The organism is Edaphobacter aggregans DSM 19364 (genome assembly GCF_000745965.1).
Lineage (GTDB): Bacteria > Acidobacteriota > Terriglobia > Terriglobales > Acidobacteriaceae > Edaphobacter > Edaphobacter aggregans.
On the sequence record NZ_JQKI01000012.1, the window covers coordinates 1 to 114,921 of the forward strand.

The following is a 114,921-nucleotide window of genomic DNA, read 5'->3' on the forward strand; positions in this document are numbered from 1 at the left end:
GTATTCAGTCCAGCGCTTATTTACAAATGTGCAGAAGCCGTTAGGCAACGCGGTGAAAGTCATCGCCGGAATCGTTTCCACAACGTCCCGCAGACGCTTTTCCTGACTCTTGAGTCGATGAACGCGCCATCGATAAAGTGCCCAAAGCAGCGCACTAAAGACGGCGATGCACGACAATCGGAACCAGTAAGTTTGATAGTAGGCCGGGGTGACGTTCAAAGCGATCGCAGTTTCTGGCCCGTTCCACAGCCCCTCGCTGTTGCTGGCGACTAGCCGGAATCGATAGGAGCCGGGCCCAAGGTTCGTGTAAACGGCTTCTCGCGCTGCAACCGGCTGGCTCCAGCTACTGTCGAAACCTTCAAGAAAATATCGAAAGCGAATCCGCCCGGGCACCGCGAGGCTCAGCCCCGTGTACTCAAATGTGATTCGCCTGGGAGATGGAGGAATTTGAACGAAGGCGGCGAGGTTTGCGGTGTTGTTATCGGCGGTGATCGCCTCGATGTGAGGCAGCGCGGGAACTGAATTGTCATTGATCTGGGATGGATTAACAACCGACAAGCCGCCGCTGAGTGAAAACCAGATCTTGCCCGCCGAATCCGAGACCACCGATCGGCTCCGCTTAACTCCTTCAGTGCTCTCGAGACCATCGGCCTGGTCGTACTCGCGAACATCGACTGCTTTCACAACACCGCTTAGCAGTTTGTCGCGCGGAACGCGCAAAACATGATCTTCGGTCGCGATCCACAGCCAGCCGTTTTTGTCTTCTTCAATGCCGAATATTGGTGCTTGCAGGGACTCAGGTACTTCTCGGGGTACATGCACATGCCCATCACCGAGGTACGCGAGACCTTCGGCCGTTCCTATCCACAGGATTCTCGTTGAATCCTGCAGGAGGCAGTTGACATCCTCGGAGGGTAATCCGTCGTTGCCGGTATAGGTTCGCCACCCCTTATGCGACATGGCACTGACGCCATTCGGGGTCCCAAACCACATCGTTCCGTCAGGGCCCTCGGCAATCGACGAAATTGTGTTCGCCGCCAACCCGTCTGTAGTCGTGTAATTTGTGAAATGGCCGTTCTTTAACTCACTTACACCACGATTGAGGGTCCCGGACCAAACAGTACCATCACGACTACGATAGACCACGTACACCCTGTTTTGTGCGAGGCCGTCTGCCTGCGTGTAGGTCTTGGCTGTAAACGAATTGCCGGAGTAGCGCAGATGGGTGAGTCCACCCTGTTGTCGTCCCACCCAGACATCATCCTTGCCAGTGCCGGTAATGGAGTAGACGACATCGTTGGCGATCCCATCGGCCGTGACAACCCCGCTTTTTCCTTCCTTCAGCCATCGCAAACCGCCCTGAATGGGCGCAACCCAGGTGCGGCCGCCGGAGTCAACGTGCAATGGTCCCATACTCTGCGATTTCAAATTGGGAAGAGAGTACGTAACGAAGGCGCTGTCTCGCAGTTGCTCGAGGCCGCGCGCGCTACCGATCCATATGTTTCCCTCACGATCCTCGAAGAGCGCAGCTACCGGCCCAGTGGTTTCGTGAGCACTCACTAAAGAAACCCCGTTCGCGTTGTACCGAAACAGTCCGCGACTCGTGCCAACCCAGATGTTCGAGTCCCGGTCGCGAAGAATGGAACGTACGTCGAGATTGCGAAGAGATGACGGTACACCTGCCGAGGTAAGCTCTTTTCCATTCCAGCGCAGCACACCCTTCGCCGTTCCGACCCACAATTCTGAGTTTTGAAGAGGAAGAAGGCAGTTAATCTTCGTATCAACACGTCCATTCAAGGCGCTCAAAACACGGCCTTCCTGGAGATAGGAGAGCCCTCGACGCTCCGTGCCAAGCCAAATCTTTCCGTCGTCAGTCTGCGCCATGGCGATCACCACCGGCGCCGCTAGACGATCAAACCAACTAAAGGGAGTTGCTCGCTGGTCAGGAGCTTCGCTGTTCGCGACTCCTGCAGCGTCGGCGGGAAGAGCTGCGGACGACAGGCTTCGAAATCGGTTGTCACTATATGCGACAGTTCCCTCAGCTAATGACGAGAGCAAAACCGCACCCGATGTCCCCCGTGCCATTGCCGTTGTGCCGTTCTCAGACCAACCGCGGATAAGCTCGAAGTTCCCATTGTGATAACGAAAGACTATGGTGTTTTGTAACAATATCCAGAGGTGATCGCTTGCGTCAACCAGGAGTGTTCGCACGGGACCAATCAGCATTGGATCAGGGTGGGCCCGCTCGAACTGGTGAAAATTCAAACCGTCGAAACGAAAAAGACCTTTATCTGTCCCAATCCAGAGATAGCCATCGGAAGTCTGTGCGATGGCCGTTATAGATCCGCCCGGCAAACCTCTCTCAGTTCCCCACGAGTCGTGGAGATATTGCGACACGGTCCGGGTGGGATCGAGCGCAGACGCCGAAACAGCGAAGCAGACGACCGCGAGTCCGGCAATGGCACACCTGAGTAGCCAGCGCCTTCCAAAACCGTCCTCACGGTAGATATTCAAACTTCTCAACCACAACCTCGCTTGGCTTCTGCATAGGATTTTTGTCGGTCGCAACGACGAAAAATATCAGACGGGGTATTGCCTTACCCGGTGACGGTATGCCAGACGTGAACTCATGTTCAGCAACGAGTTGCGCTCCCGCACTTGCATATCTTCCGCGAAAGGTCTTGAAAGTTGCATGTCCAGATTCCCAGCGCAGGACATACGTCAAGGTGCCTGAGGGCGCCTTAAAAGCGAACAGGTTCCCAGGAATGTAGAGCGGTTGAATTACATATTGTGCATTGTTCTTATTCGCAGCGTCACGCCGGCCACCGACCTCTACGTCCATCTCGCGAAAGTGCTGCTCGCTAGCCCGTTCGTCGAAGATAAACATACTGAAGGCCGCGGCGGGTTCTAAGTGAGAAGTATCACGCACAGTTACCGAATACGTGCCGTACCCGAGACTGCGATTTAAGAATATTTCTGCACACGACCACATGCCCGATTTCTTCTTGATCTGCATGTGGAGCGCCCCGCTCGTATCGGTCCATGCATTTTCAGGATCGTAGAGGTTGTTCATGCCTCCCTTGTCACTTTCAATCATGCGAACACCCCAATCATAGCCGCTGAATTTAAGCGATCCGGTCGGGTCAAATTGCGGCGTTCCAACGCCCTTCACAATTGTCACGAGAGCAACGGAACCGCCTTGGGTCGGAGCTAAATCCAGGATGGGCGGCGGATGATAGTCCGGCTCCACCAATAACGCAGCATACTCAAATCCGAGATGAGTTTCCGTGCTCCACGTTGAGTCTGATTTGATGGGAATGAAGGGATGATCAGGCCAGGGCTGCACCCACCACGACCCGGCGTGTGCATAAATAACAATCTGCTGTTTTGGTCGAGCATTTCTTACCCGTCCAGAGATCGTGTCGACTCTTTCTCGTCCACCTTGTGCCGCCGGCGGAATATGGGTGAACTCGATCGAAGGTCCGGAATCGGCATTATGCGACCGGCAACTGCTCAGCGCGATGCAGAAAACCAGCAGCAGCGATCGCTGGAAGGAAACTGGGACCAACAGTCGAAGTTGCATGTGACTCCACAATAGACTACCGGATGCGCGAGGTGAGAGGCACCCTGCAGAGTGCTTGAACCGAAATTTTACCGCTCTGAGCCTCGGTGTGAACCCCTCAACGAGGTCCGACCACTGGCAAGATCATTCTTGTAGCAGACGATAACTCCCTAAGCCGTGAACTCATCAGAGAGCTGCTGGAAGGATCAGCCAGGTGGCCGAAAGTTCAGATTCCAGCAGATCTTTTTGGTATCGCACCACTCTCACTGACTTACACGCTCAGCGCCCTCCAACTTTTGGAATAAACGATAATGTGGCGCAAACGCCAATTTATGGTTTATTCGATACTGGAGACCGAGTCTTCGATGGCTCTGCCCACTGATTGCGAGCGAGTCCAAGGCAAACCGGTTCACAAGGAAGCTGGCACGCCTGAAACTGAACTACTCATTCAAGCGGTCACAGTACCTAGTTGGTTACTGATGCCAGTGGACCGACTTGACGAGGACCTGAGACGCGCTCCCTCCCGTGTTGTCACTTTCCAGAAGCATCTCGAAGTGTGGGATCTGTCCATTTGCCCGTTTTGCACTTCGGATAAGGTCCCGAATTCGATCTTTGTTAAAAAGTAGATCCGCGACACTCTCCGTACCCGCCTGAGAGGTTCCCTCTAGTATGAGGACCTCACCTTTGCTGTTCAGACCCGCTATAGATGCAAGAAGTCCGTAGATCTTATGGTCTCCATCTTTGCGTATCAATCTTGAGTGCTCGCCCGGCTGCGGCGCACGGTTCACAATGACGAAGGCACGACCGCCGGGTTCTTTCTCAAAGGAGAAGTCCATGTTCTCTTCGAAGAGTTCGACCCAGGGATTGGACTCATGCGCTCCGATGAGAATGACATTCGCATCCTTCAGATCGTTGGGACGAATGTCGCGAGCGAATTTGATATCCAGGGCTGCAGACTTTGGCCTGACGATCGCAGAAAGCTTCGTAGCTGTATTCGAGTCTACGACCGAGGTATAGCGTCGTGTCGCGAGATCGTCGATCGAGAAGGTATTGCTCCCAAATTGGTGCCGGTCGCGGACGTAATTACCGTTCAGGTACTCGCTTAAGGCGACCTGTCTTTCGACCGCGCGCTGGTACATCACCAGACCGCTGTCCCCGATGACGGCAATGGTTCGTGTATCTGGCTCAAACATGCGGTCGAGCAGTGGATTGTCCGCTGCGGTCTGGCCGGCGGGAGACTGTTCAGCGTGTAGCCGGTACAGATGGATACAGCAAGCCGCCAGTCCAAGAACAAGCACCGAAAGAGCACCGACGCTCAACCGCAGAAGGCGATTTCTATCAGCAGTCCCGGGGGCCTGGTCACTCGCTGGCTCTTCCTGATGCGGCACAGGCCTGGCAACGCTGTCGCCAATTGACGCAGAAGGGGACGGCACGAACACGGGCACATACCCCCCCTTGGGGATGGAAAGATGGAGCTGCTCGGCGACGCCTTCATTCAGGAAGTAATCTTCGAGCTTCGTTCGCAGGCGGACCGCGTGTGCTCGCACAATGCTGTCGGCAGATGCATCGTAATTCGGGTCTCTGTCAAAGACCTTAGCTCCGATCTCCTGCTCGCTGATCTGGTCGGCCCGGTCGGTCAGGGCCATGCGGCTGACGAACTTTAAGAACAGCACAAGCTTGGGAGAGCGAACAAATCCTGACGAGGAGGCAATCCGCAGCACAAGCTGCCATCGGGGATCAGCAGCTAAGAGCGCCCGGACCTCCTTCTTTTCTGGGGTCATTACGCTTGCAGGCATAGGTGAAAAATGCTCCCCGGCGGATGCTAAATACGTTAAATGAGGCTTGTGAACTGCTAGTAAATAGCTCATTCTAAGTAACATATGCCGCCAATTTGCTAAGCATCCGTAAAACTCCGCGGTTCGGCGACGATTCGCCGCTATGGTTGAAAGGCTTATTGACACAACTTCACACTGTGGAGCCCTCAAATGCTTTTTCCTGAACCTACCGGGCCACACCCGGTCAAATGGCGAAGCGTTTTGCTGTCGCTTTATCTTCTCTTGACCTCTGCGCAAGCCTGGTGCCAGTTCGACCAGGGCGTGGTCCTCGGCACACTCCGCGATACAGGCGGCCTGCCAATTTCCGGGGCAAAGGTGACGCTGACCAATACTGCCACCGGCACCTCACAGACCGTGACGTGCAAGGACGATGGCACCTACGTCTTCCCGACCGTCCGCATCGGCTCCTACACCGTCACCGCCGAGTCAGCCGGGTTCAGCCCTTCGAAAACGGATGTTTTCAATCTTTCGATTGGCAGCCGGCAGGAGGTGAACCTGACACTGAAGGCTGGGGGCGAAAACCAGACCGTAACGGTCACCGGCGCGGCCGAACTGCTGGAGACCTCGACCAGCGACAACGGACAGGTTATTGGCTCCAAGCAGATCGTGAACCTGCCCCTGAACGGCAGGAACTACGCCGACCTCGCTCTGCTGGTTCCGGGTGTGCGGCGGTCGTCTATTGCCGTTGCGGGTATCCTCAGCCGTGAAGGCGCCTTCGACGTGAACGGCCTCAACTCGATGGCGAATAACTTCCTCTTGGACGGCCTGGACAACAACGCCTACCAAACCGCGAACCAGGGCTACTCCAACGAGGCCATGGTGCCCTCTCCCGACGCCGTTCAGGAGTTCAAGGTCCAGACCGACAACTACAGCGCAGAGTTCGGCCGCGCGGCCGGCAGCATCGTCAACGTGTCCACCCGAAGCGGCACCAACCAGTTCCACGGCGTCGCTTACGACTACCTCCGCAATACCGTTCTGAACGCCTATGGCCCCTTCCTTGGCAACGGCATCAAACCGACACTGATTCAGAATCAGTTCGGCGGAACGCTGGGCGGCCCAATCAAGCACGACAAGCTCTTTTTCTTTGCAGACTATGAAGGGCTGCGCCACATCGATCGGGCGATCCAAAGCGCGGTTGTGCCCACAGCGCAACAGCGCCAGGGCATCTTCACGAACGCGGATGGAAGTCCGATCCCGCTCATCAATCCTGTCACCGGCGCCTCGTATGCGAACGGGGTTATACCTGCGAGTGATCAATCCGCCTTCGCGACGGCGGTGATGGCAGCGCTTCCTATGCCGAACGTCGCTGGCGCTACTCCAGGACAAAGCAACTACACCTCGCAACCCGCAAATACGGTGACCAGCGACAAGGGTGATATTCGTGGCGACTACTATCTGGGGCCGAAGAACACCTTCTTCGCGCGCTATAGCCAATTACATCAGCAGATCTTCAGTGCTCCCAACATTCAAGGGCTCGCCGGAGGCAACTCGAACGGAACGCTCTACAGCTACGTCAAGCAGGTCGCGGGCGGCTGGACGTACAACATTCATCCCAACAGCATTCTCGAAGTGCGACTTGGTCTCACCTGGACGCAGAGCGGTAAGAACCCTTACAACCTGGGTGCAAACAACCTGGTCGCCGGTTTCCAGAACATTCCCACTGACCCGACGATCGTTGGTGGCGTAAACACGCAGAGCGTTACTGGATTCAGCCAGTTCGGACGGCAGGCGACGAATCCGCAGTTCACAAACCCCCACCTCTATAACCCCAAGGTGAACTACTCCACCATCCGTGGTCGGCATAGCCTGAAGTTCGGTTATGAGTATGGATATATCGCTCAATCGATCTCGGACTTCCATCCGCAGTTCGGTGCCGACACCTATGCAGGCCAGTTCAGCCGCGCCAGTGGCGCGCAGGGCTCCACCGCCATTCTGCAACAGGCTTATAACCTTGCAGACTTCCTGGTCGGTGCACGGTCGCACTATGAGCTGAACAACCTTGCGACGATCACCTATCTACGCCGCCAGCACTTTGCCTATGCGCAGGATGATTGGCATGTCAACGATAAACTCACGCTGAACCTGGGGCTGCGCTATGAACTGGTGACGCCGTACTGGGAGAAGGATAACCACCTCGCTAACTTCGATCCCACCAGCAACTCACTCGTTCAAGCAAGCTCCGGGTCGTTGTACAAACGCGCCCTTCTCAATACCAAGACACTCAACTTCGCTCCTCGCGTCGGTTTTGCGTATCAGGTACGGCGGTCCACGGTGATCCGGGCCGGATATGCCATCAGCTACGCTCCCTTTTATCGTTTCGGTGGAGAAGGCACGCTCTCTTACAACGGTCCTTTCATCGTCGACGCTACCGTAGACCAGACGCCGCAATTCGGTCCCGGAGCTGCGAGCAAACCTTTGCCAAACTGCACAGCACAGTCTGCTCCGCTGAGCTGCTTCCGCACCACGCAACAGGGCTATGTCGATAACTTTGCAACAGCGGCGAACTTCTCCACGCTGCAGGCGCAGACCCGCTACATCCCCAAGGACGATCCCACGGCATACGTGCAGACCACCTATGTCAACGTGCAGCAGGAGATCACGCCTACACTCTCATTGGGCATTGGCTACCTCAACAACCACGGTTCACATATCCGCGTGCTCGGCGATTTCAACCAGGCCGCGACGCAATCGCCTGCCTGCGCCAACAACCCTGCCGCGTGCCTCACGCTGCAACAACGCCGGCCGATCAACAACTTCACCAACATTCTCGAGACCTTCGGTGGAGGTTTCCTGCAGTACAACGCACTGCAGGTGAAGCTGGAGAAGCGCTACTCGCAGGGTCTTCGGATCTTGAACTCGTTCACGTGGTCGCGGGCAATCAACAACGCGTCAGCCGATCTTGAATCGCAAAACGGTGATTCCCAAAACGTGAATATCCGAAACATCCGTGGGGATCGTGGTCCTTCTGGCTATAATCAGCCTTTGAATGACACCCTCTCGGCCTTGTGGGATCTGCCGTTCGGCACCGGAAGACGTTTCGGCAGCGATGCACCGCGGGCAGTGCGCGAGGTGCTCGGCGGATGGCAGCTCTCCGCGATCAGCACCGCCACCAGTGGTCTGCCTATCAACCTCACCTATTCGCCGACATCGAATCAGACCGTGAGCTCGACGAGCGGGGTCTATAGCTATCGGCCAAATCTGACCGGCAGTTTGCAATCCGTCTCCAACCCGCATAGCGCCTATCGAAAGACCAACACGGCTCTGTTGAACACGCTGAATGCGAGCGCTCTCAGCATCCCTACAGTCGATCAACCTTTCGGAAACGTTGGTAGAAATGCCCTGCGCGGACCGAGTTTTTACCAACTTGACCTTGGTCTGCACAAGCAATTCGGCCTCTGGTCGGACTCGAGCAATCTTGAGTTCCGGCTCGAAGGCTTCAATGTCCTGAACAAAACCAACTTCGCGAGTCCCGATTCGAACCGCAGCGATGGTGGTAACTTCGGAGCGTACACCGCCTCGAATGTTTACCCCTCGCGGCAGGTGCAGCTCGCACTTCGGCTCTCTTTCTAGAGCCAGGACGGCCCACATGGTCTCCCAGGGTGTGCCGTCCGCCTACGTCTCTTGACCGAAATTTCAGAGGAAACAATGATGCATAAGCCAATTGCTCTCGCAGCGATCATTGCTGCTGCCACACTGGGGATCCAGGCACAGGCACAGACCGCCGCTTCGCAGGACCAGCTTGTCCACTTGAATCAGATTCAAGTCATCGGAACACACAACAGCTATAACCGTGGCTTCGCTCCAAGTGAGGCAAAGTGGCTCCAGGAGAAGAATCCGAAGGCTTTTCAGGCGCTTGATTACGCACATGGACCCCTTGCCTCACAGCTGGATGGTGGCGTGCGCCAGATGGAAATAGACATCGCAGCCGATCCGCAAGGCGGCCGGTATTCTCATCCGCGAATTACAGATCTAGTGCGGGAGGCGAAACTCCCTGCAGATCCGGTATTCGATCCAACACACGAGATGGATAAGCCGGGTCTGAAGGTGATTCATATCGTCGACCTGAATGAACGCAGCAACTGTCAGCTCTTCGTTGAGTGCCTGAAGCAGGTGCATACCTGGTCGCAAGCGAATCCGCAGCACGTTCCAATCTTCTTGCTGATCGAGAACAAAGCGGGCGGCGTTGCCTCGATTCCCAACAGCGTCACAGCACCGCAGTTTACCGCAGCCGACTTCGATGAACTGGACGCTGAGATCCGATCGGTTTTCAGCCCTTCGGAGTTGATCGTGCCGGACCAGGTTCGCGGAACCTATCCAACGCTCGAGGCAGCAGTGCTGGCGGGTAATTGGCCGACGGTTGAGGCGTCGCGAGGCAAGGTTCTCTTTTTGATGGATCAGAAGCCCTCGGGGCCCATCTATACGGCGGGGCATCCCTCGCTCAAAGGCCGCATTCTGTTCACTAACTCGAGCCCGGGCCAACCGGATGCGGCGTTTGTCGAAGAGAACGAAGCGCCTGCCGATGAGATCAACTCCTTGGTCAAGCGCGGATATATTGTGCGTGCGCGCGCTGATGAAAACACGATCGCAGCTCGAACGAATGATACAAGGCGTCGCGACGAATTGCTTAAGAGCGGTGCGCAATTCATCAGCACGGATTACCCGGCTTTTGAAATGTCTAAGTGGACAGGGTATTCCGTTGCGCTTCCCGACGGGACAATCGCTCGATGCAATCCAGTGAATGCTCCAATCGGATGCAGGGATCAGCTGCTCGAACCGGCCCTAAGACCAACAAGTGGAGGCGCAAAAACTCGTCAGTAGTCCGCGACATATGGTCTATCATCGCACCGTGATTCTAAATAGATGCGCGCCTATCTCCGTTCGCAGGCCTTCGACATCAAGGCCGGCAAGGCGGAAAAGACGCGCACCGGCGACTACTCCTTCGAGATCAAAGACCCTGACGGCGGCACTGATCGAGTTCATGCAGACACTTTCCACGGGAATGGAGGCGCAGGCGGCGGGCAAGTTTCTGGCGGAGTCACGCGTCGCTCCGCGCATCTATCACGTCGGCTTCATGGTGGGCGCAGCCAGAAGTCGATGGACTTTACGGTAGGATCCTGGGCTTCAAGGAGACCTGGCGCGGCGGAGGCGATCCCAAGGTGCTCAGCTGGATCAACATGAAGTTCCCGACGGAGACGATTACGTCGAATTCATGCTCTATGGCGAGTTGCCAAACCCAAGCACATGGGGCGGCAAGAATCACACCTCGCTCGTCGTGCCGGACATTGCGAAGGCGATCGAAACACTCGAATCGCGCCCAGCGTTCAAGACCTATGACAAACCTCTCAAGATCGCGATCGGCGTCAACCGCAAGCGCCAGGTTAACCTGTAGGATCCGGACGGCACGCGCGTCGAACTGATGGAGCCCAACACGGTCACGGGTGAGCCAACGCCGCCTTCGACGGCTCCTCCGCCGACTCCGGTTCCCCGATAGTTGTCTAACGATGCGTGAGTGCTGCAATCATCTCTGCGAATGCGGGCCATCGTGCAGCAAGCTCGTCGCGGCCGGCTGAGTCGTAGTCTTCGTACTCGAAGCCTGGGCTTACGGTGCAGCCGAGCAGAGCCCATCGTCCGCCGGCAGCGAGCCGCGATCCCTGCCAGACGCCGCGCTCGACCAGAACCTGCGGGCGCTGGCCTTGGGTCAGGTCGTTTCCGATCACGATCGTTTGGCCGCTTCCGTCGGGATGCAATTGCAGCATCTCGACCGGATCTCCGGCGTAGAAGTGGAAGACCTCGTCGGAGCGAAGGCGGTGCATCTCGCTGAACGTCTCGGGCTCGAGGAGGTAGTAGATCGCCGTCGAGGTCCTGCGCGGGCTCGAGTAGCGACTGTCGCCGAATGCAGACGGTGCAACGGTCTCGGCGGCCGCGTAGGTCTGGACAAACCATCCTCCTTCGCGCGGGTGCGGCGCGAGTCCGAGGAGATGCTTCACTTCACTGGCAGTCATCACTTCCCTCTCACGTATTCTGGAGATGATCCTTTTTCATTCTATGCATCAGACGATTCAACAGACTTACGAGAGGCGGATGCTCTCACGACTGGAACACTACTTTGGCTTCGCCTCGCGAGGCACGAGCTGGCGCACCGAGATTCTCGCCGGCTTCACTACGTTCATTACGATGGCGTACATCATCTTCGTCAATCCTGCGATTCTGCACGAGACAGGAATGCCGATCGCCGCTGTCACCGCCGCAACCTGTCTGTGCGCGGCGTTCGGCAGCGTTCTGATGGGAGCGTTCGCCAATTATCCGCTGGCGCTCGCGCCGGGAATGGGCCTGAACGCTTACTTCACCTACACGGTCGTCAAAGCGATGCACGTTCCCTGGCAGACGGCGCTGGGAGCGGTCTTCCTCTCGGGCGTCATCTTCCTGGTACTGACGTTTACCGGGATTCGTCAGCTGCTGGTGAGCGCGATTCCGCATCAGCTTCATGCCGCTGTCGCAGGCGGAATCGGCCTCTTCATCGCCTTCATCGGATTCCGCAACGCGGGCATCATTGTTCCGAATCCTGCGACGACGGTCGCGCTTGGCAATCTTCGTTCTCCGGCGACCGCGCTTGCGCTGTTCGGGCTGGTGCTGATCGCCGTGCTGCAAGTGCTCCGCGTGCGCGCGGCCATGCTGATCGGAGTGCTCGGCACGATGCTTGCGGGCATTCTCCTCGGGCAGGTTCACTGGCAGCCGGTTCCCTACCACTTCTCGGCGCTGGGCGAGACGGCATTTCACCTCGACATTCCCGGAGCGCTGCGCATCGGCGCGGCCGAGATCGTCTTCGTCTTTCTCTTCGTCGATCTCTTCGACAACATCGGAACGCTGGTCGCAGTCTCCGAGCGCGCCGGGCTGATGACTCCGGACCATCAGATTCCGAGGCTGAACCGCATCTTCTTTGCCGATGCGACGGCGACGATCGTCGGCTCGCTCACCGGAACCAGCACCGTGACCAGCTACGTCGAATCGTCTGCGGGGGTCGCGGCGGGCGGACGAACCGGAGTGACCGCGATTGTGACCGGTCTGCTCTTTGCGCTTTCGCTGTTCATCGCTCCGCTTGTGGGAGCGATTCCGAGCTTCGCGACCTCGCCTGCGCTGATCCTCGTCGGAGGCCTGATGCTCACCGGGCTCGGGCAGATCAAGTGGAACGAGCCGGTGATCGCGATTCCGGCGTTCCTGACGGTGACGACGATTCCGCTGACGTGGTCGATCGCCGATGGGCTGAGCTTCGGGCTTACGAGCTACGCCGCCCTGGAGGTGCTGACCGGGCGGGCCAAGCGCTCGAACTGGATGCTGTACGTACTGGCGACGCTATTCCTGATGCGGTTTTTCTTTCTCCACCGGGGATGACCTCCCCCGGTGTCTTTCTTATAAGCCTATTGTTTTGTGTATTTTACGTCAAAAACATTGACGTAAAATATTGATTCCCGGCGGTTTATGGGTCAAAATCTTGATTCCACGGGTTACCGGAACAATATAACAAAGCCCCGGAGGTGTCTCCGGGGCTTTTTCTATTCCTATAACTACTGTAGCAGGTTGAAGGTAATTAATCGGCAACGTACATCGCTTTTATTTTCATCGTGTTACGCCAAATTTGGGCTTGACAAGACTTTTCCACAACCGCGTTAGTGGTTGAGCGAGGGCGGTGTCCGGCCGCTGTTGCTGGAGCTTGAAGCAGGTGCGGCTCCGGTACTGACTCCGTCTTGGACGGCCTGGAAGGAGATGACGGACTTCAGCGTCTCGTAGGGAACTCCGCTGAGCGGGACAAGATGGCCGTTGATGGCGAGCATCGGTGTCTGCTCGACCCCGACGTCCTGGGCGAGCTTGATGGATGCGCTGACGGCCTTCTTGGTCTCCTCGGTCGCGGCACAGGCGTCGATTGCGGCGGGATCGAGGCCAGCCTTGGTCACGGCGTCCTTCAGGGTCTGGTCGCCGGTATCAGGCGTAAGGGCAGCCTGCTTGCCGAAGACGTCAGCCGCGTAGGCGAAGAAGGCATCGTTCTTCTGCTTAGTTACACAGTAGCCGTAGGTCGCCGCCTTGTAGGCGAAGGGGTGAATCTCGGGGATGGGAAAGTTCTGGAAGACAACGCGCGCGTTGGGGAAGTCCTGAACGAGCCGGTCCATAGTGGCCTGGGCTTCCTTGCAGTGGGGGCACTGAAGGTCGGCAAACTCGACGAGCATCAGGTCCTTGTTGGAGGAACCGCGGTAGGCCCCGTCGGCGCGGTCCTGCAGGATCTTGCGGGCGTCGGCGAACGGTGTCGCTCCAAAGGGGATGACGGCAGAAGAGTCGGCGATGGCGTGCTTGCCGTCGGGAGTGACGAAGAAGGCCGTTGCGGCGACCTTGGCATTGGGGCCCTTATCGGAGACGTATACGACAACCTTGGTGACGCCGGGAGCCTGCGTCGTCTGGATGGCCTCAACGCGCCAGATGCGATTGGGGTCGTAGCCCCACAGCGATTTGAGGAAGGCGTTCACCGTGTCGACAGTCGGCGTCGAAGCGGTGAAGAACCGGGGATTGACCGGCGGAAAGGGGTCGGGACGGCTGGAGGGATCGAGCGTCTGCAACTGCAGGGGCTTGGGGGCGGGGGCGGCAGGCTGGGCAGGTTGGGCAGACTTGGGAGCCTGCTGCGGTGCGGGCGTGGCGGCGGCCTGCGCCAGAGCGATGCTGGCTGCACCGACGAACGGCACAAGGGCTGCCGATAGGATGTATGCTCTCTTCAAAACGAAACCTTCCTTTTGCTGCCGCGATACGCGGCTTCCTGCAGCTATTAGACCTGAACCTTGACGGCAATGGGAAATCTTCGCCCGGTGCCGAATGACTTCTGCGTGACCTTGAGAACGGGAGCGGCCTGCTGGCGCTTGTACTCGCTCTGTTCGACGAGCCTGAGAACGGATCGCACGAGAGCAACCTCGACGTTCTGCTCTTCGGCGATCTGTTCGGCAGAGAGGTAGCGCTCGACGTAGGCCTCGAGGATGGGGTCGAGGACGTCGTAAGGAGGGAGCGAATCGGTGTCGCGCTGGCCGGGGCGCAGCTCGGCCGATGGCGCCTTTTCGAGCGTTGATTGCGGGATGATCTCGCGGCCGCGATTGACGTAGTGCGAGAGCTCGTAGACGCGCGTCTTGTAGACGTCGCCGATGACGGCCAGCGCGCCGACCATATCGCCGTAGAGGGTGCAGTAGCCGACGGACATCTCGCTCTTGTTGCCGGTGGTAAGGACGAGCGCGCCGAACTTGTTGGACAGCGCCATCAGGAGCGTCCCGCGGATACGCGGCTGCAGGTTCTCTTCCGCGAGCCCGAAGGGGGTGCCGGAGAAGAGCGGATCGAGGACCTTCTGGAACTGCGCGAAGATGTCGTGGATGGGAAAGAGCTCGAAGCGGATGCCGAGGTTCTTCGCGAGCCTGCGGGCGTCGGAGATGGAGCCGAGCGAGGAGTACTCGGTCGGCATGCCAATGCCGACGACGTTGTCGGCTCCGAGTGCGTCGACCGCGATGGCGGCGACCAGGGCGGAGTCGATGCCGCCGCTGAGGCCGACGAGTACCTTGCTGAAGCCGCACTTGCGCACGTAGTCGCGCGTGCCGAGCACGAGAGCCCGCCAGACCTGGGCTATGTCGTCGCACGGAGCCGGCGCGGAGGGCACGGAGCTCGCCACGTCGACGAGGACAAGGTCCTCGGCAAAGCAAGCGGCGCGTGCGATCACCTCGCCGCTGGGGGCGAGCATCAGCGACGAGCCGTCGAAGACTAAGCCGTCGTTGCCGCCCACCTGGTTGACCATCAGGACGAAGGCGTTGTGGCGCTCGGCGATGGCCGCAAGCATGCGCTGTCGGACCTGGGGCTTGCCCTGGTTGAAGGGCGAGGCGGAGATGTTGAGGATGAGCCGCGGGTGACCGTCGAGCGCGGCGGACTGCGCCTGCCACTGCCGCATGAGCGCGTCTACGGGATCGTCGGGGTAGAGCTGGCGTGGCCAGAAGCCCTTGTCGTTCCAGGCATCCTCGCAGACTGTGATGGCGATCGGCTGGCCCGCGATCTCTGTGAGTGACTGCGACGCGGCGGGCTCAAAGTAACGCTGCTCGTCGAAGACGTCGTAGAAGGGCAGCAGCTTCTTCTGCTGGACGAAGGCGACCTTCCCCGCGGAGAGCAGGACGGCAACGTTGCGAACGCGCTTGCCTACGGGCGAGTGATCGGGCATCACCGAGCCGACGAGAATGGCAGGACGGCCAGGGCCGGCGGGCTGGTTCGCTGTCCAGGCAGCGATCTCGTCGATGGCCTCGCAGGCGCGAGCGACGAAGGCAGATTTTTCAAGGAAGTCGGCGGGAGGGTAGCCGCAGACGGCGAGCTCGGGAAAGACGGCGAGGTCTGCGCCCTGCTCGGCAGCGCGGGCTGCGTATTCAAGGATCCTGTTCGTGTTGCCGGTGAAGTCCCCCACCGTGGGGTTGATCTGCGCCAGAGCTATCTTCACAGTTCAAGTCTAACGCCCGAGCGGAGCCGTCGTCAGCTGCCTGTGCCGGAGACGACAACGCCGAGGGTGCGGGCGAGGATCTTCATATCCAGCCACAGGCTCCAGTTCTCGACGTAGGCCGTGTCGAGTGAGATGTAGCTGTCGAAGGATGGGTCCTGGCGGGCCTCCACCTGCCACAGGCCTGTGATGCCGGGCAGAACGTTGAGACGGCGGAGATGCGAGAGATCGTACTGCTCGACCTCATGTGCGATGGGAGGACGTGGGCCGACGAGGCTCATGTCGCCGCGCAGGACGTTGTAGAACTGCGGCAGCTCATCGAGGGAGTACTTCCGCAGGAAGCTGCCGATGCGCGTGACGCGCGGGTCGTTTGCGATCTTGAAGAGCACGCTGTCACGCTCGTTCATGTGAGCAAGCTGGTCCTTGAGCTTGTCGGCGTTTGCGACCATGGTGCGGAACTTGTAGCAGGAGAAGGTGCGTCCCTTGCGACCAATGCGATTCGCGCGATAGAAGATCGGGCCCTCGGAGTCCATCCGGACCGCGATGGCGAGAGCCAGCATGATGGGCGACAGCACGAACAGCGCGATCGAAGAGACGGTGATGTCGAGAACGCGCTTGAGCAGGAAGGCGCCGATGGGAAAGTCGCGGCGGTGCAGCGGAATCGTTGGGAACTGACCGATGTATTCGACTGGCGCGTTCCATGCGAGGCCGTCGTAGAGGTCGGGAACGACGCGGACGTCGATGCCCGCCAGCCGAGCCTCTTCGACCATGCTGATGACGAGCTTCTTGTCGCCGGGGACCGAGAAGAAGATCTCATCGACGAAGAGTGAGCGGGCCAGCGAGAGGCAGTTGCGCACATCGCCGATCACGTCGGCGTCACCGCTCTCGGCTTCGCGCTCGGTGAGGGCAACAAAGCCCTTGAACCGGAAGCCGAGGTGCTGGAGCGAATCAAGATGGTTACGTAAAGCATGAGCGACGCGTCCGGCTCCCACGATCAGAACATTGCGGGTCTCGATCCCGGCGCGGCAGCGCCGATAGACCACGCGGCGCCACACTGCGCGGCGAATCGAGAGCAGCACCGTCGAAAACGCGATCATAAGCATGACAACGAGCCGCGAAACAGCGTTGCCGTTGGAGAGATACAGCGTTCCGCAGAGAAGAAGGCCCGAGGTCAGCGATGCCTGAATCGTCATGCGCTGTTCATGCAGGCCGCTGCGGTTCTGAATGGGCCCGTAGAGCCCGTAAGACCGCGTGAAGAAGATGAGGCACACCGCAAACCAGCAGAAATAAAAGACCAGCAGGCGCGGTGAAGCGTGAAACAGATGCGGAACAACCGAATATGGAGGAACCTCAGCCGGGAGGGCAACATGCACGCGCAGGGCGAGAATGCCCGCGAGCAACACGGTCATCAGGTCAAGAGAGGCCCAGACAAGACTCGTGACCGATGGCCGGCGAAAGATGCCGAAGCTCGTTGAGTATGCCTGCCGGCTTCTGGCCGACGTCTTTCGCCCCGAGATGATTACTTGTTGTAGATAGTCCGGTGTCGCCATCGCGAACGCCTCTCAACCGTTTTCCCCAGGCTTGAAAGATTGGTTGAGACGTACCGCTGCGACGGCAGGCGCTCCCCAAACAAAAACACAGTTTTGCAATTCGCCACTATTCGCTACGCGAAGGTTGCTCGCGATTACTAATGCAGCATGTACAACCTGTTAGCTAGTTGCAGAATATCCGGTGGCATTTGAATAATGCAACCGGGGCACTCACAATCTTTATAGAGGAAACTAATCTATCTACACGATTCCACAAAGGTGTGATGGCGGCGCACTGTGGTTGCTGGTATGACTATTTAAAATGGGGAACTATGCCCCTGTAACCAAACGGATTCCCCTTCAAACAGTCGGCATCACGAGCTCATCGAGTAAGAGGAACTCCTTGAGAACCGGGTCGTCACTGCGCTCCATCTCCTCCATGGTGCCGAAGAAGTGAGCCCTGCCGGCATGGAGAAAGACAACGCGATCGGCCAGCTTCTTCGCGAACCGCATGTCGTGTGTTACGACGATGCTCGTCAGGTGAAGCTGCTGCTTGAGTCGCTCGATGAGGTCGCCGAGAAGGTGCGCCATCAGCGGATCCACCATCGTGGTCGGCTCATCGTAAAGAACAGCCTCGGGCTGCGCCGCCAGCGCGCGGGCGATGGCAATCGAGCGCTTCATGCCGGTCGAGAGATCGGAAGGCAGCAGGTTCTCCATTCCGGCGACGCCGACCATCTCAAGTAGTCCTTTGACTACCTGCAGGATCTGCTCCTCTACCAGGTCCCCACGCTCGCGTAGAGGAAAGGCAACGTTCTCGCCGACCGTGATGGAATCGAAGAGAGCGCCGTTCTGGAAGACCATCGTTACCTTGCGCCGGACCTCCTGCATCTGCCGTTCGTCATAACCGGTAATGTCGTCGCCGGCCACCCGGATGATTCCGCTGTCGGGCTTCAGAAAACCCATCAGCATCTGCAGCGAGACGGACTTGCCGACGCCGCTGCGTCCGAGAATGCACAGCGTTTCGCCCGGAAGCACGCAGAAGCTGACGTCCTCAAGCACGACAAGGCTGCCAAAGGACTTAGAGACATGCTCGAAGGAGATATAGGAACCGGGTTTGTCGCGGACCTCGGGCACAGCACCATTCGCTGCCTCATTCTGTTGCGCCGCCTGGTCCATAAACTCCTCGACGGCAGGCGCCACGTCGGCCGAGACATCGGCCGTAAGCGAACTCTCCTCGGGCTGGTCAAGCTGACCATCGGAGACGTGCCCGGAGGCGTCGGGGCCATTCTTCTCGACCGTGTCGCGTTTGTTGCGCCCGTCAGGATGCCTCACCGGCTCCTTCTCGTTCACGTTGTCCCGGGACTCGTCCATGCTGATCCAATCCTTTCACCGCTATTGTCCCATCTCACGCGAAAAGAGAGTACGGCCGGTCCGCCACTCAGGTATCGAGTGCGTCCACGTGCCGCTCCGCCTCGGCGAACTCCTCAGGCGTATTCAGGTTCGCAAACCAGAGATGCCGCGCGCGCTGCTGAGCCTCGCTAAGGGTCCACGGATCGCCGCCAGACTCGCCCGCGGACAGGGCGATCCCGGCTCGATCGTCCCACTCCCGGTTCAGCAGCACCTCGCGGACATGCGCGCCCTGCTTCAGCGCAAGTTCTACTGCGGCCGCTTCAAACACCGTATAGAGCTTGAACGTCCTCTGTTCGACTGCGGTTCTCACAAACGGCGCAAGCTCCCGATGCAGAAGGCAGAGCGCCGCCTGGGCGAGACCCTCGACGGTAAACAGCGCCGCGCGCGCCTTGGGCAGCTCCACAACGCTGCGCATCCATCGCTCCAGCAGAATGGCCGGAAGAAACGGCATGTCGACGGGAAGCACAAGCGTCCAATCGCAACGCGAATGCGCAAGCGCTGCCTCCATTCCACTCACCGGACCGCAGCCCGGATGCAGATCCGGAACGAGCGGCGCAAACTCCGCCAGCTCGGGACGGTCGCTGAGGATGTGGACCTCACCGGTTAGCCGTCTCAGCTTGCGAACAGCATGCTGCACCAGCGGCTCTCCTCCGAGTTGGAGCAGCGCCTTGTCGCGCCCCATGCGCGTGCTGCGCCCCCCCGCCAGCACATAGCCTCCAACAAGGCGCTCCTCGCGCAGCTCCGGCATCATGCACTCACTGCGGCGAAGAAGCGCACGATCGACTCGATGCCGCGATGGAAGTTCGCGAGGTGAAACTTCTCATTGGGTGCATGCAGGTTATCGTCGGGCAGACCGAAGCCCATCATCAGCGTCGGAATCTTCAACTCGCGCACAAAATCGCCGACGATGGGAATCGAGCCGCCGCCGCGCACGAAGACCGTCTCCGTGCCGAAGACCTCGCGCATCGCTCCCGTGGCCGCCTGCACGTAAGGGTTGTCGGTCGAGACGACGATCGGGTCGCCCGAATGAATCATCCGCACCGTCACCTCAACGCCACGCGGCACAATCGATTCGACGTAGGCCTTGTACTTCACGAACGTCTCCGCCGGGGTCTGGTCGGGCACCAGGCGCATGCTGACCTTTGCCAACGCCTTTGCCGGTATCACCGTCTTGGCGCCCGCGCCGACAAAGCCGCCCGGCATCCCATGCACATCCAGCGTAGGTCGAGCCCACGTGCGCTCGAGCACACTGTAGCCCGCCTCGCCGGTGAGTTCGCGCGATCCAACCTCAGTCTCGCGATAATGTTCCTCGTCGAACGGCAGTGCCTTCCATGCCTTGAGCTCGTCTGCTGTGGGCGTGGCGACCTTGTCGTAGAAGCCGGGGATGAGAACGCGCCCGTTGTCGTCCTTCAGCTTCGCGATGATCTGGGCAAGCGCGACAAAGGGATTCGGCGCTGCGCCGCCGTACATTCCGGAGTGCAGATCGGTCCGCGCGCCGCGCACCTCGATCTCCGTGTAGATCATGCCGCGCAATCCGACACAGAGCGTTGGAAGTTCAGGCGCAAACATCTCGGTGTCGCTAACGAGCGCGACATCGGCGCGAAGCTGATCGCCGTGCTCGCGGACGAAGCGCGCAATTCCCTCTCCGCCTACCTCCTCCTCACCTTCGATGATCACGCGCACATTCACCGGCAGCTTGCCGTCGTTCGCTGCAAAGAGCGACTCGAGCGCCTTGACGTGCATCCACATCTGGCCCTTGTCGTCGACTGCGCCGCGAGCGTAGAGATTGCCGTTGCGCTCGGTCGGATCGAAGGGCGGCGTCGTCCACTCATTGAGCGGCTCGGCGGGCTGCACGTCGTAGTGGCCGTAGCAGAGCACCGTCGGCCTGCCCTCCGCATGAAGCCAGTCGGCATAGACGAGAGGGTGGCCGCCTGGGTGCTCCGGCGTCTTCGTCTCGATCAGCCGGACGTTCTCCATGCCGATGCGGCGAAGCTCTGCGGCCACAAACTCGGCGGCGCGGCGAACGTCTGCCGCGTGCTCGGGAAGCGTCGAGATGGATGGGATTCGCAGAAGCTCCTTCAGCTCCTCGACAAATCTCTCGCCGTTCTGTCTGCCAAACTCGATCGCCGCCTTGTTTTCTACCATGCCTCTTGCTCCTTCTTCTCCGCGCTATTGGTGGACGCGTGCGCGAATCCAAGTATATGCAACCGCCCGCACGCCTGCGCCGGGATGCATTCAGACGCCGGAAGGCGTACGATGTGGCGCGAACGGAGGACTGAGCCCGATGACCACATCGAGAGATGACGGCAACATGATCGACGACCTCGTCCACTTCGATCTCAATCGCGAGATCGCCGACTCGGAGAGCAAGAAGCCCTGGCAGGCCGGACACTTCGCGAAGATGCTCTTCAAGAAGGCAGACTTCCGAACCGTGCTGATCACCATGGAGCCGGGCTCAAAGATGAAGGAGCATCACGCAGACGGCACCATCTCTGTGCAGGTGCTGAAGGGACGAATTCGCTTCATCGCGCTCGGCAAGGTTCACGATCTTCCCACCGGAAGCCTTATCACGCTCGGCCCCTCCATCAAGCACGAGGTCGAGGCCGCCGAAGACTCGGCCTTTCTGTTGACGATCTCCTGGCCGAGCGCACAGGAGCTGCTGGCCATGGAGCATCGCGGCTACGGCACCTAGGAATGAAGCTGAAGATCAAGCGTGTCTACGAAGAGCCCGACGAGAATGATGGGACGCGAATCCTCGTCGACCGGCTGTGGCCGCGCGGCCTGTCGAAGGAGAAAGCCCGCGTCGACCTCTGGTTGAAAGAAGTCGCGCCCAGCGACAAGCTTCGCAAATGGTTCGCCCACGATCCTCCGAAATGGACCGAGTTCAAAGCACGCTACCGCGGCGAGCTGAAGCACAATAGCGGGGACGTGAAACGCCTGAAGGAAGCCATCGGTAAGGGCCCAGCTACCCTGCTCTACGGCGCACGGGACGAACAGCACAATGAGGCTATTGTTCTACTGGAACTTCTTACCCACTGAGACCCATCCTGTGCGGTTGCGACGGAAACTGGATCGCCGACTACGTCAGGCTCCGATTCCATGCACGCACGAGCGGCTTACGAGCGGGCAGTTCCTGGTCCTTCAGAGCCGAGGTTGGCGAGACAGCGCGCAAGCACATCGTTCAGTTGATCGAGTTCGCGGTCTGTGACCCCCTGCCACAGCTTGCGATGTAGGGGCAGCGAGCTCTTCTCGATCGACTCCGCCAGCCGCTCGCCCGCAGCCGTAAGGCTCGTGGTCACGATGCGGTCGTTGACAGGGTCCTTCCCGCGAACGATCAGCCCACGCTTCTCCAGATGTTTCAGCAGAGATTGCACCGTCTGCGGCGTAATGTGGCAGGTACGGGCGATCTGGGCTCCCGAGCTTCGGGGCTGAGCACGCACCGCGAACAGGACTTGCAGCTGGGCCAAGGTTACGCCCTGCGGGCGACCCGGCCTGACTCCCGCAGCATGGAGGCCCCACCACAATCCATGGGCGGTGGCGTTGACGGTGACGCTGGCGACCTTCATGGAGGTTCTTGACACCTCGATCGCCAACGTCGCGCTGCCCCACATCGCCGGGACGCTGGGGGCGAGCCAGGAGGAGGCGACGTGGGTGCTGACCAGCTACCTGGTCTCGAGCGCCATCGTGCTGCCCATCTCCGGCTGGCTCTCCAACCGCTTCGGCCGCAAGCGCTTCTACATGACCTGCGTCGCGCTCTTCACCATATGCTCGCTGCTCTGCGGCGTTGCGCAGTCGCTTCCCTTCCTCGTCTTTGCGCGCATCCTGCAGGGCGCAGGAGGCGGAGGTCTGGCCCCCAGCGAACAGGCCATCCTTGCCGACACGTTTCCCATCGAAAAACGCGGCCAGGCCTTCGCGGTCTACGGCATGGCCGTCGTCGTCGCACCGGCCATTGGTCCTACTCTCGGCGGCTGGATCACCGACAACTTCAACTGGCACTGGATCTTCTTCATCAATCTTCCCATCGGTCTGCTGTCGCTCTACCTCTCGAACCGCATGGTCGAAGATTTTCCGCACCTGAAGGCCCGGATGAAGGAGGCGCGCAACGAGAAGGTCGACTTCTTCGGCCTGGGCCTCGTCGCAGTCGGCGTCGGTTTTCTCGAGTTCACCCTCGACAAGGGGCAGCAGAAGGACTGGTTTGGTTCCTCGATGATCGTCACGTTCGCCATCCTGGCGGCGCTCACCCTGATCGTCTTCGCCGTATGGGAGTGGAATCATTCGCACCCCATCGTCGACCTGAAGCTGCTGAAGAACCGCAACTTCGGCACAGCGATCTTCCTGCAGTTGATCCTCGGCATGGTGCTCTTCGGCTCGACGGTGCTGATCCCGCAATATCTTCAGGTGCTGCTGGGCTACACAGCCGAGCGTGCCGGCATGGTGCTCTCGCCGGCCGGCTTCGTCATGATGATCCTGATGGGGGTCGCCGGCCGCACGCTCGGCAAGGGCGATCCGCGCGTGATGGTCGCCCTCGGTTACGTCGCAACGGCAGCCGGAATCTACAATCTCACGCGGCTCGACCTGAATACAGCCTTCGGAACCGTGACGCTGTGGCGCGCGCTCCAGGTCATCGGCCTGCCCTTCGTCTTCATCCCGATCAGCACGTTGAATTACGTGGGCGTTCCGGCGAACAAGACCAACCAGATCTCGAGCCTGTCTAACTTCGCTCGCAATCTGGGCGGCAGCGTAGGCACTGCACTGCTGACGACCTACATCTCACGCAGCTCGCAGGTCCATCAGGTGGCGCTGGCAGCGAATGTGATTCCGGGCAGCTTCGCGTACGAGAGCCATATCGGGCGGGTGAAGGGCCGGCTGATGGCGCACGGCATGTCGTCGGCGCAGGCATCGATACTGGCGCTCGGGCGCACCCATCAGGACATGCTGCGCCAGGCCTCGATGCTGAGCTACAAGAACGCCTTTTTCGTCCTTTCGGTGATCATCCTGTGCCTGGTCCCCCTGCCCTTCGTGATGCGCCTGCCCCAGAAGGGCGCGAAGCTCGATCCCGAGGCGATGGGTCACTGAGCCGGCTCCTGTTTCATCGACTGCAAAGCGCGAACGAACGCTGAGGGCTCCACGGCAACTGCTCCCTGATAGGGCCGGGCGAGATCGGCGATGCCTGCCAGCGCGGTGATGATGACGAACGTAAGCGCACCTACCTGGCAGTAGTGCAGCCACTGCTTGTCATTGCCGAGAAGGCAGGACGAGACGATCGTTGCCAGGCCACCGAGAATCAGCAGCACCCAGAGCAGTGCCGGGAGCTGGTTGGTGCGCTGCTGATCGCGCATGTTGCGTCGCTCGGCGAGATTACTCATGGCGTACTGAATGTGATCGACGCTGTTTGCCATGGCCATCGAATCGACGCGGACCGTGGCAAGGACCTTCCACATGCTGCCCAGGACCACGCTGGCGGCGCGATCTTCGATCTGGTGCTGCATCGCCGGCCACTCCTGTTCCACGACGGTAGTCTCGTATTTTCTGGCCAGTTCCTGCATGGACTCTCTTTGAGGAGACGGCAGCCCGTCGGCCAGGCGGTACACGTTCATCATTGAAGTAGCTTTCAGGTTTGCGTCGATCTGAGCCGCGCGAAAACCCTCCCATACGGTGTAGAGCATGAAGCCCAGGATGACACCGTAGGTAGTGCCGAGCACGCCGAGCTGCCATCCGGTGACGTCGTTGAGCAGCTTGCGATTGTCGCTCGGCCACAGCCGGTTCAGCACCACTACCAGCAGCAACGCGGCAGCGACGGAAAAGAGGACCACGAGAGCACTCTGGATCGAACTCAGCATCACGAAAGACCTGCGTTTTGAGTTGTGAGCCAGAGTACGACGGATAAGGCAGGAAGGCGAGCAGTCCTTTTACGGCTGCGAAAGACCGTTCCTTTGTCTGGAGACTAACCGACGATCTGCCGATGTGTCAGTATGCGGATTGATTTGTCGAATCGCCGGGCGCCGGGGCGGCTGACGCACCATTCCTGGAGAGACGCAGGTCGATCCCAAGGCGAGCCGCAACCTGCTGTGGGGTGGATAACTCCGTTGTGACACTGAATCCCTGATCTTGCCAACCCTTCAGCCCGCCATCCAGAATCCAGACTCTCTTTGCACCCCGGCGTCGCAAAGCCACAGCCACGCGCGCGCTGGTAAATTGGTCTCGCGACGAACAGTACAGCACCATGCTCACATCATCGGGAACCGTCATGTGCCGGGTCCCGCGCAGCCCCACCGGGTCCAGACGGACCGCTCCCGGAATCCCGGGGGCCTGTTCTGTCCCATCCTCAAGACCCAACAGGTCGATCACCGCAATCTTCTCGCCGGCCTCTAACCTGCGATTCAGCAGGGCTGGAGTGATGCGGTGTCGCTTCAGATACCGCATCATCTGAACCAGTACAAATGCCCGCCAAACGATATAGGAAAGCAGCGGTACCCCAATCAGAACTCCCAGGATGGTACCAAGTCTCTGTGCCGCGTCGATCACACGGTCCAGTTGATCGGCAAATACCACTCCGAGGAGGACGTATGCTGCCGACCATAGAAAACCGCCACCAGCGTCGAATAGGAGAAATCGCTGAACCGTAACTCCTTCTGCTCCGGCCAGTGGAGGACTTACTCCATCGACGACCGGGATAAACTTCGCCACGAGGAGGACCCGAAGCCCCCACCGCTGAAAGAGTTTGTTCGCCTTTGCATAAGATCCTCGCGGGTCCGACGTCAGGCGACAGATCATGCGGACCACCCGGTTGCCCCAGTGACGCCCCAGCCAGAACCACACGCCGTCGCCTCCCAGACATCCCAGGATGCCGGCCAGCACAACGATGGCTGGATTCAGGTGGTTATGACCCGAAAGGGCTCCGGCCGCAATCAGAATGACAATCGCAGGCACCGGCAGACATAGCTGGCGCGCGAAAACAGCCACCCCGATTCCCGTATAGGTCAGTTCAAACGCGCCGGTCATTCCCTACTCATATGTCCCATAATAGTGCCACTCCTCCGAGGAACTTAGAATTCCGCGCTTCACCGGAACCGTTTACACTGATAGCTGGTAGAAATGCGCTCCTACGAAGGACACCGGTTTTGCTCAACTCAGTCATAGCTAAAGTCTTTGGAACCAGTAACGAACGCGCGGTCAAGCGCCTGATGCCGATCGTGGCCCAGATCAACTCCCTCGAGCCGGCCACGCAGGCGCTCACCGACGAGCAGCTGCGCGACAAGACTGCCGAGTTCCGCAAGCGGGTCGCCGACGCCGTTGCCGGGATCGAAGACGCCGACGAGCGCAATGCGGCCGAGAAGGCCGCGCTCGATGCCATTCTTCCCGAGGCCTTCGCCGTCGTCCGCGAGGCTGGCCGCCGCGTCGTCCACATGCGCCACTTCGACGTGCAGCTGATCGGCGGCATCGTCCTGCACTCCGGCAAGATCTCCGAGATGAAGACCGGCGAAGGCAAGACGCTCGTTGCCACGCTTCCCTGCTACCTCAACGCGCTCGCCGGCCGCGGCGTCCACGTCGTCACCGTCAACGACTATCTGGCCAAGCGCGACGCCGAGTGGATGGGCAAGATCTACGGCTTCCTCGGGCTCTCCGTCGGCGTCATCGTGCACGACCTCGACGACCAGCAGCGCCGCGAGGCCTACGCCGCCGAGATCACCTACGGGACCAACAACGAGTTCGGCTTCGACTACCTGCGTGACAACATGAAGTTCGAGCTGGCCGACCAGGTGCAGCGCGGCCACCACTACTGCATCGTCGACGAGGTGGACTCGATCCTCATCGACGAGGCCCGCACGCCGCTCATTATCTCCGGCCCCACCGACCAGACCACTGACAAGTACGTCCGCGTCAACGTCCTCCTCCCCCAACTCGAGCTGGGCGAACTCGTCGAGACTCTCGAGACCAAGACATGGACCGGTGACTACGTCGTCGACGAGAAGACCCGCGCCATCACCGTCACCGACGATGGCTGGGAGAAGATCGAGAAGCTGCTCGGCATCGGCAACATCGCCGACCCTGAGAACTGGGACCTCAAGCATCACGTCGAGACCGCCATCAAGGCCCACTCGCTGTACAAGCGCGACGTCGAGTACGTGGTGAAGGACGGCGAGGTCATCATCGTCGATGAGTTCACGGGCCGCCTGATGCCAGGCCGCCGCTGGTCCGATGGCCTCCACCAGGCCGTCGAGGCCAAGGAAGGCGTCGCCATCCGCAAGGAAGACCAGACGCTGGCGACGATCACCTTCCAGAACTACTTCCGCATGTACAAGAAGCTCTCGGGCATGACCGGCACCGCCGAGACCGAGGCCGCGGAGTTCGACAAGATCTACAAGCTCGACATCGTCGTCATCCCGACGAACCGCCCGATGCTGCGCATCGAAAACGCCGACGTCGTCTACCGCACCGCGAAGGAGAAGTACTTCGCCGTCGCCGACGAGATCACCCGCCTCCACGAAGCGCGTCAGCCCGTGCTGGTCGGAACCACCAGCATCGAGAAGTCCGAGCTGCTCTCCGAGATCCTCAAGCGCAAGGGCGTCCGCCACGTCGTTCTCAACGCGAAGTTCCATGAGAAGGAGGCCGAGATCGTCGCGCAGGCGGGCCGCCTGGGCATGGTCACCATCGCCACCAACATGGCCGGCCGCGGTACCGACATCCTGCTCGGTGGCAACCCTGACTTTATGGCCCGCCAGGACCTCGTGCGCAAGTCTCAGGCACGCGCCGTCTCCGCCGCCGAGGGAGCCATCTCCCCCGTCGCTGGTCCTGGCATGTACCGCTTCTATTACCAGTCGCAGGAGTTCGAGACCACACAAGAAGCCTGGGATGCCGCCGTGGCCGCGCACTCCAGCGCTGCCCAGAAGGAGCACGAAGCCGTCGTCGCCGCCGGTGGTCTGCACATCATCGGCACCGAGCGCCACGAATCACGCCGCGTCGACAACCAGCTTCGCGGACGCGCCGGACGCCAGGGCGACCCCGGAGCCTCGCGCTTCTACCTCTCGCTCGAAGACGACCTCATGCGCATCTTCGCGCGCGAGTGGGTCTCGACCCTGCTCCAGCGCCTCGGCATGGAAGAGGGCGTGCCTATCGAGTCCGGCATGATCTCCCGCCGCATCGAGGCCGCGCAGAAGGCTGTCGAGACGCAGAACTTCGAGTCCCGCAAGCACGTCCTCGAGTACGACGACGTCATGAACAAGCAGCGTGAGGCCGTCTACGGCCTGCGCAAACAGCTGATGGAGGGCGTCGACCAGAAGCAGCTCATCACCGACGACTACCTCTCGACCATCCTCTCGAACATCCTCGACGAGAACGCTCCCGAGAAGGCGCACCCCGACGAGTGGAAGACCGAAGCGATCTTCTCGCAGCTCTACGACCAGTTCGGCGTGCACCTCGAGAAGGAGATCGACGTCACGAGCCTCAACCGCCACGAGCTCGGTGAGGCCATCTTCGAGAAGCTGCGCGCACGCTACGAGATCAAGGAGACGATCCTCGGCGAGCAGGCCATGCGCTACCACGAACGAGTCGTCATGCTCAGCGTGCTCGACGGCCTCTGGAAAGATCATCTCCTCCAGATGGACCACCTCAAGGAGGGCATCGGACTGCGCGGCTACGCCCAGCAGGACCCGCTGGTCGCCTACAAGAAGGAGTCCTTCGAGATGTTCGAGGCAATGATGCTCCGCTTCCAGGAGGACACCGCGCGTCATCTCTTCCGCATGCAGATCATCGGTCCCGACGGCACGCCCATCGAGAGTCTGGATCAGCTTCCCGCCGGCTTCCCAGGTGGAGCGCCGCCGGCAGCCAGCCAGCCGCCCGCGCTTGCTTCGTCCGCTCCTGTGCCTGCTCCTACGCAGAGCGCACCGGAGCACCACCCTGCCGTTCCCATTCCCACGCGTGCACCCTCGACCACTATCGACGAGCTCGAGCGCGAGTTCCAGCGCAAGAAACAGCGCGAGCTCGACCAGGCGCGCGCCGTCGGCACCGCGACAGCGACCAACGGAACTGCACCTCGCGTTACCGGAGAAAAGGTCGGACGCAACGATCCCTGCCCATGCGGCTCCGGCAAGAAGTTCAAAAAGTGCCACGGAGCCGACGCCTAGTCGATCGGAACATCAGCGACGAAAGAGCGGCAGAGCCCATGGGCGCTGCCGCTCTTTTCTTGCGGGTTGCTTCTGCAATCCGTTAGTCCGTTACTTCTCCAGGTCGTCGAGCAAGAGCTTCGCCTTGGTAGCCAGGGTCTTTGCCCCCTCAAGATCGCCCGAGGTCAGCGCCTCCTGGGCCTGCCGCTGAAAGTTCCTGACCTTGCTGATCTGCGCCTTCTCCGCCTCCGCCTTCTGCGCGGGCAGAGCGCTCAGGCGCTTGTCGATGGAACCGATCAGATCGGCCGCTTCCTGCTGAGCGTGGGAGTTCGAGTCTCCCCCGGAGGAGAGTGCACCGATCGCGGTGACTTCAGCAGCAGTCTGGGCCGGAGCCTCCGCGGGAGGATCGGCCGCCGGAGAAGAGGCCGGTGCGCTTACAACGGCCGGGCTTCTCCTCCGCCGCGACGTCCGGGGATGCGCTCCGGTGGCAACCGGGACCGGAGGCAGCTTCACCTGCGGCGTCTCGATCATCGGCGGCGTGGCCGGGGGAGGCACCGTGGCCAGCTCCATTGGCTGCGTAATCGGCGGCAGCGCGGGCAATACCGGCTTGTGCCGACAACCGCTCAAGCCCAGCGTAAGCGTGCCGGTCAGCCCGACCCACCACACTGCCGCCTTCGCCTTTGTTGCCCACGCACCAGTCCGCATCAGACGTGCTCTCCTACGCTTCTGCGGCCGGCCGCGCCGGCCGCAATCTTTCTTGGTTCCCCGGCGCCTGCCGCAACGGGCAGCCGCAGAGTAAAAGTCGTGCCCCGGTCCATGGCGAGAGGATCGGCGTTCGACCGCACGTCCAGAGCACCGCCGTGCATCTGCAGAATGCGATAGGTCATCGCCAGTCCAATCCCGCTTCCCTTCGGCTTTGTGGTGAAGTACAGCTCAAAGATACGCGGAAGTACCTCGGGAGCGATACCCTCTCCTTCATCGGTCACCTCCACAACACCGAACTGGTGGTCGCGACGAATCCGGATGCGCAGCGCACCTCCCTGCGGCATGGCCTGCATTCCGTTCAGCAGCAGGTTCAGCAGCGCCTGGCGAACCAGCTCTGCGTCCACGCGCACCGCGAGAGGCTCGGCCCCGGCGTCCACGATCACCCGCACATTGTTCTCCTGCATTTCGGCTGCGGTAAGTTCCACAACGGCGCCCACGACACTGCGCAGGTCGTGTTCCCGCAACTTCAGCTCCATTGGCCGCGAAAAATCCGCAAGCGTCTGCACCACACGATCCAACCGCTGCATCTCGTTCGCCAGGATGTCGACGTGGCGCTGCGCCCCGCCAAAGGCCTCCGGGCCGGCGCCAGTCAGCTTGCTGCGCAGCAGCTCCAGGTGCACCACCATGGCGTTGATCGGATTCTTCACCTCGTGCCCCACGCCTGCGGTCAGCCGCCCGATCGCCGCCAGGCGGCGCGAGATCTCCAGCTCCTGGCCAAGCTGCATCATCGACTCCACGTCGCGCAGCGTCACCAGCGTTCCCATGCTGCCCCCGCCTAGCCCGTCGTCAATCGGGTCCAGAGAGATCTGCACTTGCCGGCCGTCCTCCATCGTCACGTTCTCCGAGCTCACCTGATCACCGCTCGCAAAGGCCTCGAGCACCGCCGCACCCAGAGCCGTCTCCGGCTCGAAGATCTCCTCCAGCCGCCTGCCTACCAAGTCGCCCTCGGAGCGGTTCAGAAAGTACGCGACCGCGTCCGACACCATTACCGCGCGCTGGTCCGCCGTAAACAGCAGCACGCCATCGCGCAGCGTATCCAGCATCTGGTTCAGGTTCGCCTGCAGAGCGGTGTAGCCCGCCTCCTTCGTCCGCATCTGCTCGCCCAGCCGATCGATCGTCCGTGCCACCCGCACGACAGCGTCGCCGTCCGACTTGTTCTGCGGCGGCGGCAGAGCGGCCATCTCACCCGCCTGCAGCGTCAGCTTCTCCAGTTGCCGGCTGATCTCCTCGATCGGCCGCAGCGCGATGTTCGCCAGCAGCGCCGCCGCGATCATCGCCGCCACGGCTGCCAGCAGGGCAAACAGGATCGCCGCGCGCAGCCACGGCTGGTACGAGTTCTTCAGAAACGTCGATCGCACGCCGACGTGGACCACCAAGAACGGCTTTCCATTCCTGTCTAGCGGCTGCACCGTGTCCAGGACCTGCGGTCTGCCGAAGACCTGCCGGGTCTGATAGAGAATGCTTCCCGTCTGCATGCTCTCAAGGCTGGTGCGATGGCTCGCCGGATGGTCCACCGCGTCCGGATCGGTACTGACCAGCGTGACTCCGCGCGCGTCCGTCACGCTCACGTCCTCAACGGTTGGCGAGTAGCGCACGATCGCGTTCATCACATCGTCCAGCGGATCATTGTTGCGCAGAGCGTCCGTTACGGCGGCGTGAAGCGCCCCGTCGCTCAGATCGGAAGGAGGATTGGCCCGCAGCCCCGACTCCACCGCCTGCCGCGTCATTAACAGGACTTCGTGCGCGAGCACATCGTTGGCAGCAGCCGTCTGTTCCACCCTCTGCCGCAGCAGCTCGCCGACGAACAACAACGAAAGAATGATGACGATCGCAAACGTTAGTCCGGTAGCCGATACCACCAGCTTCGTCTTCAAACGCATCGTTAATCCACCAGGGCAGAGTTGTTCGAGTATTCCTTCAGCTTGTTCTGCAGTGTCTTTGAACTGATCCCAAGAATCTCGGCGGCTTTGGTCTTGTTGTTATGGGTCGCCATCAGCGTCTTTAAGATTAGCTGACGTTCTGCCTCATCGACCGTTGTGCCCACTTCCACGCGAACCGTGTTCTGGTCTTCGAGATACTTCTCAACCTCGCTCGGCCGCCCGCTGGACCCCTCGACCGCACTCTCGACCGCAGCCGCAAAACGCCCGCTCTTTGTCATCACCGGGGCAAACCCCGCCTCGCCGAAATGCGGCGGAAGGTGCTCGGTGCTCAGCATCCCCGAGCCCGCCATGATCGTCGCCCGCTCAATCGTGTTGCGCAGCTCGCGGACGTTCCCCGGCCACGAATACTCCTCCAGCCGCTTCAGCAGCGTGTCCTTGATTCCCGTCACCGTGCAGTTGTGCCGCTCGTTCATGTCGGCGATCATCTTCCGGGCAATCGGCTCGATGTCCTCCTTGTGCTCACGAAGCGGCGGCATCTGGATGTTGAAGACGTTCAGCCTGTAGTACAGATCGCCGCGCAGCTCGCCGGCAGCCACTGCCTCTTCGGGGTCCTTGTTCGTTGCCGCGACAACTCGCACGTCCACCGGAGTCTCCGCCTTGCTGCCCAGCCTGCGCAGCTTGCGGTCCTCGAGCACCCGCAGCAGCTTGGCCTGCGTCGCAGCAGGCATCTCGCCGATCTCGTCCAGCAGCAGCGTCCCCTCCTCGGCCAGCTCAAAGCACCCTGCCCTGCGCTCCAGCGCGCCCGTGAAGGCTCCCTTCTCATGGCCGAAGATCTCGCTCTCGATCAGCGTCTCCGGAATCGCCGCGCAGTTCACCGCGACAAATGGCTTGCTCCGCCGCGAGCTCAACTCGTGCAGCGCGCGCGCCACCAGCTCCTTGCCCGTGCCGCTCTCGCCGGTCACCAGCACGCTTACGTTGGAGGGAGCGATGCGCTCGAGCAGCGAGAAGATCGCCTTCATCTTCTGCGACATCCCCACCAGCGGACCAAGCATTCCCGTATCGCGCTGCCGCCGCCGCGTGGCCTCGAACTCCGTGTCTACATCCGTGTCGTGCTGGCGGCTCGCGTTCTGCAGAATCGTCCTAAGGCGCAGAGGATCCACCGGCTTCGGGATATAGTCGTACGCGCCCTTGCGCATCGCCTCCACGGCCGACTCGATCGAGCCCTGCGCCGTCATCATCACCACCGCCATGCGCTGGGGAAGCTCCGCGATACGGTCCAGCAATCCCATCCCATCCATGCGCGGCATCTTAAGATCAGTCACCACGATGGCGGGGTTCCAGGCGATCGCCTTCTCCAATCCCTCTACGCCATCGGCTGCGCCCTCGGTCTTGTACCCCCAGCTCTCAATCAGCTCGGTTAACCCCGTGCGCGCGTGAATCTCATCTTCGACAATCAAAACCTTTTCCAAATTCACTCCTGCTTTCCCATTCAGGGGCATGTCAAGGCCGGATATTTAGCTTAGACGCCTCTGAACTATCAAGTGTATCGCTTCCGAGGCCCTCCTTTGACATGGAATCGCCAACTCCGGCAATCCCATCTAACCCATTGATACCATTGCCAATAGCGCAAGTTCCCATCGCTTGCGCGAAATAAACCACATTTACCGACAGTCGAAGCAGTCTCATTTGAGCTCTACTCCACGATATTCTTGATTCCATGCTTGAACCCGAAATTACGGCAGAGGTTTTTGTCCAACAGCGGCAGCAATCTAACCCTCCCTTGGTCCTGGACGTTCGCGAGCCCTGGGAGTTCAACACCGCCAGCCTACCCGGATCACTACTGATGCCGATGGGCGAGGTCGCATCGCGCGCGCACCAGGAACTGGACCCCGATCAGCCCATCGTCGTGCTCTGCCATCACGGTGCCCGTTCCCTCTCCGTAACCATGTGGCTTCGCGAGCAGGGATTCGAGCACGTCCAGTCGCTTGCTGGCGGTATCGATCGCTGGTCCCGCGTCATCGATCCCGCCGTTCCCCGCTACTGAGCCTTCAGCCGCCGCTCTACCGGGCCGAGCGGCCCGGCGGGATCGGATTTGCTTACCCTTTGCCCACCTGAAGTTATCTTTTCCGGCGCAACCCGCATCCAAGTAACAGCAGGGAGTGGATTCCTGCAAGCGTGCTGTATCCGCAGCCCTGGGGGAGTTGTATGTTCATCCTGGACCGAGCGAATCCTCGCGCCGCGGCGACCGCTGATGCAGGATCGCGAAATACCTCCAAAAAGGCCACAACCTTCGACGAGCCTTTGTGGCAGCTGGCCGGCGTCGTCGAATCGCCCGAAGAAGCACGCAACACCCGCGAAGCAGCCTTCGAGCGCAAAGCCGGTGAGACCCTCGCCCTTCTGGCAGCCATCGTCGAGTCCTCCGACGACGCCATCCTCAGCAACGACCTCAACGGCACCGTCACCAGCTGGAACAAAGGCGCCCAGCACATCTTTGGATACACGCCCGAAGAGATACTTGGCCGTCCCATCTCCATGCTCGCTTCGGAAAGCTGTCAGGACGACTGGGCCCGCTGCCTCGAAAAGATTCGCCGCGGCGAGCGCGTAGATCACTACGAGACTCTCCGCCGCCACAAGGACGGCAGCGATATCGCCGTCTCCCTCACCGTCTCCCCCATTCGCGACTCGTCCGGAACCATCATTGGCTCCTCCAAGGTCGCGCGCGACATCACAGCAACCCGCCAGGCCGAGCAGGCCCTGCGCAACGCCGACAAGCTCGCCATGGCCGGCCGAATGGCCGCCAGCATCGCGCACGAGATCAACAACCCGCTCGAGGCCATCACGAACCTCCTCTTCCTCCTCGAGCACGAGCCCCTCCCCGAACAGGCCCGCCGCTACCTGACGCTCGCCCAGCATGAACTCACTCGCGTCTCCCATATCGCTTCCCAGACGCTCGGCTTCTTCCGCGGAGCCCCCGGCTCCACGACAACCCCCCTGTCCGACGTCGTCGACAGCGCCATCTCGCTCCACATCGGCCGCCTCTCGACCTGCAACGTCGCCGTCGAAAAGAACTATGCCCCCACTCCAGCTTTCTTCTGCAACCAGGGCGAACTCCGTCAGGTCCTCGTCAACCTCGTCGCGAATGCGCTCGACGCCATGCCCCATGGAGGCCGGCTTATCGCCCGCGTCCGACCGGCCGTGGACCCGGCCACTAGCACCCACGGCGTCCGCGTCGTCATCGCTGACACCGGCATCGGCATGAGTTCGCGAACGCAGCGTGCCCTGTTCGAGCCCTTCTACACCACCAAGGGCGCCACCGGCACCGGCCTCGGGCTCTGGGTCAGCAGTCAGATCATCGCCCGCCACCAGGGCCGAATCAGAGTCAAAAGCAGCCAGTCGCCCGACCGCCACGGCACCGTCTTCTCCATCTTTCTGCCCAATCTCCCCGAAGCCTCGGGCAGCCCGTGTCAGGCTCCCTCACAGCAACTGCCACTGCCCATCGATGGCAGACAGGCTACTTCGCACGAGGATGAGTCTCGTCATACACCCGCTCAACCTGACCAACAGTCAACTGCGTATACCGCTGCGTAGTCGACAACCGCTCATGGCCCAGCATCTCCTGGATTGCCCGCAGGTCCGCGCCCTCCTCCAGCATGTGAGTGCCAAACGCATGCCGCAGCGTATGCGGATGCACATCGGCCGCCAGCCCCCGGCTTAGTGCAATCGCCTTCACGATCCTCCCCACGCTCCTCGTCGTCAGCCGGCAGTCTCCACGCATGCGCAGATTCGTCACCAGCGGCCCCTCATGGACCAGCGCTCCCTTGCCCGCCGCCATCAGTCTCTCCGTCCGCGCCGGAAGGTACGCCCGCAAAGCAATCGCCGCCTCATCGCCCAGCGGAACCAGCCTCTCCTTGCGCCCCTTGCCGCGCACCAGAATCGCGTCGTCACCCCACTTCACGCTGTCCATGTTCAGCCCCACCAGCTCCGAGTTGCGAATCCCGCAGCCGTACAGCAGCTCAAAGATCACACGATCGCGCTCCGGCCACGCCACGACGTTCTCGTTGGCGCCCTTGCCTCGCTTCGCCACCCCCTTCGCCTCTTCCAGCGAGTTCAGCACGCGATTCACCTCTTCGGCGCTCGGAACCCGCGGCAGATGCTTCGGCAGCTTCGGCGTGCTCACCAGCAGCGCAGGATTCTGCTCGACCAGCCCCTCCTTCGCCAGCCACTTAAACCAGCTCCGCACCGCGGCCAGCGCCCTCGCCACACTCGCTTTCGTCAATCCGCGCTGATACAGCACCCCGAGGTAGGCGCGAATGTGCAGATGCTCCACCGCCGCGATCCGGCCGTCCTCGCCCATAGCCTCGGCCAGGTAAGCCGCGAAGCTCCGCACCTCGCGCCTATACGCCCGCACCGTGTGCTCGGAGGCCCCGCGCTCATTGGCCAGCATCGCCAGAAACCTCTCGGCCAGCCCTGGAAACTCGCTCGCGCCTTGCATCTCTACTCCCTATTCCCTACTGCCTGTCGCTTTCCCCGCGGATGATGCATCCTGTGCACCTGCTTCAGCCGCCCCAGCGCCACGTGAGTGTACACCTGCGTCGTCGCAATATCCGCGTGCCCCAACAGCGTCTGCACGGTGCGCAGGTCCGCGCCGTGATCCACCATGTGCGTCGCGCAGCTGTGCCTCAGCTTGTGCGGACTCGCCCTATTCCCCTCCGGCGAGACCGACCGTACCATCTCCCACACCCACTGCCGCGTCAGCGGCCTGCCTCGCACGCTCAGAAACAGCGCCCGCTGCATCGCTCCATTCGCCAGCTCGGGCCGTCCAATCTTCAAATACCGCTCGAGAGCCTCCAGCGCCGCGCGCCCCAGCGGCACAATCCTCTCCTTGTCGCCCTTGCCCCGAACCTGCGCCCGCCCCGCGTCCAGATGCAGGTCCTCGACATGCAGAGCGCATATCTCCGCCACCCTCAACCCGCCTCCGTACAGCAGCTCAAGGATCGCGTGGTCCCGCAGCGCCAATCCATCTGCATCGGCCACTCGCGCGGCAACTCCGGTCCGCTCCAGCATCCCCGCCACCTCACTCTCGGCGAGGCTCTTCGGCAGAACCTTCCAGCTCGACGGGCTCTCCACATTCACCGTCGGATCGTGCTTGATCCTCTTGTCGATCAGCAGCCAGCGATAGAACCCTCGCAGCGCGCTCAGCTTCCGCGCAATCGACCGCGACTCCACGCCATGCCCGCGCAGCCCTTCCATGAAGCCGCGAACATCCTCCTGCGTAGCCGTCACCAGCAGCCCTTCGCGCCCTTCCACATGCTCCGCAAACTGCTCCAGGTCACACTGATACGCCTCGCACGTCGCCGGTCTCATCCCCTTCTCGACGCGCAGATACACGCCGTACTCGCGCACGCTCCGAACGTTCCCGGCAACCTCGTCCTGCTCCCGCATAGCCCTGATTATCCCCGCCGCCGCCCCATGAAAACGCGCCCACCCATCGCCCGGTATCCACCTCGCTACGAACCCTCTCCCGCACCCCTCGCTGTGAGTCTTTCCACAGCAAATCCTAAGATGATCCTCAGCCCCGCCTCTCAAGGAGGTCCCTCATGGCGCAGCTCGACCCCCTCCTCGCCCTCGGCGTCCTCTTCTCCACCGCCGCCACCGACGCCGTCTACGTCCTGTTCAACGCCGCCGTCTCCGCCCGCCGCCGCATCCCCGCCGCCACCTGGAGCAGCATCTGGTATCTCCTGTCCGCCTTCGCCGTCATCAGCTACACCCGGCACTGGTTCTACGTCCTCTTCGCAGCCCTCGGCTCCTGGATCGGCGCCTATCTCTCCATGACCTTCCTCGGCCGCAAGGAACTCCCCAGCCCAAAGATCAACTAACTCTGTCCCGCAGTTTTTTCTTTTCCAGGCAAATGTCCTCGGCTATCGTTGGTCTCACATGCGTACGACGATCGGTTCCCTTGCCCTTCTGGCTCTCTGCCTTCTGCCCTCATCTACCCGCCTCTCCGCTCAGGCCGTCATCCTTCCGAAGAACATCCTTTTCACCGGCGTCCCCGCATACTCACAGGCTGAGCTGCTCGCCTTCACCGGCCTCAAGCCCGGCGCCACATCGTCGGCTGCCGAGGTCCAGGCCGCCGCGCAAAAGCTCAGCGACACCGGCCTCTTCGCCGACGTCCACTTCGCCTTAGGTCCCCAGGGACTCACCTGCGCCCTCAAGCCCATGCCCGCGGACAATCTCCTGCCCGCTCGCTTCCCCAACCTCATCTGGTGGTCGAACGACGAGCTTGCCGAAGCTCTCAAGGCTCGCGTGCCGCTCTACCGCGGCTCCATTCCCATCTCTGGCAACATGCAGGAGGCCGTCACCGCCGCGCTCACCGTCATGCTTGCCGAAAAGAACGTCCACGCCAAAGTCGCCGTCATGCCCAGCGGCGCCGCCCCCGGAGCCCCACCCACCGCGTTCTCCTTCCTTATCGAATCCCCCGAGGTCCGCGTCCACTCCCTCACCTTCGTCGCCGCCTCGCCTGCCATGCAGACCAAGCTCGAAAAGGTCAGCAAAGACGCCGCCAACCAGCCCTTCGACCAATACACCACCAACACGGCCGTCAGCTCCACTGTCACCGAAATCTACCGCAACGACGGCTACCTCGATGCCGCCCTCGACATCGCCCGCACCGCCCCACAGGTCACCGCCGACGCCATCAACCTCGATCTCACCGCCACCATCCGCGAAGGCCAGCCCTACCGCATCTCCTCGCTCACCTGGCAGGGCTCCGACGTCATGAGTGCCGCCGACTTCAACAAGCAGTCCAAGCTCCACCCAGAAGACCTGGCCTCTCAGCTGACTCTCAAGCAAAGCCTCTCCATCCTCGCCCGCGCCTACTACGCCACGGGCTACCAGGACGCCAAAATTCAGGCGCCCGCCACTCTCGATTCCGCCACCCACCACGTCGCCTATACCATCCGCGTCGTCCCCGGCGATCAGTACCGCATCAAGTCCATCAACGCCGTCGGCCTCAACGACCAGCAGCGCAAAGACTTCACCGCAGCCTGGCACATGAATCCCGGCGACTTCTACGACGTCACCTACCTCACCACCTTCCTCGTCAAGAACACCACCATCCAGTCCCTCCGCGGCTACTCCGCCAACTACAAGGCCCTCTCCGACCCCGACACCCACCTCGTCGACCTCACCATCACCTTCGCCAAAGGCGGCCAGCTCGTCCAGGCCACGGACTAACCCTCGCACCCGCTGCTAAACTTAAAGGCAGCCATGTTTGAGAACCTCTCCGATAAACTCCAGCGCTCCTTTAAGAACCTCCGCGGCGAAGGCACCATCACCGACGAGAACATCTCCGAGGCCGTCCGCGAGATCCGCCTCGCCCTGCTCGAATCCGACGTGAACCTCGCCGTCGTCGACGAGCTCGTCGAGCACATCCGCACCCGCGCCCTCGGCTCCCAGGTCGCCACCGCCCTCTCCCCCACCGAGCAGATCGTCAAGATCGTCCACGACGAGCTCGTCAACGTACTCGGCCGCGACACTGCGCGCTTCCAGAAGGCCTCGCAGCCCCCCAGCGTCATCCTCATGGCCGGCCTCCAGGGCTCCGGTAAGACGACCACCTCCGGCAAGCTCGCCCAGTGGCTCAAGAAAGCCGGGCACCGCCCCATGCTCGTCTCCGTCGACGTCTACCGTCCCGCCGCGCGCGAGCAGCTCGCCATCGTCGCCCGCTCCATCAGCGCCAACCTCTACGGGGGCAAGGTCGACTCCGCTAAGCCCGGCACCGACGACGTTCTCCGCCTCGCGAAAGAGGCCAAGCGCGAAGCCGCCAACTTCGGCTGCGACATGCTCATCGTCGACACCGCCGGCCGCAACCACATCGACGCCGAGCTCATGGACGAGATGGCCGCCCTCAAAAAGCTCCTCACCCCGTCCGAGATCCTCTTCGTCGCCGACGCCATGACCGGCCAGGACGCCGTCAACTCCGCCAAGGCCTTCAACGACCGCCTCGCCATCACCGGAGCCGTCCTCACCAAGATGGACGGCGACGCCCGCGGCGGCGCTGCCCTCTCCATCCGCCACGTCACCGGCCAGCCCATCAAGTTCCTCGGCACCGGCGAAAAGCCCGACGCCTTCGAGCCCTTCCACCCCGACCGCATCGTCTCCCGCATCATGGGCCACGGCGACATCGCCACCCTCATCGAGCGCGCCGAAGAAAAGCTCGACCGCGGCAAGGCCGAGGCCTTCGCCAAGAAGGCTCTCTCCGGCGACGGCTTCACCCTCGAGGACTTCCGCGACCAGCTCCGTCAGATCAAAAAGATGGGCTCCATGAAGTCCATCCTCAAGATGCTCCCCTCCGTCGGCCCCTTCGCCGGAATGCAGCAGGCCATCGACAACGTCGACGAAGGCCAGTTCACCCGCGTCGAGTCCATCATCAACTCGATGACGAAGAAGGAACGCCTCGACCACGAGATCATCAACGGCAACCGGCGCAAGCGCATCGCCCGCGGCTCCGGAACCACCGTCCAGGACGTCAACAACCTCCTCCGCCAATACGCCCAGATGCGAAAGGTCTTCAAGACCATGGGCGGCGGAGGCGGCATGAAGGCCCAGCAGAGAATGATGAGCCAGCTACAGGGACGGCAGCGGTTCGGGAGATAGTTCGACACGAGAGGCCGTCGTTGACAATCAATGTTTTTGAAATATCGGAAGCTGAACGAAATAGAGTATTGGCGATCGAGGAAGGCCATTTTGCCGATTTGAAAGCTATTCAAATCGCACCTGGTAAGCTGACCAAGACAATAGCAGCGCTCTCTAACGCAGACGGCGGAGAGGTCTACGTAGGTATAGACGAAGACAAGAAGAATCAATTGAAGTCGTGGGCAGGGTTCGCGACTCCAGAAGCTGCAAATGGACACATTCAGATATTCGAAAAGCTTTTTCCATTAGGGGATGGCTATACATACTCGTTCCTTAAATGTGGTAGCAGCAACGGACTAGTGTTAAAGATCGAAATACAGAAGAGCCGCAATATAAAAAAAGCGTCCGATGACATCGTTTATGTTCGAAGAGGCGCACAAAGTATGCCCTACACAACCGCCGATGATTTGGCGCGCTTAGCACGTAACTAAGGTCTTACATCGTTCGAAACAGAGACAGTGAATGCAGACCCAGTCGTCCTCACAAATTCAGCGGTCAGCCTGCAATTCATGCTTGAAATCGTTCCTACGGCAGAGCCAGATGCTTGGTTACGTAAGCAACAGGTCATTGTCGGCGATAAACCCACGGTAGCAGGTGTTGTGCTCTTCGCTGAAGAGCCGCAAGCGCTTCTCCCAAAACGCTCTGGCATAAAGATCTATCGCTACAAGACAACAGCTGACGAGGGAACAAGAGAAACGCTTGATGGTGATCCTCTCTCGATTGAAGGTCATGCGTAGCAACAGGTCATGGATTCGGTGAAAACCACTTCAGCAATTATCGAATCCGTCCGGGTCAATACGCCCGAGGGTCTTGAGCCAGTTAAATACCCAATAACAGCACTCCACGAAGTCATCACTAACTAATGCAGTCTTGCATCGGGACTATAGCCTTGCAGATGACATCCATATTCGGACTTTCGATAACCGTGTAGAGGTAATAAGTCCCGGTTCGTTACCGGCTCATATCACCCCTGAAAATATTCTTGAAGAACGTTTTTCTAGAAACGGCGTGATTGTCAGGTTGATCAATAAGTTTCCCAATCCACCAAACAAGGATGTTGGAGAAGGATTGAATTCAGCTTTTTTGGCAATGCGCGATATGAAGCTCAAACCGCCAATCATTCAACAAGGAAACAATTCGGTCAAAGTCGTTCTAAAACATGAACCTCTTGCCACACCAGAGGAACTCATTCTGAATTACTTACAAACGAATGACAGTATCAAAAATAGTGTCGCGCGTGAGATATGCTTCATCGGGTCCGAAATAAAATGAAAGGCATCCTGCAACGTTTAGTTGCGAAGGGGATGATCGAACTCGTGCCCGGTACGACTAGGTATTCTGCCGCATATCGGCTTGTTAGAAGAGTGGCAGCGCGCGGTCCGGTGATCCAATAGCCTAAGTGGGACGGGTGCCCCACATCTGAAAGCTAGCCACAAAACCGGGTGGACGGGTGGCCCACATCTGACTATCCAGTCACGAATCGGGTGCCCCATATCTCGATTATGAGATGTGGGCATTCGCGCAACGCGCGAACCGATACCCTAAAAATCAACCCATGCCGCTGGGCCTCAAGCGCTACCAACAGGAAGGTGACCACCACTTCATCACCTTCAGTTGGACAGGTGGCTCACATCTAGTGGCATGTCGCAGAAACAACGTTACTGCGGATGCGGCGGCTCGGATCGGAATATTTCCACTGGATCTGCCCGAGTTGCTCCATGATGCGGCCGACTCGGGCTAAAAGCGCAATGGCTATCTTCTCGGCTCATACCGCATCGCCACCGCCCCCGAGCCGAACTCCAGCCGGCTCACGAGCCTCAAGTCGACATGCTTCGATAGCCCCGCGAACAACGTCGGCCCGTGGCCCGCTAGCCTCGGCTGCACCACGAACTCGTACTCATCGATCAATCCCAGCTCCGCCAACGCCAGAGGGAGCTTTACGCCTCCCATGAACAGTCCCTTACCCGGCTCCCGCTTGAGCTGCTGAACGGCCGTCCCTAGATCCCCGCGCACGAGCTCCGCGTTCCAATCGACCCGGTCCAGGGTGCTCGACACGACGTACTTCTTTGCCGCGTCGATCGTCCGGGCGAAGGGTTCCATCCAATCATGCCTCGCCACCGTCCGCGCCGGCGGCCGGAACGCTGCCTCCATCATCTCGTAAGTCACCCGGCCAAAGAGGAGGGCATCAGCTTGGTCGAGGTTCTCGATCGCGTGACGATGCAAGTCTTCGTCCGCTGGTATGACACGATGATCGCAGCACCCGTCCAATGTGACGTTGATGGAATACCGAAGGGGTCGCATTACGCAAGAGTACCGCCGATGGGGTAGACCAGGCCGGGTGGCGCATACATAAATTCCCTCCGACACATCAGGTGCCCCATTCATGCGGCTTCATCGCATGAGTGGGATCATTCGCGCAGAGCGCGAACCGCCTTGCTTAAGGGCACGGCTTCAGCCGTGCCGAAAAGTCCGCTGCAAAGCGGCGTACCGCACTGCCGTAGGCCGGAGTGAAGCCCGCAGGGCGAAACGACTGATCCATTCACAACTGCCTTCCACTGCCAAATCAGCGTAAGCTGGAGCACAAATTCCCAGCATGGACTCTCTATGAACTCAACGATCAAGTCGTCTCTTCCAAAGAGTGCTGTCGGTGCCGAGGTCTCGCTGTTCAGGCTGTATACGCTGCGCCTCTGCTATTTGATACTTGCCGCCGGACTGGGCACGTACATCTGGCCCAACGTCATTCACCACACCAACGAGCTGGCGATAACCAAAGGTCCCCTGCTCGCATTGCTGGCCGGCCTTGGAGCAACTGCAATCCTCGGGCTTCGGTACCCCGTCCAGATGATCCCGCTACTTCTCTTTGAGCTGATCTGGAAGACCATCTATCTCATCGCCTTCGCGCTTCCGCTATGGTCAGCCCATCAGATCACCGCGGCGGCCGCTGAAGATATCAAAGCCTGCCTCATGGTGGTGATCTTCCTGCCTCTTATCCCGTGGCGTTACGTCTTTACGCATTACATCGTGCAGCGAGGCGAGCGCTGGAGATAACCGATCCGTACACATGAACGGAGATTCGCGCAAAAGCGCGAACCGACACAGCCTCACTTACTGCGAGCCTTCTTCCGCACCGGCTTAGCCTTCCCCTCCAGGGTCGAAACAAACTCAAACCCCCGCTCGGCCCACCGTTTCACCTCTCTATCCGTCCCGCTTCCATCAGGATCCACGTAGACATACCCCTTCATAGGCCGACCGGTGAAGTCCATCGGACGCACATGCGGCTCCCTCAGCGCATCTTCATGACGGTCCGGTCCCACCCGCACCATCAGGTCGTCCTTCACAATCCCGCAGAACATCTTCCCATCCAGCAGAAATGCGACGCCACCGAACATCTTCTTCTCGGTCACACCCACGCGGCCGCCCACCGTGCGCCGAATCCGTTCCTGAAGCATCTCGTCGTATGCCATACCCACTCCTTCTGAGGAATGGTATCGAACAGGTGGCCCCCACATCTGATCAGTCCGACAAATGCCGCGTTCCCCATTCATGCGGTCTAATCGCATGAGTGGGCCATTCGCGCAGAGCGCGAACCGCCTTGCTTAAGGGCACCGCTTCAGAGCCTGCCCTGAGCGCAGTCGAATGGGTGCCGAAAAGTCCGCCGCAAAGCGGCGTACCGCACTACCGTGGGCCGGAGTGAAGCCCGAAGGGCGGAACGACTAATCTGCTCAAGGAAGCGCATGAAGCACGAACCCCCAAAGATCCTGTCAAGCCCCCAAACCTGTGCAAAACGCCCGCTGAATCACCACATCCAAAACAAACCAAATCACTTCCCACCCAAAAACAAATCCCCTAAAGCTGCCGTTTTACCCACCTCAACTCTCTACAATAGAAGTAGGTACAAAAAAGCAAGCCCCGGCACCCGCCGGGGCTTCTCGTTTTAACCCACAACCACAGTCTGGCAATCGAATTGCGTCCGAGGTCCAGACCTAAATTCTCTACTTTGAAGATCTTGCACAAAAACAAGGGGGTACACCCATGAACGAAGCCACAACCAACTACGACCAGCCGAACAACAGCTACCAGTGCCACCACATCTTCCCCGACAACGCCCGCTGCGGCAGCCCGCGCATGCGCAACGAGCAGTTCTGCTACTTCCACCACGACTCTCGCCGCCCCGTCGTCCGCCCCGAGCAGCGCATCGCGCGCCGCAGCACCTTCTCTCTCTTCACCCCCACCAGCCACGACTCCATCCAGGAGTCCCTCGGCGAGCTCCTCATTCGCATCGCCGCCAACGACATCGACCCGCGCCGCGCCGGCCTCCTCCTCTACTGCCTCCAGATCGCCTCCGCCAACCTACGTACCGCCCAGAAGGCGCAACAAACCCAGACTCCACCGGAGGCAGATGGCCCACATCTAGGTTGAGTCGAAGAATCGGGTGCTCGGGTGCCCCATATCTCGATTCTGAGATGTGGGCATTCGCGCCACGCGCGAACCGCTACCTACAACGCGTGCCCCATGTGTTGTAATGATTTGGAAATCGAAGACCGCAAACGAACCAGCGCGGCAACTCCAACCATGGCACAAACAGAACGTCCACTGAAGCAGGCCCTCCTTCTGACCTCCGGCTTCGGCGGTCTTCTTTTTATCGCTACTTTTCTGCTCCTCGGAATCCTCGCGATCCCCTACTCTCCCATACGAGAGACCATCAGCGCGCTTGAGTTCACCTCGCTCGGCATCGCCCAGCGCATCAACTTTGCCGTCTTCGGCCTCCTACTCATCGCCTTCGCCTTCGCACTGCGCACCGAACTGCATCACGGTCGCGGCGCACGGCTAATACCCCTCCTCCAGTTCCTCTCCGGACTCGCCGTCATCGGCGACGGCCTCTTCATTCACGAGCCCCTTCACCTCATCTGCGACCTGATCGCCTTCAACTCGACACTGCTCATCCTTTTCCTCTTTGCCTGGCGCTTCTGGCCCGATCCTCGCTGGAAGCACTGGGCCTACTACTCCATCGTCACTGCGCTGCTGATGATGTGCTTCCTCACCGCCTTCGGACTCACCAACCATCCCGGCGGCGGACCGGCCGGAGCCATGGAAAAACTCGCTACCGTCACCCGTACACTATGGTCCGCGCTCCTCACCCTCAAACTTCTTCGAGGCGCTCGCCTGTAACACCGCGGGCGGGTGGCCCACATCTAGGTTGAGTCGAAGAATCGGATGCCCCATCTTCGCGACGGCTTCATCTCGCCGAGGTGGGACATTCGCGCAAAGCGCGAACCCCAACGCTAAACTGTATCCATGGCCGACAAGATCACGGAATCCGAGATCAGCACTCTCGTCGACACCTTCTACGCCAAAGTCCGCCTCGACCCCGACATCGGCCCCATCTTCAATGCCATCGTCGGCGACTGGCCCCATCACCTCGCCACCCTCAAGGACTTCTGGTCCACCGTCCTCCTAACCACCGGCCGCTACAAAGGCGACCCCCTGATGACCCACCTCCAGCTCCCGCTCGACCCCGATCACTTCTCCCGCTGGCTCACCCTCTTCGCCGAGACCGCCAACGAAGTCCTCTCGCCCGAGCATGCCGCCACCGTCATCGAAAAGTCCCACCGCATCGCCCAGAACTTTAAAGCCGGCATCGCCTATCGACAGACCCAGCAAGCCGCGGTCAGCTAAGACCCCGACCATCCACGTAGGCTTCCATTCCCCTGTACCATTTCGTCGTCATCAGACGAACAGCTCCAGGAGAACTCCATTGCCGGGAAAATCTCCAAAGGCCAGCTACGTCCTCCCCCACACCCTCGCAGGCGAGCGCCAGCGCCTCGCCCTCATGTCCCAACTCCTCGACCCCATGCACCGAGCCCTTATCGAACGACTCGGCCTGCGCCTCGGCTGGCGATGCCTCGAGATCGGCTGCGGCAACGGCTCTATCTCTAAGTGGCTCGCCTCCAATGTCGGCCCCAAAGGACACGTCACCGCCACCGACATCGACCTCAGCTACATCGACCATCTCCACGCGCCGAACCTCGAAGTACGCCAGCTGGACATCCTGAGGCACGAGGTCGAACCCGCCACCTACGATCTCGTCACCGCCCGCGCCGTACTGCATCACGTCAAGTCGCCAAAAAAGGCAGTCCAGCACATGGTCCGCTTCCTGAAGCCTAACGGCGTGCTGCTCTCCATCGAGCCTGACTTCCTCCCCGCCACCGCCGCCACACCCGAAGCTCTGCGCGCCTTCTGGCAAGCCTGGCTCCAGTGGTCGGCGTCGGTAGGCATCGACTACTTCATCGGACGCAAGATGCCAGCCCTCCTCTCCGCATCCGGATTGAACCCAGTCAGCGCCGAAGGCACCACCGCCATCTATCCCGGACAATCCCCCTGGGCAAGGTACTGGCTCGAAACCCTTGAGGAGCTCCGTCCCCGGCTGATCGAGTCAGGCTACGTCTCCCGCACCATGCTGACACACTTCAACCGCCTGTACTCCGACCCGCGCATCTGGACCAGCGCAATCACCTTCGTTGCATCCTCGGGAACCAAGCCGCAAGCCCCTCGCAAACTCCGCTAGACTTATCCACGCACCCTCAAAGGAGTTCCATGAGCTCCAGCCCAAAAACCACCATCGCCCCCATGCTCTCCGTCCGAGACGGAGCCAGAGCGGTCGACTTCTACACAGCAGCCTTCGGTGCAGAAGTGGTCTTCCGCCAGGACGACCCGGACGGATCAGTCGTCGCCCAGCTCTCCGTCAACGGAGCCGAGTTCTGGCTCGCCGACGAATCGCCAGAACACCTGAACTTCAGTCCCGAGACCCTCAACGGCGGCACCGTCCGCATCATCCTCACCACCGACGACCCCGACGCTGCCTATCGCCGAGCCGTCTCCGCAGGAGCCACCGTCGTCTGGGACATGACCAACGAATACGGCTGGCGCATCGGAAGGCTCGTCGATCCCTTCGGCCACCACTGGGAGATCGGCAAGCCGGAGAGCGCCTGAGCACATCCGCAGTCGGCCTCTTAGCTGGTTTTAGATACCCCCTCCCCTTCTGGAGCTACAATGGCGCACCCCGGGGAAGCACCATTCCAGTCTCACGAAAGAGAGAGCAGCCATGCTTGGAGAACAGATTGGCGAAACCAAAGGAAGACGACTTGTCCGACGCGTCATCTCCATCGACCCACCAACCGCAGAAGTATCCTTTGAAGACACCGGCCAGATGCTCGGCATCCCCACCACCGGCATGGGAACCTACACCTCCGTCATCCGTCCCGACGGCTCCATCCTTGGCCACGGACAGGGCCTCAGTCTCACCCAGGATGGCGAGGCCATCACCTGGACCGGAACCGGCGTAGGCAAATTCGGCCCCGGCGGCGCCGTCAGCTACCGCGGCATGCTCTTCCTCCAAACCCCGTCCCAGAAGCTCGCCCGCGTCAACAATGCCTGCGCGGCCTTCGAGTACGAAGTCGATGCCACCGGCAACACGAACTCCAAACTATGGGAGTGGAAGTAGGGCTGTGTTCTGGCTCGCCGAGGAATCTCCAGAGCACCTGAACTTCAGCCACGAGACCCTCAACAGCGGAACCGTCCGCATGATCCCACCACCGACGACCCCGACGCTGCTACGAGCGTTGCTTGAGTGCGGCGAGGACTTCGGCTGGCTCGGGGCGGACGCGGAAGTCGGCGTGGGCCTCGGCGAAGGTGATGACGTTTTGCTGGTTGATAACGAAGGTGCCGGGGAGCGGAAGGCGCCAACTGGCTTCGGTGGCGTTGTGGTAGCTGAGGCCGGCGTTGTTGAAGGGGATGTTGACGAGGATGGACTGGAAGTAGCGGCGCTGCTCGGGCGAGACGGTGTAAGCGAGGCCGAACTGTGCGGCAAGCTCGCAGCCGGCGTCGGCGAGGAGGGGGAGCTGCAGGCCGTGCTGGTCGATGGTGAAGTTGTTCTGGCGCGTGTTCTGCGGGGAGATGGCGACGAAGAGCGCGCCGCGGCTGCGGACTTCGGTGTAGAGGTCGCGCCAGGCCTCGAGCTCGGTGACGCAGTAGGGGTCCCAGCGGCCACGGAAGAAGTTGACGACGAGCGGACCGAGGGCGAGGAGGTCGGCGGAGTTGACGGGCTTGCCGGTGTGGGCGTCGGGCAGGGAGAAGGGTGGAGCGGGCTGACCGGGCTTGAGGACGAGGTCCTCGATGCCGGTGGCGAAGAGCTCGGCGATGGTGCGCTCGGAAAAGGCGAGGCGTTCGGGCTGCACGAGCGCGCGGGTGTTCTGGGTGATCTGGTCGAGCTGGTCCTGGAGGGAGGTCTTGAGTGAAGAGGCCACGAATTAATTATCGCAGCCTCTCGGGGGTGATTGCGGGATCAGTGGCAGGGGACGGATTTTAGCATGGACTGCTTGCTGCGGTTGGAGGCCGTGGTGGTGCGTGGCGCAGCGACAGAGCTGTGAGCTGCGGGAAGGGATTTGAGCAGCGAGGTGAGGCGGGCGAAGGCCTGGTCGCGTGCGGTCTTGTTGGCGGGATTGGTGTTGCCGGGGTCTTCGCCAGCGCGCATGAAGCCATGGCCGGCTCCGTCGTAGGTGACGGGGTCATACTTCTTTCCGGCGGCCTTCATGGCCCCGGTTGTGTCGGGGATGGTGGCGTCGATGCGCGCGTCGTTGCCGGCGTAGAAGCCGTAGACGGGCGCGGTGATGGTGGAGAAGTCGGAAGGCGGCGGGCCGTAGAAGACCATAGCCGCGGCGAGGTCCTTGCGGTGGGTCGCGAAGGCGAAGGACTTGCCGCCTCCCCAGCAGAAGCCGACGGTGACGAAGGTGCCGTTGGAGGCGGGAAGCTTTTTGGCGTAATCGGCTGCGGCGTCAAGGTCGGCGAGCACCTGGTCGGGGTTGAGGCCGGAGACGGCCTTGGTGGTGGCGTCCATGCTGGTGAAGGAGTCGGAGTTGCCGCCGTTGGGGCCCATGCCGGAGAGCAGGTCGGGAGCGACGACGATGTATCCGGCGGCGGCGAGCGAGTCGGCCATCTCCTTGGGCCAGTCGGCGAGGCCGAAGATCTCGTGGATGAGGACGACGACGGGGACTTTCTTGCTGACCTCGGGGTAGACGACGAAGGCTTGCAGCGAGCGGTCGCCGTGCTTAAGCGTGACGTACTCGCGATGGCGAGGCGAGGCGTCGAGACGCTCTTTTGCCCACTGCTGGGCGGTCGCGGCGAGAGAGGTGACGAGGAGGAGAGCGAGCAGAGAGAGCGATTTGCGGCACATGGGCCAGAGTGTAGTCGCTGGAGGGAGAGCGGGCAAGATGTTGCTTAGACTGGAGGCATGAAATTTCATCTGCGGGTGGCGGCGGCTGGGGACGTAGCGGGGATTCGCGAGGTGATCGATGCTTCAGTGCGCGGGCTGCAGGCGGAGGATTATTCCGCAGCGCAGATCGACGCTTCGCTGAAGACAGTGTTTACGATCGATCGCCAATTGATTGCGGATGGGACGTACTTTATCGAAGTGGCGGAAGACGGCTCGCTGGCTGGATGCGGCGGCTGGAGCAAGAGGAAAACTCTTTACGGGGGCGATCACCAGGTGGAGCAGGTTGAGCCTGAGCTGCTGGACCCGGCGGCAGACGCGGCGAAGGTGCGGGCGATCTTCGTGCATCCGCGGTATGCGCGCATGGGATTGGGGAGCACGATTCTGGCGGCTGCGGAAGAGGCTGCGATGGCGGCCGGGTTCCGGAGGTTCGAGATGGGTAGCACGCTGACCGGCGTTGCGTTGTATGCGCTGAAGGGATATCGCGAGGTCGATCGCGTGATGGTTCCGGTGGGAGACGGCGAGCAGATTGAGGTGGTGCGCATGGTGAAGGACGCACCGTTGTAGGCTTGTAGTCGCGATGGAGGGTGTGGACGAATGACAGAGATGGAGATCGCGAAGGGGAACGAGGCGCTTTGCCTTCTGGCTGGGATGTCGAACCGTCATGGACTGGTGGCGGGTGCGACTGGCACGGGGAAGACGGTGACCCTGCAGGTGATGGCTGAGGCTCTGAGCTCGATCGGCGTACCGGTGTTTGCGGCGGACGTGAAGGGCGATCTGTCGGGGATCAGCCAGCCGGGGAAGAGCTCGCCGAAGTTCGATGAGCGCGTGAAGTCGATGGAGCTGGGGGAGTGGAGCTTTGCAGGTTGCCCGGTGGTTTTCTGGGATGTCTTCGGCGAGGAGGGGCATCCGGTGCGGGCGACGGTGAGCGAGATGGGGCCTCTGCTGATGAGCCGCATCCTGAACCTGAACGAGACACAGACGGGCGTGCTGACGCTGGTCTTCAAGATCGCCGACGACAGTGGGCTGCTGCTGCTGGACATGAAGGACCTGCAGGCGATGCTGCAGGAGGTGGCGACCCGCGCGAAGGGGTATCAGACGCAGTACGGGAATATCTCAGCTGCGAGCATTGGTGCGATTCAGCGCGGGCTGGTTGCGCTGGGAGAGCAAGGAGGCGACCAGTTCTTCGGCGAGCCGGCGCTGAATATCGATGACCTGCTGCAGACGGAGGCACATGGCAAGGGCGTGGTGAATATTCTGGCGGCGGACAAGCTGCTCGAGTCTCCGCAGCTGTATGCGACGTTTCTGCTGTGGCTGATGAGCGAGTTGTTCGAGAAGCTGCCGGAGGTGGGCGATCCGGAGAAGCCGAAGCTGGTGTTCTTCTTCGACGAGGCGCATCTGCTGTTCAACGATCTGCCGCCGGTGCTGCAGTCGAAGATCGAGCAGGTGGTGCGGTTGATCCGGTCGAAGGGGGTGGGGATCTTCTTCGTGACGCAGAATCCGATCGATGTGCCGGAGACGGTGCTGGGCCAACTGGGGAATCGTGTGCAGCATGCGTTGCGGGCGTTCTCGCCGAAGGATCAGAAGGCGGTGAAGGCTGCGGCGCAGACGTTCCGCGCGAATCCGACGTTGGATGTGGAAGAGGTGATTACGCAGCTGGGCGTGGGTGAGGCGCTGGTCTCGTTTCTGGATGAGAAGGGGATCCCGGATGTGGTGGAGCGGGCGATGGTTTGTCCGCCGCACAGCCAGATCGGGCCGATCACGCCGGAGCAGAGAGCGGCGATCATCAAGGGCTCAGTGGTCGCGGGAGTGTATGAGACGGCGGTGGATCGCGAGTCGGCTTACGAGAAGCTTAAGGGCAAGGTTGCGGCTTCGACCACGGCGGCAGCGCCAGGGCAAAGCGGCGTTGGGTCGCCGACGCTTCCGCAGGGGTCGGAGCCGGGATGGCTGGAGTCGGCGTCGACGGCGCTGGGTGGAGTGCTTGGCGGTGGCGGCTCGCGGCGCGGAGATACGGTGGTGCAGGCGATGGTGAAGAGCGCTGCGCGTACGATGGGAAGCACCGTCGGGAGGCAGATCATTCGCGGAGTACTGGGATCGCTGCTGGGCGGGTCGTCTTCGCGGCGGTAGAACATCGGCCTTCGGGATAGTGGAAGCTGCGGGCTACGAGCGCGTACTTATGACTGGCGGGCCAGGGAGTCCATAGATCGATCGACAGGAGCGTCTCTTTGCTGGTGAGTGAGGCACTTGATGTTCTGGGATTGAGGCCCGGCGCAAGCCCGGCTGAGATCAAGGAGGCGTACCGGGATCTTGTGAAGGTCTGGCACCCGGACCGCTTCGGTAATGATGCACGGTTGCGTGAAAAGGCGGAGGATAAGTTAAAGCAGATCAATGACGCGTACCGCTTGCTGCAGAATGCTGCGGGCGGCGGTTCGGTTGCTGGGTGGTCGGGTGTTTCCGGGGCGAATCCTAGTGGTGTCTCTCACGAACGACCTGTTGCCCATAAGAACCGAGCAGCGCGGATGCGAAGCCGTGTGAGTCCAGGTTGGATATACGCTGGGATGGGAATTGGTCTGGCGATTCTGGTGAGTTCTTTCTTAGTTGGGAGCGGTGGTGTGCGCCCGACGCAACCATCGTCTGCTCCGGCGCAGCCTGTTCCGAGTTCAGAGCAGAGGACTGTGCCGTCTGCGTCAAACGCGGGACCTGCCGTTGATGCAGCCGCGACCGTCGGGCGACAGCAACGCTCCGGGGAGACCCGCCGTTTGGATGAGGCCGGCTCAGCGACATTCCGCGTGAGGGCTTTGTCCGATGCGGAGAGTCGCCAGTTGGAGTCGGCGTGTTCCGTGCAGAGGCAGGTGGGTGGAGAGGCTGCGTATCAGGCCTGCGTCAAGGCTCAGCTGAACCTGATCATGAATCCGGTGGGACGACCGGATCTGAGTTCGTTGAGCGAGGGGGAGGGTGAGTCGATCGATGCCGTTTGTTCTGAAGCAAAGCGCCTTCGAGGATTGGATCGCTATAACCGCTGTCTGACGACGCAGTTGGCGAGCCTGGCGGCGGAGACCGCGCGACCTGATCTGTCGAAGCTCGACGATGCTGATCGAGATGCGATTGAGTCGGCCTGCAGGAGTGCAAAGGTTCGTGAAGGTCCGGCTGCTTATGATCGCTGCCGGGCGAATTTTGTAAAGGCTCTCGCTCAAGCGAAGTGATGTTGGCGCACGGATGAAGAGTGCGATGGTGCTGGTGCGGCGAAGTGCTACTTTGGCAATGCTGATGTTCCGTTGAAGAGCTGGAACTCGCGGATGGCGGCCGAGCCTGCGGTGGAGAGAAGGTTGAGGCGGACGCGCTCGGTGGTGACGGCGGGGAAGATGTCGATCTTCTTGTGTCCGATGGCTTGGGCGTGGGCGAGGGTCTTCCATACGCCGTTCTGGAAGGCCTGGATGCTGTAGTCTTCGACGCGCTGGCCTTCGTTGAGCCACTCCATGGTGACGGCGCGGTCGAAGGTGATGGGTTTTTCGAAGTGGAGTTCGAGGGTGGCGCTGCGGTCGGGTGCGGACCAGAAGGTGGCGGGGTCGTTGTCGATGGCGGCTTCGGCGGGGTTGTTCGTGATGTGCTGGGCTTGGCGGGTGAGGTTGTGCTCGGGGCCGTAGAGGCGCTGGACGGCCTCGCCGAACTCGCGGAGGCGGGCGGCGTCGGAGTCGGGGAGGCGGCCGGTGTTATCGGGTGCGAGGCCGAGCATGAGCTGGGCTCCGCGGCCTACGGTCTTGTTGTAGATGTTGAGGAGCTCGTCGACGGAGAGGAGCGAGGACTCGTCGTTGGGGTGCCAGAACCAGTGCAGCTTGCGGAGTGGTGTATCGGCCTCGACGGGGCGCCAGCGGAGGTAGCCGGTGCGGTCGATCACGTTCCAGTTCTCGTAGGGAACGGTGCCGTCCTCGGAGCCGACCCAGCGGATGTCGGCGCTTTTGTAGAGGGCGACGTCGGCGAAGACGAGGGTGTTGGGCTGGTAGGTGCGGAGTTCCTGGACGATCTTGTCGAAGTCGTAGGTTCGTCCGGCGGAGCCTGCGCCGTCGAGCCAGAACTCGGTGAGGGGGCCGTAGCTGCGGGCGAGCTCGCCGAGTTGCGCGAGGTAGTACTTGTCGTAGGCCGCGGCGTCGGGGTAGCGCGGGTCATGGCGGTCCCAGGGGGAGAGATAGATGCCGAAGCCGAGGCCGGCGCGATGGGCGGAGTCGGAGGCGAGGCGGACGAGGTCGCCCTTGCCGTTGAGCCAAGGGCTGGATTTGACGGAATAGTCGGTGTGGGCGGAGGGGAAGAGGGCGAAGCCGTCGTGGTGCTTGGCGACGAGGACGGCGTATTTTGCTCCGCCGGATTTTGCCGCGGCCATCCACTGATCGGTGTCGACGTGGGCGGGGTTGAAGGTAGAGGCGGGGGCGGTTCCGTCGCCCCACTCGCGGTTGAGGAAGGTGTTGGTGGAGAAGTGGAGGATGACGCCGATCTCGAGGTCCTGCCAAGAGAGCTGGGCTGGGGTGGGTTTGATGTCGGTGAAGTTCTGGGCGGAGGAGAAAACGACTGAGGCGAGGAGAAAAATAATTATGGCGAAGTAGCGTCGTGTGGTCGGAGGCATGGAGAGTTTCAGGTTACCCGAAGCGCTGCGCGGTGCTTGGTTCATGACCTCCCCGTCCCCTATTAAAGTGTGCAAAGTATTCGAAACAGATACTTTAGGTTGGTACTTCGGTACCACTTGAGAGCATGAAAAAGCCCGGCCGTTTGAGCCGGGCTTTTTCTTTATCTCTTAGGTTTAGTTTAACAGGCGTGTCAAGGATTTCGGTGTGGAAAACAAGGTGATCTTCACCGCAGGAGGACAAGTTCGTCAGGATGGGATATGGTGCCCACGTCTCACAATCGAGATGTGGGCACTGAATTCATGATCTCAATCCCGATGTAGGTCCGCGGGCAAGGGCGATACGCAAGGCGTCGGGATCTAATCAAGTTTGTTGCCTGTCGCGATGGTCGCATTTCCATCCACGACCTGGCGAATCATCTCGCCATGCTTGACGATCACAAAAAACAACACCAGAGGAGGTCCGGAAGTTCCGCCGGGGAAGAGCGTTGCTTTTCCAGTGCAATCAGGGTTGACGGTGTAGGTGCCGGTACCCGGCCGCCACTCCTCGGGTGGCACCATACCGCCAATAACGACGTGATCGACCTGGGTGATATTACCGTTGCCATCGTAATGTTGCAGGACGACACCACGGACCTGGATGCCAGGTCCGGGAATACCGAGGAGGCCTTCGATCGTGAAACCGTAGTCGCCATCGAGCGTGCGATTCGAACAGGCCTTTTCCTTATCCTTAAATTTGTTGTTGTTGGCGGCGGCCCACATGGAGGTGTTTACGACGGCTAAGGCGCAGGCGATTATGACGGCAATCGCCATCCTGGTTCTTTTCTGGACACATTGAGTCTGCATTTTTCGGACCTCATCTAGGCGTTTTTAGTTCCCTGGGGTCGTTGAGGACAGAACGTTCCAGTGCCCTGCAACTTTGCGCCGGAATGACTCGACAAGGTCTGTGCCGCAAGGTCCGATCTAGCGTCAGGCGTGGATCCGAACCGATGCTCTCGATGCTGAAATGGGGCCGTGGATACGGGAGGACGTGTATGAACCTCCCTGAACCATCGCGGATAGGGCCGAGGCGAGTCGCGGATACCTTACTCCAAATTGCAGGCTGGAGTCTAATTCCAGAGGTGAGGAAGGCGCTGCCGCCTTGGGCGAGTCCCACTCATGCGATGCGGCCGTTTTGACTCAGCTTTCGAGCTTGCCGATCTCTAACATCGCTCCAAATGTGTGTCATCCTGAGCGCAGCGAAGTCGAAGAGCCTGCCCTGCGAAGCCGAATGGGATCTGCGGCTTACCCCGATCGCACCGGCACTCCACCGGCTGCTATAGTCAACTCCGATGACCTACTCGAACTCGCGCCGCACGTTCCTCCGTAACAGTTCTCTGGCTCTCGCCGCAACTAGCCTCTTCCCTGCCTCACTTCTCGCACAATCCGGAGCCACTCTCAAACTAGGTACCGGTGCCCCCATCGCCAAAGTCCCCGCCGACTTCATCGGTCTCTCCTACGAGGCCATGCAGCTCGAAGACCCCACCTTCTTCTCCCCCGCCAACAAGGGCCTCATCGCCGAGTTCCGCCACCTCTCCCCGCGCGGCGTCCTCCGCCTCGGCGGCAACACCAGCGAGTTTGGCTGGTGGAAGGCCACGCCCTCCGCGCAGCCGCCCGACCGAACCCACCGCGCAGCCGTCATGGGCGAGCCGCCGCCCACCACCATCTTCGCCATCACGCCCGAGGCCGTCCGCAACCTCGAGGGCTTCCTCCGCGCCACCGGCTGGACCTGCATCTACGGCCTCAACCTCGGCTTCGCCGTCGAAGCAGCCGACGTAGCCGAGGCAGTCTTCGTCTCCCAGACCCTCGGCCCGCGCCTCCAGTACTTCCAGCTCGGCAACGAAGTCGACATCTTCAACCGACACCTGCGCGATCCCAAGACCTGGGGCGTCGACCAGTACCTCAAGGAGTGGGTCCCTCTCGCGCTCGCCGTTCAAAAGGCCGTTCCCGGCGCGAAGTTCGGTATGCCCGACGTCGCCTCCGACGTCTCCTGGCTTCCGAAGATCGCCGACCGCTGGCCCTCGCTCCCCGAGAAACCCAACGTCACCACCCTCTCGCATCACTACTACTGGGGCGGCCCGCCGAAGAGCCCCAACGCCAGCATCGAGCGCCTCATGAAGCCCGCTCCCGCCGTCGTCAGCAAGGCCGCCCTCGCGCGCGAGGCCGCGCAAAAGATGGGCCTGCCCTACCGCATGACCGAGGGCAACACCGTCTACCAGGGCGGCAAGCCCGGCCTCAGCGACGTCTACGCCGCCGCGCTCTGGGGAGCCGACTATCTCTTCGAGCTCATGTCGCTCGGCTACTCCGGGGTCAACCTCCACGGAGGCAGCGGCCACGCCCAGGCCGTCTCGGTCGGCGGCTCGCTTCCCGGCGAGCAGCTCATGAAGGATCCCAACGTCCCGCACCCCAAGCCCTTCTACACTCCCATCGCCAACGAGGGCACCCTCGCCGGCTCCGGCGTCGACGGCAAGCTCAACGATAAGTACCTCCTCGAGCCCGCAGGCTACGGCATGAAGTTCGCCTCACGCTTCGCCGGAACCACGCTGCTCCCCATCGACTTCAACCCCGGCCAGGTCAACGCCGTTGCCTACGCAGCCCGCCGAGCCGACAACAAAGTCATCGTCGCCATCCTCAACAAAGACGCCACCCAGGACCTCACCCTCACCGCACCCGCCGCCGAGATCCTCGAAACCCTCACTGGCTCCGCACTCGACCAGCCAGAGACCCATCTCACCCCCGGCGGTAAATCCATCAAGACCAGCAAAGCTGCAGACGGCCAGACCATCACCATCCCCGCCCACACCGCAGTCATGCTGCAACTACGCTGAGGTAGATCCAACCCAGAGCCTCCCCACTAAGGTGTCATCCTGAGCGGAGCGCAGCGGAGTCGAAGGATCTGCGGTTTGCTCGAGCAACCACAAATTCAAGCTATGAGCAAAAACAAAAACCGCCGCGGACAATAGCAGTCCGCGGCGGTTCTTCCTGCCACCTACTTGTTCTTCCGATACCGTTTGATCAAACTAGTAGTCGAGCTGTCATGCTCCAGCTTCGGCTCATCCTTGCTCTCCAGCTCGCCCAGGATCTTCGTCGCCAGCACCTTGCCCAGCTCCACGCCCCACTGGTCGAACGAATCGATATTCCAAACCACGCCCTGCGTGAACACCGCGTGCTCATACAGAGCAATCAGCTTGCCCAGCACGGCAGGCGTCAGCTTCTCCGCAAGAATCGTGTTCGAAGGACGATTGCCCTCAAACACGCGATGCGGAACCAGCCAGTCCGGCGTTCCCTCCGCCTTCACCTGCTTCGCCGTCTTGCCGAACGCCAGCGCCTCGGCCTGCGCAAACACATTCGCCATCAGCATGTCATGATGACGTCCCAGCGGGTTCAGTGTCTTGTAGAACCCGATAAAGTCGCACGGAATAAGCCGCGTCCCCTGGTGAATCAACTGGTAGAACGAATGCTGTCCGTTCGTCCCGGGCTCGCCCCAGTAGATCGCACCCGTCTGGTAGTCCACATGGGTGCCGTCCAGCGTCACGTGCTTGCCGTTCGATTCCATCGTCAGCTGCTGCAGATACGCCGGGAAGCGCTTCAGGTACTGCTCATACGGCAGCACCGCCTGCGTCTGCGCATCGAAGAACTCCGTGTACCAGATCGTCAGCAGCCCCAGCAGCGCCGGCAGATTCTTCTCTGGCGGCGTCGTGCGGAAGTGCACATCCATCGCATGGAAGCCCTCCAGCATCTCGCGGAACTGCTTTGGCCCGATCGCAATCATCGTCGAGAGCCCGATCGCCGAGTCCATCGAGTAGCGCCCGCCGACCCAGTCCCAGAACCCGAACATATTCGCCGTATCGATCCCGAACTTTGAAACCTCCTTGGCGTTCGTCGAAATCGCCACGAAGTGCTTCGCCACTGCCTTCTCGTCCTTCAGCTTTGCCAATGACCAGTCGCGCGCCGTATGCGCATTCGTCATCGTCTCCAGCGTCGTAAACGTCTTCGACGCGACTAGAAACAACGTCTCCTCCGGATCCAGATCCTGCACGGCCTCCGCAAAATCCGTCCCGTCCACGTTCGACACAAACCGGAATGTCAGGTCCCTCTGCGAGTAGTGCTTCAGCGCCTCATACGCCATCACCGGCCCCAGGTCCGAGCCGCCGATCCCAATGTTCACCACATTCCTGATTCGCTTCCCCGTGTGCCCCTTCCACTCACCCGAGCGAATCCGGTCCGCGAACGCCGCCATCTTGTCCAGAACCTCGTGCACACCCGGCACAACATCCTCACCATCGACGAAGATCTTCTCCGTCTTCGGCGCACGCAGCGCCACGTGCAGCACCGCGCGGTTCTCCGTGATGTTGATCTTCTCGCCAGTGAACATCGCCTCGGCCCGCGCCCTCAATCCGGACTCCTTCGCCAGCTGCACCAGCAGCTTTAGCGTCTCGTCCGTCACGCGGTTCTTCGAGTAATCGAGAAAGATCCCCTCCGCCTCCGCCGTCATCCGCTCTCCGCGCGAGGCGTCCTCGGCAAACAGCTCGCGCATGTGCCGTCCGCGAATCTCATCCGCATGAGCCTTCAGTGCCTTCCACGCCGGCCTGTCCACCAGAGCAATGGTCTTCGTCTCCATGTCTCTCACTTCTCCTCTGCTTGTTGCTGGTTGATTGTTTATCGTTTAAACGAGAAGCTTTCCCACTTTAATCTTCTCACAGCAACAACCACAGCTGCATGACAGCAAAGCGAGGTGCGCGGATGCCACCAGAACTTGCGAAAGAGTTCGTTGTGCGTTTATCGTTAGTAGAGTCCGGCTATCGCCCCCCCGTTCGATCACTCGCGACAACGCCGGCTGGAAGGGATCCATGAGCCTCACCCAGCGTCAACCGCTCTCCCCCGCCGTTCCTCCTCCCGCACTTGCACCCACCGCGAAGGCCACGCCGGCCGCCTCACTCGACGCCTTCACCGGCGACCCCAACTTCATGACCTCCCTCGCCCGCGGGCTCATCGTCATCCAGGCCTTCACCCAGCAGAACCCCCAGATGACCATCTCGCAGCTCAGCGTTCGCACCGGCCTCTCCCGCGCCGCCGTTCGCCGCTGCCTCTACACCCTCACCAAGCTCGGCTTCGCCGGCGCCGAGGACGGCTCCCGCTACTCCCTCCGCCCGCGCATGCTCACCCTCTCCCACTCCTACACCACGTCGAACACACTCTCCTCCGCCGCGCAGCCCATCCTCGAGCGCATGTCCGCGCAGTTCCGCGAGTCCTTCTCAGTCGCCACCCTCGACGGCGACGACATCGTCTACGTCGCCCGCTCCACCGTCAACCGCGTCATGGCCGTCGACCTGCACATCGGCAGCCGCCTTCCCGCCTACTGCACCAGCATGGGACGCATCCTGCTCGCCTACCTTCCACCCGAGCAACTCGAGACCTACCTCGCCCGCGTCGTCCTCACCCCGCACACCAGCCGTACCGTGGTCTCCGTCGATAAGCTCCGCATGCTCCTGCGCAACATCCGCCGCAACGGTTACGCCATCTGCGACCAGGAGTACGAGGTCGGCCTCCGCTCCCTCGCCGTCCCCGTCTTCGCCGCCAACGGACGCGCAGTCGCCACCATCAACCTCAGCGGCAACGCCCCCCGCATCTCCGCGCTCGAGATGCAGACGCGCTTCCTCCCCCACCTGCGCAACGCCGCCAACGAGCTAGCCGTCTTCCTCCGCTAAGAGAATCGTGTACCGCGAAATGATCGTATTTAAGCGAAAGGATCGTATTTAAAAGGGTGTCATCCTGAGCGAAGCGGCGCAGCCGCGAAGTCGAAGGATCTGCGGTTCGCCCGTCGCGGCTAAGACGCTTGTGCCACTGCCGGAGCTACGCACCGCACAAACCGAGCCCCCAGCTCCGCCTCCACCATCACCTCGCCGGTCCCCGCCGGAACCACCACGGCCTTCCCCGGCTCCAACTCCACCTCATCCCCCGGCGTAGTCACCCAGACCTTCCCTTCGATCCCCACCAGGCACCCGGCTCCGTCCATCGCAACGCGCCGCTCCTCCATCTCGCCCAGATCGAACCGGTCCACGACAAAGTACCTCTGCTCGATCAGCCGTGTGAACCCATCCATCTGCTGCGGCGCAACCTTGCCCGCCTGCGTCTTCGGCTTGATCACCTTCAGCCCCTGCTCCAGGTGCAGCTCTCTCGGACGCCCGTAGTCGTACAGCCTGTACGTCACATCGCTCGTCTGCTGCGTCTCCAGCAGCACCACGCCCGGCCCGATCGCGTGCACCGTGCCTGCGTCGACAAACAGCATATCGCCCACCGACACCGGAACCCACTCCATCAGTTCCTCCATCGTGCCGTCCGCAATCGCCGCCTTCACCTTTGCGACATCCACACCGTCCTTCAGTCCCAGCGCAACCGCAGCCCCCGGCTCGGCTTCGAGCACATACCAGCACTCCGTCTTGCCGCGAGCCTCGCCTGCCGCCTGCGCCTGCGCATCGTCCGGATGCACCTGTACCGACAGCTTCTCGTTCGGAAACAGCAGCTTCACCAGTAGCGGAAACTCGCCCCCCAGCTCCGGCGTAAGCGAAGCCAGCGTCTTTCCCGCCAGCTCATCACCCTCTTCGACGACGCACTGCGGCCCCGTCAGCCACGCCTCACCAACCAGCTCCGTCGTACCCGTGTCCTCGTACCACGGCTCCAAACTCTTCCTACCCCACGGCCGCGGGCTAAACCACGGCTTCAAACGAAACGGCGCCAAACTCATCCTTCCTCCCAAATCTTCTGTTTAAACAATAGTGTCATCCTGAGCGAAGCGTAGTGAAGTCGAAGGATCTGCGGTTTAATCTGCATGATCGACTCATACTTCCACTGAAGCAACTAGTCATCTAGTCGTCGTCATCATCCTTCTTCGCCTTCTTCCGCTTCTCCAGCAGCATCGGCGGCACGGCCTTCTCGCCCATCGCGTCCTTCCACAGAATAACGTTCAGCTTCTGCGCGTCCGCCCTGTCTGCGTGCTGAAAGTCCATCTTCATCGACTCCTCCGCCCCCACCGCCGTCGCCCCATTCGCCGTATAGATCAGCCCATTCTTCTCATTCGAGTAGTCCGCCGCATACGGCTCGTGGTCTCCCGGCCCCCTAAACAGCGAGCCGATCATCGAGCTGAACGCATCGTTGTTGTTCATCGGCGGCAGCCCCAGCAGCGTCTCCATCGTCCGGATCACGCTCACCGTCGAATAGAACCTGCTGTCCACAAACGCGCTCCCATCCTTCGCCCGCGGCGAATACTTGCTCACCACCAGCGCAATGCTCCTGTGCGCGTCCACATGGTCCGCGCCATTCTGCGCATCATCCTCCAGGATGAAGAACGCCGTATCGTCCCAGTACGGCGAGTGCGAAATAGCCTCGACCACGCGCCCCACCGCCAGGTCGTTGTCCGCCACCGACGACTTCGGCGTCGGCCCTCCCGGAGTCGTCCCTGCCGTGTGGTCGTTCCCCATTCGCAGCATCACGAAGTTCGGCATCGTGTCCTTGCCGTTCGCGCGGTCCTTCACCCACCCGCTCAGGTGCCGCATAAAGATCTCCGCGCGAATCTGCTCCGGAATCCGCAGATTGAAGTCCGGAGCCTCCGTAGCAAAGTGCCCCACCAGCTCCGGCTTCGTCGGAATGTTCTTCGCAACCCGCGGAATCGCCCACGGCCACTTGTTCACCCCGCCGCCCCACTCCGCTGGAATCTCCTCACCCGGATGGATCGCCGGCTTCGCGCAGCTCTCCCCCTCCACCATCGGCCCCTGCTGCGGATTCGCCACCATCTTCGAATCGCAGAACTTCGACGAGATGTACTCGCCAAAGTGGTAGTAAGTCTTCCCATGCCTCGCCAGGTTGCCCCACAGATACCCGCTCCACGGCTCGTTCACATCGGGAATGTTCTGCAGCAGCGGATAACCCTCCGCAACTACGCCCTCGAAGTCATACGTCCTCTGCGACCCGCGATACGACTGCTGCCACGTCCTCTCCAGATAGTCCGTGCCAATCGCCGCCGTCGACCACACATGCCCGTCGCCCGACACCTCGCCCGAGTCGTAAAAGTTATCCAGCACGCCAAACTTGAGCGCCAGCTTGTGCTCGTTCGGAGTAATCTCCTTGCCGTACATCGCCAGGCTCGCATCGCCATTGCCCACGCGCTTGCCGCCCTGCTCCAGATCGCCCAGCACCTGGTCGTAGGTCCGGTTCTCCTTGATGATGTAGATCACATGCTTGATCGGCCCACTCCAGTTCGAGTTGGCAGCGCTGGAATCTTTCCCAGTGTCATCCTGAGCGGAGCGCAGCGGAGTCGAAGGATCTGCGCTTCTACCGCCTCCCTGCCCCGCCCTCCGCATTACCTCCGGAGCAAACTGAATCTTCTCCTCCGCCGCCTTCATGCGGTTCTGCTCCACCACCTCCGCCGTCCACCGCTTCAACTCCTTCTCCATCGCCGCCGCATCCAGCACCGCAACCGACCCGTAGAGCAACGTGCCGATGTACGTCGACTTCGACTTCCCATACCGAGCCTGCGTCTCCGGAGTCACCCGCTGCGGCATATTGTTCGGCCCCGTGCCCTTACCCTTGCCCGTCGCGACGTACAACTTGCCGTTCACCATCGCCATCGCCGTCGGCAGCCACTCCGTCGGCAGAAACCCGATCGGCTCAACCATGCCCTTCGCCGCATGCGCCGCCGTCAACTTCGTTACATCCAGCACCGCCACCGCGTCCGAAGCCTGGTTCCCCACATACACCCTCTTGCTGTCCGCCGAGACCGCCAGCGCATCCGGCTCCGCGCCAAAGTAGCTCTGCCCCGGCAGCCTCGTGTCGAAGTACCCCTTCGCCGCAAACTGCCCCTTATCGATGTTCACCGCCACCACCGCATCGCGGTTCGCCAGCGCCACGTACATCGTCTTTCCATCCGGAGCGATCTCGAGCACGATCGGATGCGTCCCCGCAGCCGTCGGCGAGCTAGGCTTCAGCAGCGCAACCTTCCTCCCCACCGTGCCCGTCTTCAGATCCAGCTCCACGACCTCGCTCGCGTTCCACAACGCCACAAACGCGCGCGACTCATCCTTCGTCACCGCCAGCCCCACCGGATACACCGAAGGCACCGCATTCGACTCCGCCAGATCGAACCTCTTCTCGATCGCTCCCGTCCCCGCATCCATCAGCCAAACATCATCAGTCAGGTTCCCCGCGACCAGCAGCTTCTCCGCCCCACCCTTCCCAATCGTCGCAATCGCCGCAGGAAACGGAACCCCCAGGTCCCCCTCCACGCCGCCCACCAGCAGCGTCTTCCGCCCCGCAGCCAGCTGCTGCATCGGAATCTTCAACAGCTTTTCGCGCGTAATCTTCCCCGCGTCAAAGCTGTACACGATCACACCGCTGCCCACGTCCTTCGCGCCGCCATTCCCCTTCGGGTCCGTCTCCGATCCCAGGCTCGCGTAGATCCTCTTCCCGTCCCCGCTGAACGCCAGCCCCGAGTACAGCGTCTGCTTCGCCCCCACCAGCGTCCAGTCGTCCGGAAAATCCGCGACCTTGCCCGTCTGCGTATCCAGCACAGCCAGCGACTGCATGTACCTGGACTCGTACGTCCCGTACCCCGCATTCACCGTCACCACATAACGCCCATCCGGCGAAACCCCCATCGACATCGGCAGACTGTTCAGCCGCTCCGGCCCACCCGGAACCGGTCGCAAAAGCTTGCTCGTCGGCAGATCAATCCCCTGCCCGATCGCCTGTCCCGCTACCGTCTGGCCCGTGCCAGCAACCACCACCAAACCAACGATCGCCACCGCTCCCGCCAGACTCCGTACGCCCATCACCACTCCCACTTGCCTTCTCGACCGATGCGACGGACGGCTTCATCGTCCGGCGCGCAGTGGAGATCCCTGTATTTCGTCCTGACCCTGTGAAGAATTCCGGCCTAAACCTTGTCAAGCCCCCCAAATTCACAAGAGGCTATAAATCAATGAGATAGACCCCAACTAAAAGTGCCGATTAATTACCTTCCATTCGCTATACTCGACATAGAAGGTTAAAGCAGGATGAGAATGCGCCGGGATGGCCGATTCTGATTCTAGCTATCTCTTTTATAATCAAGATTTTGACCTTTAACTCTTTTATTTCCAAGATCTTAGCTCGCACGTACCGGGCTAACTAATTTTAAATCAATATTTTGCCGCAAAACAGGGGGAGGGGGCCGCCTCACCGATTCGCGGCCTTCCGCAGGGTCTCCGCAGCCGACTCCGGCGTAATGTCCCGCTGCGGCGAACCCAGCAACTCAAACCCGACCATAAACTTCCGCACTGTCGCTGACCGTAGCAGCGGCGGATAGAAGTGCAGATGAAAGTGCCACTCCGGATGCTCCACTGAATCGTAAGGCTGCGGATGCAACCCCATCGAGTAAGGAAACGGAGCGTCGAAGACCTTGTCATAAGTCGAAGTCAACGACTTCAGCATCACCGCCAGATCGTCCCGCTCTTGAGGCGTCATCGCCGCCAGATCAGCTACGTGACGAACCGGCAGGATCATCACCTCAAACGGCCACACAGCCCAGAAAGGAACCACCGCAACAAAGCTCGCATTCGCAGCCACAACCCGCTCGCCCAGCTTCACCTCAAGCTCGCGGTAAGCGCACAGCAGACACGTTCCATGCTCTGCCAGATAAGCCGCCTGAGCCGCCTGCTCCAGCACGGCCTCATTCGGCACCGACCGGCTCGCCCAAATCTGCCCATGCGGATGCGGATTGCTCGCCCCCATCATCGCCCCGCGGTTCTCGAAGACCGCGACATAGCTGATGTCGGCGCGCCCGCCCAGCTCCTGCGTCTGCTCATCCCAAAGGTCCACGACCTTGCGGATGTCGGCAACCTCCATCTTCGCCAGCGTCAAATCGTGCCGCGGCGAAAAACAGAGCACGCGGCAGACTCCGCTCTCGCCCTCCGCGATCAGCAGGCCGCTCGCGCCCTCATCGTCGCGGAACCGCGGAACATCCGGCTTCAGCGCCGCATAGTCGTTCTCAAAGACATACGTGCTCGTGTACTTCTCCGTCCGAGCACCGCCCGCGCGCATGTTCCCCGGACACAGATAGCAATCCGGATCGTACTCAAGCGCCGCTGGCTGCACGACCTTCTCCACCTGTCCCTGCCAAGGCCTCTGCGTCCGGTGCGGCGAAACCAGAACCCACTCGCGCTTCAGCGGGTTGAACCGGCGATGAGGATTCTGCTGCAGTAAAGGATTCAAGCCGCACCGCCCTTCTTCGCCAGCGCCAGCGCGCCGTCCGAGGGCGCACAGATAAAGCAGTCCGCCTCGATCTTCATCTCCCGCGCATACTCGCGCCGAACCGCAGCCACAAAGCTCTCCGCCTGATCCGCAGCCACAACATTCACCGTGCAACCGCCAAAACCGCCACCCGTAATCCGCGCCCCAAGGCAGCCCGCCTGTCTCAGCGCAATCTCCACCAGTGCATCCACCTCCGGAGCGCTGGCCGCAAAGTCGTCGCGCATGCTCGCATGCGCCTCAACCATCAACTCGCCGAAGCGCTTCACATAACCATCCAGCAAAGCCGCGCGCGCCTCGACCACCCGAGCATTCTCGGTGATGATGTGCCGGCACCGCAGGAAGCTCGCCTCCGACATCCGATTTCGACAAGCCTCGAGATCCGCAACCGAAGCATCGCGCAGCAACTCAGTTCCACGCTCACGCCGCAAAACAGCCTGACCAGCCTCCACCTCATCGCGCCGGTCGCCGTATTCGCCCGTCGCGACTGCATGCTTCACCATCGAGTTCGCAATCACCACGCGAACCTCCTCCGGCAGCGGCAGCAGCTCAAACTCCAGCGCGCGCGTATCCAATAGCATCGCGCGATGTGCCACCGCTCCGGCAACCACAAACTGATCCATGATTCCGCTCTTCGCCCCGACGTACTCGTTCTCCGCCCTGCGGCAGAGCGTAGCAACAGTCTTCAATGGAAGCTCCGCGTCCGCAAGCGACAGCATCGCCATCGCGGCGGCCACCTCAACCGAAGCCGACGAACTCAATCCAGCCCCAAGCGGAACATCGCCCGCAAGGCTCATGCTGAACCCGGCAACCGCAATTCCCTCCTGCCGAAGGCTCCAAAGAACACCAGCAGCGTAGTCGCTCCAGTGGCCGCGAGGGCTCCGCTCGAGAGCCGTAGTCTCGAAGCAGACCTCCTCGCCATAGTTGTCGGAATAAAACACCGCGCGCCCGTCGCTGCGCGGGCTGATCGCAGCAACCGTACGAAAGCCGATCGCCATCGGCATCACTAGCCCACCGGTGTAATCGGTGTGCTCGCCGATCAGATTCACTCGTGCAGGCGCGGAAAAGATGCGCCCAGCCCCTCCAAACCGCTCGTGGTGCGAACGACGCACCCTCTCTTCTAATGTCATTGACTCAACCAGATCAAAGGAATAGCAAGCTCTCCTCATCCTACAGCCTGCTACTCCTCACGCAGCACCTCAAGCGGCTTCTGGCCGAGCACACGGAAGCTCGCCGCCCATCCTGTCGCAACGGTCACCGCGGCCGTAGCCAGCAGCGCCACCGCAGTCCAGCTCCAGTGAAAGTGATAAGGCACCGTCATCCGGCCAAGCAGCGTACGAGCAATCAGATTGGCAAAACCGATCCCCACCACGCCAGCCACCAGCCCCAGAACCGCGAACTCGATCGAGAAGACCGAAGCGATCCTCGCCCGCGTCGCGCCCAGCGTCTTCAAAACCACCACCTCGCGCACCCTGCGATAACGCGTCCCTGCAATCGCGCTGGCCAGAATGACAATGCCTGCAAAGACGCTGAACGCAGCCAGAAACTGGATCACGTAGGTGATCTGAATCACCACCGAGCGCACCGTCTCGAGCGCCTGCGCCACATTGATCACCGTCACCGTCGGATAGTCCTTGTAGAGCGCTCGCTGCACCTCGCCCACGCGGTCTGGGTCCGAGTGAACGCCCCCGTACCAGACAACCGGAAGCCCTTTGAGCACCGCCGGTGGAAGGAAAAACTCAGCACGCGAGTACGTGTGTTGACCATCTGCCTTCGTAAGCGCTACGACGGCAGCGACGACCTGCGAATCCTGCGCCGCAAACGTGACCTTCGACCCAATCTTGACACCCAGCCGCTCAGCAGCCCTGCGGCTAATGGCAACGACCGGACGCGACTCTCCCGCGCTCCACCACTTCCCGTCCGTCACCATCGTTCCCGCAGGCGGCGCCGTAAACGACGTCACCGAGATCGTCTGCAGCATTCGGCGCGGAAAGTTTTTGAGCTTCGCCTGGTTCGCTGGAACTCCATCGATCGCGATGATCCGCGACGAGACGACCGGCAGAAGTTCAGGATCCGCCGTCACAGCAGGCTGCGCCTTGAGCAGCCGCCGAACGCCCTCGACCTCGGCGCTCGTAATGTCGATCAGAAAGACGTTCGGCAGGTTCGGCGCGCTTGACAGATGAAGTTCCGAGACAACTGCCTGCTGGACCAGATAGACCGACATAATTTGCATCACGCCCATGCCAACGGCGGCCAGCAGCGCAGCCGAAGGATTTCCCGGACGATAGAGGTTCGCCAGTCCGTGCCGGACCGCCGACGGCAGCCGCAACCGCGTCCGGCCGAGAAACCAGCGCAACCCTGCGAGCAGAGCCGCGCACGCCCCCAGCAGAACCGCGAGCACTGCCACAAGGCCGAGCGAAAAGACCTTGCCCACAGTGGCAGAATCGGACAGCGTCGTCGCGATCACTGCCAGGCCGCCAAGGATCAGCGCCACGGCAACGATCTGAGAAAAGTTCTTCGTGATCTTACGGAACAACGCGCTCACGAACGGATCGTTCGAGTCCTCCACCGCGCGCCGGAAGATCAAGACCGGCCTTACGGCGCGGATGTCGAGAAGCGGCGGCAGGGTGAACAGCAGCGTTGTAAGGACGCCGGCGCCGAGGCCGGTAAGAACCGTGCGCATCTGAATATGCACCGCAGTCGGTACGTTGAGCAGTCTGCCCAGCAGGTAAGGAAACGCCAGCTGCACCGCTGCCCCGAAGGCGACCCCGAGAATGCCGCCCAGCAGCCCGAGCAGCAGCGTCTGGATCAGGTAAATCCGTATGATCTCGCCCGAGTTGGCTCCGAGCGACTTCATGATCGCGATTGTGTCGAGCCTTTGTTCGAGATGCGCGCGCATCGCCATCGCGACACCAACTGCTCCGAGCACCAGAGCAACAAGACTCATCAACGACAGGAGACTCGTCGCACGATCCAGCCCCTGAGTCAGCGCCGGATTCGTCTCGCGATAGTCGATCACCTGCGCCTCTGGAAGCAGCTTTTCCAGCCGCGTCTTCAGGTCAGCGACTGCCGACTCGGAGATCGGTGCGCCGTTGGCCGGCTTCGGAACCTTGTACAGATAACGCTGCCCCGCGTGGCTGCCCGGTGCCAGCAGCCCGCTTGCGTCCAGGCCATCGCGCGAGATGAGGACACGCGGCCCCGCGGCGAAGTTCCCCGAGAGGCGATCCGGCTCGTTCACCACGACAGACGCGATGCGGAAGATTCGATTGCCGATCTTCAATGAGTCGCCTACATTCAAGCGGAGCCTGACCAGAAGATCATCTGCAACGACAACGGCGTCGCTGGTTAACACATCCTTCAACCTGCTAGCCGGCTGAAGCTCCACATCGCCGTAAAAGGGATAGCGCGCCGGGTCGACGGCCTTCAACGAAACAAGCAATGGATCGAGCGTCTTCGCGGAGCTTGCCATTGAGAGCAGCTCTGTCACAGGAGTTATCTGGATCGACTCGGCCTCAATCGCCGCAAGCCCCTTCTGCTCCTCCGGCGTGGGCTGTTGAAACATGCGAGCCGAGAGATCTGCAGCCATGATGGAACGCGCGCGATCGAGCAGCGCACTCCGGAACGACGACGAAAATCCACGGACTCCCGTCAGCGCCGCAACGCCAATCGCAACCGATAGCACGACGAAGAAGAAACGGCCGCGCGACGAGCCGATCTCTCGTACGGCGATCTTCATCGCGGAGCGATAAGTGAGCGAGGCCATGATTAGCGAGCCATCGCGGGGTGAACCGCTTGTTGGTGTTCGTCGGAGATGACGAGCCCATCACGCAGCACGATGCAGCGGTCGGCGTAGCTCGCCAGAGCAGGATCATGCGTCACCAGTACCAGCGTCGTTCCCTCCACTCGATTCAGGTTAAGCAGCAATTCGAGTACATGCGCTCCGTTCGTCGTGTCGAGATTTCCCGTCGGCTCATCGGCCATCACGATCGGCGGACGCAGGATGAAGGCGCGCGCCAGCGCCACACGCTGCTGTTCGCCACCAGATAGCTGAACTGGATAGTGATCGAGCCGGTCGCTGAGTCCCACGTTGGTCAGCAGGGCGCGCGCACGCTCCATCCCGGCCTTGCCATCCGATCCGTTTGCGTTCAACTCGTACGGAAGAAGCACATTCTCAAGCGCAGTCAGTGTAGGAACAAGCTGATACGACTGGAAGACGAAGCCGACGGTCCTGCCGCGCACCTTCGCCAGTTGGTCTTCGGGCAGATAAGAGATCGCAGTTCCGTTGAGGCGAACATCGCCCGCGCTCGGTGTGTCGAGCCCAGCCAGAAGCCCCAGCAACGTCGACTTGCCGCTTCCCGAGGAACCCATCACGGCAACGAACTGCCCGCGCGGCACCGTAAAGCTGATCCCCTTGAGGATATCCACCGTGCGCGTCCCGTTGCGGATCGATTTGTGCAGATTCTCCACGGCAATCATCGTTGCTGCTTCCGTCACCTTCGCACTCCCCTTCGGCCGTCTTCCAGCGTGTTTGATAGATTCTTAGCAGATGCGGCGAGTCGCAATTGCTCCTATAGTAGCGGTTCTTCTGATGCTGTCGGCCGGCTGCCGATCGAAGGAATCACCTCCGCCTCAGCCGGAAGCGGCTTCCAGTGCCGTGCCCGACTCCATTCCTCCCGCTCAACCAGACGTTCCGACTCCGAGTTTAGTGGAGCAGGACTCTCGTCCACTGATTGTCTGCTTCGGTGACAGCCTCACCGCCGGCTACGGAACCGAGGCCGGACAGGCTTACCCGGACTATCTCCAGGCCGAGCTTGACCACCGACGCTACTCGTATCGCGTCGTCAATGCGGGCATCAGCGGCAACACAACCAAGGACGGCGTGGCACGTGTCGCCTCCATCGTCGCCATGAAGCCCGCAATCGTCGTGGTCGAGTTCGGCGGCAACGACGGCCTCCGCGGCCTGCGCATCGCCGACACCCGCGCCAACCTCGATCAGATCCTATCGACGCTTACCGCGAGCGGGACAAAGGTCGTTCTCGCAGGCATCACACTCCCTCCGGACTACGGCGCGGACTACATCCGGCAGTTCAATGAGACCTACGTTCTGCTGGCGAAAAAGTTCAACGTTCCCATGCTCCCCTTCTTGCTCAAGGGAGTCTTCGGCGTCGACGGAATGATGCAACCAGACCGCACCCATGCTACTGCTGCGGGAAACAAGGTCGTCGCAGAGAACGTCTTCTCGCTGATCCAACCCCTGCTGAACAAGGAAGCTTCTACCCCATCACGACGATAGGCTGCATCAGCGTGCCTGCAATCCGCCGCCCGATGGCCAGCAGGTCGACCGGCGTCGTGAAGATCTTCACCAGCGAGGCAGTCGAGAAGTCGGGCAGATTGACCTGCATGCCGTTGCGAATCCTACCTGCCGTCTGGTCATCGACGGTGATGCTCGGCATCTCGGGCAGCAGCGTACGCGGATGAGGAAGGCGAGCCTCGATCTCCGCCGTCGTGAGTGTTTTGAGTTCATCAACGCTGATCGCCTGATCCAGCGTGAAGGCTCCCGCACGCGTGCGCCGAAGTGCTGAAAGATGAGCTCCGCACCGCGCAAGCTGGCCAATCTCTTGCGCGACGGAGCGGACGTAGCCACCAGCAGAGACGTGCATGGTGAAGGCCGCCTCGTCGCCTTGGAGCGACAGCAGGCTGAAGTCGTGAATGGTGATGCGCGCGGGCTTGACCGGAACCTCAGCGCCGGCACGCGCCAGCTTGTGGGCAGGAACTCCCTGAATCTTCTTCGCCGAGAATACCGGCGGAACCTGGTCTATCGTTCCGCGAAACCGCGAGGCTAGATGCTGGAGTTCAGCAAGCGAACTGGTCAGCGGCCGGGTCTCGGATGTCGCGACGCCGTCTGCATCGAAGCTGTCCGTTGCGAATCCGAAACGAATCCTGCCTTCGTACCACTTCTCTGACTCGCCGAAGAACTGGGCGAGCCGCGTGTATTTGCCGATGAGCAGGGGCAGAACGCCGGTTGCCATCGGATCCAGCGTGCCCAGGTGACCGATTGATCGCTCACCGGTCGCGCGCCGTACGATTGAAACTACGTCGTGCGAGGTCACGCCGCCGGGCTTGTCTACTACCAGAAGTCCATTCATTCCAACGTCTAGTTTAGACGCTAGAAGCCGCTGCCGTTGCGCCGCACGAGCGAGAGAAACTCATTGCGGGTCTGTAGCTGGGTCTTGAAGACGCCCAGCATCGCGGAAGTAACGGTGAACGAGTGCTGCTTCTCGACGCCGCGCATCATCATGCACAGGTGCTGCGCCTCGAGGATGACGGCGACTCCCTGCGGGCTAATGGCCTCGGTGATCGCCTCGCCGATCTGCCGCGTCAGACGTTCCTGCACCTGCAGGCGTCGCGCGAAGACATCGACCAGCCGCGGAATCTTGCTGAGCCCAATCACCTTTCCGTTCGGCACGTAGGCGACGTGCGCCTTGCCGAAGAACGGCAGCAGATGGTGCTCGCACATCGAGAAGAACTCGACGTCCTTGACGATGACCATCTCGTCGTAGTCGACGTCGAACAGCGCCCCATGCAGGACGTCATTGATGTCCTGCTTGTAGCCGCGCGTCAGAAAGGCCATCGCCTTCTCCATCCGCTCGGGCGTGCGGATCAGGCCGTCGCGGTTCGGGTCCTCGCCGAGGCGGGTGAGGATCTCCCGGTAGAGGTCTTGCGTGGCGAACTCGGAGAGAGCGGCTGCTTCAATCGTGCTGTTTGTTCTGGCCATATGAGTGGGCCTTCCTAAAGTGTCCCTGCCGCGGGTCGTGCCTCTCCAGCGTAGTCGAAGGAGTTGTTGCTGGTCTCCTCGACGTGAACGCGTTCGAGACGAGCGGCAGGAAATCTTGCAAAGATGCGGTGAATCTCCATAGATAGATTCTCCGTCGTGGAGACCTGATTCGCAAAACATTCGAGCGTATTCAGATTCATTTGATCAAAACGGTCGATCAGATTTTTTTGTGCGAATGCATCGAGATCGGCGAGGTTACAGACCATCCCCGTCACTGGGTCGACCTTGCCGCTCAGCGTCACCTGCACGGTGTAGTTGTGGCCGTGACCGTGCGGGTTGTTGCACTTGCCGAATACCTCGCGATTCTCCGCCTCGTCGTACGCCGCTGAGTGCAGCCGGTGCGAGGCGCTGAAGTGATAGCGGCGGGAGAGGTAGGCCTTCATGCCTGCTCTCCAAACGCCTCTTCGCCGTAGAAGTCGGCGAAGAGGTCGGGCAGCTCATAGACGCGCACACGATGCAGCTTCGCGTGGGGGATCTTGCCATCGAGCCGCTTCCAGATCGCGATGGCGATGTTCTCGGTCGTCGGAATGCTCGTGCGAAACTCCGGCACCTCGAGGTTCAGATGGCGGTGATCGTAGACGCTGACGACCTCGCGCTCGAGGATGTCTTTCAACTGCTTCAGGTCGACGACGAAGCCCGAGACAGGGTCGACGTCGCCGGCGACGGTGACTTCGAGCGTGTAGTTGTGGCCGTGACCGTTGCGGTTGGCGCACTTACCGAAGACTCTCCGGTTCTCCTCCTCGGACCAATCGTCGATCCAGTAGTAGTGGGCGGAGGAGAACTCGGCTTTACGGGTAAGAAAGATCATCGTTACTCTCTTCTAGTTAGACGTTCGGCGAATCAGCGCGGATGCACTGGATCAGCGGCTGGTTCGGTAGGTTCGTCCCTTCCATTCGACGGCGCGCCGCAGCTTGTGATCGATCGCGCTGCGCACCAGGAGGTAGACAAACAAGGGTATACCGAGGATCGACAGTGCTACATCGACCGCAGGGAAATTGGACCGGGCCACGCGCGCGTAGAAGCGCCACAGCGTTCGTGCCCAGAGCAACAGCAAAGCAACTCGCTGCCAGCTGACGAGCCATGACACTCCCAAGGCTAGCGCGGGCAGACCGAAGTAGAGCGTGAGATCCAGCACACGCCAGGCCGCGAGATAGATGGGCCGGGGAAACAGCAGCGCGAGGTTCTTGGCCCAGCCCTCGATCATCGCCGCGGTCGTGCGATACATACGCGTGGAGAGCGCCTCGGGCGCATAGCGGAAGCGAATCGTCTTGCGGTTGCGTTTGAAGTTGCGGGCAAGGGCAACGTCCTCGAGCACCTCGGCGCCGACGGCGCGGTGCCCTCCCACCGAGAAGTACGCCTCACGGTCGACTAGCAGGAACTGGCCGTTGGCCGCTGCAATGCGGCGCTCGGGATCGTTCACCTCTTTCATCGAGTAAACGCTGGCGAGTTCGGAGTAGACAAGAGGCATCACCGTGCGCTGCCAGAAGCCGGAGACGAGCTGGCGAGGCGAGTAGGAGAGCAGCAGGGCGTGGTGACGCTCGGCCTCGCGAATCGAGCGCGAGAGGTCGTTAGGCTCGTGGACGGTGTCGGCGTCGGTGAAGAGCAGCCACTTGCCGTGGGCCTGCTGCGCTGCGGCCCAGCAGGCGTTGTTCTTGCCGGTCATTCCGGACTTGGGATCGAGCGGTGGGGCGTCGAGGACGGCGACTCCAGCGTGCTTTGCGGCGATTTCGGCTGCGATCGCGCGCGTGCGGTCGGTGGAGTCGTCGTTGACGACGATCAGTTCCCAGTGGCGGCCGAGCTCGAAGCCCGGCTCGGACTGGCTGACGAGGGAGGCGAGGCAGGCGGGCAGCGATGCCTCTTCGTTGCGCGCCGGGACGATCACCGAGAGCTCGATCTCGGCTTGTCCGCTAGGCTGGCCTGCTTCCTGGGTCACGACTTCGTATTATAGGAAGGTGGAGCGTATGGTGCGGAGAGCGTTGGCAAGTCTGGTGTTGATTCTGCTGACTGCGGGTTGCGATCGCGGTCAGCATCCCAAGCAAGTGGACAAGGTCGCGCCGTCGTTTTCGATCAGTGATGGATCGAACTCGGCCGATCTTGCGAAGCTGCGCGGCAAGGTGGTGCTGCTGAACTTCTGGGCGACCTGGTGTCCTCCGTGCGTTGCAGAGCTGCCATCACTGATGGAGCTGCAGCGCAGGATGCCGCAGGTCGCCGTGGTCGCGATCAGCACGGACGAGGACGAGGCTGCGTACAAGCGGTTCCTCGTGGATCATCATGTCGAGTTGACGACGGTTCGCGACGGGCAGCAGAGGGTCAACGCGCTCTATGGCAGCTTCCGCTATCCGGAGACGTATGTGATCGACCGGAACGGAATGCTGCGGCGAAAGTTCATCGGGCCGCAGACGTGGACGAGTCCGGAGATCATGGACTACCTGGCGAACCTATAGCCTGAGGCCGTGCGAGTGGCGCATCGGCGACCAGACCTGGCGGATGTCGTAGGCTCGCATTGCGGCGCGCCGGGCGGATTCGAGTCCTTCGTCGGAGTCTTCGAAGACGATGACTCGCTCGGGCTTCATCCGCATGCGGCGGGCGGCCTCGAGGTAGACGTCCGGGGCGGGCTTGCCGTGCTCGACATCGTCGGCGGTGACGATGGTGTAGAAGAGGGGGCGCAGGCGGGTGGCGATCAGCGTTGCCTCGACGTTCTTCCTGATTCCGTTGGAGGCGACGGCGAGGGGGACCTTGCCGAACCACTGGCGGGCGACGTCGGCGACCACCTTGATCTCCTGGATGAGGTGGATGCTGGCGAGGTAGGCCTCGTTGACACGCTCGTAGAAGTCGGCGCGGGCGAGCGACTCGACCTTGAAGTCGGCCTCGTAGGCGTCGAGGAGGTCGTCGGGACCGAGGCCGTGGCGGGGGTGGTACCACTCCGGGGTCATGTTGAGGCCGATGGGAGCGAGGGCCTGCTGGAGCGAGTAGAGGTGTGCTTCGGCGCTGTCGACGAGGGTTCCGTCGCAGTCGAAGATCAGAGCGTCGAAGGTTCCTTTCTCGAGCGGGAAGGCCATGGTTGATTGTACGGAGTGCGGGGTCCCCCTCCCCCTGTTTTTCGTGCAAAGTCTTCGAAGTAGAGACTTTAGCTTGGTACTTCTGTTGCGTCGCTGGTCTGCGATGAGGCCATTTGGCTTGCCGCCTTCCGGCGGAAGGCTTCTTGCCTGCTTCTGGTTTAAGGATAGCAAGCCGAGGGTAATTAATCGGCACTTTTTGTTGGGTCTATTTTGTTGATTTGGAAAGGTTTGTGAATTTTGGGGGCTTGACAAACCCATCGTTGGTGGCCGCATGGGCAAAATGCGGGGGGGTTCTTCGCCTTCGGCTCAGAATGACGGAGGGGTGGAGGTGAGGTTGGTGCCAGGGCTAAAGAGGGTGCTGAAAAAGTGGCTCGCGGGAAAAACGCGACCTCGGCGGCTAAAGCCGCATTCAAAACAGGGCAGTTACGGCCCGGCTGAAGCCGTGCCCTTAAGCAAGACGGTTTTTCAGTACCTTCGAAAGCCCTGGCCTACTCAGAAGCAAACCGTCCGTGGAGGAACGAGAGCCCCATCCCGGAAAGCTGACGCCATCCGTCTGGAAGGAGCAGACCATCGAAGGTGGCAGGAGCTACTGGTTTACTCCGCTGGCCAGGAAGCCGCCGTCGACGACGAGGACTTCGCCGGTGACGAAGGTGGAGGCGTTGGAGGCGAGGTAGATGGCCGAGCCGACGAGTTCTTCGGTTTTGCCGAAGCGGCCCATGGGGGTCCGCATGAGGAGCTCTTTGCCGCGGTCGCTCTCGTCGAGGAGCTTCTGATTGAGGGCGGTGCGGAAGACTCCGGGGGCGATGGCGTTGACGGTGACTCCGCGGGCGCTCCACTCCACGGCGAGGGACTTGGTGAGGGCGGCGACGGCGGCCTTGGAGGCGGCGTAGGCGGTGACCTCTTTGAGGGAGACGAAGGAGTTGAGCGAGGCGATGTTGATAATGCGGCCGTAGCCGCGCTCAAGCATGTGCCTTCCGAAGATCTGGCAGGCGCGGAGGGTGCCGGTGACATTGGTGTCCATGATGTCGTTCCAGGTCTCTTCGGAGACGGTGAGGGTGGGCTCGCGCTTGATCTTTCCGGCGGAGTTGATGAGGATGTCGACCTTTCCGAACTCCTTGAGGGTCCCTTCGAGGACGGCCTCGAGGGAGGCGCGGTCGCCGACGTCGGAGGTGAGGCGTAGTGCGCGGCGGCCCTTGGCTTCGATGGCCTGAGCGGCCTCTTCGACCTGCTCGGCACGGCGGGAGGTGGCGACGACGTCGGCGCCCGCCTCGGCTAGCCCGACTGCCATTGCCAGGCCGATGCCTGAGGTTCCGCCTACGACGACTGCCGACTTGCCGGTGAGATCAAACAAAGGGTACGCCATGAAAATCATTCCTCTCTTGCTGTGTGTTTTACCTCAGGGGCTAAAGCCCCCTTTTTGCCTTCGACTCTTGCGGCACGGCTAAAGCCGTGCCCTTAACAAAACAACTCGCATTGTGAAACCGCAGATCCTTCGACTGCGCCTCTCGCGGTGAGACCGCGAGAGGCTTCGCTCAGGATGACACTTTATTCAGGTTCGTGGTTCGTGATGTGCGAGGTTCGTGGTTCGTGATTCAGGTGCGTGGTTCGTGTATCTGGTTATAGAGCTGTTTTGTTCGTTGCGGGAATCTTGTTGAGAATGCTTTGGACGACCTGCTCCGGGGGGCGATCATTCACTATACGCAAAGCGTCGGCGGGAGGCTCGAGTGTATCGAGCTGGCTCTGGAGCAGCGCGGGGTTCATGAACTCGTGGTGGCGCTCGGCGAGCCGCTCGGCGAGGACAGCTTCGGGGGCGTCGAGCCAGACGAAGGTGATGGAGTCATGCGGGATTCCGGCGGCGAGGGTGTCGCGGTACTTCTGTTTGAGGGCGGAGCAGGCGAGGACGCCGTTTTTCCCTTCCTTGTACCAACCTTGCATGAGTTTGTTCAGGGTCTCGAGCCAGGGCTGGCGGTCTTCATCGTTGAGGGGGTGGCCGGCGGCCATCTTCTGCTTATTGGCTGGGGGGTGGTAGTCGTCGGCGTCGGCGAAGACGGCCCCGGCGCGGCTGGCGAGCAGCTTGCCGATGGTGGATTTGCCAGAGCCGGTGACTCCCATCAGGACTACGATCATCTTCTGCTTGAACATCCTATCGGTCAGGATTGATCGGGCATTTGGCCCTTTGTTTTCTTGCTCGACCCTCTGGGGGCTCTGCCCCAGGCTGGTATAAAGCGGGCCTACGGCCCTTTGTTTCTGCACCTGCCGCAAGCATCCCTTCAGAGGTGCTGCAGACTGCCGTTTCTTATGATCCCAGAAAGACCGGGCGGATGTGTCTATCAAAGAGATTCGTCGTTACATTTCGTGCGACGACCTCTTCGTTGGCCTCGAGCGCTTCGAGGTAGCGTGAGCCCATCCTGGCCGCGACCTTGAAGCCGACGTGGAGCAGCTGGCGGAGGCTGGGGTTGTAGCACGGATTGGACTGGTCGTGACGGAGCGCGGAGACGAACTGCTGGCTGGTCCAGTGATCGACGTCGTCGGGCGTGGGGAGCTTTGCGGGGTCGATGTCGATGACAGTGGCGTAAGGGGCGCAGAGCTCCTCGCGATGACCGTAGGCCTCGCGGTAGACCTCTTTGGCGATGGTCAGACCGGAGCCGCCGGCCTCGGCGAGGCCGATGAGCTCTTCGAGCCAGGTGGTACCGGCGGTCTTGAGGTGCAGGCCGGCGCCGGTGGCCTGCACGGTCTCGTAGATGGGCTTGTAGATGGAGAACTTGTCGGAGCCGGAGTGGACGCTGAGCTTGAGGTTCGCGGGCAGGCCGTAGGTTTTGACGGCGAAGGCGATGGCGGCGATGTCTTCGCGGAACTCGCGGGCGAACTGCTGGACGTCGCCGACGTAGTCGACGCCCTTGTTGAAGCGGCCGGTGAACTTGGGAGCGATGGTCTGGAGGGGGATCTTCTCGTCGGCGATGGCGGCGAGGATGATGAGCAGCTCGACGGGGGTCTGGGGCGAGTCGGTCTCGTCCATGGAGACCTCGGGGATGAAGCGGCCAGCGCCCTTGTTCTCGACGAGGAAGCGGTAGATGCGCCCGGCGTCCTGGACGGCGGCGAGGAACTTGTTGGCGATGCGGGTGACGAAGGCCTCGTCGGTCTTGAAGGGCTCGGTGATGCCGGGGATGGTGACGGTGCCGATCAATTCAGGGTGGCGAGCGACGAAGGCCTTCACGTCGGCCGCGGCGGCGGGCTTGCCGATCATCTCGGCGACGTCGAGGGTGAAGAAGTCGCAGGGGGCGAGGAAGCGCGAGACCGTGGAGAGGTTGATGTGGTCTGCGTCGAGGAAGTAGGGCTTGTTCCAGACTAGCTCCTTGACGGCGGCGTCGGCGGCCTTGCGGGTCTGGGCGGGGTCGCTGCCGATGATGTTGTGCTCGCGGTTGGACTTGTTCCAGACCGGGGAGACTTCGACGCCCGCCTTCGCGGCCTGAATGCATGCGGAGAGCTGTGCCTTTGCCTGGTGGGCGAATCGATCACCTACGCCGATGGAGAATCTTGGAAGCTGGTTTGTCAGGGTATCGCCCATTGTGTGTTTTACCTATCCCTATTGGTCCAACCACTTGCAACCGTCCCAGCATACTCATCTGGGCGAGGATAGGCAAGAAGGCGATGTCAGTCTTTGAAACGTCCGCGATAGGCCCAGAGTCCGAGGCCGGGGTTGGAGATGTAGAAGATCTCCTCGCCGTCGACGGTGTTCCAGCCGTCCTTGAGGAGGTCCGGGTTATATTTGGCGGTGTAGCGGGCGAGTTCGCCGTACTGGAAGTGGACGCTCTCGATCTCCTGCCGGGTGAGGTGGCCGGGGCAGTAGCGGATGGTGAAGCGGCCTTCGCTGGAGCCGTGGATGAGGTGCGCTGCGGCGGAGAGGTTGCCGGCGAGGGCGGGGTCCTCCTTGACTGCCTCGAGGGTGCGCGGGGTTCCGCAGTAGCCGTACTTGCGGATGAGCTTGTCGATGGCGGCGTCTTCTCCGAACTCGTGGACGCCGGGGGCAAGGACGATGAGTTCGGCGTTGTCGGCGAGCGCCATGCGGGTGCGGTAGACGCTCTTGTTGCCGAGCCATGTGGAGCGGAACTCGTGGGGGTCGAGAAAGACGACTGCCTTCTTGATCTCGCGGTCGAGCATCTGGAAGTTGACCTGGAGCGAAAGGGCGGCGGCGAGGTTGAAGCACTCGACGTCATCGCCGATGTAGAGGCCGCGGAGGGCGAGCTTGCCTGCGGCGTTTTTGCCGACGACGGTCTGGATGTAGACGATGGGGAGGCTCTTGGCGAAGTGGTCGCTGGCGTAGTTGAGGACGCGGCGGACGGGGGTGTCGGCGCGGCCCATCATGCGCTCCATCCCGTAGACGGCGCCGAGGAAGTGGGAGCGATGGATGCCGATGGAGCCGCCGGTTCCGACGAAGATGTTCTTGTTGTAGTTGGCCATGCCGACGACCTCGTGAGGGACGACCTGGCCGATGGAGAGGATGAGGTCGTGGCCGCCGTCGCGGAGAAGTTTGTTTACCTGCGCGGGCCAGCAGTAGTCGACCTTGCCTTCGGAGACCTCGTAGAGGAAGGCGCCGGGGACCTCGCCGAGGGTGACGACATCGTTGCGCCAGTCGTGGACGCGGAAGAGCTCGCGGGGGGTAGCGCCGTACATGTTGGCGATCTCGGAGTCGGTCATGGCCTTGTGGGTTCCGAGGGCGGGGAGGACGTCGGTGAGGCGCGAGCCATAGTACTGCCAGGCGAGTTCGGTGATGACGCCGGACTGCGAGTGGAAGCGGGTGAAGTCGGGCGGAACAGCGAGGACTCTATTGCGGGGGCCGATGGCATCCAAAGCGGAGAAGAGGGCGGTGCGAAGGTCGTCGGCCGACATCTCCGTGGTCGGACTTCCTGCGGCGAAGTAGAGGCTCATGGCATCTCATCTTACGCTGGAGAAGTGCGTGGTAAAACCAATTTGGGACAAGGAGAACATGATGTTGGAACAGGATGTTGATCTGACGACGGCCGATGGTACGGTGGATGCGGTGCTCTTCACACCGGATGCGGAGAAGGCGCTGCCGGGTGTGCTGCATATTCCGGATATCAGGAGCATCCGCGAGACGCATCGCGCGATGGCACGCAGGCTTGTTGGCGAGGGGTACACAGTGCTGATGCCGAATCCGTTCTACCGGACGAGCAGGTCGCCGGTGTTTGCGCCTGAGATCAAGCACGGGAGCCCGGAGTTTATGAAGCGGATTCAGGAGTTGATCGCACCGCTGACTCCGGAGGGGCTGGAGCAGGATTTAAGTGTTTATCTGGATTACCTGACCTCGCGGCCTACGACGGCGATCGGCAAGGTGGGTGTGGTGGGCTACTGCATTGGGGGAGGCATCGCGCTGCGAGCGGCGGCGGTGAAGCCTGACCGCGTGGGGGCGGTGGCTTCGTTTCATGGCGGAGGGTTGTATAAGCCCAGTGATCCGGCGAGTCCGCACCTTGTGCTGCCGCGGGTGAAGGCGATCCTCTACTTCGGCCATGCGGTGAAGGACGGGAGCATGACCGCGGAGGATATTGCGGGGTTCGAGAAGGCGCTTGAAGAGTGGGGTGGGGATTATACGAGCAAGGTGTACGACGGAGCGCACCATGGATGGACGGTTCGCGACAACCCGGCCTACAACGAGCCACAGGCGGAGCGGGCCTTTGCGAAGATGATGGCGCTGTTCCGTGAGACGCTTGGGTGACTTTATGGGTGGGGGCGGAGTGAGTGGAGAAGCAGGTTCCTCCACTCCGCTTCGCTACGGTCGGAATGACACCGCGCGGGAGACTTAGCTGGCCGCGATGAGTGTGGAAGAGAGTTAGCTCAGGGGTAGAGCAGGACTGCGATGTTATATGCGGTGAAGGGGCCGGTGTTGTTGTCCGCGCAGGCGGCTACGACAGCCTGGTGGTAGCGGCCTGAGTTGATGCGGCTCGCGAGCTGGTCCGGCAGCTGGTCGAGGCGCGAGGCAGTGTAGCGCATGATGAACCAGGGCTTGTGCTGGCCGGCGAAGCCGGTGTCCATGCCGCAGGTGCGGCGCGCATCGGCGAGAGAGGCGGTGCGGCTGGTGGGACCGACGTTGAGGCCTCTCTGGGAGAGGAGGCGCGCGACGGTGGCCTCCTGCTGATTGAAGTTGATCGTTACGACGGTGGAGGCGAAGTCTTCGACGGCGTAGAACTGGCCTGCATGGGTAACTACTGCGATGCCGACCACGTTCACGTGGGGATCGAGAAGGTTGGCGCGGTGCCCCTTGGAGTTCATCCACATCTGATGAAACATGCTGGAGTCGGGGGCCTGGGCGACGTTCTCGGTGATGAGGGAGAAGTGCGCTCCGGCGCGGGCGCCGCGCTCGGAGAGTTCGGGCTCGCCGGGAAACTGATGCGAGATGCCGTTGTGGGCGGCCATCTGCATGGCGTGGAAGCGGGCGGCCTTGGCGAGCACCGGGTCGTTGCGGAGCTTGGGAAGGCCGCGCGCGGCACGCTCCTGGTTGGCGGCGGCGAGGAGATACTGTTCGGCGACGTTGCCCGTTAGCCTGGGCATGGACGAGGCGGCGACGGCCTGGAGCGGAAGGAAGACGATGGCTCCCAGCAGCAGGGCAATGCGAAGCATGAGGTCACGTGCCCGAGAGCTGACGTCAGAGAGCGGAGCGTCCGTTCCACGAGACGAGGCTGTCTTGGTACCGGCCCTTAGGGGGCCGTTGCTGCTGGAGGTCGAGCGATTCATTGTGCCTGTCCCGGTTCTCTGTCGCCCTTGGAGTGGCTTATCGCGGCTGGTCTCTCGAATGTTAGGAAGAGGAGGAGGCGCAGTTAATCCCACTTTTGGGGGAGGTGAACCAAGGCAGAGAGGAATACGGGAAGATGCAGCAATGTTGCGAACATGGAACGACTGCAGGGTTAGACACGAGTTGGGAGATTTCGTTTCGCGGAGATCTTCAGGATGCGCCGATGAGGCGGTCCCGAACCTGCTGCCACGTGCGGCCAATTCCCTCTTCGAGCGACGTGGTGTGGCGCCAGCCGAGGGTGTGGAGACGGGTGACGTCCATGAGCTTGCGCGGCGTGCCATCGGGCTTTGTGGTGTCAAATACGAGCGAGCCGGAGTAGCCGACGACGCGCGCGACGGTCTCGGCGAGCTCGCGGATGGTGACGTCCTCGCCGGTGCCAATGTTGATCAGGGGCGGATCGGTCTCGGTAAAGAGGGTGTTGTAGGTGGCGTCGTCGAGATTCATCAGGAAGACGCATGCCTGGGCGAGGTCGTCGGAGTAGAGCAGCTCGCGGCGGGGCGTTCCGGTTCCCCAGACCGTGACCGTGGGCGCGTTCGTGCGAATGGCCTCGGCGGTCTTGCGGATGAGCGCGGGGAGGACGTGCGAGTTGGCGAGGTCGTAGTTGTCGCCGGGGCCGTAGAGGTTCGTCGGCATGGCGGCGAGATACTTGGTGCCGTACTGGCGGTTGTAGCTCCAGCACATCTCGATGCCGGCGATCTTGGCCAGCGCGTAGGGGCGATTGGTGGGCTCGAGCGGGCCGGTGAGCAGAGAGGACTCGGGCATGGGCTGCGGAGCGAGCTTGGGGTAGATGCAGGAGGAGCCGAGGAAGAGCAGGCGCGTGACCTGGTTGCGATAGCTGGCATCGATGATGTTGGTCTGGAGGATGAGATTGTCGCGGATGAAGTCGGCGGGGTAGGTGTTGTTGGCGAGGATGCCGCCGACCTTGGCCGCGGCGAGGAAGACGTACTCGGGCTTCTCCTTCGCGAAGAAGTCATTGACGGCGGACGTGTCGAGGAGGTCGAGCTGCTCGCGTGTGCGGGTGAGGATGTTGGTGTAACCGAGGCGCTGAAGCTCGCGATGGATGGCGGAGCCGACGAGGCCGCGATGACCGGCGATGAAGATGCGGGAGTCTTTGTTCATAGGGCGTCCGTTTCGTACACCAGCTGGTTAGCAATTTCTCCTGATCGAATCTCATTGTGGCGCTCAAGCGAAATACTCAGATTCTTCCCCTTCGCTTCGCTCAGGGTCAGAATGACGGCGTATGGAGGTTCATTCATCAGCTTTCCCTGACGTTGTAGGCGTCGAAGCCGTGTTGGCGGACGAGCGCGTCGCGCTGCGCGGATTTGAGATCGGCCGCAACCATCTCTTCGACGAGCTGATCGAAGCTGGTGCGCGGCGTCCAGCCGAGTTCGCGGTGTGCCTTGGATGGATCGCCGAGGAGGGTTTCGACCTCAGTGGGGCGGAAGTAGCGGGGATCGACGGCGACGACGACCTTGCCGTTCTTGTCGAGCGCCTTCTCGTCGACGCCGCTTCCCTGCCAGGTCAGCCCGAGGTCAAGACGCGCGGCGCAGCGCTGGACGAACTCGCGCACGCTGTACTGCTGGCCGGTGGCGATGACGTAGTCCTGGGGCTTTTCCTGCTGGAGCATGAGCCACTGCATCTCGATGTAGTCACGGGCGTGACCCCAGTCGCGCTTCGCGTCGAGGTTGCCGAGGAAGAGCGCCTCCTGCAGGCCCACCTTGATGCGGGCGAGGCCGCGGGTGATCTTGCGGGTGACGAAGGTCTCGCCGCGCAGGGGCGACTCGTGATTGAAGAGGATGCCGTTACAGGCGAAGATGCCGTAGGCCTCGCGATAGTTGACGCAGATCCAGAAGGCATACATCTTGGCGACAGCGTAGGGCGAGCGCGGATAGAAGGGCGTCGTCTCGCGCTGCGGGATCTCCTGCACGAGGCCGTAGAGCTCCGACGTAGAAGCCTGGTAGAACTTCGTCTTCTTCTCGAGGCCGAGGATGCGGATGGCTTCAAGCAGGCGGAGTGGTCCGATGGCGTCGGCGTCGGCGGTGTACTCGGGCTGCTCGAAGGAGACCTGGACGTGAGACTGCGCGCCGAGGTTGTAGATCTCATCGGGCTGCACCTTCTGGACGATGTGGATCAGCGAGGAGGAGTCGGTGAGGTCGCCGTAGTGGAGGATGAAGTGCGGATTGGGCTGGTGCGGATCCTCGTAGATGTGGTCGATGCGATTGGTGTTGAACAGCGATGCGCGGCGCTTGATGCCGTGGACCTCGTAGCCTTTGGCGAGGAGAAACTCGGCGAGATAAGCTCCGTCCTGGCCGGTCACTCCTGTAATCAGGGCTCTCTTCAAAACGTGGACTCTCCTTCGTGCTGGGGTGGGCTTGGGGCAAGTTTAGCTGATGAAGAGACGAGGCTGATCAGATCGCTCTCGAACTGTTGGAGGACCTGTTGCCTTCCCAGATGCCGGACGGCGTAGCAGCGAGCGTTGGCTCCGAGCCGCGTCCGGAGGGCCGGGTCTGCGATGAGGCGCTCGACGGCTGCGTGGAGCGCGGCGGGATCTTCGGTAGGAACGACGAGACCGCAGGAGGTGGCGCCGGCGATGACGCGGGCGACCTGCGTGCCAGGGTCGGCGGTGGCGATGACGGGGCGGCCGCTCGAGAGTATGCCGGTGAGCTTGGAGGGCATGACGAGGTCGGCGGCGCCGGCGCGCTGCGGGAGCAGGTGGATGTCGGCGGCGTTGAGCAGGTCGTTGAGCCGCTCGAGGGGTTGCAGCGGAAGCAGGGTTACGTTGGAGCGGCCGTTGACGAGCGATTCGAGCGTCGGGCGGAAGGCTCCATCGCCGCAGAAGAGGAAGTGCACGCTGGGGTCGTGCTCGAAGGAGGCGGCGAGCGGGGCGAGGAGTTCAAGGCCCTGCTTGGCTCCCATGTTGCCGGCGTAGAGGAGGACGGTTTTGCCTTCGAGGTTGAGTTCGCGGCGGAAGGAGTTGGGTGGTGTGGCGGGGTCTTGTGGGCCCGGGGTTTGAGGATAGACGGAGTCGATGTCGACCCAGTTGGGGAAGAGAGTGATGCGGTCGGCAGCGACACCCTTGGTCGCGGCTCGCTCGACCATCTTGTGCGAGATGCTGGAGACGCGGGTGAAGGCGCGGGTGAAGGCCTGCTCGAGGCCGAGGGCGAGGGCGTGGACGGGGCCCTGCGCCGGGAGGAGGCCGAGGTCGAAGGCGGCTTCGACCTCGAAGTCCTGTACGTGAAGCCAGGAGGCGGCGCCGGTGGCCCGGGCGACGAGCAGCGCGAGCGGAGCGCCGAAGAAGGTGGGTTCGACGGTGAAGACGACGTCGGGATTCCAGAGGCACTGGCGCAGCATGACCGGCAGGCTGCCGAGCATGAAGGAGAAGAGATGCGCCATGCGTTTGATGCCGGTGGGCTTTGCGGGGACGTAGAGGGGCGTGCGGTAGACGACGGGCTCGCCGGGATGTTTTTCCGTGCGGTAGCGTTTGCCGCGGTAGTCTTCGCGGATGCTCCAGGAGGGGTAATACGGGGGTGCGGTGACGACACGGACCTCGTGGCCTCGCCGGGCGAGCCAGGATGCCATCTCGCCGGTGTATTTGCCGATGCCTGTTAGCTCGGGGTGATAGTTGAGGCCGTAGATCAGGATTCGCACTGATGGCAGTTTACAGGGAGGCTCCAACACGATTTGCGGTTGCGCGACTGGGCGCGCAGGCTTCATGCTGAGAGACAGGCGTGAGTGAAGCGAGACCCAAAGATAGTCCCCGGATTCGAATCCTGAATCGATTTAAGGAGCAGCCGCTGGCCGCCATCGGTGTGGCTCTGCTGGTCGTGTTTCTGATCGGTGCGCTGTTTGCGCCGTGGCTGGCTCCGGACGATCCGGCGGCTCTGGATCTGCATGGGCGACTGGTGGGGCCGAGCGCGGCGCACTGGTTCGGGACCGATGAGCTGGGGCGGGATATTCTCTCGCGGACGTTGTATGGGGCGCGGATCTCGCTGATCGTTGCGGTGAGCGTGGTGGCGCTCTCGCTGGCGATCGGGCTGGTGGCTGGTTGTGTTGCGGGCTTTTATGGCGGATGGCTCGATACCGCGATCACGACGTATGTGATGAATGCGTTTCTGGCGCTGCCGGGGATTCTGCTGGCGATTGCGTTTGTTGCCTTCATGGGGCCGGGGCTGTGGAACGTGATTGTGGCGCTTGCGATCTCCGGGTGGGTTGGTTACGCGCGGCTGGTTCGCGGGCAGGTGATGGCCGTGAAGGAGCGCGAGTATGTTGAGGCTGCCCGGGCGCTTGGTGCGAGCGATCTGCGGATTCTGTCGCGGCATGTTCTGCCGAACATAGTGCAGCCGCTGATCGTGCAGGCGGCGGTGGGGATGGCGACGGCGGTGATGGCGGAGGCGACGTTGAGCTTCCTGGGGCTCGGGGTTCCGCCTCCGGCGGCCAGTTGGGGGTCGATGCTGAACGACGCTCGGTCGCACCTGTTCGACTCGCCGCATATGGTGTTCTTTCCGGCGATGGCGGTGATGCTTTGCGTGCTGTCGTTCAACTTCATCGGGGACGCTCTGCGGGACTTCATGGACCCGCGAACTCGGCTGCGGGCTGGGCTATAGTAGTACCCCTCCCCCCCCCACTTAATTGTGCAAAGTCTTCGAAACAGAGACTTTGGTTTGGTACTTCTGGTGTCGGCTCCTTCCTGAGAGTTAAATGCGAATGCCCGGCGGTGGCCGGGCATTTTCCTTCACTGATTTAAGTATAGCGGGTGGGGTGGAATTAATCGGCAACTTGGATGTGGTTTGGCTTGTTTGGTTTACGCGATTTTTGGGCTTGACAACATTTTCGACTGGGCGGGCTGTGGAAAAATCGCTTTGTCCTTGAAGACTAATCCACCACGACTGGATCACTTTCCAATTCGCCGACAACTCAGAAGTTAAGTCACGAGATGGGCGTCATCGTTACTCACGCACGCGCTAGTCTTTCGAGGACAATGCCGCCGTGATGATGTCCTTAGCGTTATTGCTCTTGAGCAGTTGTCCAGCCTGTCATTGGGGAGGGAGCCCCTTCCTGAGTGAATGGAGGCAGAAGCGCTGTCCAAAGCGATCAACGATCCGGATGAGGAGGTGCGGAATAACGCGGTACGGGCTTTAGCCGTCTTGTCCGCCGTACCCGGAAGCGAGGGATGCGGATATGGAGCATCATCCCTTCCAGGCTTTGCCGATTGCACCGAGAACCGCATCGTTGATTGGCTTCTTGGAGAAAGTTGCATAGGTCAGTGTGTCTCCCGTGTGTAGGGGAAGCACGGAGCGCACCTTCTCCAAAGGCAGGCCTCCGTAACCGAAATAATTGATCGGGCCAACCTGCGACAAAACGGGTGAGATAAATAGTAGAAGTGCACGACACGGAAGTATGATCGTCTTCGTGATCGCTTGGGTCTGCGACCGGTGCACATATCCCAATAAGGCAGCCGCAGCACGGCGTTGCTTAGGGTCACCCGCAGTCTGGAGTACGTTCCTAATCTCTGGCTCACGTTCAAGTGCATAAGCACGCATCGCGAGGTTGACAGCTTTCAAGGATGGATCTATTGAAATCATGTACCCCTGCGAATCGTCTTCTTCAGCCGAGCCGCGAGCCACCGCCTGCCCAAGAACTCCCATCTCCTGCTCGTACAACTGCAGCCCTTTGTCATCCAGATGGGATCTACTAAGAGGAACAGTGCTGGTTGGAACAGGTCGTGAGGTTGAACCGGCTAGCCCAACGAAAATTAGCAGACGCTGCGAATCGTCGCAGCAAACAACATTGATATCGGTTGGAGCATTTGAACCTCGAACCTCGAGAACTTAAATCGAGCTAATCATACCGAGGCACGATGGAACGTGCCTGCTGTGACCGCGAAGGCTGGCCCGGAAACAAGGTAGGCATACTCGAGTTCGAGGGTGTCGTATTCTCGTTTAGTCCCCACAAGTCTTGCTTCTCGGAAATTAACCAGTCCGTGATTCGCTATAGACAGAGGCGCGAAGACGGGCGATCTCGCGTATGCTTGGCGCTGATGTATTGGGGGTGTGGTTTGCGTAAAGTTGTGGTTTCGAAGAGTGACGAGAAGAAGCAGCCAGCGGCGGGAGAGTGGCTGGATATCGAGAAGATTGCCACGGCGGAGATCAGCTCGGAGGATCCGGCGTTTCCGATCGATAATGCCCTGGACAAGACCGGTACAGGTGGATGGCGGGCGAGTGGGACGGGTCCGCAGAGGATTCGGTTGCTGTTCGATGAGCCGCAGAGGATTCGGCGGATTCAGCTTCACTTTGTGGACAGGGAGTCGGAGCGATCGCAGGAGTTCTGGCTGCTGGCGCTGGTGGGCGATGAGCTGCGTGAGGTGGCTCGGCAGCAGTGGAACTTCTCACCGAATGGAGCGCCGGAGGAGTTGGAGGACTACACGGTGGAGCTTGACGGCGTGAAGGCGCTGGAGCTGAGGATCGATCCGGACAGGAGCCATGATCCGAAGCAGAGCCGGCATGTGGCTTCGCTTGAGCGGCTTCGTTTAGCGTAACGGCATGTTGGTTGGTGTGATCTCGGATACGCATGGGCTGCTGCGGCCGGAGGCGCTGGTGGCGCTGGCCGAGGCGGAGCATATTCTGCATGCCGGGGATGTGGGGAATATCGAGATTCTTGACGAGCTCAGGAAGATTGCGCCGGTGACGGCGATTCGCGGGAATGTGGACGTGTACGGCGCGTGCGCGGAGCTGCCGGCGACGGAGATGGTGGAGCTGGGCGGGCGGTTCTTCTACATGGTGCACTCGGTGCATGATTTGGATCTCGATCCGCGGGCGGCGGGCGTGGATGTGGTCGTGAGCGGGCACTCGCACAAGCCTTTGGTGGAGCATCGGAAGGGCGTGATGTATCTGAATCCGGGGAGTGCGGGGCCTCGGCGGTTTAGTTTTCCGGTTTCGGTGGCGCTGGTGACGGTGGGGGATTCAGTGGAGGCTCGGGTGGTGGGGTTGTTGGTTTAGTTTCGCCGGTTGGAGAGGAAGGCATACCCCAGGGGTTGAAGCCCCTTTCTTTTTGTGGCGATTGAGAGGCCCAAGACTGAAAGCCTTGGGGTACCCAGAAGCGACAGAGGTTCGAGCTTCGCTCGAATAACCCACATCTCAAAATCGAGATGTGGGGCACCCGACGCCCGGCGTGAAATGCAGCGTAGCCGAGCAGAATACAGGGGTCTCTCCACTGCGCGCTATGCGCTCCGATCGAGATGACGACGAACAGCAAACGTCACTGCGACCGCTTTAAGGAGCCTTCACGCCCGCTCACGCGAACCGCAGATCCTTCGACTCCGCTGCGCTTCGCTCAGGATGACACTTCCTTTGGGATTTATGGCGCTACTGGCGAAATGCGGGGTTCTTCCCCTTCGACTTGCTCAGGGTCAGAATGACGGCCTTGGATTCCCGAGGCTTGCATGAGTGGGAGTTTGCGGTGCGCTACTTCGTGTCGAAGGTGACGGTGCTGAGGATGGATTCGAGGCGGTGGCGGACGGCGTTGAGTTCGGCGGGGGTGATGTCGCGGACGCCGCTGACGTCGCCTCCGCAGAAGGTGTTGATGACGAGGTCGAAGCGGTAGCAGGAGCTGTTGCGGTAGGCGGTGTAGATCTCGTCACGGGCCTCGGTGCAGATGGTTCCGTGCTCGTCGTAGCCGTGGGTGAAGGGTGTTCCGGCGATCTGCGCGGTGGTGACGCTTCGGGGAGCCTGGGCGGAGGCCTGGGTGCGGCAGAGGGCCTCGGTGGTGCGGGGGGTGACGCTGAAGTAGAAGAGGGCTCCGGAGAAGGTGGAGGTGGGGTGTGGGTTGAAGGCGATGGTGGCGACGCCGCGCATGATACCGGACATGGGTGCAGTGCGGACGTCGAAGGCGAAGGTGCTGACCTCGGCGTCGTGGCGGGTGAGGGTCCAGCCGGCGGGGACTTTGAAGCTGACGCCGTAGCGCTGGTCGTGGAAGGCGCTGGCGGCGGGGGTGGTGGGGTCGGGTACGGGGATGTTGGACGGGACGCCGAGGAGCGGGAGGCGGGGCTTGGCGGGGGCCACCGACGGCGTCTGGGCGGTGAGATGCACGGCGAGGAAAAGGACGGCAGAGATCACGGCGGCGGCACGGCAAAGGACAGGGCGAAGGAAGTTTTTCATGCTTCTCGAACCGTGCGGCGAGCGGTCTCGCTGCTTCTACAGGATAGCAGTGGAGGGGCGGGGAGGTTCTGCAACGGATGGGGGAGGGGTGGGGCGGTATGATCCCCGAGCTTGCTCGGCGCTACGGGCGAAATGCGGGGGTTCCTCGCTGCGCTCGGAATGACGCCTTTTAAATTAAAGGGATTAGACCTACATGCTGCGCATGCGGGGGTTGGCGATGGTGTAGGCGACGTCGGTGAAGAGGTTGACGGCGACGTAGGTGAGGCCGACCGCGAGGATGCAACCCTGGACGAGGGCGTAGTCGCGGTTGGAGATGGCGGAGAGGGTGAGGCGGCCGATGCCGGGCCAGCTGAAGATGGTCTCGGTGACGATGGCTCCGGCGAGGAGCGAGCCGAACTGGAGCCCGATGACCGTGAGGACCGGAATCAAGGCGTTGCGGAGGGCGTGGCGGTAGACGACGGTGCGCTCGGGGAGGCCCTTGGCGCGGGCGGTGCGGATGTAGTCCTGGTTGAGCTCTTCGAGCATGGCGGTGCGGACCATGCGGGTCAAAACGGCGGCTAGCGAGAGGCCGAGGGTGAGGGCGGGAAGAATGAGGTGGAGGAGGAAGTCTCCGACGCCTCCTGAGCCTGCGGTCGAGACGGGGAGCCAGCCGAGGGAGATCGAGAAGATCAGGATCAGGATGGGGCCGAGGGCGAAGTTGGGGAAGGAGAGTCCGACGAGGGAGACGACGCCGAGGGTGCGGTCCTGCCAGCGATTGCGGTGAAGCGCGGAGGCGATGCCGGCGGGGATGGAGGCGGCTACTCCGATGATGAGCGCGGCGAGGGTGAGGGCTAGGGTGTAGGGGTAACGCTCAAGGATGAGGTGCAGGACGGAGTCGTGGAGGCGGAGCGACTGGCCGAGGTTGGCGTGGAGGATTCCGCTCCAGTAGTGGGCGTACTGCTGGGCGAGCGGGGCGTCGAGGCCGTAGGCGTGGCGGAGAGCGTCGATGTCGGAGGCGGTGGCTCCTTCGCCGAGCATCTGGACGATGGGGTCGCCGGGGACGAGGTGGATGAGGAGGAAGACGACGGAGACGACGACCCAGAGGACGGGGAGGGTGAGGAGGACTCGTTGGAGGGGGCGGAAGTACTTGTGGCGGTGCGCGGACTTCGTTGGCGCTTCGGGCGAAATGAGGGGGTTCCTCGCTCCGCTCGGAATGACGCTCTTTGATCTCTGGCCCGAGGTCATTGGGTGGCTTCCCTGTTCTCTTCTTCGTAGTGGGCGAAGTCGATGGGGGAGTCGATGGGTTCGACGTTGACGCGGGAGATGCGGTGGCCGGCCATCTCGGCGATGGTGAATCGGCGGCCGCCGTAGACGATGTTCTCGCCAGTGGTGGGGATGTGGCCGAATTGGGCGAGGAGGAAGCCGGCGAGGGTCTCCACGCCCTCGCGGGGGAGATCCCAGTGGAGCTGGGTGCAGAGGTCGCGGAGAGTGGCGGAGCCGTCGAGCGACATGACGCCGGTGGCGGAGGGGAGCGCGGAACGGGTGAGGTCGAACTCATCGTCGAGCTCGCCGACGATTTGCTCGAGGATGTCTTCGGCGGTGACGAGGCCGACGATGGAGCCGAACTCGTTGACGACGATGGCGATCTGGCGGCGGGTCTGCTGGAACTCCTGGAGGAGCTCGATGGCGAGCTTGGTCTCGGGGACCATGGTGGGGGTGCGCATGATCTGGCGGAGGGTGAGGCCGGACTGGCCTCGGCCTCCGAGCGCCAGAGCGACGGAGCGCATGTGCATGAAGCGGGAGATGTCTTTCGAGTAGACGATGCCGATGATGTTGTCGACGCCGGAGCTTGGGCCGGTGGCGGCAGGATCGTAGACGGGAACGCGGGAGTGCTGCTCTTCGACGATGCGGGCGCTGGCCTGCTCGACGGGCATGTCGGCGGGGAGGGAGAAGATCTTGCCGCGGGGAGTCATGATCTCGCGGACGAGGACGTGGTTGAGCTCGATGGCGCGGTGGATGATCTCCTCCTGGAAAGCGGGGAGGAGTCCCATGCGGCGGGTGGCGGTGGCGATGAGCTTGAGCTCTTCGGGCGAGTGGACGGCGCCTTCGCCGCGGAGAGGGGCGCGGAAGAGACGGAGGACGAGGGCGGCGGAGACGTTCATGAGCTTCACGACGGGGCGCGTGATGCGGATGAAGACGTCCATGGGGCCGGCGACGGCGAGGGCGATGCGTTCGGCGCGCTGGAGGGCGAGGGACTTGGGGACGAGCTCGCCGAGGAGGACCTCGAAGTAGGTGATGAGCGCGAAGGCGAGGATGACGGCGACGGTGTGTGCGTAGATGACGGCGTGCGGAGGCAGCACGTGCAGCCAGATGGCGGCGAAGCGGAGGAGCATCTCGGCGACGGCGGGCTCGCCGATCCAGCCGAGAGCGAGGGAGGCGAGGGTGATGCCGAGCTGCACGGCGGGGAGGAACTCGTCGATGGTGTGCTTGAGCTTGAGGGCGGTGCGGGCGCCGGGGCGACCGAGGGCGATGAGCTGCTGGATGCGGGTCTCGCGGACGCTGACGAGGGCGAACTCGGCCGCGACGAAGAAGCTGGTGGCCAGGATGAAGAAGGCCACCAGGATGACGCGAAAGAGAATCCACTCGGGCATTTGATGTCAGTGTAAACGGCGCGCAGCCGGGGAGAATCCGTTCGCTTGCTACGCGGGAAGGCGTTTGAGCATTGCGGTCGCGCTGCGGAACCAGGGGCGCTCGCGGCGGCGCAGATAGCCGGGCATGGCGGGCTTCTTGTCGAGGACCTTTTGGGCCCACTCGCGGGCCTCGGCGGTGCGGCCCTCGGAGGCGAGCAGCTCGGCGAAGTTGAGGTAGGTCTCGGAGGCAGTGGAGAGAGCGGTCGCCTGGCGGAAGAGAGCTTCGGCCTTGATCTTCTGGCCGGTGAGGGCGTAGGCGTGGGCGAGCCTGCCGGCGGCGAGGTGGAAGTCGTAGGCGGCGTCGGCGGAGACGACGCGCTCGAGGTCGGGGATGGCGGCTTGGGGGTCGTTGAGGCGGAGGGCGCAGACTCCGCGGCGGTAGAAGGGGTCGGGGCTGTCTGTGCGCGGCGTGATGGCGTGGTCGAAGGCCTCGCGCGCCTGCCGGAAGCGACCGTCATCCATGTAGAGGTCGCCGAGCTCCTCGTAGTTTCCGGCGGAGGGGTTCTGGCGGACGATGGCTTCGAGCTGGCCGATGCGCTTGCGGCGGGAGAAGAGCTTGAAGGAGTTACCGAGGAGGCCGAGGTCGGGGAGCGCCTCGACGCAGAGATAGATGAGGGCGCCGAAGGGGCCGAGGAAGAGGATGACGAAGATCCAGTAGTTATCGGGCCGGCGGCGTATGAAGTGAATGATTGCCAGTCCCTGGAGGATCAGGCCCCAGGGATAGAGGAAGTGGCTCAGCAATCCCATGGGTTTCGGTGCCCTTCGTTGGTTATGGGATGAAAATGCTGGAAGGAATCATACAACCTTCGGATTTTCGGAAGTAGCCTCCCCTACCTCATCGCTGCGCCCTCGCTCACCCGCTTCGGACAAATGTTGTTCCCCATCGCTTGTCGATAGCCTTTGAGGAAGATGACCACTCCCACCAGGTTGAGGACAGGGAAGAGTCGGAGAGGCGGATTCCGGCGGCGACGGCGAGCCATTCGGGCCGGCGGCGCCACTGCCAGAGTGTGATCGCCTGACCGAGAGCGAAGGCAAACCACGGCCTCCGGAGCGGCGCAGGAGGGCGACTTCGAGGGCCGCGCCTGTGCTGTGGTGGAAGAGATGGAACCACAGCTGGGGGGCGACCCAGGAGTTCGCGAAGATGGTGATGTCTTCGATGAGAGCGCCCCAGGGGTAGAGGACGACGAAGGGTCTTCAGGCGGCGATCGATCATGAGGAGGCGACCTCCATTATTGCTCCTACGCTACTCCGGAGAGCTTGTTCGTGCTTCGTCGGCAGGCGTATTGTTGATCAGGCAGTTCCCGAGGGTTCGTCATGCGATCTTTCTCTGCGGTAGAACTCCTTCTTGTGTTGGCGCCCGTTGCGCTTTCAGGTCAGGACAATGCGGCAAAAAAGGATGACTCTGGGAAGGTCTACAAGGTCCCGCTACAGCTTCAAACGCCTGAGGGCGGCGACCGCTACAAGCTGAGTAAAGACATTGCTCTTGGTTTGTTTCAACAGATTACGCCGCCTTCGGCGAACGCATGCCCGGTGAGTCTGAGAATACAGCCGCAGGGCACCGTCACGATGTACAACACCGGTGACGAAGGGCAAGGTCGGACACCGGGACTTAGATTAGCGCTGACCGTTTACAACTGGTATGCAGGAAATGTTGTCTCGTCTGTGATCAAGGTTTATGGCTTTGATGGATCGGTCCAGACGATGCCAGTTGACCCGATTCGCAGGGAATCCCATGAGGTCTCGCGAACTTTGACGTTGAACCTTTCGGTCCTGGGCAAGCGCTGGGCGAGCACGGAGCTTACGATGCAAAAGTTCGGACCAGTGCGGCGGATCGAGGTGCAGTCAGTCGAGTTTGCGGATGGGACGAGCTGGAAGGCTGCGGAGCAAGGCCTGTGCAGCTTCAAGCCGGAGCTGCTGATGCTGGTGGGTAGCCGCTGAAGCAGGAGTTCGCGGAGGAAAGCGGAGGCCCGGCTGCTCAGTGAGCGCCGGGCCTTTCTGATTCGGAAGACAGACGGTTTAGGCGAGGACCTTAGTGACCGACTTGTCGATGGTGTCCTTGGGGACGTAGCCGACGATCTGCTCGGCGACCTTGCCGCCCTTGAAGAGGAGGAGCGCGGGGATTCCGCGGATGCCATAGCGCATGGGGGTCGCGGTGTTGGCGTCAACGTCCATCTTCATGACCTTGAGCTTGCCCTGATAGTGGCTGGCCACTTCATCGACGACGGGAGCGAGCGCGCGACACGGGCCGCACCAGGCCGCCCAGAAATCCACTAGAACCGGCTGCTCCGATTGAAGGACATCCTTCTCAAAATTTGCGTCGTTTACTTCAGTTACGAACTGTCCTGCCATTTACTTCCTCCGAGAGTGCTCTGCGATTGCCACCCATTCCGGCCGAGCAACTTACATAATAATAGATGCTCCAAGGGGCCTGTGGTTTCAGAACTCGACGACAGGTGTTGAAATGGGACCTACAACCTTCTGGTGAAGCTGGTCTTTCCGATAGAAGGAGCTATCCGGGTTAAAGAGGAAACGCCCGGACCCCTCGCTTAGAAGGGGTCAACGGGCGGCGTAGCAGCCCTCCCCAGAACTGCCCACAAGCGATACAGTACGGGGTTGGCGGAAAAACGTAAAGGAATCTTAGGTAACTCATTGAAGTATTACTGGATTGTTAGTTCTTTAACGGTACTCTGCAGGTCCGGCGATGGTGGTCTGGACGATCTCGAGAGCGGGTTCCTGCGCGGCCTCGCGGATGACCGGGAGAAGTCCGGCAGTGAGTGGGGAGGTCTCGGCGATCAGGAGGACGGAGGGGCCGGCTCCGCTGAGGGCGACTCCAAGAATGCCGGGGGTTCCGCTGAGGGGGAGCAGGCGCGGCAGGAGGGGGCAGGCCTCTAGGCGGTAGGGCTGGTGGATGCGGTCCAGCATGGCGGAGGCGAGCAGATCGCCTCGGCCCTGCGCGAAGGCGGAGACGAGCAGCGCGGTGGCCTGGATGTTAACGACGGCGTCGGCGCGGGAGTAGCGGTCCGGCAGCAGAGCGCGCGCCTTGCTGGTGGAGAGCGAGGCCGGGGGGAGCGCAAGCAGAAGGTTCCAGTTGATGTTTTGGCTGTAGGTTGCTGTCTTTACTGAAGATGATTCGTACATCGCCGAAACAGTCATGCCGCCGCAGAAGCAGGCGGCGACGTTGTCCGGATGGCCTTCGCGGTGGCAGGCCTCTTCGAGGATCTGCTGCGGGGTCCAGTTGAGCTGACCGAAGTGATTGGCGAGGAAGACTCCGGCGAGGAGAGCGGCGGCGCTGGAGCCGCAGCCCATGCCGAGGGGAATCTCGTTGTGCAGCTTGAGGAGGAGGCGGGGGGAGAAGCGGCCGGCGTTCGCGAGGACATCGGCGTAGGTGGTGAGGATGAGGTTGTTTTCGATGGCCGCACATAGGTCGGCGTTGCGGCCAGTAGCGTCGATGTGGAAGGCGCCGGATTGGGAGACTTCGGCGTCGATGGTGAGGTAGAGGGCCATGGCGAGGCCGAGGGAGTCGAAGCCGGGGCCGAGGTTAGCGGAGGTGGCGGGGAGGCGTAGGTGGAGGGGAGGCGTAGTCATGCTGCGATCCGGGTGTTCCCGTTCTGATTCCGTGGCTCGACGGTCAAAATGCGGGGGTTCTTCGCTGCGCTCAGAATTACGATCATTTTCTTGTGGCGATCAAATTTGGTTTGAAGAGTTTTATGCGTGGACCAGCTTCATCTGGGATTCGAGGGCGCGGAAGACGGTGTCGGTGTCTGGATCGAGGACGATGGGGGGCTTGCGCAGGGCGGCGTGTGCGGCTTGGTCGGCTAGGGAGATCTGGGCGTTCTCGGCGTCGGTGAAGAGTTCTCCGCGGTGGTAGTCGATGGTGTAGGCGGAGTCTTTCAGGGTGTGGCCGGTGAGGATGAGGACGACGCGCTCTTCCCTACCGATCCTGCCCTGGGCGACGAGCTTTTTGAGGCCGGCGAGGGTGACGGCGGAGGCGGGCTCGCAGCCGATGCCTTCGGCGCCGATCTCGGCCTTGGCGAGGGCGATCTCCTGCTCGGAGACCTGCTCGCACCAGCCGCCTGTGGTGCGGAGAGCGCGGAGGGCCTTTCGCCAGGAGGCGGGGTTGCCGATGCGGATGGCGGTGGCGCGGGTGTTGGCCTTGACGGGGATGAGTTCCTGACCGTTGTTCTCGGCGATGGAGCGGAAGAGCGGGTTGGCGCCTTCGGCCTGGATGATGCTGACCCGGGGGATGCGCGGGATGAGGCCGAGGTGGTGCATCTCTGAGAAGCCCTTGGCGAGGGCGGAGCCGTTGGCGAGGTTGCCGCCGGGGACGATGATGTGCTCGGGGACCTGCCACTCAAGCTGCTCGACGAGCTCGAAGGCGGGGGTCTTCTGGCCCTCGAGGCGGTAAGGGTTGACGGAGTTGAGCAGGTAGATGGGGAAGCGGGTGACGAGGTCGGTGAGGACGCGGACGCAGCCGTCGAAGTCGGTGCGGAGCTGGATGGTGAGGGCCCCGTAGTCCATGGACTGAGAGAGCTTGCCCCAGGCGATCTTGCCCTCGGGGATGAAGACGATGGAGCGGAGGCCGGCGCGGGCTGCGTAAGCGGCCATCGCGGCGGAGGTGTTGCCGGTGGAGGCGCAGGCGACCCATTCGAAGCCGCGCTCGCGGGCGACGGAGAGGGCGGCGGTCATGCCGGTGTCCTTGAAGGAGCCGGTGGGGTTCATGCCCTGGTGTTTGGCGAGGATCCAGTCGACGCCGAGCGCTTTGGAGGCTCGGGGAAGGTCGTAGAGCGGTGTGTTGCCCTCGCGGAGGGTGACGACGTGGTCGAGGTCGTCGACGATGGGGAGGAGGTCGCGGAAACGCCAGACTCCGGACTGGTCAACCGCAAGGGATGATGTCCGGCGCTCCTGCCAGAGCCAGCGGAGGGCGCTCGCGTTGGGGAGCTTCGAGTCGGAGGCCGGAGTGTCGCCGTTGGGCAGCGTGGACCAGGGGTAGATCACGTCGTAGAGGCCGTTGCACGTGGGGCAGCGGAATATGCTGTTTACGGCGGTGCCGGCAATCCTTGCGCCGCACTCTGTGCATCGGAGCTCATGTGTCGCGATTTTCATGGTTTCTTTTAGGGTACCGTACTCGGCGGGGTGAGCCAAAGGCGGGCGGGCTTCGTCTGCGGGCGGCGATGGTGCTGGCTGCAGCGGTGTGCGGCGGTTTTGCGCAGGCACAGCAGCCGGCGAAAGCTTCGAAGGATCTGCGGGTAGCGGCTGCGGCCGATCTGCAACCGGTGCTCCCCGTGTTGGCGGAACGATACGAGAAGGCGACCGGCGCAAAGCTGGCGGTGAGCTATGGGTCGTCGGGAATGCTGACGACGCAGATTCTGAACGGCGCGCCGATGGATCTTTTTCTGGGGGCGGACTTTGTGTTTCCGGAGAAGATCGTCGCGGCGGAAATGGCGGATGCGAAGAGTCCCACGCCCTATGCGCGCGGCACGCTGGTGCTGTGGGCGCGCAAGGACTCCCCGCTGCAGCCGATCAGCCTGGATACACTGGTGGACAAGCGGGTGAAAACGGTCGCGATTGCGAACGATCTGCATGCGCCGTACGGGCAGGCGGCGGTGTCGGCGCTACGGCGGCTGAATATGTACGACCAGGTGAAGCCGCACCTGGTGGTGGCGGAGAATATCGCGCAGACGGCGCAGTTTGTGGAGTCGGGCAACGCGCAGCTGGGGCTCATCTCGCTGACGGCGGCGAGCACGCCGCGCTTTCAGGCGGAGGGGACGTTTGTGCGCGTGCCGAAGAGCTCGTATGTGCCGATTCTGCAGTGCGCGGTAGTGATGGCGAAGTCGGACAGGCGGGCCGAGGCGCATGCCTTTCTGGACTGGCTGCTGAAGCCGGAGATCCAGGCGGTGATGGCAACGATGGGGCTGGAGCCGGTGAAGTAGGAGCGGGTGATTCGAGCGCGGCGAGAAGCGCGGCGGGGGGTGTGTAGACTTTCGCTGTATGGATACACAGGCGCTTTGGCTGACACTGAAGCTGGCGGCGAGCACGACGGCGATTCTGCTGGCGATTGCGCTGCCACTAGCGTGGTGGATTGCGTCTGGCCGCGGCGTGGCGCGGGCGCTGGCGCAGGCCGTGGTGGCGCTGCCGCTGGTGCTTCCGCCGACGGTGCTTGGGTATTATCTGCTGGTTCTGATGGGGCCGCTGACGTGGCCGGGACGGCTGCTGATGCGGATGTTTGGGCATCCGCTGGCGTTCAGTTTTACGGGGCTGCTGGTGGGGTCGGTGCTGTACAGTCTGCCGTTTGCGGTGCAGCCTCTGGTGGCGGGATTCAAGGCGGTGGATACGGGGTATGTTGAGGCAGCGGAGGGGTTGGGAGTGCGGCCGTTCGCGGTGTTTCTTTCGGTGGTGCTTCCGCTGGCGCGCGCTTCCCTGCTGACGAGTGCGGTGCTGGCGTTTACTCACACGGTGGGGGAGTTTGGAGTGGTGCTGATGCTGGGCGGAAATATTCCCGGGGCGACCCGGACGCTCTCGATCTCGCTGTACGACCAGGTGCAGGAGTTCAACTACGCGGCGGCGAACCGCACGGCGCTGCTGCTGCTGGTGATCTCGCTGACGGCGTTGCTGGCGATCTACCTTGTGCCTGCGTTGCGCAGGGTGGACGGAAGGCAGGCCGACGTTGCCCGGTAGCCTGCTGACGGTGGCGATGCGGCATCGTGTGGGCGCGGTCGCGCTCGATGTGAACTTTCGGCTGACGCACCCGTGGACGGTGCTCTTTGGGCCTTCGGGCAGCGGAAAGACGACGGCGCTGCGGGCTATCGCGGGGTTTGTGCAGCCGGATGCCGGGAGGATCGAATCGGCGGCGGGGGCGTGGTTCGATGCGGCGGCTAATGTCTTCGTTCCCCCGCACAAACGTGCGGTGCGCAGTGCGGGACAGATGGCGCGGCTGTTTCCGCATATGACGGTTAGCCGCAATGTCGAGTACGGGAGCGGATGGGCGTCAAAGCCTCATGACGCTCACGATATCGCGCAACAGGTGATGACTTCGTTCGGCCTGGAGCAGCTTGCGGACAGGATGCCTAAGGATCTTAGCGGGGGTGAGCGGCAGAGAGCGTCTGTGGCGCGGGCGCTGGTTGCAGCGATCACCTTCGATTGGGAGGCGGAGAGGCCTCTGCTGCTGCTGGATGAGCCGCTGGCTGGACTGGACGTCGCGATGCGTGACCGGATGGCCGCGGAGTTGAAGCAGTGGACGGAGCGGTGGAAGATTCCTGTGCTCTCGGTGACGCATGCGCTGGGCGAGGCGTTTCAGCTGGAGGCTGATGTGGTGAAGATTGCGGACGGCCAGGTGGTCGAACACGGGCCGGTGGGCGAGGTTCTGGCGGAGGAGAGACTGCAGTTGCTGAAGCAGCTGCGGGGTTAGTTCTGCACAGCGCGGCTCCGCTGGTGTCCATGGCCTTGCAGACAAACAGCAGGTTCCTCCACTCCGCTGCGCTCCGGTCGGAATGACACTTATTTTTTGGCAGGTGAAGACTAGCCGACCTGCACTGGTTCCTGCTCGAGCAGGATGCCAAAGCGCTGCTCGACTGTTCTGCGGATGGTGTCGCGGAGCGCGATGATCTCGGCAGCGGTTGCGTTGCCGCGATTGATAAGCGCGAGGGTGTGGCGGGAGGAGATGCCGGCGTTGCCCATGGCGTAGCCTTTGACGAAGCCGGCGCGCTCGAGCAGCCAGGCTGCGGGGAGCTTGATCTGGTGGTTGTCTGCGGGCCAGTGGGGGATCTTGTCCTTTGGTGTACTGAGCGCGGCGGCGATGCGGTCGAGGACGCTTGAATCCACAACAGGGTTTTTGAAGAAGGAGCCGGCGCTGCGGCAGTCGGGTTCGCCGTCGACGAGGAGCATGCCCTTGGCGTGGCGGATGTCGCGAACGGCGAAGTAGACCTCGATGGGTGTGGGCTGCGTGCTGCCGAAGTGGCGTGTGAGGTCGGCGTAGGTGAGGCGCGGCTTTCGCGCGGGATCGAAGCGGAAGGTGACGGCGGTGACGATGTGGCGGCCGCGGTGGGTGGTGTTGAAGATGCTCCGCCGGTAAGCGAAGCCGCACTGCTGGTTGGAGAGCTCGACGAACTGGAGGGTTTCGAGGTCGAGCGCACGGACGGAGGTGATGGTCTCGGAGACCTCCTGGCCGTAGGCTCCGACGTTCTGGACGGGAGCTCCGCCGACGGAGCCGGGGATTCCGGCGAGGCATTCGATGCCACTGATTCCCTGCTCGCAGATGGAGAGGACGAAGTCGTTCCACTCGACGCCGGCGGGGACGGTCTCGTAGAGGAGGCCGTCGCGGTCGGTGGGGGCGAGAGGCTTGCGGATGGCGATGTGGAGAACCAAACCGGGAAAGCCGGAGTCCGAGACGAGAAGGTTGCTGCCGCCGCCGAGGACGAAGATGGGGAGCGCCTGCTGGCGTGCAAAGGCGACTGCTTCGCACAGGTCGGGCTCGGTGTGGACCTCGGCGAAGTAGCGCGCCGGGCCGCCGATGTGGAGGGTGGTGTAGGGGGCGAGCGGGCTCTGTTGCTGGATGGAGATGGAAGACGTCTGCACGGGTTTGAGAGTACAACACCCGCGGCGGGGGAACGAGAAGGCATTGAGCGGGAAGAATTTATCTTTTGTCGAACCTTGAACGATGCGCACAGGTGGCGTGCCGGACGGCGAGGCCGGTACAATCGGGGAAGGACGAAATTCCTGCATCTAACGTGCTGCGGTTCGCAGTTTTAGATCTTCAAAGGGGGAAGGTATGTATCCAGAGATTATGGTTATTCCGATGCGCGAGGAGCTGACGCGCGCCGGACTGAAGGAGGTTCGCAGCGCGGCCGAGGTGGATGCGGCGCTGGCGCAGCCCGGAACCACGATGGTCGTAGTGAACTCGATCTGCGGATGCGCGGCGGGCAAGATGCGCCCCGGCGTTCGGCTGGCGATGCAGCACACGACGACGCCGGATCACTCGGTGACGGTGTTTGCGGGCCAGGACCGCGAGGCGACCGAGAAGGCGCGGAGCTACTTCCAGGGCCATCCTCCGACCTCGCCGGCGATCGCGATTCTTCGCGACGGGCAACTGGTGTACCTGATGCAGCGCTCGGCGATCGAGACCTCGACGGCGCCTGCGATCGCGCAGGAGCTGGCGCGGGCCTTCGATACATACTGCGCGAAGACCACGGCGTAAGACGCCTCAAGAAATAAGGGCCGGGCATCGAGCAGGTTTCGATGTCCGGCCCTTCGTGTTTTCCACCGCTCAACTGAAAGCGCGATTCGCCGACAGAGGGAGTAACCATGTCGACCTCCGGCCAAACTCTCGCCTGCCTGCCGTCTGTCTGCCTTGAGGAACCCGAGCACGAGAGGGCGGAGTCCGCGTACGCTGCGCTGCTGGGCAGCGGAGCGACGATGCGACGCCTTCGGCTGCAGATCGAACGCATCGGGCCACACTTTCGCACGGTGCTGGTGCGCGGGGAGATGGGCACGGGCAAAGAGCTGGTGGCGCGCGCTCTGCACGAGAGGAGCGGACGCGCGGGCGAGGCATTCGTCTTCTGCCATGCGGCGACGCTCGCCGAGATGGCGGAGGACGAACGTGGCGACTGGCTTCGCGGGAACATGGGTTCCGCAGATGCGGGTACGCTGTTCGTCGATGGCGCCGAAGAGCTGTCGGTGGGCGGGCAGCGGGGGCTGCTTCGGATGCTTGAGCAGAAGATGGGCTCGCGAGTGATCGTCTCGACGGCTGAGGACCTGCGAAGCATGGCGGCCGCGGGACGGTTCCGGCAGGACTTGTACCATCGACTGGCCAGGGTGGAGATCGTCGTTGAGCCGTTGCGGAATCGAACGGAAGACATTCCTGACCTGGCGATGCACTTCATGGAGAGGTTTGCCGCTCAGTACGAGCGGAGCGTTGAGGCTATTGCTCCTGACACCATGGAGAGGCTGCGGAGCCACGCGTGGCCCGGCAACGTTCGCGATTTCGAGAACGTTCTGCGCAACGGCGTGTTGCAGTGCCAAGGAACAGTGCTGGGAGCGAATGACCTTTCGTCGCTGGTGGGTTTTACCATGCCGAGTGCGGATAGCAGGCCGGTGCATCAGGAGACACCAGCGCGGCTGCAGGATGTGGTGGAACAGCATGTGGTGCGCGCGCTGCGAGAGTGCTCCGGCAACAAGGTTCGCGCGGCGGAGTGCTGGGAATCAGCCGCTCGACGCTGTACCGGATACTGGATGGGTGCTCGGTAAATGGCTGAGAAGCGAGACGCGTACGCGATACACTGGGAGCCGAAGCTCTGAGGTGTGCGTGAAGAAGAACGTTGTCGTTTCGTTTGTTCTGGCCGGCAGTCTGGTATTTAGTTTCGGAAGTCTCTCGCTGGATGCGCAGGTCCAGGCATCGGCTGTGAATTCTGTCGCGGCGCGTAGCAAGGTTCTCTCCTCGTTGTTTTCCGAGATCTGGGAAGATCGGCTGAAGCACTCGCCGGAGTTCGCGTCGTTTCTTGGTGACAAGCGATACAACGACCAGTGGACGGACTACTCCGTTGAGGAGGTAAACGCTTCGCTGGCGCGCGGGCGCGTGTTTTTGCAGCGGCTGGCCGAGATCGACACGGCGGGCCTGACACCGCAGGAGGTGCTGTCGCGTGATCTGATGGTGCGCTCTCTGACCGATGATCAGGAAGGGGCGCGGTTCAAGGAGTGGGAGATGCCGGTGAACCAGTTCAGCGGCTTCCCCACCGAGATGGCGCGGCTGGTGAACGATCTCGCCTTCGACAACGGGAAGGACTACGACGACTACGTCGCACGACTGAAGAAGGTTCCGACAGTCTTCTCGCAGAACATGACGAACATGCAGTTGGGCATGGACGAGCACCGTGTTCCTCCGCAGTATCTGCTGGAGAAGGTGCAGACGCAGACAGAGGCGCTGGCCTCGCAGAAGCCCGAGGACAGTCCGTTTGCGCTGCCGCTGAAGAAGTTCCCGGCATCGGTCAGCGCGGCCGAGCAGAAGCGTATCTCCGGCGAGGTGCTGGATGCGATCTCGACCAGTGTGTTGCCGTCGTATCAGCGCTTCGCACGGTTTCTGAAGGCGCAGTATGTTCCGGCGGGACGCAAAGATCCGGGCGCGTGGGCGCTGCCGGACGGCGATCCCTACTATGCGTTCCGCGTACGCCAGAGCACGACCGAGACCAAGACCCCGGCGGAGATTCATCAGATAGGACTCGATGAGGTGAAGCGCGACGAGAGCGAGATGCTGGCGATCGTGAAGAAGCTCGGGTTCGCGGACATCAAGAGCTTTAGCGCTGCGCTGAAGGCGAATCCGAAGGAGCATCCAGCGTCGAAGGAGGCGCTACTTGATGGGTACAAGGGCTACATCGCGCAGATGCAGCCGAAGCTTCCGGGGCTGTTCGGAACACTGCCGAAGGCTAAGCTGGAGGTAACGGCGGTGCCCGCCTTCATCGAGAAGGATCAGGCGGCGGCGTACTACAACCCCGGCAGCCAGGATGGAAAGCGGCCGGGCCGCGTGTATGTGAACACATACAACGCGACGGAGCGGTCGCTGGCTCCGGTGGAGGCGGTCTCGTATCACGAGGGCATTCCGGGTCACCACCTGCAGATCTCGATCGCACAGGAGCTGACAGGGCTGCCGGAGTTCCGCAAGCAGTCCTACTACACGGCGTATACCGAGGGCTGGGCGCTTTACAGCGAGCGGCTGGGCAAGGAGATCGGCTTCTATCAAGACCCGTACAGCGACTATGGGCGGCTGGAGGCTGACATCTGGCGCGCGATCCGGTTAGTCGTCGATACCGGCGTTCACTCGAAGCACTGGACACGGCAGCAGATGGTGGACTACTTCCGTGAGCACTCGGCAATTGACGAGACGAACATTCAGGCTGAGGTGGACCGCTACATCGCGTGGCCGGGGCAGGCGCTTGGCTACAAGATGGGCCAGTTGAAGATTCTGGAGCTGCGGCAGAGGGCGCAGACAGCGCTGGGGCCCAAGTTCGATCTGAAGGCCTTCCACGATGTCGTGCTGGATTCTGGCGCGCTGCCGATGGACGTGCTGGAGCGTCAGGTGGATGCGTGGATCGCCGCGCAGAAGAAGTAACGGCGCGCGATTCTGGTAGCCTCTTGGAATGAGCGAAGAGACCTACGAAGTATTGGCGCCGGCGCCGACGATGCCTGGCGTGCGAGTGGCGATTCTTGGCACTGGCAAGATGGGCGGCATCCTGCTTCAGGCGTTTCTGAAGAATAACCTGCTTTCGCCGGAGCAGATCTTTGCGACGGTGCATCATGCGGAGCGCGCGCAGGCGCTGTCGGCGCAGTTCGCCATTGAGGTGACAACGGATAACCTGGCCGCAGCCGAACAGGCCGATGTGATTCTACTGGGCGTGAAGCCGATCCAGGTTCCAGCGCTGATCGAAGAGATCAAGCCGGCGCTCTCGCCGAAGAAGATGATCCTCTCGTTTGCCGCTTCGGTGAAGACGCGGACCATCGAAGACATCGCGGGCTGGGAGCTTGGTGTGGTTCGCGCGATGCCGAACACTCCGGCGATGCTCGCGGCGGGCATCACGGCGCTGTGCGCTGGCAGGTTCGTCTCGACCGAGCAGATGGCGATTGCGCAGAGAATCTTCCATACGGTGGGCCGCACCGTCGTTGTCGATGAGAAGCACATGGATGCGGTGACGGGGCTCTCGGGGTCGGGTCCGGCGTTTCTCTACATCATCATCGAGGCACTGGCCGAGGCTGGTGTGAACGTCGGGCTGCCGCGTGATGTCGCCACGCTGCTGGCCGCGCAGACGACGCTGGGTTCGGCGCGCATGGTGCTGGAGACGGGCTATCATCCTGCGCTGCTGAAGGATGCGGTGACGACGCCGGCGGGCTGCACCGTGGACGGCATCCTGGAGTTGGAAGCGGGCGGGCTGCGCGTGACACTGATCAAGGCCGTGAAGCGCGCGACCCAGAGGGCGAAGGAGCTGGCCAACGGATAAGGCCGGATCTTCGTACAATGCTGGTATGGCCACAACAAGTGCGATGACGGCAAGGCACATCACGCGAGCACTCGTGCGCTATGCGTGGTTCGTGGTTGGCTACAACATCCTCGTCATCCTGTGGGGAGCGCTGGTGCGCGCGACGGGTTCGGGCGCGGGCTGCGGCAATCACTGGCCGCTGTGCAACGGGCAGGTGGTGCCTCTGTCGCCGCGCGTGGACACTGTGATCGAGTTCACGCATCGCTGCATGACGGGCGGCGCTACGTTCATTGTGCTGGGACTGCTCCTCTGGACCTTTCGCGCAACGGTGAAGGGACAGGCCGCGCGCGTGGCGGCGGTCGCTTCGACGGTGCTGCTGGTGAACGAGGCGCTCCTTGGCGCGCTGCTCGTGAAGCTGGGGTACGTGACCGGCAATCAATCGGTGGGTCGCGTGGTCGTGCTCTCGATCCACCTGAGCAATACGCTGCTGCTGTTGGGCGCGCTGACGCTTACGGCTGCGCTGCTCGGCACGGGGCAGCGGACGCGTGAACTCAGCCTGCGCGGCGTGCGCGCGATGTGGGCGCTGACAGGGCTGGCCGCGACGATCGTGGTTGGAGTGAGCGGATCGCTGGCTGCGCTGGGCGATACGCTCTTCCCTGCCTCGTCGCTGCGCGCGGCCGTGGAGCAGGACTTCGCGGCGAGTTCGCCGCTGCTGCTTCGGCTGCGCGGTGTGCATCCTTTGAGCGCGATCCTTGCGGCAGCATTTGTGATCTGGCTGGTGACGCAGGCGCGACGGGCGAACAAGGCACGGCTCGCGAACGTGGTGCTGGCGCTGCTTGGCGTGCAGTTCGTGCTGGGTGTGATGGACGTTGTTCTGCTCGCGCCAGTGTGGCTGCAGATTCTGCACCTGCTCGGCGCAGACCTGTACTGGGTCGCTCTGGTGACGCTTGCGGCGGAGTATCTCTGGTCGCCTTCAAGCGTGGAGGTCGGCGGATTCAGTATCGCTTGATCAGGCTCTCGGGTGCGGGGCCTTTGCGTTCGTTCAGGAGCCAATCGACTGCGGTGCGCACATCCTCGTCACGCGCCTCGCCCATGATGCGCGTAATGATCTCACCCTGGTCGTCGAGGATGAGCGTGCCGGGAACGATGTCTCCCAGGTCCACGCGGCCCAGCATGTCCGTGTCGCCGCCGAGCCATATGTCCATCGTGATGTTATGGCTGGAGACGAAGGGCTGTATCTTGGCGCGATCCTTTGGCGAGTCGATGGAGATGGCAACGAAGCGTGCCTTGCCGGCATAGGATTGCGCCAGGCTGGAGAGCCGGGGGAGTTCCTGCTGGCAGGGTGCGCACCATGTCGCCCAGAAGCTGACGACTGCGATGGAGCCGCGCAGCGAAGCGATGCGCTGCGTGTATCCGTTCATGTCTCTCAACTCGAGATTAGGAACGCGCTTTGCCACAGACGTGGCGGCCGGCAGGAACAGCACAAGCAGAGTCGTGGCTCGAATGGCGCGGATCATCGGAGATAACTATCCGCCAAAGGGCGGGAGAGAGGCAAGTAACAACGCACCGTTAATCGCCCGAGAGACGTGAAGAGCGCACGCAAAATGGCCCACCATCATGGTGGACCATTCGTGTGAAATCGGAAGACGCAGCACTATTGCTGAGAGGGCTTGCCTTCGACCTTGTGGATCGCCTTCTTTGTACCTTCGGCAGTCTTGTCGGCGACCGTCTCTGTACCCTTCACCGTCCCATGGGCTACTTTCTTCGTACCTTCGGCGGTCTTGTCAGCGACGACCTCTGTACCCTTCGCGGTCCCATGGGCTACCTTCTTCGTACCTTCGGCGGTCTTGTCGGCGACCTTCTTGGTACCCTTCACCGTCTCGTGGGTTGCGTCCTTTGTGCCTTCGGCTGTCGTGTCATAAGCCTTTTCGGTTCCTTTGCTTACGCCATGGGCGGTGTCCTTCGCGGCTGTCTTTGTCTCAGTGCCAGCCTTCTGGACGTCTTGCTTTGCATCCTGGGCCAACGCTCCAACAGCAAACGTCCCAGCGAGGACGAGAACTCCAAATCTTGCTACTTGCATAGTCTTCTTCTCCTATTGTTTAGATACTATCGAAGGATCATTGTTGCCGACAATAGTCGTGGCGGGGTTACGAGGCCGGCTCTTGCGTGCGCTTACGCAGTTGCTGATTTTTGATCAGCAGCTCGGCCACCAGACGCTGGAGACGCAGGTTCTCACTCTCGAGCTCGACGATGCGCGAAGCGGACACGCTGTCTTTGCCGCTCCGGTGCGGCGACGAGAAGGGGTCACGGCCCGTGCTGTAAGCCACGCCCCCGCAATGATGCTTCGGCTGGCTGGTCTCAGGCATACTTTCGATGCTCTCTTCCTCAAACATGAAATCCTCACCCTTTTGACGAAGGAAGACACTGGAATGTTCCGGACTTAGGGTTCCACGCCTTTGCCCACGGGGCTGCGGCCGCAGCGCATGCCCTGACGGAATCGCTCACGCTCTTCGGGTGTCATCTGCTCCCAGCGCTCTCGCATGCGGTGGCGCCATCGTCCGCCGCCGGAGTGTCGATGAAAGCCTCCGAAGAGAAGCTTCGAGAGCAACAACAGCCCAAGCGCCTGCCAGAAGGTAATCGCGCGCAGCCCGAAGAGCTGCGGCATCATGGCATTCCACAGGCTCATCACAACGAAGCCGATCGCGGTGGCGGCGATGAGGACTATCAGAACGATCCTGACCGCCCTTGCTGCTCGATTTGAATTCATGTCTATCTCCTTGTTCATTTCGTTCGTCTCACCAGGGCCGCCTAGCGGTTTGCGAAGTCGTTGTAGATTGCCTGCAGCCGGCGGCGCAGGTGCAGCACGGCGTATCGTTTGCGCGAGAGGAGCGTGTTGATGCTGAGGCCGGTCTCGTCGGCAAGTTGCCGGAAGCTTGTGCCTGCCAGCTCGTGCGCGATGAAGACCTCTCGCTGCTCCCGGGGCAGATCGTCGAGCGCATCTTCGAGAGCCTCGAACAGAACGGCGCGGGCGTAGGCGGCCTCCGGACCGTCGTCGACAGAAGGCAAGAGATCTTCGAGCAGCAGGCGCGATCCTTCGGCTTCGGCTCCGGCCGGCTCGCTCAGCGAATCGGCTCGTTTGCTGCGGAAGCGATCGACGATTCGATTGCGCGCGACGCGAAAGAGCCAGCCGGTGACGTGTTCGATGGGCTTCATCATGCGATAGGCCTGAAGAAGCTCATAGAAGACGTCCTGCAGGATGTCCTCGGCATCACCGGTATCGGTAACGTGGCGGCGGATGAAGCTCCGCAGCCTGGACTCGTCGCGCTCGATGGCCTCGGCGAGGAGCTGATCCTGCTCGGAGATGGTCCAACCGTCGGTGGGCGTCTGGTTCATCTGTCTACAAGACGGACGAGCCATTGCGGATATTGTATTTAGCGGCTTTTTTTTCCGCAGGTGGAAGACATTTGCGGAATTGTTGATACTGGGTGTGGAACACCAGTGCTGTAAACTCTTAGACTTCTATGAGTGCTGATCGAATAACGGCGGTATCTGCGCTGCCCCGCGCAGCCAGGAAACAGATTGCGACTCCAAAGACCCGGCCTAAGGCGGTGGAGAGCCTCTTCTTCAGCCGCGACGAGTCGTGGCTGAAGTTCAACTGGAGGGTTCTGGAGGAGGCCGAAGACCCGTCGAATCCCCTGATGGAACGGGTGAAGTTTCTGGCGATCACGGCGAGCAATCTCGACGAGTTCTTCGAGATACGGGTCGCAGGCATGCTGCAGCGCATCGAGGACGGATACAATCAGCCTCAGCCTCTGGACGAAGGCGGACTGACGCCGCAACAGCGTCTGGACCGGCTGAGCGAGAGCATGGCGAGATTCGTCAAAGCGCAGTATGCCTGCTGGAATCAGCGGCTTTTGCCAGCGATGCAGGTGGAGAAGATTCGAGTCCTGCGCTGGGGCGAGTTGAACGACGCCGCTCGTGACCAGGCGCTGGAGTTCTACGCGAACGAGGTGGATCCGCTGCTGACGCCGGTGACCATCGATCCTTCGCATCCCTTCCCTCGCGTGCTGAACAAGGCGCTGTGCCTGGCGCTGCTGCTGCGACACAAGCGGAAGCTCAACGGCGCGAAGAACGCTCCCGCGGCGCTGGGCGTAGTGACGGTGCCGCGCTCCCTGCCGCGGCTGATCCCGCTGCCGAGCGAGGAGAACTGCTGCGACTTCGTCATGCTGCACGAGTTGATCGAGTCCCAGGTGGAGAGGATGTTCCGCGGCTATGAGGTGCTCTCGAGGGCGGCCTTCCGGGTGACCCGCAACAGCAATCTCTACATGCAGGAAGAGGAGTCGCGGTCGGTGCTGGAGAGCGTGCGCACGGAGCTGCATAACCGGCGCAAGGGCGACGCCGTCCGGCTGGAGATCGAGAGCACGGCCACGGAAGAGATCGTCGAGCGGCTGAGAACCAACTTCGAGCTCGAGCCCTGGCAGGTCTTCAAGACCGACGGGCCGGTGAACCTTTCGCGTCTGATGAACCTCTACTCGGAGGTAAAGCGACCGGCGCTGAAGTATCCGCCTTTCTCCGGCCGCGAGTTCCGGCTCAGCAGGAAGTCCAAAGATATCTTTGAGGAGCTGCGAAAGACGGATGTGATGCTGCATCATCCCTTCGACTCCTACTCGACCGTAGAGGAGTTCATCGAGTCCGGATCCGTCGATCCCAACGTGATCTCAATGAAACAGACGCTCTATCGCACCAGCAAGGACTCGCCGATCTTCCGCTCGCTGATCGAGGCGGCGCAGAGCAAGGACGTTACGGTGGTGGTGGAGCTGATGGCAAGGTTCGACGAGGACTCGAACATTCGCTGGGCTCGCGACCTGGAGGACGCCGGCGTGGGCGTCTTTCACGGTATCGTCGGATACAAAACGCACGCGAAGCTGGCGCTGCTGGTGCGTCGCGATCCGGATGGCGTGGTTCGGCGCTACGCGCACCTGGGAACCGGAAACTACAACCCGGTCACGGCGCGCTTCTACACCGACATCAGTATGCTGACGTCGCAGACCGAGCTGACCTTGGCCGTGCAGAAGTGCTTCAACTACCTGACCGCCGAGACCGACTCGGACACCTACGATCCGCTGCTGGTCGCGCCGCTGAACCTTTCCGACCGGCTGGTCGAACTGATCGAGCGCGAGGCGGAGCACGCGAAGGCAGGAAAACCGGCAGCGATCATCGCGAAGATGAACGGGCTGATTGACCGCCGCACCGTGGAGGCACTCTACGCGGCGTCGCAGGCCGGTGTCGAGATCGACTTGATCGTGCGCGGAATGTGCTCGCTGAGGCCTGGGGTCAAGCGGCTGAGCGAGCGGATCCGCGTGCGCAGCATCGTGGGCCGGTTCCTCGAGCACAGCCGAATCTTCTGCTTCGCCAACGGCGGCGAGGAACAGATCTACTGCGGCAGCGCGGACTGGATGCCTCGCAACCTCATCGAGCGATGCGAGGTGCTGTTCCCCGTCACCCAGCCCGACCTGAAGGACCGCCTGCGCAACGAGATCCTGAAGGCCTACCTGGACGACAACGTGAAGGCGCGGCTGCTGCAGCCGGATGGAGAGTATATCCGGGCTCCGCGGACGGGAGCACCGTTCAGCGCGCAGGACTATCTGATGCAGGTGGCCGAGAATATGGACGAGCGAACGGCGGCGGCCAGAGAGAAGTCCGCCTGAGGCTCATCCGCCCGTCGCTTGGACGGGCGGCGCCGTAAAGGCCGATGTGCGCGAGCTACTGAGCCGTAACCTGAAACGTGACGTTCGTGCTGTGCACCACGCCCCCTGCCACGGCCGTGATGGTGATGTCGTAGGTGCCGGCTGCGGCGTTCGTCACGGTCGGCGTCGTCGTGTTCGAAGGGGAGCTGGACGACGATCCCCCTCCGCAGCCAGCGGCCGTGAAGACTCCGGCGGAGAGAACGACAGCCAGCAGCGCTCCCCAGCGGCGGCGGCGCGGAAGGGTAAGCAGAAGGGCGCACGCTAGTGTGGCCCCCGAGCCTGCCTCGTACCAGGGCATGTGGCGTGAGCTGCCGTGGCGCGCGACAACGTCCTGCGAGCTGCTGGTCTTCGCGCTGTTCTGGTAAGCCGCAATCGTAAAGGTCGTGGTAACCGCGCTGGACGAGGTAATGTTGACTGGGTTCACCGAGAACGTGAACTGCGAGGCGACCGGCGTCTGAGCCGTGGCCGTGACATTAATGGTGCCGGTGAACCCGTTGAATGGCGTGAGCGTGAAGGTGACACCGGATGCTGTGCTGCCGGAACGCGCCGAGGCGCCAGCCTGACACGGTGTCAGGGCAAAGTCCTTCTGGGCCGACGAGACGACATCGATGACGAGTGCCCCCTTGGAGCCCGCGAGGGCTGCATTTCCTGAGTAGATGGCGCTGACGGTGTGGCCGCCCGACGTGAGCGCCGTGGTGTTCAGGTTGTAGGTAGCGGTTCCGGTCCCATCGAGCGCGACATTCGAGGCCGGATCGGCGAGAGCGACGTTGTCGACAAGGATCTGAACGCTGCCGGAAGCGATGCCACCGCTCACGCCTGTGACCTTGATCGTCAGAGGAACACTGCCGGACGAGACGCCGCATGTCGCGCTGGACGAAGAGACCGTCGTGCTCGTAATGGTAGTGCCGATCGTGGCGCCTGTCCCGGCGGGCGTAACCTGGCTCCAGTAATTGACGAAGTTGGCGACATCCAAGCTGCCCCAGCCGGTGGCGCGGTCATAGCCCGGTCCGGCAGAGTAACCGATGCTGCCGCCGGTCGGGCAGTCCTGCGTGCCCACGACGCACGTGCTGTTGTTGTTGCCCGACGTGACATCGTGAAAGACGTTGCCATAGTAGGTGCTGTTGGCCAGGCCGTAGATCGTCGGGTTGACGTTGCCAAGCCCCGTTGTCGCGCCCAGCTTCTGCTCAAGCAAAGCAAGAATGCCCGCAAACGCCGGAGAACCGACCGAGGTTCCTCCCACGACGTTGAGGTTGCTGCTGGCGTTACGATATCCGTTAGTGCACGAGCCGCGCGAACAGAAGAGATAGCCGTCGTGCGCAGAGGCGGCGTTCAGTGAGATGTCCGGCACATCGCGCGACTGGTCCGTTGGCACACCGTTGCCCACCTGCCACGCCGGTTTGCTGAAGTAGCTGCTGACACCGCCGCCGCCAGCGCCGAGGCCGGTGGAGTTCGACTCGTTCCAGACCGTCTCCGGAATATAGCCGAGCGCGGAGCCCGAGTAGCTGCCGTTGGTGCCACCCCAGTAGGTTCCCGACCCCTCATTGAACATCGTTCCACCAGCGGCGGTCACAAAGGGAGAACTCGCGGGGAAGTCCACGGCAAGGCCCTGGGTTGCGGTCGGCAGCTGATAGTCGCAGTCGGTCGCGCCGGAGTCGCCCGACGGCCCGATGACCGTACTTCCCTGCGCATTGGCCTGTTGGAAGTATTGATTGAGGACGTTCAGGTTCGACTGCCCCCAGGCGACCTCGCACGCACCGTAGCTGATGCTGATGATCGGCGCGACCTTATTCGTGATCGAATAGATCAGCGCATCCATCACCGAGACCGACTGGCTGGCGCCCGCGGTAACGAAGACAATCGTGGCTCCGGGAGCCACCGCACCCGACCACTCCACATCAAGCTGCGCCTCATCGACGTCGCCGGTCACGGTTCCCGCAACATATCCCGGAATCGTCACGATCGTCGGCGTACTGGCCGGCAGGCCCGAGGCACTGCGAAATGCGGCGACGTCGGTCAGGCTGATGTCCGTCTGGCCTGCAATAGCGATGGTAATGCCCGTACCCGTAACGGAGTTCTGGATCAGCGGATTCCCGTTATAGATAGTGAAGAAATCGCCCGGGGCAATGTAATGACTGCCGCTGATCGACGAAGTGAACTGAGGGCGCACGGCGGCGCGCGACTGCAGCTTGAAGTCGTTCAACCCGGTAATTCCCGAGACCACGCGCGCGATGGCCGCGGGAAGCGTGGGGTCCGTGACGTTGGCAAAGTGCTGCACGCCGTTCTCGGTCATGCTGTGAATGCTGGTGCCGAAGGCGCGCTCGACCTGCCCGATCGTTCCGCTGACGGTGACGTAGTTCAGGCTGGGAGCGACGGCGGTGATGGTGAGGCCCCTGCCTGAGAGCCACGCCTTGACCGTGGCGAGATCCGCGCTCGACATGCCAAAGCGCGCGCCGTACTGCTGCGGCGTAAGCCACTGGTGATAAAGCGGCGAGCTGGGATTCTGCTGATCGATGAGCAGCTGCGTAAGGTCGGCCTGCTGCGCCGCGGTCATATTAAAGTGCACGCTGACCGAGGAGAGGACCCGGTCCGCGGGCGCCTCACCGAGATCCGTTGCCCGGCGCGCCCGCAACGGAATCGTATGCTGCACCGAAGCGCGTTCGGTGTCGGTGACGGCAGCGTCAATGCGGTTTTGTACCGCGGCGCGCGCGAAGGAGGACGAAGGCCCGAAGAAGGCTAGGACGGGCACCAGGATACGAGAGACCAGACGGCTGAAGTTGGACATGTTCTGCTCGGGACGACCTGCCTAGAGTTTACGTTGCCGTGATCAATCTCCGGATAATGAACAGACCCGGCTGCCGGATTTTCAGATGCATCTCATTAGACCAACGACGCCGGGAAAGGTTTCGGTGGAACGACGGAAGCTTCCAACGAGACAGACGACGAAAGACCAAAACGGGACGCACCTGCGACTTATTGAATTGTGGTTTTATTGGATCGTCACCTGGTACTGGTAGGTGTGACGAACCGTATTAGTGCCGTCGCTTCCGGCAGTGGTAAGGGTGAAGACCTGGGTTCCGAGCGGGGTTCCGGGATCGGTGACGGTGGGAACGTCCGTGGCCTGCGTCCCCGCGCCGCACCCGATGTTCGCCGTCAGGCAGAGGGCAGCGAAGAACAGTGCCAGTCTCGACCACCCGATGCGGCGGCGAGGCGCGGCAAAGCAGAACAGCGCGGCAA

106 protein-coding genes and 1 pseudogene (1 of these 107 only partly in view) are annotated in these 114,921 nt (G+C 61.8%); 45 read left to right on the top strand and 62 right to left on the bottom strand.

What is annotated here, in order from left to right; translation table 11 throughout:
- The 4 genes and pseudogenes from Q363_RS04985 to Q363_RS04995 all read right to left on the bottom strand — a co-directional run.
- On the bottom strand, positions 1-1,884 hold a 1,884-nt coding region (locus Q363_RS04985), incomplete at its 3' end, for a ligand-binding sensor domain-containing protein (RefSeq protein WP_281175971.1).
- A 411-nt stretch (positions 1,885-2,295) separates the two neighbouring features.
- Positions 2,296-2,397, bottom strand: a pseudogene (locus Q363_RS46095) (two-component regulator propeller domain-containing protein); the annotation flags it as partial.
- 100 nt (positions 2,398-2,497) lie between these two features.
- Positions 2,498-3,583, bottom strand: a complete 1,086-nt coding sequence (locus Q363_RS04990; protein WP_051978390.1) for a LamG domain-containing protein — start codon at positions 3,581-3,583, stop codon at positions 2,498-2,500.
- A 452-nt stretch (positions 3,584-4,035) separates the two neighbouring features.
- Positions 4,036-5,523 carry a hypothetical protein gene (locus Q363_RS04995; protein ID WP_157466546.1) on the bottom strand — a complete coding sequence of 496 codons (1,488 nt, stop codon included), beginning with the start codon at positions 5,521-5,523 and terminating at the stop codon, positions 4,036-4,038.
- Between the two features lie 24 nt (positions 5,524-5,547).
- On the opposite strand from Q363_RS04995, the gene Q363_RS05000 reads away from it, so the two are divergent.
- From Q363_RS05000 to Q363_RS35720, 4 genes are all read left to right on the top strand, one after another.
- A complete protein-coding gene (locus Q363_RS05000) occupies positions 5,548-8,967 on the top strand; it encodes a TonB-dependent receptor (protein ID WP_051978391.1) in 3,420 nt (1,139 codons plus the stop codon).
- A gap of 75 nt (positions 8,968-9,042) precedes the next feature.
- On the top strand, positions 9,043-10,215 hold the full coding sequence (locus Q363_RS05005) for a phosphatidylinositol-specific phospholipase C1-like protein (protein WP_342667388.1): 1,173 nt from the start codon (positions 9,043-9,045) through the stop codon (positions 10,213-10,215).
- 160 nt (positions 10,216-10,375) lie between these two features.
- Entirely contained in the window at positions 10,376-10,507 is a 132-nt protein-coding gene (locus Q363_RS45345; protein ID WP_281175972.1) for a hypothetical protein, read from the top strand.
- A gap of 99 nt (positions 10,508-10,606) precedes the next feature.
- Positions 10,607-10,786, top strand: a complete 180-nt coding sequence (locus Q363_RS35720) for a hypothetical protein (RefSeq protein ID WP_051978393.1) — start codon at positions 10,607-10,609, stop codon at positions 10,784-10,786.
- A gap of 106 nt (positions 10,787-10,892) precedes the next feature.
- Here the strand turns inward: Q363_RS35720 and Q363_RS05015 are convergent, their stop codons facing one another.
- Positions 10,893-11,399, bottom strand: a complete 507-nt coding sequence (locus Q363_RS05015) for a cupin domain-containing protein (RefSeq protein ID WP_035348365.1) — start codon at positions 11,397-11,399, stop codon at positions 10,893-10,895.
- 79 nt (positions 11,400-11,478) lie between these two features.
- On the opposite strand from Q363_RS05015, the gene Q363_RS05020 reads away from it, so the two are divergent.
- Positions 11,479-12,786: an NCS2 family permease gene (locus Q363_RS05020; RefSeq protein WP_035348566.1), complete on the top strand. Its 1,308-nt coding sequence runs from the start codon at positions 11,479-11,481 to the stop codon at positions 12,784-12,786.
- Positions 12,787-13,061: 275 nt separating this feature from the next.
- Here Q363_RS05020 and Q363_RS05025 read toward each other — a convergent pair whose 3' ends face one another.
- The 6 genes from Q363_RS05025 to Q363_RS05050 form a co-directional block, all read right to left on the bottom strand.
- Entirely contained in the window at positions 13,062-14,156 is a 1,095-nt protein-coding gene (locus Q363_RS05025; RefSeq protein WP_245632048.1) for a DsbA family protein, read from the bottom strand.
- Positions 14,157-14,203: 47 nt separating this feature from the next.
- Positions 14,204-15,892: an NAD+ synthase gene (locus tag Q363_RS05030; protein WP_035348367.1), complete on the bottom strand. Its 1,689-nt coding sequence runs from the start codon at positions 15,890-15,892 to the stop codon at positions 14,204-14,206.
- Between the two features lie 32 nt (positions 15,893-15,924).
- The gene (locus Q363_RS05035) at positions 15,925-17,439 is read right to left on the bottom strand and encodes a sugar transferase (protein ID WP_035348368.1); all 1,515 of its coding nucleotides are present in this window, start codon (positions 17,437-17,439) and stop codon (positions 15,925-15,927) included.
- Between the two features lie 339 nt (positions 17,440-17,778).
- The gene (locus tag Q363_RS05040; protein ID WP_084080025.1) at positions 17,779-18,789 is read right to left on the bottom strand and encodes an ABC transporter ATP-binding protein; all 1,011 of its coding nucleotides are present in this window, start codon (positions 18,787-18,789) and stop codon (positions 17,779-17,781) included.
- Positions 18,790-18,856: 67 nt separating this feature from the next.
- Positions 18,857-19,579, bottom strand: coding sequence for a molybdenum cofactor guanylyltransferase (mobA, locus tag Q363_RS35725; protein ID WP_051978394.1), 723 nt, complete (start codon positions 19,577-19,579; stop codon positions 18,857-18,859).
- On the bottom strand, positions 19,576-20,973 hold the full coding sequence (locus tag Q363_RS05050) for a dipeptidase (RefSeq protein WP_035348370.1): 1,398 nt from the start codon (positions 20,971-20,973) through the stop codon (positions 19,576-19,578). The genes mobA and Q363_RS05050 overlap by 4 nt, the downstream gene beginning before the upstream one ends.
- A gap of 139 nt (positions 20,974-21,112) precedes the next feature.
- On the opposite strand from Q363_RS05050, the gene Q363_RS05055 reads away from it, so the two are divergent.
- Positions 21,113-21,520, top strand: a complete 408-nt coding sequence (locus Q363_RS05055) for a cupin domain-containing protein (protein ID WP_051978395.1) — start codon at positions 21,113-21,115, stop codon at positions 21,518-21,520.
- Positions 21,521-21,522: 2 nt separating this feature from the next.
- Positions 21,523-21,867: a DUF488 domain-containing protein gene (locus tag Q363_RS05060; RefSeq protein WP_035348374.1), complete on the top strand. Its 345-nt coding sequence runs from the start codon at positions 21,523-21,525 to the stop codon at positions 21,865-21,867.
- Positions 21,868-21,944: 77 nt separating this feature from the next.
- Here Q363_RS05060 and Q363_RS05065 read toward each other — a convergent pair whose 3' ends face one another.
- A complete protein-coding gene (locus Q363_RS05065) occupies positions 21,945-22,394 on the bottom strand; it encodes a MarR family winged helix-turn-helix transcriptional regulator (protein ID WP_084080055.1) in 450 nt (149 codons plus the stop codon).
- Between Q363_RS05065 and Q363_RS05070 the strand changes: the two genes are divergently transcribed.
- Positions 22,393-23,904 carry a DHA2 family efflux MFS transporter permease subunit gene (locus Q363_RS05070; RefSeq protein WP_245632049.1) on the top strand — a complete coding sequence of 504 codons (1,512 nt, stop codon included), beginning with the start codon at positions 22,393-22,395 and terminating at the stop codon, positions 23,902-23,904. The two genes, Q363_RS05065 and Q363_RS05070, sit on opposite strands and share 2 nt — an antisense overlap.
- Here Q363_RS05070 and Q363_RS05075 read toward each other — a convergent pair.
- Positions 23,898-24,668, bottom strand: coding sequence for a bestrophin-like domain (locus Q363_RS05075; protein ID WP_035348377.1), 771 nt, complete (start codon positions 24,666-24,668; stop codon positions 23,898-23,900). The genes Q363_RS05070 and Q363_RS05075 overlap by 7 nt on opposite strands.
- A 127-nt stretch (positions 24,669-24,795) precedes the next feature.
- Positions 24,796-25,830, bottom strand: a complete 1,035-nt coding sequence (locus Q363_RS05080; RefSeq protein ID WP_035348379.1) for a VTT domain-containing protein — start codon at positions 25,828-25,830, stop codon at positions 24,796-24,798.
- 119 nt (positions 25,831-25,949) lie between these two features.
- On the opposite strand from Q363_RS05080, the gene secA reads away from it, so the two are divergent.
- Entirely contained in the window at positions 25,950-28,952 is a 3,003-nt protein-coding gene (secA, locus tag Q363_RS05085) for a preprotein translocase subunit SecA (protein ID WP_035348381.1), read from the top strand.
- A gap of 90 nt (positions 28,953-29,042) precedes the next feature.
- On the opposite strand, the gene Q363_RS05090 is transcribed toward secA, so the two are convergent.
- Genes Q363_RS05090 through Q363_RS05100 form a run of 3 tightly spaced genes read right to left on the bottom strand, consistent with a single transcriptional unit; the run spans position 29,043 to position 33,075 of the window.
- A complete protein-coding gene (locus Q363_RS05090) occupies positions 29,043-29,636 on the bottom strand; it encodes a hypothetical protein (RefSeq protein WP_035348383.1) in 594 nt (197 codons plus the stop codon).
- The gene (locus Q363_RS05095) at positions 29,636-31,576 is read right to left on the bottom strand and encodes a sensor histidine kinase (protein WP_035348384.1); all 1,941 of its coding nucleotides are present in this window, start codon (positions 31,574-31,576) and stop codon (positions 29,636-29,638) included. The genes Q363_RS05090 and Q363_RS05095 overlap by 1 nt, the downstream gene beginning before the upstream one ends.
- Before the next feature lie 2 nt (positions 31,577-31,578).
- Positions 31,579-33,075: a sigma-54-dependent transcriptional regulator gene (locus tag Q363_RS05100; protein WP_051978397.1), complete on the bottom strand. Its 1,497-nt coding sequence runs from the start codon at positions 33,073-33,075 to the stop codon at positions 31,579-31,581.
- A gap of 218 nt (positions 33,076-33,293) precedes the next feature.
- On the opposite strand from Q363_RS05100, the gene Q363_RS05105 reads away from it, so the two are divergent.
- Both Q363_RS05105 and Q363_RS05110 read left to right on the top strand, forming a co-directional pair.
- The gene (locus tag Q363_RS05105) at positions 33,294-33,620 is read left to right on the top strand and encodes a rhodanese-like domain-containing protein (protein ID WP_035348385.1); all 327 of its coding nucleotides are present in this window, start codon (positions 33,294-33,296) and stop codon (positions 33,618-33,620) included.
- Positions 33,621-33,781: 161 nt separating this feature from the next.
- Entirely contained in the window at positions 33,782-35,164 is a 1,383-nt protein-coding gene (locus Q363_RS05110; protein ID WP_051978398.1) for a two-component system sensor histidine kinase NtrB, read from the top strand.
- Here Q363_RS05110 and Q363_RS05115 read toward each other — a convergent pair.
- Positions 35,088-36,068, bottom strand: a complete 981-nt coding sequence (locus Q363_RS05115) for a tyrosine-type recombinase/integrase (RefSeq protein WP_035348386.1) — start codon at positions 36,066-36,068, stop codon at positions 35,088-35,090. The two genes, Q363_RS05110 and Q363_RS05115, sit on opposite strands and share 77 nt — an antisense overlap.
- A gap of 2 nt (positions 36,069-36,070) precedes the next feature.
- Positions 36,071-37,018, bottom strand: a complete 948-nt coding sequence (locus Q363_RS05120; RefSeq protein WP_035348387.1) for a tyrosine recombinase — start codon at positions 37,016-37,018, stop codon at positions 36,071-36,073.
- Between the two features lie 155 nt (positions 37,019-37,173).
- Here Q363_RS05120 and Q363_RS05125 point away from each other — a divergent pair, with 155 nt between their 5' ends.
- From Q363_RS05125 to Q363_RS42660, 6 genes are all read left to right on the top strand, one after another.
- On the top strand, positions 37,174-37,452 hold the full coding sequence (locus Q363_RS05125) for a hypothetical protein (RefSeq protein WP_035348388.1): 279 nt from the start codon (positions 37,174-37,176) through the stop codon (positions 37,450-37,452).
- 58 nt (positions 37,453-37,510) lie between these two features.
- Positions 37,511-38,809, top strand: coding sequence for a POTRA domain-containing protein (locus Q363_RS05130; RefSeq protein ID WP_035348389.1), 1,299 nt, complete (start codon positions 37,511-37,513; stop codon positions 38,807-38,809).
- A 33-nt stretch (positions 38,810-38,842) separates the two neighbouring features.
- A complete protein-coding gene (gene ffh / locus Q363_RS05135; protein ID WP_035348390.1) occupies positions 38,843-40,228 on the top strand; it encodes a signal recognition particle protein in 1,386 nt (461 codons plus the stop codon).
- A 20-nt stretch (positions 40,229-40,248) separates the two neighbouring features.
- Positions 40,249-40,698, top strand: coding sequence for an AlbA family DNA-binding domain-containing protein (locus Q363_RS42650; protein ID WP_211256119.1), 450 nt, complete (start codon positions 40,249-40,251; stop codon positions 40,696-40,698).
- A gap of 27 nt (positions 40,699-40,725) precedes the next feature.
- Positions 40,726-41,004, top strand: coding sequence for a hypothetical protein (locus Q363_RS42655; RefSeq protein ID WP_051978400.1), 279 nt, complete (start codon positions 40,726-40,728; stop codon positions 41,002-41,004).
- Positions 41,005-41,137: 133 nt separating this feature from the next.
- A complete protein-coding gene (locus Q363_RS42660; protein ID WP_211256120.1) occupies positions 41,138-41,539 on the top strand; it encodes an ATP-binding protein in 402 nt (133 codons plus the stop codon).
- A gap of 480 nt (positions 41,540-42,019) precedes the next feature.
- Here Q363_RS42660 and Q363_RS05150 read toward each other — a convergent pair whose 3' ends face one another.
- The gene (locus Q363_RS05150) at positions 42,020-42,568 is read right to left on the bottom strand and encodes a dihydrofolate reductase family protein (protein ID WP_035348393.1); all 549 of its coding nucleotides are present in this window, start codon (positions 42,566-42,568) and stop codon (positions 42,020-42,022) included.
- A gap of 303 nt (positions 42,569-42,871) precedes the next feature.
- On the opposite strand from Q363_RS05150, the gene Q363_RS05155 reads away from it, so the two are divergent.
- Positions 42,872-43,315, top strand: a complete 444-nt coding sequence (locus Q363_RS05155; protein ID WP_051978402.1) for a hypothetical protein — start codon at positions 42,872-42,874, stop codon at positions 43,313-43,315.
- 53 nt (positions 43,316-43,368) lie between these two features.
- On the opposite strand, the gene Q363_RS05160 is transcribed toward Q363_RS05155, so the two are convergent.
- Positions 43,369-43,731 (bottom strand): TfoX/Sxy family protein, encoded by a 363-nt coding sequence (locus Q363_RS05160; protein WP_035348396.1) that lies wholly within the window; start codon positions 43,729-43,731, stop codon positions 43,369-43,371.
- A 568-nt stretch (positions 43,732-44,299) separates the two neighbouring features.
- Between Q363_RS05160 and Q363_RS05165 the strand changes: the two genes are divergently transcribed.
- The 6 genes from Q363_RS05165 (at position 44,300) to Q363_RS05190 (ending at position 47,768) form a co-directional block, all read left to right on the top strand.
- A complete protein-coding gene (locus Q363_RS05165; protein WP_035348397.1) occupies positions 44,300-44,686 on the top strand; it encodes a hypothetical protein in 387 nt (128 codons plus the stop codon).
- Between the two features lie 153 nt (positions 44,687-44,839).
- Positions 44,840-45,436: a DUF998 domain-containing protein gene (locus Q363_RS05170; RefSeq protein ID WP_035348399.1), complete on the top strand. Its 597-nt coding sequence runs from the start codon at positions 44,840-44,842 to the stop codon at positions 45,434-45,436.
- 126 nt (positions 45,437-45,562) lie between these two features.
- The gene (locus Q363_RS05175; protein ID WP_035348401.1) at positions 45,563-45,943 is read left to right on the top strand and encodes a group III truncated hemoglobin; all 381 of its coding nucleotides are present in this window, start codon (positions 45,563-45,565) and stop codon (positions 45,941-45,943) included.
- Between the two features lie 79 nt (positions 45,944-46,022).
- Entirely contained in the window at positions 46,023-46,832 is an 810-nt protein-coding gene (locus Q363_RS35745) for a class I SAM-dependent methyltransferase (RefSeq protein WP_051978403.1), read from the top strand.
- 29 nt (positions 46,833-46,861) lie between these two features.
- Positions 46,862-47,257, top strand: a complete 396-nt coding sequence (locus Q363_RS05185) for a VOC family protein (protein ID WP_035348403.1) — start codon at positions 46,862-46,864, stop codon at positions 47,255-47,257.
- 112 nt (positions 47,258-47,369) lie between these two features.
- Complete coding sequence (locus Q363_RS05190) at positions 47,370-47,768, top strand: hypothetical protein (RefSeq protein WP_035348405.1); 399 nt, start codon at positions 47,370-47,372, stop codon at positions 47,766-47,768.
- 109 nt (positions 47,769-47,877) lie between these two features.
- Here Q363_RS05190 and Q363_RS05195 read toward each other — a convergent pair whose 3' ends face one another.
- The gene (locus Q363_RS05195; protein ID WP_035348407.1) at positions 47,878-48,570 is read right to left on the bottom strand and encodes a peroxiredoxin-like family protein; all 693 of its coding nucleotides are present in this window, start codon (positions 48,568-48,570) and stop codon (positions 47,878-47,880) included.
- A 38-nt stretch (positions 48,571-48,608) separates the two neighbouring features.
- Entirely contained in the window at positions 48,609-49,496 is an 888-nt protein-coding gene (locus tag Q363_RS05200; protein WP_035348408.1) for a dienelactone hydrolase family protein, read from the bottom strand.
- 57 nt (positions 49,497-49,553) lie between these two features.
- Between Q363_RS05200 and Q363_RS05205 the strand changes: the two genes are divergently transcribed.
- The 3 genes from Q363_RS05205 (at position 49,554) to Q363_RS35750 (ending at position 52,735) form a co-directional block, all read left to right on the top strand.
- Positions 49,554-50,099 carry a GNAT family N-acetyltransferase gene (locus Q363_RS05205; protein ID WP_035348409.1) on the top strand — a complete coding sequence of 182 codons (546 nt, stop codon included), beginning with the start codon at positions 49,554-49,556 and terminating at the stop codon, positions 50,097-50,099.
- A 30-nt stretch (positions 50,100-50,129) separates the two neighbouring features.
- Positions 50,130-51,659, top strand: a complete 1,530-nt coding sequence (locus tag Q363_RS05210) for a helicase HerA-like C-terminal domain-containing protein (RefSeq protein ID WP_035348410.1) — start codon at positions 50,130-50,132, stop codon at positions 51,657-51,659.
- Between the two features lie 104 nt (positions 51,660-51,763).
- Positions 51,764-52,735 carry a DnaJ domain-containing protein gene (locus tag Q363_RS35750; RefSeq protein WP_169746932.1) on the top strand — a complete coding sequence of 324 codons (972 nt, stop codon included), beginning with the start codon at positions 51,764-51,766 and terminating at the stop codon, positions 52,733-52,735.
- 47 nt (positions 52,736-52,782) lie between these two features.
- On the opposite strand, the gene Q363_RS05220 is transcribed toward Q363_RS35750, so the two are convergent.
- Both Q363_RS05220 and Q363_RS05225 read right to left on the bottom strand, forming a co-directional pair.
- A complete protein-coding gene (locus Q363_RS05220; RefSeq protein WP_035348411.1) occupies positions 52,783-54,192 on the bottom strand; it encodes an alpha-L-fucosidase in 1,410 nt (469 codons plus the stop codon).
- Between the two features lie 312 nt (positions 54,193-54,504).
- Positions 54,505-54,957, bottom strand: coding sequence for a hypothetical protein (locus Q363_RS05225; RefSeq protein ID WP_035348412.1), 453 nt, complete (start codon positions 54,955-54,957; stop codon positions 54,505-54,507).
- A 518-nt stretch (positions 54,958-55,475) separates the two neighbouring features.
- On the opposite strand from Q363_RS05225, the gene Q363_RS05230 reads away from it, so the two are divergent.
- A complete protein-coding gene (locus Q363_RS05230; protein WP_035348413.1) occupies positions 55,476-57,011 on the top strand; it encodes a hypothetical protein in 1,536 nt (511 codons plus the stop codon).
- Positions 57,012-57,172: 161 nt separating this feature from the next.
- On the opposite strand, the gene pgi is transcribed toward Q363_RS05230, so the two are convergent.
- Positions 57,173-58,804 (bottom strand): glucose-6-phosphate isomerase, encoded by a 1,632-nt coding sequence (gene pgi, locus Q363_RS05235; RefSeq protein ID WP_035348414.1) that lies wholly within the window; start codon positions 58,802-58,804, stop codon positions 57,173-57,175.
- Between the two features lie 229 nt (positions 58,805-59,033).
- Between pgi and Q363_RS05240 the strand changes: the two genes are divergently transcribed.
- Complete coding sequence (locus Q363_RS05240) at positions 59,034-59,891, top strand: IclR family transcriptional regulator domain-containing protein (RefSeq protein WP_035348415.1); 858 nt, start codon at positions 59,034-59,036, stop codon at positions 59,889-59,891.
- A gap of 119 nt (positions 59,892-60,010) precedes the next feature.
- Here Q363_RS05240 and Q363_RS05245 read toward each other — a convergent pair whose 3' ends face one another.
- From Q363_RS05245 to Q363_RS05270, 6 genes are all read right to left on the bottom strand, one after another.
- On the bottom strand, positions 60,011-60,928 hold the full coding sequence (locus Q363_RS05245) for a type I phosphomannose isomerase catalytic subunit (RefSeq protein ID WP_035348417.1): 918 nt from the start codon (positions 60,926-60,928) through the stop codon (positions 60,011-60,013).
- A 121-nt stretch (positions 60,929-61,049) separates the two neighbouring features.
- Positions 61,050-64,007 carry a bifunctional YncE family protein/alkaline phosphatase family protein gene (locus Q363_RS43740; RefSeq protein ID WP_035348419.1) on the bottom strand — a complete coding sequence of 986 codons (2,958 nt, stop codon included), beginning with the start codon at positions 64,005-64,007 and terminating at the stop codon, positions 61,050-61,052.
- 385 nt (positions 64,008-64,392) lie between these two features.
- Positions 64,393-65,427: a UDP-glucose--hexose-1-phosphate uridylyltransferase gene (locus tag Q363_RS05255; RefSeq protein ID WP_035348420.1), complete on the bottom strand. Its 1,035-nt coding sequence runs from the start codon at positions 65,425-65,427 to the stop codon at positions 64,393-64,395.
- Positions 65,424-66,575 (bottom strand): galactokinase, encoded by a 1,152-nt coding sequence (gene galK / locus Q363_RS05260; RefSeq protein WP_342667390.1) that lies wholly within the window; start codon positions 66,573-66,575, stop codon positions 65,424-65,426. The genes Q363_RS05255 and galK overlap by 4 nt, the downstream gene beginning before the upstream one ends.
- 68 nt (positions 66,576-66,643) lie before the next feature.
- Positions 66,644-69,226 carry an ABC transporter permease gene (locus Q363_RS05265; RefSeq protein ID WP_035348423.1) on the bottom strand — a complete coding sequence of 861 codons (2,583 nt, stop codon included), beginning with the start codon at positions 69,224-69,226 and terminating at the stop codon, positions 66,644-66,646.
- A 2-nt stretch (positions 69,227-69,228) separates the two neighbouring features.
- Entirely contained in the window at positions 69,229-69,939 is a 711-nt protein-coding gene (locus Q363_RS05270; protein WP_035348424.1) for an ABC transporter ATP-binding protein, read from the bottom strand.
- A gap of 178 nt (positions 69,940-70,117) precedes the next feature.
- Here Q363_RS05270 and Q363_RS05275 point away from each other — a divergent pair, with 178 nt between their 5' ends.
- Positions 70,118-70,756 carry an arylesterase gene (locus Q363_RS05275; RefSeq protein ID WP_245632050.1) on the top strand — a complete coding sequence of 213 codons (639 nt, stop codon included), beginning with the start codon at positions 70,118-70,120 and terminating at the stop codon, positions 70,754-70,756.
- Here Q363_RS05275 and truB read toward each other — a convergent pair.
- From truB to Q363_RS05300, 5 genes are read right to left on the bottom strand one after another with little or no spacing between them, the layout of a single operon-like run.
- Positions 70,737-71,609, bottom strand: coding sequence for a tRNA pseudouridine(55) synthase TruB (gene truB, locus Q363_RS05280; RefSeq protein ID WP_035348427.1), 873 nt, complete (start codon positions 71,607-71,609; stop codon positions 70,737-70,739). The genes Q363_RS05275 and truB overlap by 20 nt on opposite strands.
- 20 nt (positions 71,610-71,629) lie before the next feature.
- On the bottom strand, positions 71,630-72,238 hold the full coding sequence (folE, locus tag Q363_RS05285) for a GTP cyclohydrolase I FolE (RefSeq protein ID WP_035348429.1): 609 nt from the start codon (positions 72,236-72,238) through the stop codon (positions 71,630-71,632).
- A 14-nt stretch (positions 72,239-72,252) separates the two neighbouring features.
- Entirely contained in the window at positions 72,253-72,681 is a 429-nt protein-coding gene (locus tag Q363_RS05290) for a 6-carboxytetrahydropterin synthase (RefSeq protein ID WP_035348430.1), read from the bottom strand.
- The gene (locus tag Q363_RS05295) at positions 72,678-73,106 is read right to left on the bottom strand and encodes a 6-pyruvoyl trahydropterin synthase family protein (protein ID WP_035348431.1); all 429 of its coding nucleotides are present in this window, start codon (positions 73,104-73,106) and stop codon (positions 72,678-72,680) included. Before Q363_RS05295 ends, Q363_RS05290 begins: the two co-directional genes overlap by 4 nt.
- Before the next feature lie 51 nt (positions 73,107-73,157).
- Positions 73,158-74,231, bottom strand: a complete 1,074-nt coding sequence (locus Q363_RS05300) for a glycosyltransferase family 2 protein (protein WP_035348433.1) — start codon at positions 74,229-74,231, stop codon at positions 73,158-73,160.
- A gap of 28 nt (positions 74,232-74,259) precedes the next feature.
- Here Q363_RS05300 and Q363_RS05305 point away from each other — a divergent pair, with 28 nt between their 5' ends.
- Entirely contained in the window at positions 74,260-74,742 is a 483-nt protein-coding gene (locus tag Q363_RS05305; protein WP_035348435.1) for a TlpA family protein disulfide reductase, read from the top strand.
- On the opposite strand, the gene Q363_RS05310 is transcribed toward Q363_RS05305, so the two are convergent.
- The 5 genes from Q363_RS05310 to Q363_RS05330 all read right to left on the bottom strand — a co-directional run bounded on the left by Q363_RS05310 (position 74,737) and on the right by Q363_RS05330 (position 80,283).
- Complete coding sequence (locus Q363_RS05310; protein WP_035348437.1) at positions 74,737-75,357, bottom strand: HAD family hydrolase; 621 nt, start codon at positions 75,355-75,357, stop codon at positions 74,737-74,739. The genes Q363_RS05305 and Q363_RS05310 overlap by 6 nt on opposite strands.
- Positions 75,358-75,943: 586 nt before the next feature.
- A complete protein-coding gene (locus Q363_RS05315) occupies positions 75,944-76,720 on the bottom strand; it encodes a glucose 1-dehydrogenase (protein ID WP_035348581.1) in 777 nt (258 codons plus the stop codon).
- Positions 76,721-76,974: 254 nt separating this feature from the next.
- Complete coding sequence (locus Q363_RS05320) at positions 76,975-77,484, bottom strand: gluconokinase (protein WP_035348583.1); 510 nt, start codon at positions 77,482-77,484, stop codon at positions 76,975-76,977.
- A gap of 169 nt (positions 77,485-77,653) precedes the next feature.
- Entirely contained in the window at positions 77,654-78,922 is a 1,269-nt protein-coding gene (locus Q363_RS05325) for a tagaturonate epimerase family protein (protein ID WP_035348439.1), read from the bottom strand.
- 86 nt (positions 78,923-79,008) lie between these two features.
- Positions 79,009-80,283, bottom strand: a complete 1,275-nt coding sequence (locus Q363_RS05330) for a nickel-dependent putative hexonate epimerase (protein ID WP_035348441.1) — start codon at positions 80,281-80,283, stop codon at positions 79,009-79,011.
- Between Q363_RS05330 and Q363_RS05335 the strand changes: the two genes are divergently transcribed.
- Positions 80,282-81,088, top strand: a complete 807-nt coding sequence (locus Q363_RS05335) for a dienelactone hydrolase family protein (protein WP_084080029.1) — start codon at positions 80,282-80,284, stop codon at positions 81,086-81,088. The genes Q363_RS05330 and Q363_RS05335 overlap by 2 nt on opposite strands.
- Before the next feature lie 119 nt (positions 81,089-81,207).
- Here the strand turns inward: Q363_RS05335 and Q363_RS41970 are convergent, their stop codons facing one another.
- The 4 genes from Q363_RS41970 to Q363_RS05355 all read right to left on the bottom strand — a co-directional run bounded on the left by Q363_RS41970 (position 81,208) and on the right by Q363_RS05355 (position 85,810).
- Positions 81,208-81,990, bottom strand: a complete 783-nt coding sequence (locus Q363_RS41970; RefSeq protein ID WP_169746933.1) for a CAP domain-containing protein — start codon at positions 81,988-81,990, stop codon at positions 81,208-81,210.
- Positions 81,991-82,312: 322 nt separating this feature from the next.
- A complete protein-coding gene (locus Q363_RS05345; RefSeq protein WP_035348447.1) occupies positions 82,313-83,281 on the bottom strand; it encodes a GDP-L-fucose synthase family protein in 969 nt (322 codons plus the stop codon).
- Between the two features lie 136 nt (positions 83,282-83,417).
- Positions 83,418-84,503 (bottom strand): GDP-mannose 4,6-dehydratase, encoded by a 1,086-nt coding sequence (gene gmd, locus Q363_RS05350; protein WP_035348449.1) that lies wholly within the window; start codon positions 84,501-84,503, stop codon positions 83,418-83,420.
- Positions 84,500-85,810, bottom strand: coding sequence for a glycosyltransferase WbuB (locus tag Q363_RS05355; RefSeq protein WP_035348451.1), 1,311 nt, complete (start codon positions 85,808-85,810; stop codon positions 84,500-84,502). Before Q363_RS05355 ends, gmd begins: the two co-directional genes overlap by 4 nt.
- Before the next feature lie 80 nt (positions 85,811-85,890).
- On the opposite strand from Q363_RS05355, the gene Q363_RS05360 reads away from it, so the two are divergent.
- On the top strand, positions 85,891-86,766 hold the full coding sequence (locus Q363_RS05360) for an ABC transporter permease (RefSeq protein WP_483782885.1): 876 nt from the start codon (positions 85,891-85,893) through the stop codon (positions 86,764-86,766).
- A gap of 582 nt (positions 86,767-87,348) precedes the next feature.
- Here the strand turns inward: Q363_RS05360 and Q363_RS05365 are convergent.
- A complete protein-coding gene (locus Q363_RS05365; protein WP_157466550.1) occupies positions 87,349-87,807 on the bottom strand; it encodes a hypothetical protein in 459 nt (152 codons plus the stop codon).
- 410 nt (positions 87,808-88,217) lie between these two features.
- Between Q363_RS05365 and Q363_RS05370 the strand changes: the two genes are divergently transcribed.
- Together Q363_RS05370 and Q363_RS05375 are read left to right on the top strand one after the other, a co-directional pair.
- A complete protein-coding gene (locus Q363_RS05370; protein WP_035348455.1) occupies positions 88,218-88,697 on the top strand; it encodes a hypothetical protein in 480 nt (159 codons plus the stop codon).
- A gap of 4 nt (positions 88,698-88,701) precedes the next feature.
- Positions 88,702-89,157 (top strand): metallophosphoesterase family protein, encoded by a 456-nt coding sequence (locus Q363_RS05375; protein ID WP_035348457.1) that lies wholly within the window; start codon positions 88,702-88,704, stop codon positions 89,155-89,157.
- Positions 89,158-89,622: 465 nt separating this feature from the next.
- On the opposite strand, the gene Q363_RS05380 is transcribed toward Q363_RS05375, so the two are convergent.
- The 4 genes from Q363_RS05380 to Q363_RS05395 form a co-directional block, all read right to left on the bottom strand.
- Positions 89,623-90,315, bottom strand: coding sequence for a hypothetical protein (locus Q363_RS05380; protein WP_051978406.1), 693 nt, complete (start codon positions 90,313-90,315; stop codon positions 89,623-89,625).
- Between the two features lie 189 nt (positions 90,316-90,504).
- Complete coding sequence (locus Q363_RS05385; protein WP_084080030.1) at positions 90,505-91,539, bottom strand: ABC transporter permease; 1,035 nt, start codon at positions 91,537-91,539, stop codon at positions 90,505-90,507.
- A complete protein-coding gene (locus tag Q363_RS05390; RefSeq protein WP_051978407.1) occupies positions 91,536-92,945 on the bottom strand; it encodes a hemolysin family protein in 1,410 nt (469 codons plus the stop codon). The genes Q363_RS05385 and Q363_RS05390 overlap by 4 nt, the downstream gene beginning before the upstream one ends.
- 48 nt (positions 92,946-92,993) lie before the next feature.
- A complete protein-coding gene (locus Q363_RS05395) occupies positions 92,994-93,731 on the bottom strand; it encodes a tetratricopeptide repeat protein (protein ID WP_035348459.1) in 738 nt (245 codons plus the stop codon).
- A 567-nt stretch (positions 93,732-94,298) separates the two neighbouring features.
- On the opposite strand from Q363_RS05395, the gene Q363_RS05400 reads away from it, so the two are divergent.
- A complete protein-coding gene (locus Q363_RS05400; RefSeq protein ID WP_035348461.1) occupies positions 94,299-94,922 on the top strand; it encodes a hypothetical protein in 624 nt (207 codons plus the stop codon).
- A 78-nt stretch (positions 94,923-95,000) separates the two neighbouring features.
- Here Q363_RS05400 and trxA read toward each other — a convergent pair whose 3' ends face one another.
- From trxA to thrC, 3 genes are all read right to left on the bottom strand, one after another.
- Positions 95,001-95,333 carry a thioredoxin gene (gene trxA / locus Q363_RS05405; RefSeq protein ID WP_035348463.1) on the bottom strand — a complete coding sequence of 111 codons (333 nt, stop codon included), beginning with the start codon at positions 95,331-95,333 and terminating at the stop codon, positions 95,001-95,003.
- 327 nt (positions 95,334-95,660) lie between these two features.
- Complete coding sequence (thrB, locus tag Q363_RS05410) at positions 95,661-96,569, bottom strand: homoserine kinase (protein ID WP_035348465.1); 909 nt, start codon at positions 96,567-96,569, stop codon at positions 95,661-95,663.
- 120 nt (positions 96,570-96,689) lie between these two features.
- A complete protein-coding gene (gene thrC / locus Q363_RS05415; protein WP_035348466.1) occupies positions 96,690-98,087 on the bottom strand; it encodes a threonine synthase in 1,398 nt (465 codons plus the stop codon).
- Between thrC and modA the strand changes: the two genes are divergently transcribed.
- The 3 genes from modA to Q363_RS05430 are packed head-to-tail and all read left to right on the top strand — an operon-like array spanning position 98,072 to position 100,389.
- On the top strand, positions 98,072-98,914 hold the full coding sequence (modA, locus tag Q363_RS05420; protein ID WP_245632051.1) for a molybdate ABC transporter substrate-binding protein: 843 nt from the start codon (positions 98,072-98,074) through the stop codon (positions 98,912-98,914). The genes thrC and modA overlap by 16 nt on opposite strands.
- Positions 98,915-98,972: 58 nt before the next feature.
- The gene (gene modB / locus Q363_RS05425) at positions 98,973-99,659 is read left to right on the top strand and encodes a molybdate ABC transporter permease subunit (RefSeq protein WP_035348471.1); all 687 of its coding nucleotides are present in this window, start codon (positions 98,973-98,975) and stop codon (positions 99,657-99,659) included.
- Positions 99,649-100,389 carry an ATP-binding cassette domain-containing protein gene (locus Q363_RS05430; protein WP_245632052.1) on the top strand — a complete coding sequence of 247 codons (741 nt, stop codon included), beginning with the start codon at positions 99,649-99,651 and terminating at the stop codon, positions 100,387-100,389. The genes modB and Q363_RS05430 overlap by 11 nt, the downstream gene beginning before the upstream one ends.
- 110 nt (positions 100,390-100,499) lie before the next feature.
- Here the strand turns inward: Q363_RS05430 and Q363_RS05435 are convergent, their stop codons facing one another.
- On the bottom strand, positions 100,500-101,702 hold the full coding sequence (locus Q363_RS05435) for a UDP-N-acetylmuramate dehydrogenase (protein ID WP_084080031.1): 1,203 nt from the start codon (positions 101,700-101,702) through the stop codon (positions 100,500-100,502).
- A 46-nt stretch (positions 101,703-101,748) separates the two neighbouring features.
- Between Q363_RS05435 and Q363_RS05440 the strand changes: the two genes are divergently transcribed.
- The 5 genes from Q363_RS05440 to Q363_RS05460 all read left to right on the top strand — a co-directional run bounded on the left by Q363_RS05440 (position 101,749) and on the right by Q363_RS05460 (position 106,949).
- Positions 101,749-102,174 carry a BrxA/BrxB family bacilliredoxin gene (locus Q363_RS05440; RefSeq protein ID WP_035348472.1) on the top strand — a complete coding sequence of 142 codons (426 nt, stop codon included), beginning with the start codon at positions 101,749-101,751 and terminating at the stop codon, positions 102,172-102,174.
- Positions 102,175-102,281: 107 nt separating this feature from the next.
- Complete coding sequence (locus tag Q363_RS05445) at positions 102,282-103,223, top strand: sigma-54-dependent transcriptional regulator (protein WP_035348473.1); 942 nt, start codon at positions 102,282-102,284, stop codon at positions 103,221-103,223.
- Positions 103,224-103,281: 58 nt separating this feature from the next.
- Positions 103,282-105,078 (top strand): DUF885 domain-containing protein, encoded by a 1,797-nt coding sequence (locus Q363_RS05450; protein ID WP_035348474.1) that lies wholly within the window; start codon positions 103,282-103,284, stop codon positions 105,076-105,078.
- A gap of 28 nt (positions 105,079-105,106) precedes the next feature.
- Positions 105,107-105,961, top strand: coding sequence for a pyrroline-5-carboxylate reductase (gene proC, locus Q363_RS05455; protein WP_035348476.1), 855 nt, complete (start codon positions 105,107-105,109; stop codon positions 105,959-105,961).
- A gap of 25 nt (positions 105,962-105,986) precedes the next feature.
- Positions 105,987-106,949 carry a COX15/CtaA family protein gene (locus Q363_RS05460; RefSeq protein ID WP_051978408.1) on the top strand — a complete coding sequence of 321 codons (963 nt, stop codon included), beginning with the start codon at positions 105,987-105,989 and terminating at the stop codon, positions 106,947-106,949.
- Here Q363_RS05460 and Q363_RS05465 read toward each other — a convergent pair.
- The 5 genes from Q363_RS05465 to Q363_RS05485 form a co-directional block, all read right to left on the bottom strand.
- Positions 106,936-107,457: a TlpA family protein disulfide reductase gene (locus Q363_RS05465; protein ID WP_051978409.1), complete on the bottom strand. Its 522-nt coding sequence runs from the start codon at positions 107,455-107,457 to the stop codon at positions 106,936-106,938. The two genes, Q363_RS05460 and Q363_RS05465, sit on opposite strands and share 14 nt — an antisense overlap.
- A gap of 137 nt (positions 107,458-107,594) precedes the next feature.
- Positions 107,595-108,020: a hypothetical protein gene (locus Q363_RS05470; protein ID WP_051978410.1), complete on the bottom strand. Its 426-nt coding sequence runs from the start codon at positions 108,018-108,020 to the stop codon at positions 107,595-107,597.
- 67 nt (positions 108,021-108,087) lie between these two features.
- Entirely contained in the window at positions 108,088-108,333 is a 246-nt protein-coding gene (locus tag Q363_RS05475; RefSeq protein ID WP_035348477.1) for a hypothetical protein, read from the bottom strand.
- A gap of 47 nt (positions 108,334-108,380) precedes the next feature.
- Positions 108,381-108,707 (bottom strand): hypothetical protein, encoded by a 327-nt coding sequence (locus Q363_RS05480; RefSeq protein ID WP_035348479.1) that lies wholly within the window; start codon positions 108,705-108,707, stop codon positions 108,381-108,383.
- Positions 108,708-108,748: 41 nt separating this feature from the next.
- Positions 108,749-109,333: an RNA polymerase sigma factor gene (locus tag Q363_RS05485; protein WP_035348481.1), complete on the bottom strand. Its 585-nt coding sequence runs from the start codon at positions 109,331-109,333 to the stop codon at positions 108,749-108,751.
- Between the two features lie 128 nt (positions 109,334-109,461).
- Between Q363_RS05485 and ppk1 the strand changes: the two genes are divergently transcribed.
- A complete protein-coding gene (ppk1, locus tag Q363_RS05490; RefSeq protein ID WP_051978411.1) occupies positions 109,462-111,648 on the top strand; it encodes a polyphosphate kinase 1 in 2,187 nt (728 codons plus the stop codon).
- A 55-nt stretch (positions 111,649-111,703) separates the two neighbouring features.
- Here ppk1 and Q363_RS05495 read toward each other — a convergent pair whose 3' ends face one another.
- Complete coding sequence (locus Q363_RS05495; protein WP_035348482.1) at positions 111,704-114,469, bottom strand: protease pro-enzyme activation domain-containing protein; 2,766 nt, start codon at positions 114,467-114,469, stop codon at positions 111,704-111,706.
- Between the two features lie 204 nt (positions 114,470-114,673).
- Positions 114,674-114,921 carry the 3' portion of an Ig-like domain-containing protein gene (locus Q363_RS05500; RefSeq protein WP_035348484.1) on the bottom strand. The gene runs 1,219 nt beyond the window's last position, so 248 of the gene's 1,467 nt are visible here — the last part of the coding sequence; its start codon lies off the right edge, out of view; the stop codon is at positions 114,674-114,676.

Coding starts and splice junctions, on each gene's coding strand:
- Q363_RS04990 (WP_051978390.1), bottom strand. CDS start 3,583: ATGCAACTTCGACTGTTGGTCCCAGTTTCCTTCCAGCGATCGCTGCTG.
- Q363_RS05000 (WP_051978391.1), top strand. CDS start 5,548: ATGCTTTTTCCTGAACCTACCGGGCCACACCCGGTCAAATGGCGAAGC.
- Q363_RS05005 (WP_342667388.1), top strand. CDS start 9,043: ATGATGCATAAGCCAATTGCTCTCGCAGCGATCATTGCTGCTGCCACA.
- Q363_RS45345 (WP_281175972.1), top strand. CDS start 10,376: ATGCAGACACTTTCCACGGGAATGGAGGCGCAGGCGGCGGGCAAGTTT.
- Q363_RS35720 (WP_051978393.1), top strand. CDS start 10,607: ATGCTCTATGGCGAGTTGCCAAACCCAAGCACATGGGGCGGCAAGAAT.
- Q363_RS05015 (WP_035348365.1), bottom strand. CDS start 11,399: ATGACTGCCAGTGAAGTGAAGCATCTCCTCGGACTCGCGCCGCACCCG.
- Q363_RS05020 (WP_035348566.1), top strand. CDS start 11,479: ATGCTCTCACGACTGGAACACTACTTTGGCTTCGCCTCGCGAGGCACG.
- Q363_RS05035 (WP_035348368.1), bottom strand. CDS start 17,439: ATGGCGACACCGGACTATCTACAACAAGTAATCATCTCGGGGCGAAAG.
- Q363_RS05040 (WP_084080025.1), bottom strand. CDS start 18,789: ATGGACGAGTCCCGGGACAACGTGAACGAGAAGGAGCCGGTGAGGCAT.
- mobA (WP_051978394.1), bottom strand. CDS start 19,579: ATGATGCCGGAGCTGCGCGAGGAGCGCCTTGTTGGAGGCTATGTGCTG.
- Q363_RS05050 (WP_035348370.1), bottom strand. CDS start 20,973: ATGGTAGAAAACAAGGCGGCGATCGAGTTTGGCAGACAGAACGGCGAG.
- Q363_RS05055 (WP_051978395.1), top strand. CDS start 21,113: ATGACCACATCGAGAGATGACGGCAACATGATCGACGACCTCGTCCAC.
- Q363_RS05060 (WP_035348374.1), top strand. CDS start 21,523: ATGAAGCTGAAGATCAAGCGTGTCTACGAAGAGCCCGACGAGAATGAT.
- Q363_RS05070 (WP_245632049.1), top strand. CDS start 22,393: ATGGAGGTTCTTGACACCTCGATCGCCAACGTCGCGCTGCCCCACATC.
- Q363_RS05065 (WP_084080055.1), bottom strand. CDS start 22,394: ATGAAGGTCGCCAGCGTCACCGTCAACGCCACCGCCCATGGATTGTGG.
- Q363_RS05075 (WP_035348377.1), bottom strand. CDS start 24,668: ATGCTGAGTTCGATCCAGAGTGCTCTCGTGGTCCTCTTTTCCGTCGCT.
- Q363_RS05080 (WP_035348379.1), bottom strand. CDS start 25,830: ATGACCGGCGCGTTTGAACTGACCTATACGGGAATCGGGGTGGCTGTT.
- Q363_RS05090 (WP_035348383.1), bottom strand. CDS start 29,636: ATGCGGACTGGTGCGTGGGCAACAAAGGCGAAGGCGGCAGTGTGGTGG.
- Q363_RS05095 (WP_035348384.1), bottom strand. CDS start 31,576: ATGCGTTTGAAGACGAAGCTGGTGGTATCGGCTACCGGACTAACGTTT.
- Q363_RS05100 (WP_051978397.1), bottom strand. CDS start 33,075: ATGCCCCTGAATGGGAAAGCAGGAGTGAATTTGGAAAAGGTTTTGATT.
- Q363_RS05105 (WP_035348385.1), top strand. CDS start 33,294: ATGCTTGAACCCGAAATTACGGCAGAGGTTTTTGTCCAACAGCGGCAG.
- Q363_RS05110 (WP_051978398.1), top strand. CDS start 33,782: ATGTTCATCCTGGACCGAGCGAATCCTCGCGCCGCGGCGACCGCTGAT.
- Q363_RS05115 (WP_035348386.1), bottom strand. CDS start 36,068: ATGCAAGGCGCGAGCGAGTTTCCAGGGCTGGCCGAGAGGTTTCTGGCG.
- Q363_RS05120 (WP_035348387.1), bottom strand. CDS start 37,018: ATGCGGGAGCAGGACGAGGTTGCCGGGAACGTTCGGAGCGTGCGCGAG.
- Q363_RS05125 (WP_035348388.1), top strand. CDS start 37,174: ATGGCGCAGCTCGACCCCCTCCTCGCCCTCGGCGTCCTCTTCTCCACC.
- Q363_RS05130 (WP_035348389.1), top strand. CDS start 37,511: ATGCGTACGACGATCGGTTCCCTTGCCCTTCTGGCTCTCTGCCTTCTG.
- ffh (WP_035348390.1), top strand. CDS start 38,843: ATGTTTGAGAACCTCTCCGATAAACTCCAGCGCTCCTTTAAGAACCTC.
- Q363_RS05150 (WP_035348393.1), bottom strand. CDS start 42,568: ATGCGACCCCTTCGGTATTCCATCAACGTCACATTGGACGGGTGCTGC.
- Q363_RS05155 (WP_051978402.1), top strand. CDS start 42,872: ATGAACTCAACGATCAAGTCGTCTCTTCCAAAGAGTGCTGTCGGTGCC.
- Q363_RS05160 (WP_035348396.1), bottom strand. CDS start 43,731: ATGGCATACGACGAGATGCTTCAGGAACGGATTCGGCGCACGGTGGGC.
- Q363_RS05165 (WP_035348397.1), top strand. CDS start 44,300: ATGAACGAAGCCACAACCAACTACGACCAGCCGAACAACAGCTACCAG.
- Q363_RS05170 (WP_035348399.1), top strand. CDS start 44,840: ATGGCACAAACAGAACGTCCACTGAAGCAGGCCCTCCTTCTGACCTCC.
- Q363_RS05175 (WP_035348401.1), top strand. CDS start 45,563: ATGGCCGACAAGATCACGGAATCCGAGATCAGCACTCTCGTCGACACC.
- Q363_RS05185 (WP_035348403.1), top strand. CDS start 46,862: ATGAGCTCCAGCCCAAAAACCACCATCGCCCCCATGCTCTCCGTCCGA.
- Q363_RS05190 (WP_035348405.1), top strand. CDS start 47,370: ATGCTTGGAGAACAGATTGGCGAAACCAAAGGAAGACGACTTGTCCGA.
- Q363_RS05200 (WP_035348408.1), bottom strand. CDS start 49,496: ATGTGCCGCAAATCGCTCTCTCTGCTCGCTCTCCTCCTCGTCACCTCT.
- Q363_RS05205 (WP_035348409.1), top strand. CDS start 49,554: ATGAAATTTCATCTGCGGGTGGCGGCGGCTGGGGACGTAGCGGGGATT.
- Q363_RS05210 (WP_035348410.1), top strand. CDS start 50,130: ATGACAGAGATGGAGATCGCGAAGGGGAACGAGGCGCTTTGCCTTCTG.
- Q363_RS05220 (WP_035348411.1), bottom strand. CDS start 54,192: ATGAACCAAGCACCGCGCAGCGCTTCGGGTAACCTGAAACTCTCCATG.
- Q363_RS05225 (WP_035348412.1), bottom strand. CDS start 54,957: ATGGCGATTGCCGTCATAATCGCCTGCGCCTTAGCCGTCGTAAACACC.
- Q363_RS05230 (WP_035348413.1), top strand. CDS start 55,476: ATGACCTACTCGAACTCGCGCCGCACGTTCCTCCGTAACAGTTCTCTG.
- pgi (WP_035348414.1), bottom strand. CDS start 58,804: ATGGAGACGAAGACCATTGCTCTGGTGGACAGGCCGGCGTGGAAGGCA.
- Q363_RS05240 (WP_035348415.1), top strand. CDS start 59,034: ATGAGCCTCACCCAGCGTCAACCGCTCTCCCCCGCCGTTCCTCCTCCC.
- Q363_RS05245 (WP_035348417.1), bottom strand. CDS start 60,928: ATGAGTTTGGCGCCGTTTCGTTTGAAGCCGTGGTTTAGCCCGCGGCCG.
- Q363_RS43740 (WP_035348419.1), bottom strand. CDS start 64,007: ATGGGCGTACGGAGTCTGGCGGGAGCGGTGGCGATCGTTGGTTTGGTG.
- Q363_RS05265 (WP_035348423.1), bottom strand. CDS start 69,226: ATGGCCTCGCTCACTTATCGCTCCGCGATGAAGATCGCCGTACGAGAG.
- Q363_RS05270 (WP_035348424.1), bottom strand. CDS start 69,939: ATGATTGCCGTGGAGAATCTGCACAAATCGATCCGCAACGGGACGCGC.
- truB (WP_035348427.1), bottom strand. CDS start 71,609: ATGAATGGACTTCTGGTAGTAGACAAGCCCGGCGGCGTGACCTCGCAC.
- folE (WP_035348429.1), bottom strand. CDS start 72,238: ATGGCCAGAACAAACAGCACGATTGAAGCAGCCGCTCTCTCCGAGTTC.
- Q363_RS05290 (WP_035348430.1), bottom strand. CDS start 72,681: ATGAAGGCCTACCTCTCCCGCCGCTATCACTTCAGCGCCTCGCACCGG.
- Q363_RS05295 (WP_035348431.1), bottom strand. CDS start 73,106: ATGATCTTTCTTACCCGTAAAGCCGAGTTCTCCTCCGCCCACTACTAC.
- Q363_RS05305 (WP_035348435.1), top strand. CDS start 74,260: ATGGTGCGGAGAGCGTTGGCAAGTCTGGTGTTGATTCTGCTGACTGCG.
- Q363_RS05310 (WP_035348437.1), bottom strand. CDS start 75,357: ATGGCCTTCCCGCTCGAGAAAGGAACCTTCGACGCTCTGATCTTCGAC.
- Q363_RS05315 (WP_035348581.1), bottom strand. CDS start 76,720: ATGGCGTACCCTTTGTTTGATCTCACCGGCAAGTCGGCAGTCGTCGTA.
- Q363_RS05320 (WP_035348583.1), bottom strand. CDS start 77,484: ATGATCGTAGTCCTGATGGGAGTCACCGGCTCTGGCAAATCCACCATC.
- Q363_RS05325 (WP_035348439.1), bottom strand. CDS start 78,922: ATGGGCGATACCCTGACAAACCAGCTTCCAAGATTCTCCATCGGCGTA.
- Q363_RS05335 (WP_084080029.1), top strand. CDS start 80,282: ATGGCATCTCATCTTACGCTGGAGAAGTGCGTGGTAAAACCAATTTGG.
- Q363_RS05330 (WP_035348441.1), bottom strand. CDS start 80,283: ATGAGCCTCTACTTCGCCGCAGGAAGTCCGACCACGGAGATGTCGGCC.
- Q363_RS41970 (WP_169746933.1), bottom strand. CDS start 81,990: ATGCTTCGCATTGCCCTGCTGCTGGGAGCCATCGTCTTCCTTCCGCTC.
- Q363_RS05345 (WP_035348447.1), bottom strand. CDS start 83,281: ATGAACAAAGACTCCCGCATCTTCATCGCCGGTCATCGCGGCCTCGTC.
- Q363_RS05365 (WP_157466550.1), bottom strand. CDS start 87,807: ATGGGAGTTCTTGGGCAGGCGGTGGCTCGCGGCTCGGCTGAAGAAGAC.
- Q363_RS05375 (WP_035348457.1), top strand. CDS start 88,702: ATGTTGGTTGGTGTGATCTCGGATACGCATGGGCTGCTGCGGCCGGAG.
- Q363_RS05380 (WP_051978406.1), bottom strand. CDS start 90,315: ATGAAAAACTTCCTTCGCCCTGTCCTTTGCCGTGCCGCCGCCGTGATC.
- Q363_RS05385 (WP_084080030.1), bottom strand. CDS start 91,539: ATGACCTCGGGCCAGAGATCAAAGAGCGTCATTCCGAGCGGAGCGAGG.
- Q363_RS05390 (WP_051978407.1), bottom strand. CDS start 92,945: ATGCCCGAGTGGATTCTCTTTCGCGTCATCCTGGTGGCCTTCTTCATC.
- Q363_RS05395 (WP_035348459.1), bottom strand. CDS start 93,731: ATGGGATTGCTGAGCCACTTCCTCTATCCCTGGGGCCTGATCCTCCAG.
- Q363_RS05400 (WP_035348461.1), top strand. CDS start 94,299: ATGCGATCTTTCTCTGCGGTAGAACTCCTTCTTGTGTTGGCGCCCGTT.
- trxA (WP_035348463.1), bottom strand. CDS start 95,333: ATGGCAGGACAGTTCGTAACTGAAGTAAACGACGCAAATTTTGAGAAG.
- thrB (WP_035348465.1), bottom strand. CDS start 96,569: ATGACTACGCCTCCCCTCCACCTACGCCTCCCCGCCACCTCCGCTAAC.
- thrC (WP_035348466.1), bottom strand. CDS start 98,087: ATGAAAATCGCGACACATGAGCTCCGATGCACAGAGTGCGGCGCAAGG.
- modB (WP_035348471.1), top strand. CDS start 98,973: ATGGATACACAGGCGCTTTGGCTGACACTGAAGCTGGCGGCGAGCACG.
- Q363_RS05435 (WP_084080031.1), bottom strand. CDS start 101,702: ATGCAGGAATTTCGTCCTTCCCCGATTGTACCGGCCTCGCCGTCCGGC.
- Q363_RS05440 (WP_035348472.1), top strand. CDS start 101,749: ATGTATCCAGAGATTATGGTTATTCCGATGCGCGAGGAGCTGACGCGC.
- Q363_RS05445 (WP_035348473.1), top strand. CDS start 102,282: ATGTCGACCTCCGGCCAAACTCTCGCCTGCCTGCCGTCTGTCTGCCTT.
- proC (WP_035348476.1), top strand. CDS start 105,107: ATGAGCGAAGAGACCTACGAAGTATTGGCGCCGGCGCCGACGATGCCT.
- Q363_RS05460 (WP_051978408.1), top strand. CDS start 105,987: ATGGCCACAACAAGTGCGATGACGGCAAGGCACATCACGCGAGCACTC.
- Q363_RS05465 (WP_051978409.1), bottom strand. CDS start 107,457: ATGATCCGCGCCATTCGAGCCACGACTCTGCTTGTGCTGTTCCTGCCG.
- Q363_RS05470 (WP_051978410.1), bottom strand. CDS start 108,020: ATGCAAGTAGCAAGATTTGGAGTTCTCGTCCTCGCTGGGACGTTTGCT.
- Q363_RS05475 (WP_035348477.1), bottom strand. CDS start 108,333: ATGTTTGAGGAAGAGAGCATCGAAAGTATGCCTGAGACCAGCCAGCCG.
- Q363_RS05480 (WP_035348479.1), bottom strand. CDS start 108,707: ATGAATTCAAATCGAGCAGCAAGGGCGGTCAGGATCGTTCTGATAGTC.
- Q363_RS05485 (WP_035348481.1), bottom strand. CDS start 109,333: ATGAACCAGACGCCCACCGACGGTTGGACCATCTCCGAGCAGGATCAG.
- ppk1 (WP_051978411.1), top strand. CDS start 109,462: ATGAGTGCTGATCGAATAACGGCGGTATCTGCGCTGCCCCGCGCAGCC.
- Q363_RS05495 (WP_035348482.1), bottom strand. CDS start 114,469: ATGTCCAACTTCAGCCGTCTGGTCTCTCGTATCCTGGTGCCCGTCCTA.